This is a genomic window from Prevotella sp. C561, from assembly GCF_000224595.1.
Taxonomy (GTDB): domain Bacteria; phylum Bacteroidota; class Bacteroidia; order Bacteroidales; family Bacteroidaceae; genus Prevotella; species Prevotella jejuni.
This window is the reverse complement of record NZ_JH114140.1, coordinates 205,271-316,617: the sequence shown is the minus strand read 5'-3', so window position 1 is coordinate 316,617 and position 111,347 is coordinate 205,271. Positions and strand designations below refer to the sequence as shown.

The following is a 111,347-nucleotide window of genomic DNA, read 5'->3' as shown; positions in this document are numbered from 1 at the left end:
CTCTCTCTCTCTCTCTCTCTCTCTCTCATATAGGCCAGGCCTAACCTCCCCACTTTTTTCTTCTCGCATACGCGCGCGAGGCGTGCCGTGCAATCCCTGTAAACAAAGGACTTTTCGGAGTTTCCTTTGTTCGCTTTTTTGTGTCCCTACGTAAACGAAATAAAAAGAAATTAAGCACGAAATAATAACTATTTTAATTGATAAAACAATGGAGAAAAAGAAACAAAAGAAGAACTATTCTGCACCAAAGTGTGAAATAGTCCACGTAAGCGAAACCACTTATTTGATGGATACGTCCTTCCCCAGTCAGCACAAAAAGGCGATCCATGCTACTGGTCCAGCTGCTGCTAAGGCAAGTCAATGGAATGAGGATGACTTTGAAAACGAAGCCCCAACATCATGGGAAGACTAACAGGGAGTTATTAACTAAAAGAACAAAATAAAACGAATAAATGATGAAGAAAACAATGAAACAATATTCATTCACATCGCAACTAAAGTCGTTGGCTGTCGTGTTCGGCATCGCCTTGACTTTCGCATCTTGTGCTAAGGAGGATGTGGCACAGAACCCAAGCAATAAAGAGGGCGATAACGATAAGAACCTTACAACTTTCGTTGCAGGCGATGAGGCAAAGACTCGCACCTCATTGGATTATAACAGCAGCGACTTCTCTTGGGAGGCAGGCGATTATATCTACGTTAAGGATGACGACGGCGTAATGAGAAAGAGCACGAACGCTCCAACTCAGAAGGTAGCTTCTTTTAAGTATAAAGTACCAGGCAAGTTTACAGAACACACAAGTTATAAGGTTTATTACTTGGGGAAGAATAGTAATGGCAGCCAAGTAACTATCTCTGCTAACCAGACGCAGACCGCTCCAGACAATACGGAGCACTTCGGCACAGTAGGCGACTATGGTACAGCTACGGCAATCAAGGTAATAGGCAAGCAACAGTTTGCTTTTGAATTAGAGCATCAGCCAGCTTACCTTGTCTTCCAGCCTTACACAAGTAACACAATTCTGCAAAACTGTTACTTAACTAAGGTGGAGGTAACTTCTGACAACGATATTGCCGAAACATATAGCATCAATACAACAACAGGTGCTTTGGACGCTTCAGCAGGTACAGGCAGCAAACAAATCGTCTTGACTACAAGCGGCAGTAGTACTAATCCCAATGGTTTCCCACTAAGTAACAGTTCAGCCAGCGTAAGTACAAACGGTGCTTATATGGTAATCAAACCAGGAACTCATACGTTAAAAGTACGTTATTGGGTAAAAGACGAAGCTACCAACGTAGAGGGTACTATTACGAAGACGCTTCCTGCTACTGCTTATGCTTCTAACACTTACTACGATATGACAGCTAACCTTAACGTACGCGATTACGACGGCGACCATTACTACATGTGGGATGCACAGGAGCAATATTGGAAGGATTACGAATGGACAAAGCACTTGTCAGGAAACACAGGTCAGCCAACACTAAATTGGAACAGTTCTTCAAATTACGCCCAGAGCAACGCTGACCCTCGTCACTTCAACGTGAGTTACCCAGGTTCTGGCATAAGTAACCCAGCAACACACACTTCATGTAAAGACCTTCCTAACGCAAACGAGATGTCTTGGTACTGCATGTACGGTGATCCACGTTGGGACGATGACGAGTTATGGACAACGATGGGGCATTTATATAAAGGTGGTATGTGGTTTAAGAAGAAGGCTGTGTTGCAGGCAGAGAATCATTACAACACAGAGAAATCCGCCGATAATACAACCGACTTACGTACAACATACAAGGATTATAACAACACTAACAGTAGCATCACCTCTGGTCTTCCATCAGCAGCCGATGCAAATAAATATTTCTACCTGCCCGTCTTGGGTTACTACGACTCTGGTCAGCTGAACTTCGTTGGCGGCTTCGGCTCCTATTGGTCGTCAAGTGCTTACCCAAGGAGCAGTGGCAGCGCGTACCGCCTGCTCTTCTACAATGGTCACGTCTACGTGGAAGGCTACGGCCGCAGCACCGGTTTCAGGGCGGAGGCGTTTCAGTAGTTCTCGCGATTGCCCCTTTACAGGTGTCGCCCTCTAAAAGGGGACACCTTAAGAACCGGCGTTAAAACCCGCCTCGGGCCCTCCTCGAAGGGGAGGGAGTGCCTAACGGACAGAGCTTCTGCTGAATGCGTATTCCGTTGCTGCGCTCACCGTATCTACGTGTTGGTGGATGCGTATTTAGCTACTCGTAGATACGCATTGCGCAGCTGTTAGATGCGTATCTAACGGCAGCGCTCACCGTATTCAGCAGCAACGCTCACCGTATCTGGCGGCACGTAGATGCGCATTGCGCAGCGAGGGAATACGCATTTAGCGGGAAGGGGGTGCAGGAAGGAGGAAAGAAGAGACGATGAAAGGCAGGAAATAAACCAAGAAAATAGAATGGGGCAGCATGAAGATGCACAAAGATAGCTGCAGAGGGATGCTGCCCTACGCTATGATAAACAGCAATAGTATTAATAATTTAAAGTCGAAAGAATCATGAAAATTCGTTTAGTACCAAAGAAAAATCCGCAGAAGCGGGAGGAAGTGAAGTTTTATGCTAACCCTGTTAACCTTGGGCATAAGTCGCTTGACGACATTGCACGTGATATTGCGGGGCGTTCGTCCTTGACGCGTGGCGATGTGTCGAACGTGTTGTATAACTTTATCGATTGTCTGCCCCATTATCTCCGTGATGGTTTCAGTATTCAGTTGGGCGAGTTTGGCTCAATGCGTGTCACGCTGTCGAGCAAAGGGGCAGAAAAGGAAGAAGAGTTTAAGACCGCAACCATTAAGCCTCGTGTCGTCTTTACGCCTGGCGGAGAATTGAAGCGAGAGTTAGCCGCAAACTCTTACGAAACGGTGAGGAAGAAGGAGGAAGCAGACAAGGATAAGAAAAAGGAGGATAAGAAAAAGAACGGAGGAGGAAGTGGCCCAGTAGCGGGCCAAGGATAAAGAAGATTATTGGGCTAATAGGACTAATAGGGCTAATAAGGCCAATAAAGCTAATAAGGGCTAATGAGCCTAATAAGGCTAATAAGGCCTAATGAGGCTAATAAGGCTAATGAGCCTAATAAGGCCAATATCCAAGAAAAGAAAAAGTTCGGTTTTAATAATACTGAATTGATTAATTTAGTTTTAGTTATGTTTCCAGCGGGAAGCCATTGATGTGATATCAATGACGATACATCGGTAATTTAATTTTCGTTTCTTGCCCCTGGCACCATGGTTGGTGTTATGGGGCAAGTTTTTTTAGTATGCCCAGCATGATTTTATGTTGCAGAGAAAATTGATTATTCTCGTAAAGAGGGTTGACCATTCGCACAAAGAGGATTGACCATTCTCACAAAAAAAGGTTGACCTTTTTTCGCAAAAAGGGTTGACGGTTTCTTCAAAAAGAGGGTAATAGTTTTGTAAAAAAGGGTGGGAGTGTGTTTCTCAAAAAAAGAGGATGTGTCAAAACGGACACATCCTCTTTTTAGTTGTTTATAATGACTTCTTCTTTAGTTTCTCCACATAAGCATCAATAGCAGCAACAGCTGTGATGTTTACAATGTCACGCACAGAAGATTCGAAATCGGTAAAGTGAATTGGTTTATTAAGCCCCATTTGGATAGGACCAATAACCTCGGCTTCTGGACTCAATGCCTGTAATAGTTTATAACCACTGTTGGCTGAAGACAAGTCAGGGAAGATGAGTGTGTTAACATCTAATCCTTTCAAGCGAGTGAATGGGAACTTCTCATCACGCAACTCTTTATTCAAAGCAAAGTTAACCTGCATCTCACCATCAATAGCCAACTCTGGATATTCCTTTTGCAGCTTCTCAACAGCAGAGTGCACCTTCGAAGGAGAACCTTCTTTATCAGAACCAAAGTTAGAATAAGAAAGCATTGCTATTGCAGGTTTATCATTGAAGAATTTAACCGAATTGGCAGCCAACTTAGCGATGTCAGACAACACCTCATCATCAGGATGACGATTAATCAGCGTGTCAGCAATATAGAATACACCCTTCTTAGTATTTAGAATATGCATAGTACCAAAGTGATTATACTCTGGTCGGATACCAATAACATCCTTAGCTACCTTAATCGTGTTGCTATATTTGGTGTAAAGGCCAGTGATAAACGCATCCGCATCACCATTCTCAACCATTGACATTCCGAAATAGTTACGTTCATACATCTTATCGTATGCCTCTTCAAATGTGTAACCTTCACGTGAACGTTTTTCAGCTAAGTGTTTTGCGTATGTAGCACGACGTCCCTGTTCTTTATCGGCACGCATATCAACAATCTCAATATTAGAAATATCAAGTTTGAGACGATTAGCGACACGATTCAAGCGGTCGGGGTTTCCTAAAAGGATTGGTACACAGATACCTTCTTGTTTAGCTTGTACAGCGGCCTTCATCATCGTTTGGTGACCACCTTCAGCAAAGACAATACGTTGTGGATGTTGGGCAGCTGTAGCATGAAGGGTGTGAGTTAGTTTTGTTTCCTGACCTAACATCTGAAGTAGATGCTGCTTATAAGCCTTGAAATCCTTGATAGGAGTTCGAGCAACACCGCTCTCCATAGCCGCTTTAGCGACGGCAGCACTCACCTCAGTAATCAGTCGTGGGTCGACAGGTTTAGGGATAAAGTACTTAGGACCAAAGGTAAGGTCGTTTACATGATAAACCTCATTCACCACGTCTGGTACGGTTTCTTTAGCCAAGTCAGCAATAGCCTGTACTGCTGCCATCTTCATTTCCTCGTTGATAGCTTTGGCATGAACGTCCAAGGCACCACGGAATATGTATGGGAAACCAATTACGTTATTAATCTGATTAGGGTAATCAGAACGTCCAGTAGACATGATTACGTCAGGACGGGCAGCAACTGCATCATCGTAGGATATCTCTGGAACAGGATTAGCCAATGCAAACACAATAGGATTCTCGTTCATTGAACGAATCATATCTTGTGTAAGAACATTCCCCTTAGACAAGCCTACGAATACGTCAGCACCCTTAATAGCCTCGTCTAAGGTATGTATATCACGGCGGTCAGTCGCAAAAAGGGCCTTTTGTGGAGTCAGGTTCTTAGAGTCAGAAGTAATAACACCCTTAGAGTCGAGCATTACAATGTTCTCCTTCTTCAGTCCTAACGCCATGTATAACTTTGTACATGAGATAGCTGCAGCACCTGCACCATTGACGACTAACTTAACATCAGCGATATTCTTCCCAGCTACTTCAAGTGCATTCTTCAGACCTGCAGCAGAGATGATAGCCGTTCCGTGTTGGTCATCATGCATAACAGGAATATCAAGCGTACGTTTCAGACGTTCCTCAATAGCGAAACACTCTGGTGCTTTAATATCTTCAAGATTGATACCACCAAAGGTTGGTGCAATCTTCTCTACCGCCTCACAGAATTTATCTGGGTCTTGTTCGTTTACCTCTATATCAAAAACATCAATACCACCGTATATCTTGAAAAGTAATCCTTTACCTTCCATGACAGGCTTTCCACTCATTGCACCGATGTTACCGAGTCCTAAAACGGCTGTACCATTACTGATAACTGCAACTAAATTACCTTTGTCTGTGTATTTATATACGTCATCTGGATTCTGCTGAATCTCTAAGCATGGATATGCCACACCAGGCGAATATGCCAGACTAAGGTCTGTCTGTGTACTATAAGGTTTTGTAGGCTTTACTTCAATCTTGCCAGGACGGCCGTTGTTATGATACTCCAAAGCGGCTTCTTTTGTTACCTTGACCATAGTTAATCTTTTACTTTTAATATTACAAAAATGTATTTTTGACTTACAAAGTTAGTAAAATCCACTTTAAATCAGATGTCATTATGAAAGTTTTTTGTAATTTTGTCGCAAAAATAAAGTTTGATGCATAATACAACTACAGAAACCACTTATCGGCAAGAACTTAAAGAGAGAATCCTCGTTGCAGCTCTTAACTTGTTCCATAAACATGGGATAAAAAGAGTAAAGATGGACGATATAGCCAATGTACTTAAGATATCAAAGCGTACACTTTACGAGATATACAGTAACAAAGAGGAGTTGCTCTTTGAAGTTATCCGACTTGATAAGAAGATAGAAGACCAGGCTATGACAAAGATAGACAAGTCTGGCCTGAATGTCATCAATATTATCATAGAGATTTGTCGTTTTCGTATAGAGAAGATGGGTAAGGTTAATCCACTTTTCTTTGAGGAACTCCACATGTATCCAGAGTTACTCGCTTATGTCCGTAAGCTCCATAAGGAATATGAAAGCGATGCTCATTCTTTCATACAGCGTGGTATTAAGGAGGGTTTATTCCTTCCTAATATAAACTATGAGATTATACGTATCTTGACGGTGGCTTCACAGAATGCTATTATGAATCAGTTTCTTTATAAGAAGTATGATGTAGAGGAGCTGGGCTACGCAGCCATCTTATTCTTTGTACGAGGATATTGCACCTTAGAAGGTATTAAATTATTAGATAAAGAGTTAGAATCACTTTTCAGTCAAAAGTAAGTATCGTGCTGACAATAGATTATTTAGGTAAAAGATTATAGTTAAAATGAAAGATAATACATACAAGACACTGTTGCTAACATTGTTAGTTGCATTGTTCCTTTTCCTATTGCATTTCCTTCCAACACTAACAATAGGGGATACAAAGTTACGTGAAATAGACATTCTAAGCGACCTTGCAAAAAAGAAGAAAGTACTCGAAGACGTCATCCCATCGCCTAAGAAGCCTTCTTCTGTCGTTGCCTATGATAAAGACGGAAAGGTTATCAACTTTAAGGAGGAGTGGCCAAAGGGTACAGAACGTATCGTTGACTATTCTGCAGGTAAACCTGGAGGATTGGATCATTTCTATAGTCAACTGAACTTATTGGTTCAGAAACAGCAAGTAGGGCGTCCTGTTCGTATTGCTTATTATGGTGACTCATATATAGAAGGTGACATCTTATTAGCCGACTTGCGTGAAGACCTTCAGAAATACTATGGTGGTTATGGCGTTGGATGGATAGATGCGGGTAATGACCTCGACCAATACAAGCATACAGTAGATAATAGTTTCTCCGGACTGACCGAGCACATGGTCAAGAAACCAGCAAGTTACGATGTCAACCAAGCAGGTATTGCAGAGCGTTACTATACCATGAATGGTCAAGCCACAATGACGTATGCTCCTTTCACTTTATCCCATGACTATCCACATACCGAGAAGTGGGCAAGTACATTACTTTATCTACGTTCAAAAGGAGGTGCTAACGTCAGCTTCAACATAGATGGTGGCAAAACAAGTAACCAACGTGTTAACCCATCACCAGAGTTACAAGTAGTGAAGATGGACGGCATCACCTCTCATGCAACCGTTAAGGTAGATGGGACGAATACTATTCTCTTCGGTACGTCACAGGAAGGTAAGGAAGGTATCGTGCTTGACAATTTCAGTATGCGTGGTTCTTCAGGTATAACACTGTCCAAACTTCCAGAACAGATGTTGAAGGAGTTTGCACGTGTACGTCCGTATGATCTCATTGTATTCCAGTTTGGTGTTAACGCTATTGATGCCCAGACAACTCCCGAACGATTGAAGAAGTACATGCGTGACATGAAACTTGTCGTAGACCTTTTCCACAAGTGTTTCCCTGAAACGAGTATTCTTATCGTTAGTAGTCCCGACCGTGGCTCTAAGTCTTCACCTGATGGTACGATGAAGGGTGTTGAGATGTTGGTAGGTTATCAAGAGCAACTTGCCTCCGACTGTCATGTTGGCTTCTATAATCTCTTCCGTGCTATGGGAGGTCCAGGTACGATGATGCGTATCGTAGACAGCCAGGATATGGGTACAAAAGACTATGTACACATTAATTATAAAGGTGGTAAATATGTCAGTCAGCGTATCTTTAAGTCTATCGTAGCCGGACAGAAGAATTATACAAGACGTGAGAAAATGATAGAACAGTAGGTTTGTATTTACATAACATAGAGTCAAATGGAAACAAGTATATTTCTCAACCAGTTAATGGTTATCATCAATAATCTCTTACAAAACATAGAAACGTATATTGGAGGTCTTGAGTTTTCAAAGCTATCTGATATTCTTCTATATAATCCAAAAGAACCGCTCCTCTTCTCTTCTGGTGCTTTTCTTTTCATATTCCTTGTCTTCATGATAGGATATTACTGCCTACGAAAGAAGGTGGATGGGCGATTACTCTTCGTGACGCTCTTCTCTTATTATTTCTTCTATAAGAGTAGTGGCTTCTATTTCCTATTATTACTGATCGTGACCGTAAGCGACTTCTATATAGCACGTCGTGTTGCCAAGGGAAAATATCCAAGATTATGGTTATGTTTGAGCCTACTCATCGACCTTGGACTTTTGGCTTACTTTAAGTATACGAACTTTTTTGCAGGAATGGTGGCGCAGATGATTGGTGGTAACTTCCAACCTTGGGACATCTTCCTACCAGTAGGAATTAGCTTCTACACCTTCAAGACCATCTCTTACGTTGTCGATATCTATCGGAAGAAGGCTGAGCCTATGGAGTCACTCCTCGACTATGCTTTCTTTGTTAGCTTCTTCCCAACACTCTTGGCAGGCCCTATCACTCGTGCAACCGACTTTGGTCCACAGATTCGTAAGCCATTGCATATTAGCCGTGAGATGTTTGCTCAGGGTGTGTTCTTTATCATTATTGGTCTGTTTAAGAAGGCTGTTATCTCTGATTACATCTCTCAGAACTTCGTTGATCGTATCTTTGATAACCCTACACTCTTCTCTGGTGGTGAGGTTCTCCTTGGTCTTTATGGTTATTGCATACAGATTTATTGCGACTTCTCAGGCTATTCTGATATGGCAATCGGTATTGCCTTGCTTCTTGGATTTAAGATACCGATGAACTTCAATGCGCCACTTACGGCCGACTCCATGACCGACTTCTGGCGACGTTGGCATATTTCGCTATCAACATGGATACGAGATTACGTTTATATATCCCTTGGCGGCAACAAGAAGGGAACACTTCGCATGTATTTCAACCAAATGGTTGCGATGACTGCTTGCGGATTATGGCATGGCGCATCTCTGAACTTCGTCGTATGGGGTGTTCTTCATGGTGCTTTGGTTTGTATACATAAGTTCTGGTCGCAGACAGTTTTGAAGCATGACCGCCGTTATCATCCATCTGGTATTCGTCGTTTCTTATCAGTATTCATCACTTTCCATGTCCTTTGCTTCACGTGGCTTTTCTTCCGTTGTAAGGACTTTGATAGTGTGTGGATTATGGTTAAGCAGTTGTTCACAAAGTTTAATCCTTCCGTACTCCCCGATGTCTTCATGGGTTATAAGTATGTATTCATGTTGATGATATTTGCTCTTCTTACCCATTGGATACCTGATTCTTGGCAAAATCGTTGTGTACGAGTCTTAGAAAAGGGTGGGGTTGTCCTCTCTGCTATCGTGATTACTATCGTTATATTCATCATTATGCAGGTGAAGAGTTCTGAGATACAACCATTCATCTATTTCCAGTTCTAAATAGATTGAACTATATAATATAAGGTGCAGCATACTGTTTAATAATACTTAGTTAAACGGTATGCTGTTTTTTATGGCCTTCTGTTAGGCCTTAAGCGCTCATTACTCCCGATATGCCTTGTCTTCTTCTGTCTAAGTGTGCCTAAATCGTGTGCTAAGGAACGTTTAAGATAGAGTAAGGAGTCTATTAGTATCTTTCTTATAAAGTATAAGTTGAGACTATCATTCTTTCTCTAATAATTTACTGTTCATCCTCTTTTCCCTACTTCTAAGTGACTGGTAAATACATGAAAAATCATGACATAGCTTCAAACTAAATGCCCTCTAAATCAGCGTGCAATATATTCTTTAATCTACTTTGTAATCTACAATAAATCAGTAAGTTACAAATAGCGTCGGAGAAGAGGCCCTTCTTGGTCCAAGAAGAGCGTCTTCAGCACGCAAGAAGGGCATGTTCTCGAACGCAGAAAGGCCTCTTCTTACTTCAAGTGAATGCTCTTTCCGAATGGAAAGGGGAGTGATTATTGAAATATCTTCACAAATCCTGTTTGTAAGTTCAGCATTCCCTATTCCTTTCTTGTTCGTTTTCCTATAGGCTTATCACGGCAATTAGGTCTCTATTTGTGGGTATGTGAGCCTCAACCTCGACCCCTCTGCGAATGGAATAGAGTGTGAATACCAAGGTATGTCACGAGTATTGTTTTTACGGTTAACGTTACCTTTCCTTCTTCCCCCTTGGTAGTGAAGATAGCAGTAAACCTAAGGTTGTTTTTAGTGAATAGGTAAGGTCATATTGAAGTGACTATCAAGAAGCAACTTATCAACGCACAATTAAAGTCTTAGTGGTTTTTGTTTTTTACGTATATAAAGTCTTATATCTCGTTTTTTTGTTTTACTTTGCAGTTAATTGAATAAGTTTACTAACGTATTAGTCCCATAAACAAGGCTAAATTATCGAGAAAGCTATTAATGACTAACATATTTAACATGAAAAGAAGCTTGAAATGGCTGGTTGCGATAGTGTTTACACCAGTCATACTGTTTCTTATACTTGTTGCACTATTATATTGTCCACCAGTTCAGAATTGGGCTGCAAAGCGTGTGGCCACCTATGTTTCAGAAAAGACTGGGATGGATGTAAGCCTCGAACGGGTTAATCTCTCTTTTCCATTAGACCTTCAGTTAGAGGGGTTAAAGATATTTCGTCCTAACGATTCTATTCCTAATAAGAAAGATACGGTAGCTGATATACATCGCATGGTAGCGGATGTAAGTTTATTGCCCTTGCTTGAAAGCAAGGTAGAAGTCAACGAACTGACATTTACAAAACTGAAGGCAAATACCGTCAACTTTATCGGTGACCTTCGTATTCGTGGCGATTTGCAGCGCTTACATCTCGTAAGTCATGGCATAAACCTCATTGGCGACTCTGTTCGCATCAATAAAGCCGATATTGAAGGAGGATGGGTAGACATCGCATTGGGCGATACTGTGCCCGAAGACCCACACAAGAAGAAGCCACTTTGGCGTATTAATATCGACAAACTTAACCTTGCTAAAACAGATTTTCGCCTTCACATGCCTGGAGACACGATGAGTGTTCGTGCTAACTTCAATAAGGGTATGGTGAAGGGAGCCGAACTTCTTCTACATGACAACATCTACAAGGTAGCGAATGTAGATTGGCAAGGGGGCGATTTCAGCTATGATAAGAATTATGTACGGCATGCAAAGGTTGGCTTTGATGCCGCACATATAGCCATGCAGGACATCAATCTCGGTATAGACTCCTTCCTCTATGCTGCTCCAAAGATACGATTACGTGTCCGAACAGCCAACATGAAGGAGAAAAGTGGACTGATAGTAAAGGATTTCCGTGGTCCTTTCTCTATGGATTCTACAAGTATCAATCTGCCTAATATGTATGTTCGCTTACCAGGAACAGAGCTGTCTGGGCGGTTTATGATGAACATGAACGCCTTTGCAGACAAGAATCCGGGACAGATATCAACTCAGTTAGATGGTTTCCTACGCTTAGATGACCTGCAGCCATTCCTTACCTCCGTACCAAAGAACATCTATCAAGCACTTCCTAATCAACGTATTATCGTAAAAGGACAGCTCGATGGCAATCTTCGTTCGGCTATATTCAAGCAACTTCAATTAGCTATGCCAGGTTACTTCGACCTTACCAGCACAGGATGGATAGCTGATATGATGTCTGGAGCGGGCCGACTTCGTAGTGACTTGAGACTGAAGGGAACAGCAAGTAACTTACGTTTTGTTTCTAAGTTATTGCCACGTAATGTGCGCAAGACAATAGCCCTCCCACAGGGAGTTGGTATCAATGGTAATATCCATGTACGTAAAACGCTTTACACAGGTAACATCTTGCTGACACAAGGCGGAGGACGGATTCGACTGAATGGTGCATACAATACGGCAACAGAACTTTATCGCCTTTCAGCAGACGCAACTTCATTCCCTGTACATCATTTCTTACCTAAGATGGGATTGTCGGCTTTCTCTGGAACGATAAAGGCGCATGGGCGAGGAACAGACTTCTTGAGTCCGAAAGCATCTACAAACCTCAGTCTGCGTGTTCGTAGTTTCAGATACGGTAAATATGTACTTGACGGATTGAATGGTGATATCTCTAAGCATGGAGAGCTTCTTGCTGCTCATGTAAAGAGTACTAATAGAATGTTGGCAGGTGACTTTACGTATAAAGGTAAGGTCAATACACGACTCGTCGATGGTCATCTGCGAGGCTGGTTACGTCGTGTTGATTTGCATGCAATGGGCTTGATGGCTGATAGATACGTTGTGTCTACATGGACAGATATAGACGTACGGTCGGACATGAAGAACAATCATCATGTAAGCGGTCCTCTTCGCTCGTTCCGTCTCATGCAAGAAGGAAAGAAGAAGAGCCGACTTCTTGCAGCTGGTAACTTTGATGTGCGTGCGGATGTACGGTCGGGTACACTCGATACGCATTTGAAAGGTAATCTCTCTGAGGCTGATTTACAGGCCTTTGGGTTTGTAGATAAGCATTACATAACCTCTGCTGATGCTGATATTACGCTTCGCTCAGATATGAAGAAATACTATGCAGTAAGTGGAAATGTGGGTAACTTGTTGCTTAGCGAACATCGTAAGGGAAAGCTAATACCATTGGTTGAAGGCAATTTCAACCTTGATGCTACAATGAGAGGTAGTCAGATTGAGGGTTCTATAAATGGTTCATTCCCACGTGTAGACCTTTATCAGTTGGGAGTCGTTGATAAAGCAATGTCAAGTAGTTTCTCGGCTAACACCTCGTTTACCATGTCTGGCAAGGATGATATGAATGTTCGTGGATTGATAGGAAACCTTCATGTAACCGACCAGAACCGAACTTACGCTCCAGGGGATGTGGATATCGACCTTATGAGCCGTAGAGATACCATACATGCAGTGTTGAATGGAGGTGACTTCCGACTTAGTACAGCATTTAATAGTAGTGTTAATCAATTGACGGAAAGTGGGAAACGGATATACAAGATTGTACGTGAACAACTCGCTAACCGTCGTATAGATCAGGCTGCAATACTTCGTCATTTACCAACAGGGCACTTTACACTCCGTAGTGGGCGTGATAACTTGTTCTCTAACTTGTTGGCACAAGAAGGATATGCCTTTAGTCAGGCGGATATTAATCTGACATCTTCACCAACAAGAGGTCTTGATGGAAAGATAAGTATTGACTCTTTGGTTTATAATGATATCCATCTTGATAGCATCAGAGCTGACCTCACCAGTATTGATGGGCAGCTGAACTATCTGTTATCAGTTAAGAACAATCCTTCTAACACCTATCCTTATCATGGATACCTGCAGGGTGCGCTCTATGAACACGGCTTACAAACACATGCAACAATCCTTGACAAGGATGGAAAGACAGGTTTCGACTTGGCTATGCAGGCTGCTATGAAGCGCAGAGGAATAGAACTCTCAATCACTTCGCCTAAGTCTGTGTTAGGTTATAAGTCCTTTGCTGTCAATGACTCTAATTATATCTATATTGGACGTGACCGTCGTCTGTCAGCTAACCTACGTTTGGAGGCGGCTGACGGAACGGGTATGCTCGTCTCTACAGAGGATGCTGATACGGCCTCATTGCAGAATGTAACGCTGTCAATGAACCACTTTGAGTTGGGCAGTTTGTTTGCTGTATTACCCTTCGCACCGAAGTTGTCGGGTACACTTGATGGTGATTATCACCTTGTACAGACGGAGAAAGAACTCACAATCTCAAGTGATATGACCATTAAACGGCTTATTTACGAGAATTGTCCTATGGGAGATGTTGGCACACAGTTCGTTTATATGCCTAAAGGGGACGGTACACACTATGTTGATGGTATCATAACTCAAGATGGAAATGAGGTCGGCATCCTCTCAGGAACCTATAAGAATGAGGGAGAAGGAGAGTTGGATGCAACCTTAGAGATGAACAAGTTCCCTTTAAATTACGTCAATGGCTTTGTTCCTGACCAAATTGTTGGCCTCGAAGGAGTAGGTGAAGGAACGTTGACAGTAAAGGGTCCGTTGAATAAATTGGATGTTAATGGTGAGGTTTACCTTGACTCTTCCTACTTGGTGAGTGCTCCCTATGGTATAAAAATGCGTTTCGCAGATGATCCAGTACGGATTAAAGATAGTCACATAGAGTTCGAGAACTTCGAGATGATAGCTAATAACGGTTCTCCACTTGATATATCAGGGTACTTAGACTTCTCTAATCTTGATAAGATGATGCTTAATGCTGAGTTAAAAGCTAAGGATTTCCAAGTGATAGATGCAAAGAAGAACGCTCGTTCACAGGTATATGGCAAAGCTTTCGTTGACTTTTCTGGTCAGATAAGTGGCTTATTAAATAACTTGCAGCTTACTGGTAAGCTCAATGTATTGGATAATACAGATGTGTCTTACATAGTGCAAGATGGCACGTTAGCGACTGATGACGAGCTAAACGACCTCGTTAAGTTCACTCATTTCAATGATTCAACGAAGCAGATCATCAAGCGTCCCGATATTACAGGGTTCAGTATGGCACTCGTAGTAGACATAGATGAGCAGGCACATGTGTTCTGTGCGCTAAGTCCTGACCAGTCTAATTATATCGACTTCGTGGGTGGTGGGAACCTTCTTCTTAACTATGACCCTACGAATGGAGTACAGGTTCGTGGTAGATATACGTTGAGTGATGGTCAAATGAAATATTCTCTCCCAGTGATACCACTCCGTACTTTTACGATAAAGAGCGGAAGTTATCTTGAGTTCACGGGTGATCCGATGAAGCCAACACTAAATATTACGGCGACAGAGAGCGTAAGGACAAATGTTACAAATAGTTCTGGAGGAGGAAGAATAGTTGATTTTGAATGTGGAGTGAGCCTGACTCGCCAATTCCCAAAGCCTGGAGTTGAGTTCATCATCACCGCTCCAGACGATCAGGAGATGCAGAATATTCTTAATACTAAGGGTGTTGAGGAACGTTCTAAACTTGCTGTGACGATGTTAGCATCGGGCATGTATTTCGATGGCGAGAACTCTGCCAACCCTAATACAGCGATGAGTGGAGCATTAGCAAGTTTCTTGCAGACCCAAGTAAACTCTATCACAGGAAGAGCACTCAACTCTATGGGCCTCGACTTAACAGCCAATATGGAGAGTGCAGCCGATGTGAATGGTAACTTACACACCGACTATACCTTCAAGTTCTCCAAGCGCTTGTGGAATAATCGGCTACGAATCATTATGGGTGGACGTGTGTCAACGGGCGCACAGTTCTCTGAAGAGAATGGAGCCTACTTCGATAACTTCTCTCTCGAATACCGTCTTAATCAGAAGGAAACAAAGTATTTGAAGCTTTATTACGAACGTGAGGCATACGATTGGTTAGAAGGTAACTTGTCGGAGTTCGGTGTTGGCATCATGTGGAGGCGTAAGTTGCGTCACTTTAAGGATATTTTCCGCTCCAAGGACGATACGCCTTTGATTGTACCTAAGCAAGAGAAGCCTAAGAGAGATTCATTAATTAATTTCGTAAATGAGAAGAAACAGAATCAATAATAGTCTGACAAGCAGAAGAAAGGTTGCCAAAGTACTTTCTTTCATGGCTTTCCTTTCCCTACTTGTAGCCTGTAGTACGACCTCAGCAATTCCTGATGGTGAACACTTATACACGGGCATGGAGAAGACAAAATACAGTAACTATCAGCCTAACCAACACTTTAATGATGTGAAGGGTGAGTTAGATGTTGTCCTTGCTACTAAGCCAAATGCGTCGTGGATGGGCAGTCCCAGCGTGCGTTCTCCTTTCCCTGTTGGTCTGTGGATATGGAATGCTTTCTCACAGGATACGACCTCCTTCAGTCGATGGTTGGTTCGTGCGTTTGGCTCTACACCTGTGTTAATGAACTCAACAGCCCCCGACTTACGTGTTACTGTTGGTGAGAACCTCTTACGCAAACGTGGTTATTTCAATGGGAAGATAACCTATGAGAAACTTGCACAGCGTAATCCTAAGAAGATGCGGTTGCAATATTCGGTTGATATGGGGCGTCTGTGGCTACTTGATAGCATTCGCTATGTTAACTTTCCACCCACGGCAGACAGCTTGATAAGGGTTAATCTCGATAAAGCAATCATTCATAAAGGGGATGCCTTTGATGTTTCGACACTCGAACAGGAGCGTAAACGCATCACAGACTTATTCCGTAACAATGGTTACTATTATTATCAGAATAACGATGCGAGCTATCTTGCCGACACAACTCTCACCTATGGCTTAGCTTCCATGCGTCTGCAGATGGCTGACTCAGTAAGTAATAGAGTCTTACGAAAGTGGGATATAGGTACAATCACTATCAATCTGCAGCGTCAATTCATGGATTCTCTTTCTCGACAGAGTAGGTTCCGTGATATTATCGTTAATTATAATGGATCGCACAAGCCTCTCCGTCTTCGCACAATAACCAATGACTTGAAGATATGGCCTGGTACTGTCTACAACAACGAACTGGTAGAAAAGACCCAGCAACAGCTTAACAGTAGTGGAGTATTTGCTGCAACGAACTTTGCTTTTACTCCTCGTGACACGACAGACACGTGTAGTATTCTGGATATGACTATTAATTGTGTCTTTGATAAGCCTTACGACTTCTACATTGAAGCCTACGGTAAGGGAAAGACTAGTGGTAGATATGGTCCTGAGGCGATTGTCGGTTTGACGAAACGAAATGTCTTTCGTGGTGGTGAGAAGTTCGACTTACGTTTACATGGTTCGTATGAATGGTCGGCAAGTAGCGATGATGACGGCAGAGACCGGCTCGGACTGAATAATTATGAGTATGGTGCAGAAGCCAGCCTACAGTTCCCTCGACTCGTCAACCCTTTTGCCACACCGCCAAGAAAGCGTTGGGCACGTGAAGAAAGGAAGATTGCTGCAGCTGCAGAAAAGGGACTTGTCTATGTTCCTAAGGTCCCTCGTACTTATTACACAACACCATCTACAACGCTCAAAGCCTCTGTTGATGTCTTAAACCGTGCTAAGTATTTTAAGCGGCATGTAGTGTCTGGGGAGTTAACCTACCAATGGCAGCCAAACGAACGTAATAGTTATTCGTTCTCTCCATTGACGTTAACATACGAGTATATGCATAATGTGACCGATCGTTATCTTGAATTGATTGACAGTGTGCCATATCTTGAAGTCTCTTTGGCCGACCAGTTCATCCCTAAGATGCTCTTTCAATATACTTTCATGAGCCCTGCTCGCTATAAGAGTCCTATTAAGGTGTGGACAACAGTTAGTGAAGCGTCCAACATCCTATCTGCTGGTTATGCTGTATTTGGCAGACATTGGAGTGAAAAAGACAAGAAACTGTTTAAGAACCCATTTGCTCAATTTGTCAAGATAGATGCCAATATGACGAAAGTATGGAGTCTGTCTGAGAAGAGCAGTATTGCGGCTCACGTCAATGTAGGTACTTTGTGGGCATACGGAAACAGTCGTTTTGCACCTTATACAGAGCAGTTCTATGTTGGAGGAGCCAATAGTATTCGTGCTTTCAACGTCCGACAGATTGGACCAGGGCGTTATCGTTCTACGCAACGCCGTCGTTCATACGTCGAGCAGACGGGCGACATCAAGTTTCAATGCAATGTAGAGTATCGTCCTCATCTTGTGGGTTCACTCTATGGAGCCCTCTTCCTTGATGCTGGTAACGTCTGGACGATGCATTATGACGATGGTAGACCAGAGGGATACTTTAGAGTCAAGAATGTTCTAAAGGAGATGGCGCTTGGTACAGGAGTCGGAATACGCTACGACCTTGGCTACTTCATGCTTCGTTTGGATTGGGGTGTCGGCTTACATGTACCTTATGAAACGGGCAAGACTGGCTTCTATAATATATCAAAGTTTAAGGATGCACAGGCTTTCCACTTAGCCATTGGCTTACCATTCTAAGCTTACTTGAATATAGACTACCAGCCTCACTACTCTAATTAGTGAGGCTGAATTGTTTATTGGTTCCTTACTATACCTTATTATAATGCTTATAATCAACCTCTCTTATAGTCTTGTTGCATTGGAAAAAATCATTACACAATATGGAGCTAAGCATGCTCTAAATAGGAGTAGAATATCTCCTGTAATCAACTTTATAACCTACAAGAAATCAGCTTGTTATAAACTACGTTTGAGAACATGCCCTTCTTGCATCAAGAAGAGGCTCTTCTTGGGGCAAGAAGGGCATGTTCTTGAACGCAGAAGGGCGTCTTCTTTATTCTTAAAGGGCATATACTCCTTCCGTGAAGGACGAAAAATATTGACGAATAGTAGGAGGGTTAAGGAATAGAAGAGGGTGGATAGAGTTAAGACGACACCTTTTTTCCTCTATACATCTGTGTCTCTTGAATCATAGAATGTATCTTTCCCTCACAAAGTAGCGTAGTGTTTTGTACACAGAGAATATCTCTCAGAGGGCTATTCAGATACATATTATCACAGACATGCCCACCATGATTAGCAAAAGTGATCGGTGCGTTCTATCGGTCGTAACGCTATTGATGGGTTCTTCTGTGTGCGAATAGGCATCTCTATCATCTATGACTCTGTAGGAGATGAACTATCCAACAACTTTTGCGGACATCTTTATAAGGGCAAGTTCCTAAATCTTCTTGCCTATATAAGTGTTCTTACTCCATGTGTTAAAAGGGCTAAACCTATTTCCTTACATAGTTTACAAAAGCGTATGCGGGGTTTTTGTCAGTCGCAGGACGTACCTCGCGTGATTCAACAACCCATTTGCCATCGTTATAGTCGGGGAAGAAAACGTCAGCTTGTGGAGGTGTAGCAGCTATCTCAGTGAGGTAAAGACGGTCTGCAATGGCGAGTGCCTCTTTGTAAAGACTTGCTCCTCCAATGATGAAAGCTTGTTCTTCTGCACCGATATGGTTCAGTGCCTCTTCCAGTGAAGAGTAGACATCACAGTTAGGAAAGTCGGTTTCTGTTCTGCTGAGTACGATGTTTCTGCGGTTAGGCAACGCACCTTTTGGGAGTGAATGGAAGGTTTTACGCCCCATGATAACGGTGTGTCCTGTTGTTAATTGCTTGAAACGCTTTAGGTCTTCACTGATGAAATAGACCATATCGTTCTGATATCCGATAGCACGATTGGCTGCTACTGCTGCGATGATGTTTATTTCCATAATGGTAATAAGTGTCCTTCTCCATTCCCTCTGAGGGAGGGGTAGTTGCGATAAAGCTATTTATCATTGGTGAAGGATATGATGTTCTTGACTAATAAAAATTATAATATTGAAAGATGGAGAGCATAACTTACTATCAAGCTCCAACTCTTTTTGTCTACATTCCCTCCTTTTCGGAGGTGTTAGGGAATGTTTTTTACACAGCAACCACTGCTGGGATATGTGGTAGTGGGTCGTAATCAGTCAGCTCGAAGTCCTCATACTTAAAGTCAAAGATGTCCTTTACATCAGGGTTAATCTTCATCTTTGGTAGCGGACGTGGCTCACGTGTTAGTTGGAGTTTAGCCTGTTCAAGGTGATTGAGGTAGAGGTGTGTGTCCCCTGTCGTATGTATAAATTCCCCTGCTTCAAGGCCTGTTACCTGCGCCATCATCTGTAGTAGGAGAGCGTATGAGGCAATGTTAAAAGGTACACCGAGGAAGCTGTCGGCCGAACGCTGATAGAGTTGAAGGGATAGTCTACCGTCGGCAACATAGAACTGGAAGAGACAGTGGCAGGGTGGGAGTGCCATATCGTCAACCTCAGCTGGGTTCCATGCAGTGACCAACATGCGCCTTGAGTTAGGATTATGCCGTATCATATCTACTACATTCTTAATCTGATCGATCGTGCCACCCTTATAGTCAGGCCATGAACGCCACTGATGGCCATAGACAGGACCGAGCTCACCATTCTCGTCAGCCCATTCGTTCCAAATCCTTACACCATGTTCTTGGAGGTAGTGCACATTTGTGTCGCCACGTAAGAACCAAAGTAATTCATAGATAATACTCTTCAAATGAAGCTTCTTGGTTGTCAGCAGAGGAAAACCATCACGCAAGTCAAAGCGCATCTGATGCCCAAAGATGGACAAGGTTCCTGTTCCAGTTCTATCACCTTTCTGTGTTCCTTCTGTAAGGATACGGTTGAGGAGGTCTAAGTATTGTTGCATAATTTGTCTATTTAAGTCTGATATGTTGGGGAGAATATTGTTTTTAAGCGAATTCTTGTTCGTTTTTACTCTATATAAGTACCGATGGCTCGTCTGGAATATGTGTACTCTTTATGCGCCATTCTTGTGGGTAAAGGTTGTTAGCACGGTTCCCGAGGTTCTTTGCAAAGCCTATTGGATAGTCCTTATAAGTAAGGAGGACGATACCACGTGGAGCCTCCGTAGAGAGCGTGACAGCCTCATGGCGAAGATAGGCGATGGCTGTCTGGTAATCAACTTCTACACGGGGATAAGTCGATTTGTCCGCTGAGACGGAGAGAGCTAACGTATGATCAGGGATAATATTCTTACCCTTTTGCATACCTTCTTTCACTCCATGTGAAAGGATACGAAGGTGTTTGCGGGCATCTGTTAGTGTTTTATTGATGTTAAGCGTAGTCTCCTTTGTAAGTGCTTCATCCTCACCTCGTTTACGAATGATGGCCATGAAGATTCCTTCTCCACGTGTCTTGCCAGGGATGAAACGGTAGACAGGGAAATCCCGACCATCTTTAAGAGGGTTGCCGATGAGCGACCCCGTTATGTTCCATGCCTCTTCTGTAGGTAGAGAGAGGAGTTCAGCATCATACTCGGTGAGTATCCATGCTATATTCTCCTCATCTTCATGTGCATTAAAGGTGCAAGTTGAATAAATAAGGAGCCCCCCCGGCTTCAGATTATCCCATATATCAGCAATGATACTACGCTGTAGTTGCCAGCAGTTCTCCACATTCTGTGGGCTCCACTCTGCTATTGACTGTGGGTCTTTACGGAACATACCTTCTCCAGAACAGGGTACATCGGCTATGATAACATCAAAGGTAAGCTTAGACTTCTGGTAGTCTCGAGGATAGTTACTTGTGACGATAACATCCTCATGACCATACTTCTGAACATTTTCAGCCAATATCTGTGCTCGTTTTCCTATCGGTTCGTTAGAGAAAAGGATAGACCCTGCGGGTAAGGAAGTGCGTGCGCAGGTTGTTTTTCCACCTGGTGCAGCACAGAGATCGAGTGCTATAACAGGCTGTTTCACGTAGTATTGCAACGCATGAGATAGAAACATTGATGACGCTTCTTGCACATAATAGACCCCAGCATGGAGTAGTGGGTCGAACGTAAAGTTAGGTCTTGTTTCCAACCAATAGCCTTCTTTACACCAAGGGATTGGTTGAGGGTGAAGCTGTGGATTAACTTTATGCGTATTCTCAGCCAACTTAAAAGGATTAAGACGGATACTGACGGGAGGCGTGTCTTCCAACCCTTTGAGGAATGTTTGGTACAGGCTATCACCAAAGAGACTGCGGGTGTAATCCGTAAAGGCGGAAGGAAGAGTTATTGTTCTCCTTTCTATAGCTTCTCCTTCTTGCTCTTCTTGAGAAGAGATACAGGTAGAAGGTGATACTTTGGTAGGTTGAGTCTTATCTTTTATCATATTATCATGTGCAATAACAAGCTGTTGTAAGCTTTTAGGGTGATAGTGCCAAGTTAGCAAATCAGCTGGTAGACAGATGAAGTTTGTGGTAGACAGTCTCCTTCTTAGGATTGACTAAGGGATATCAATGAGTATTGTTCCATCATCATCGAGGTTCTCCTTCTTCTTTGTCTTGGGCTGTTGCTTAAGGTTTCCCTTCTCATCAAACATGCCATACGTGGTGCGAAGGACCGTAAACTCAGTCCGACGGTTCAACTGATTGGCTATTTCTTGCTTTTCCTTATCGAGCTTCTTGATGAAAGCCTCGGTTAGTACGTCGTTTTCCTTTAGCCATGTGTATTTCTCAGTGAGCTTCTTACGAATCTTCTTAGGCCGCTCCTTGCCATATCCTACAGGTGTTAGGCGGTCGCGAGCAATGCCATGAGCAGTGAGATAAGCCACTACTGCGTCTGCACGTCGCTGTGAAAGACGTTTGTTATAAGCATCAGAACCGAGGTAGTCGGTGTGTGCTGAGAGTTCAATAGTTACGTTTGGATTCTCCTTAAGAAGGTTGACAAGCGTGTTTAATGCCGTTTCTGATTCTGGTCGGAGTGTCGCTTTATCGAAGTCATAGAAGATGTTGTCTATCAGTACAGGTACGTTGATGCCTGCTAAAGGGAATTGAAGCGTATGCACCTCAGATGCTTCTGTATTACCGACCTTTATCTCCTCTTTATGATTTAAGTGTCCATTGCAAGTTGCAAGGAAGATATAATTGACGCCAGGGTGCACCTCCTGTTCAAAAGAACCATCTCCTTTGACAGCCAACTTCTTGTTGGTTCCATCATCACCGACCATGAACACCTGTGCAGCAGGCAGTTCATAACCATCCATTTCATAGACCCATCCCTTCACAGTCTGTATGATTTCAGGTAGTTCAAAACTGTAGATATGGTCCCAACCACGCCCATCATTGCGGTTTGAAGAGAAGAAACCACGGTTATGAATACCCTCGAAGGTCATACCAAAGTCGTCACCTTGCGAGTTAAGAGGATATCCTGGATGTTCTAAGTGATAATGATGATCATTGCCAACCTTAGCTATAAAGATGTCAAGACCACCCAATCCACCATGTCCATTACTTGAGAAATAAAGGTCGCCATTAGGTCGGAAAGTAGGGAACTCCTCATCTTCTGGAGTATTGATAGGCTCCCCAAGGTTCTCAACTCCTCCTGTTGTACCCCCTGTCAGACGTACCCTCCAGATGTCAAGACCACCTTTTCCACCAGGCATATCACTTGTGAAATAGAGCCAGTTACCGTCTGGTGAGACTGCTGGATGGGCAAAGCTTGATAGGGTATCACGGCTAATCTCCAACTTAGTAGCCTTTCCCCATGCCGCATCAGAGCGATTACTTACTGCTATTTGGGCATAACGAGGATTGCTGGGGTCGGTCAAGCACTGTGTGATATACATCTCCCTACCATCTACAGAGAACGCAGGAGTACCCTCATCAGCCTCTGTGTTCAATGCAGACTCTATCGCTCTTGGTGCACTCCATTTACCTTTATCATCCTTCTCACTAAGGAAGATGTCCCCAGCCTTTGCACCAGTAATACCGCTCAAGTCGTCCCCTTTAGCTTCATTTCGTGTCGAAGTAAAGTAAAGCTGGTCGTATTTATCACCGAAGAGCATGGGTGAGTAGTCCTGTCGACGTGAGTTAAAGACATCCATACGCTTAACTATATACTTCGAGCCACGCTCCTTCATGCCCGCAGCCAATGATGCTGCTTGCAGCGATTGAGCAATAAGTTGATTGTTAGGCATCGAATCCAAGGCAATTTGATATTCCTTAACTGCCTCCGTGTAGCTGCCTTCCTTCATCAGATTATCAGCCAGACTTTTATGTGTCTCACCAGTGTCTTGTTTATATCGGATAGCGTTTCTATAGGCAGCAATGGCCCGTTGAGAGGATGCGATACGGCTGTAACAATCGGCCATCTTCAATGACAACTCTCCACGTTGGCGTCTATCCTTAGGGGATGTACGCTGATAAGCGGTTTTGAATTGGGTTGCAGCGTCATAATACTCGCCCAAGGAAAGGTGCTTATCACCTTTCTTTATATTTCTATCTACACCACATGACATCAGTATCAACGTAGCACAGCCTACTAACAGAAGCCCCTGTCTTTGTTTGCGAAGTATGTGTAAAAGCCTTAGGTAGTTCATATTAATATATTAACGCTTGCCTTCTCGATTTATTGCCTATATCTTTTATCTATCAAATAATAAAGCATTCAACTCGTGAACCCGTCAACCTGTTTCCTTGTCAACCGCCTTATAGTTCTACAACCGTAATCCCTGCGCCACCAAACTGTACATGTTCGTCGCGATAGTTAGTGACATTAGGAACACTGCCAAGGTACTGTCGGATTAATTGACGTAGTATTCCATTCCCTTTTCCATGGAGGATACGCACCTGACTTGCGCCAACCAAGATTGCATCATCTATAAAGTGTTGCACCTGATTCAGTGCTTCGTCAGCCCTCATACCACGTACATCCAACTCTTGACGGAACTGGTTACGATGCTTGTCAATCGTCTCACGTGTCTCACGACTGTAGTTATAGGCTTGGAACTGTTGCTGTTCAGACTGAATGGTAGCCGCATCAACATGTTCCAAACGACTAACAGCCATCTTCGTTCTCATACCTCCAAAGATGACAGTTGCCTGTTTTCCTTCAATAGACTCCACCTTTCCAACACTCGTAAGTCCCTTTATACGCACTGTATCACCAGCCATAATGACTCCACCACCTTGCTGTTTACGCACGGCATTCTTCAATGCTTCGGCAGCAGCTTGTTGCTTACCAGCTTTTTCTTTCAGGTGCTGTTCGTGGCGTTCCTTGCGACTTTTAATCTTATCAACCTTCTTTTGAAAGTCGTCATCAGATAGTAGTCCGCTACTTTTCAGCTTCTTTCTGTTAGTCGTATCGGCCTTATCAACCTTATCAGCATTCGTCAGTCCAGCTTCGTATGCAGCCAGTTCTTGACGGATACGCTTGGTCTCCTCTTTCTCAGCCTGCTTCTCTCTGATTTCACGGATAGCATTTTCTATCCGACGATTACTCTCCTTGATAATCTCTTCTGCCTGTGTCTTGGCACGGTTAAGAATCTCTTTACGACTCTTTTCGAGCGCAGCTATATCCTTTTCATATTGACTGATACGTTTCTCTAACTCCTTCTCATGGCTATGAATCGTCTGTCGTTTGTTCTCCCAATAACGCTTGTCTCGAACAATATCCTGTAAGTACTTGTCACTCTGAATATAATCAGAACCAACAATCTCTGCCGCATCACGGATTACTTCCTCAGGTATTCCGGTCTTACGAGCAATCTCAATAGCAAACGAACTACCGGGCCTTCCGATAGCTAACTGAAAGAGTGGGCGCATCTCATGACGGTCGTATAGCATCGCACCATTGGCTGTTCCGGGGTGATCCTCCGCAAAATGCTTAAGGTTCTGATAGTGAGTTGTGATCACAGCCCAGGCATGTTTCTTCCAAAATTGGCGTAAAACAGACTCTGCTATGGCTCCGCCTATCTGCGGTTCGGTACCTGTTCCAAACTCATCAATGAGTATTAGCGTTCGGTCTGACGCACGACGCATCATCATCTTCATATTCATCAAGTGAGAAGAATAGGTACTAAGGTCATTCTCTATACTTTGTTCATCACCGATGTCAATCATTATATCGGTAAAGATACCTGTTGTTGAACGGTCGCCAACAGGGATAGAAAGACCGCATTGAAGCATGTACTGAAGTAGACCCACCGTCTTCAAGCATACAGACTTACCACCTGCATTCGGACCAGAGATAATCAGTAGATGCTTATCTTTGGTGAGTTGTATATCAAGGGGGACAACACTTGAAGGTAAGTTACGGGTCTCGTTCTCCTCTTCTAATAGTGTTTCATCATCTTGCGGATTAACTTCTTCATTAGAAACTTTATCTGTTTCGCCACTTCTCACTGGTAAAGAAGCATTTAACTTATCATGATGCTTCCTCTCTAACGACAGTTGGAGTAGGGGATGAATAGCTCTTATCCAATCAATGTGAGGCGTCTCGGCCACCTGAGGTTCAAAGCTTTTGAAGAGTCGAGCAAGCTCAGCTTTTGCACGAATGAAGTCGATTGTGGCCATAAGATGATAGGAATCGAGAATCTCACGTACGTTTGGACGCACCTTTTTAGCAAAGTCTGTGAGGATACGAATTATCTCTCTTCGCTCCTCATTCTCAAGTTCTCGTATCTTGTTATTGGCTTCCACGACCTCGGTAGGCTCGATATAAACCGTTCTACCAGTTGCGCTCTCATCATGAACAATACCCGAAATCTTACGTTTCAGGCCTGGTGCGACAGGAATAACCAGTCTTCCGTCGCGCAGCGTAGGCGTGACATCCTTCTCAACCAGTCCTTCTCCTTGTGCAGCACGTAGTATTCCGTATAGTGTTCGTGATATACTCCCTTCGAGATGGGCAAGTTCACGACGTATTTGGAGTAGTTCGGGTGAGGCGTTATCACGCATCTTACCAAACTTATCGATAATCTGTGAGATACGTTGTACAAGTAGTGGGAAGGTTGCTACACCATCTGCAAGGTTGTAGAGAGCAGGGTAGTAGTGACGTATTTCGCCTTGTTCAGTGTCTTCTCCACGGCTCAGAAAGTTGACAATAGCGATGATTGTCTCTAAAGAACGCTTCAGATCGAAGAGCTCATCCACCTCCATGTGAGTTCCTTCCAAGCGTATTCGCGCAACACTCTCACGTACATCAAAGAAATTATCTAAGGGGAAGTCGTCTTGTCCCTCTTGTATTCTACGAAACTCTCTAATCTCTTCCATCCAGGTGTTCACCTGAGTAGCGTCAGTAGAAAAGGCCATTGCGTCAACTTGTTCCTTACCTAAAGGCGATAAGCATCGTGCTCGCAGGAGTGAACGCACCTCTGTGAAGCCTATCTTTTGTTCAAAGTTTTTGGGATATATCATTGTTTTCTCTTCTCTAATTGTTATTTGTAGGCTATTATGTCAGTATTGTTCTCGATGACAAACGACATTGCCAACAATCTTTGTCTACCAATAGTAAGAACCTACCTATTGACTTGCAAATTTACGAAATGTTTCTGTAATATGGGTAGTATAAGCACAGAACCTTTTGAGTCAATTTGATTATTAGACTGCAAAGGGCTACAATTCGCATCATTGGTATTGTCGCTTAAATCGTTGATAGTCTTATTTTCTGATAAACATGTTCTCTTTTTAAGTTGGTCATTAGTGGCTTATTCTTCTCTTTATCACGGCAATCATAAGGCTTATTTGGCTTTTCGGTTGATGTTCCAGATATTCCTTTTATATCTTAGAGACCATTTCTTTATGAGAGAAGGTCGAACACTACTATACTTTCCTGTGACTCTATAGAGGAGATAATGGTTGATGTTCGATACATCAGGATAATTAGTAAGGCTATGAAAAATCATTACATAAAATTGGATTGAACGTCCTCTATATATGAGTATATAATCCCTTGAGAGTAAGTTTGTAACTTTCGATAAATCAGGATATTATAAATAGTATTGAAGAACATGCTCTTCTTGCTCCAAGAAGAGCGTCTTCTACATGCAAGAAGAGCATCTTCTTGAAGGTTGTTAGGCCTCTTCTTGATCCTTAAAGGGCGTGTACTACTTCCATGAAGGGCGAAAAATATTGACGAATTATCATTGGTCTAATGACCAAAAGAGGGTGGAGAGAGTTAAGACTGTACCCTTTCACCTCTCTAAGTCTGTATCTCACGACTCGTTGACAGTCTCTTTTTCTCACAGAGAGCACCCTAAAAAGTTAAAGAAAAAAGGATTTTCTATGGTTAAGTATGGTTTTTCTTTTTTTAATTGAATTATTTAATAATTTTGTGTAAGTTTGCATATAATTCTACAGATGATTATCTTTATTCTTGAAAATCTATTGCAGATATTTATTTACTGATGCCTATCTATATGAGAAAACTACTGTTCGTCATATTGCTAATATGCTTTCATACATCATTGTATGCACAGACAAACAATGTCTTGTTGAGTCGTGTACTTCGTCAAGTACAGTTGTATCCGCAAGAGAAGACATACGTGTTTACTGATGCCGAAAGTTATCAAGCAGGACAACGAATACATCTGCGGGTCTTCTTAGTTAATGCGGTGGTCCATCAGGCAGATAGTATCAGTCGCTATGTATATGTAGAACTGCTTAATCCAGAGCGTTTGGTTGTAAAAAGAGTACGTTTACTGCGTAGCGATCAGGGCTTTGTAGGACATATAGACATCCCAGAAGGTGTGGTGAAAGGGCGATATGTGTTGCGTAGCTATACGAAGAATATGCTGAACCTTAGTCGTTATGAAAGTCTGAAAAGTATCTTTATCGGTGGGCATGGGAGGTTGACTCCTTCTAAGTATAGTAGTAGCTTAAATAGAGAAGAAGCTAATAATAGTATTAACTTATTAATCAATGTCTTAAAGAAAGGAATTAAAGTAAGTATTGAGAATCTATCTGATAATTCAGAGGACGACTATAGACTCTTCGTACATTGCCGTTCCATCCCGCTTTATTTTGGAAAGATAAGCAAAGAGAAAGATGTTATTTTGAGTTATGACAGTCTTTCTCAAGGAGGTATTTATTCATTCCAACTACTCGACACTAAACTCAATAAGGTAGCAGAACGATTGAAGTTCGTATATCCAGAGAAGGAGTTATGTCCGATTTCAGTAAGATGGACAGACGGCGAAAAGCTTAATAACAATCAAATTCCTTGTATTATTAAAGCTGATAGCTTGCGAGAAGGAGAGACGATGGATGTTTCAGTACGTGTAGAATATGCTGGTGTAGACAACACAGTAGGGCAGTCGGATATTATTTCTCATCTATTATTTGATATGGATAAGGCTGATTGCCCAGAGGAACCATCGTCCGTATGTTTAGAGAGCGAGTCAGATAGCCTGCTTGATAGTTGTAGTTGGAATCGATACCGAATGTCTGATGTGATTAAAGGAGAATGTAAGAAGGGCCTAATAGGGGTTGAAAAGTCGGCTGTGATACGTGGGCGAGTAGAGTCGTTGATAGGACATAAACCAATAAAAGACGGTGTTGTAAATCTCATTTCACCCGACAAAAGCTTTTATGTTGTGACTAAGACCGATGCACAAGGGAGATTTTCATTTGAAGGGATAGACTTTCCTGAAGGGACACAGTATGTTCTGAATGCATTTACAAAGGCTGGGAAATCATGGGTAAAACTACTGTTAGATGAAGATGAGTACCCTTCCTATAAAGGTCAACTCCCTCCTTTCGTATGGACAAGCAATGACACAACACGTGTTGATGCAACATTAGAGCTACCAAAAGGCGGTATTCAAATGGAGGAAGTGAATGTATTTAGCCATCAGCCCACCTATTCCTCTCGTTCAGATGCCTATTCTCGTACCGCTGATTTCTCCTTCGGATTGCGTGACATCGAGAGCATTGGCGCTACTTGTCTGCATGAACTACTGCGCAGAGTGCCCAGTGTGACGGTTGAGTTTGGGAAGTGTTACGTTAGAGGTGGTTTTACTGTGGGAGGAAGACGACCGGCCGCAATCGCCATAGACGGTATATTTGTTAATGAAGATTACGACTTAGACAATATTCAAATGGCTGATGTAGAGAGAGTAGATGTCTTTAAGGGTGGTTCAACAGTTATCTGGGGAGCTATCGGAGGGATGGGAGTTATCTCCGTAACGACCAAGAAAGGAGATTTCAAAGCAGCTTCTGTCCCACTGACAAATACGAAGACATTTACGACATTGGGCTATCAAATCCCACAAGCTTACACCCCTAACGCACGTACACCCATGTGGTTGCCTTCCTTACGAGGAACGTCTTTCCGTCTGCTCTTCCCTGCCGAATATCGCTCAACTTATCGTCTTATCATCGAGGGGGTGACAAGTGAGGGACGAATAGTTCATTATACGGGAGAGATAGGAAAGTAGGATAGGGGAGAAGAGTAGGGGAAAGAGAATGCTTTCGCCCCTATTCTCTATTATAATATAAGGTGTGTGAGGACGCTAAAGATAAAATGTAGATGCGATAAGGATATAGTCATGCAATTCTTATCGGATAGTAATAGGTTTTAAAAGAGCTCATCATCGGGTGATGGGTATTCTTCTGAAGAAAAGATATCACCATCTATATTTATAATAGTATCAATGGAAACGCTTTTACCATCAGCCATAAGAATGACACGTTCACTATCACGAATACATTTAATAACTCCCGTGACGGTAAGATACTGTCCTCCAGTCTTTTTCTTATCAGGCTGAAAATAAGTGATAGAGACCGTAGGCTGTTCTCTTAAAGAATGAGAAAGTAATGCGAGCTTTCTATCTAATAACTGCTGATTGTCCTCCATCATGTCAACTTTAGGAGCTGTTAACCGAGCCGTTTCGATGATAGCTTCCTCGTAGCCCGTCAAAGCTGCAAAGGGAGCAAACTGTGCTGCACGATTGTAAAGGCTCATCTGTGGATGGCTTTTAGATACATGATGTGGTAGATGAATGATGTCATCGTAAGTCTCTGTCATGCTTTATGTCCTCCTATCTGTTTGTTCCGTTCCATTGCTGTAGCCCCTTCATCGAAGTTAAGACCACGAAGCAATGAGTTTTTTCCAAACCTATGTTTTATCTTTAAGATAGTTTCTTGCATCTTACGTTCACGTGCCAATTCGGCGTCTTCAAGCTGCTTTTTCCGCTTTACCTCTTCATAGTCAGTAAACATGTCAAGCTCTATCGGCTTAACAGTCTGCTGTTTTAAGAGGTCTTCACTGATAACATGATTGGTTGAGATGCTCAGTCTTCTTATTAATAAGCGTTTGTCTGTAATATCATCATAAACCCTAAGGATAGCTTCACCTATCAGTCGTGACGAAGAGGTGTAACGATGGAGATTGATAGAACCATGAGCCCTCTTGGGAACTTTCCTACCATATCTATCAAAGGATACAGGACCAGTATATTCGCGACCAGTAGGGGTGGTAAGGCTCTCACGGTCATAGCCTACGGACAAGACAAGCTGGTCTGCCACGCAACGTTTCTCTACTAAGTCTAACGCTATAGCGTCAGCCATCTCTTGGACGACGACCCTTGCCTTGCGATAAGTGTAGGCTTCCTGAAGCACCTGACCACTACTCATCGAACAGTTCTCTGGTCTGTAAGCCTTAACCAACTCCATTGTGCATGGTTCCCATCCCCAAGCATGATCAATGAGTAGTTCTGCATTGATACCGAAGAGCTTATACAACAATTCTTCTTGATGAATAGAACAACGTGCTATCTTACCCATTGTGTCTATACCATACATCGACAAACGTTGTGCAATACCTCCTCCTACACGCCAGAAATCGGTTAAGGGACGATGGTCCCAGAGTTTTTTGCGATAGCTTTCTTCGTCTAATTCAGCAATTCTAACCCCGTCTTTATCTGCAGGGATATGTTTCGCTACAATGTCCATGGCAATCTTACAAAGATACATGTTCGTACCTATCCCTGCTGTTGCAGTGATTCCCGTCTCGCTTAAAACCTCACGTATCATCTTTATCGCCAATTCGTGAGCTGTCATTTGGTAGCTTGAAAGATATGCGGTGGCGTCGATAAAGACCTCATCTATCGAATATACGTGTATGTCTTCGGGTGCTATGTAACGTAAGTAGATATTATAGATCTTTGCACTATGCCTGATATAGTGTGACATACGAGGTAAGGCTGTCACATAGTCAATCTCCCAATCAGGGTGTTGTTCAAGCTCTTTTACACTATATGACTTACCTGAAAACTCTTTACCAGCAGCCTTTCTACGCTCTTCATTGACTTCTCTTAGCCGCTGAACAACCTCAAAGAGGCGTGCACGCCCAGGTATGCCATGTGCCTTAAGTGACGGAGATACGGCAAGACAAATCGTCTTTTCTGTTCGTTCTCTATCTGCAACAACTAAGTTAGTCGTCAATGGGTCGAGTCCACGCTCTACACATTCTACACTGGCATAGAACGATTTAAGATCTATGGCTATGTATGTTCTTGTAGTTGATTTACTTGTTGCAGACATTGATAAAACGAATAGATAGACTGAATACAATTACTGATATATAGGTAGGAAGAACTGAATATTCTCAGTAATGGCCTTTTTGTTTGGGATAGCAAAAAGCCAAACTACAGGTAGAAAGGACTGAATATGCTCAGTAATGGCCTTTTTGCTTGGGACAACTAAAAGCCAAACTACAGGTAGAAAGGACTGAAAATGCTCAGTAATGGCCTTTTCGATATATTTTGTTATTTCTTTGCTGATTATAAAACTTACCTTTTTAATATTAATATAACGCACCATGAATGAATAAACAACCTATCCACATGCCCTATTTATCATAACTGCCATTATTTTAAGAAAGGCCTTTCTTGCAATTTCGTAATGCTAAAAGAGGCCTTTATTCATGGTGATATGGTTCACCTTTAATAATTGTACATGCTCGATAAAGTTGCTCTGTAAAGATGAGTCTGACCATTTGGTGTGAGAAAGTCATACGTGATAATGATATTTTTTCATTGGCCCGTACATAGACATCTGACGAGAATCCATACGGTCCTCCAATAATGAAAACAAGTCTGCGAGCCGTGTTTTGCTTTTGTTTCAACCAATTCGCATACTCAACAGAACGGTATTCTGCACCATGCTCGTCTAATAATACGACTGTATCTGAAGGCTGAATTTCCTTCAAGATCAGTTCACCTTCCTTTTGTTTCTGCTGGTCTTCTGAAAGGCTCTTCGTATTTTTCAATTCTGGAATTATCGTAATATTAAACGGCATATAATGCTCAATACGACTGACATAGTCGTCTATGCCAACCTTAAATATCTTACTCTGTGTTTTCCCGACAAGGATGAGAATAGTCTTCATATCATATCTTCTTTATTTCTTCCCATAACCTTTGCACAGGCAATCCCATTACATTAAAATAACTGCCGTTGATGGATGTGACTCCAATATACCCAATCCATTCTTGAATACCATAAGCTCCTGCTTTATCGAAAGGCTTGTAATGCTCTATGTAATAAATAATTTCATCATCAGAGAGCTGCTTGAAAGTGACATCAGTTGTCACTGAGAATGAATGTTCTTTATCGGTAGTCAACAAACAAACACCAGTAATGACCTGATGCGTTCTACCGCTGATAAGATGAAGCATACGCCGTGCTTCATCCGCATCTTTAGGTTTTCCAAGCACCTCATTTCCAACTATCACAACCGTGTCGGCCGTTATAACAAGGTCGTCCTCCCCTATCAAAGCTCGATAGGAGTCTGCCTTTTCACGGGAGATATAACCTGCCACTTCTGCAGCAGGTAGGTCTTTTGGATAGGACTCATCTATGTCGGGCAGTACTTTCACTTCAAATTCTAAGTCTAACCCAGCTAATAGCTCACGTCGACGTGGCGAATTACTCGCAAGTATAATATGCTTCATTATCATCTATTTACCAACCGAAAGCTTTCTCATTCAGCACCCATTTGCCTTGAGCTTTCATCACTTGTTCAAGTATATCACGTGCTACTCCTTGTCCTCCCTTGCAATCACTGATATAAGTTGATATCTCTTTAATTTCAGTACAAGCGTCTTTAGGACAGCAGGGGCAGCCTGCACGTTTCATAACTTCATAGTCTGGAATATCATCACCAACGTAGATGATTTCATCTTCCTGTAGCCCATACTTCTTAAGAAACTCCTCCCATGTGCGTATCTTCATCGAACAGTTGATATAAATATCCTTCACTCCAAGATAATCATAACGCCAACGAACATTCTCATTATGGCCACCTGTCATAATAGCAAGCTGTATGCCATGCTTTACAGCTAACTGAATAGCATATCCATCTTTGATATTTATCGTACGTAGTGGGTCACCCTTGTCGTCCATCTGAATGGTAGAAGCAGACAGAACACCGTCGACATCAAAGACAACAGCCTTTATCTTCTGTAAATCGTAGTTTATCATATAATCAAGAATAATAAAGTTATGATATAAGTAATATAATTATAGGTAGTTACACTTAGCTATTTAAGTTTGCTTTTAATCTTCTTTTTTGTCCAAAATGAGATTATCCACCATTGGATTAATCCCTTTTGAAAGCATTTGATAAAGCTTTTGTAAATCAGCGTTGTGTCTCATCAACTCTAACTGTTGGCTCATCACATTCTTGTCTCCACGTACAGCCGGTCCGGTTTGTGCCGCTTTCGGACTAAGTGTTTGTAGCTTCTCTGTTGTCTCATTAATCAATGGCAACATGACATCGAAAGGGATACCATGTTCACCAAGTATGTCGGAAGCTACGGTGTAACAGTAATTCGTGAAGTTACAAGCCCATACTGCAGCTAAGTGTAGATACTTTCTATCAGCAGAAGACAACGTTATCACTCGTTGAGAAAGCCTATTAGCAAAATTCCTAATCATATCCTCTGTTGCTGCAGAATTACCTTCTATAAACACTGGGATAGTCTTAAAATTGACATCCTTTACCTTCGAGAACGTCTGCATAGGATAGAATACGCCATAATGCTGCGCCTTCCCTTCAAAGCAACTCATGGGCATAGAGCCTGCTGTATGGAGGAACAACTTATCTTCCCTACCCTTACAAACCTCTGAAATCAAGTCACAGAGAACGCTATCCTTCACCGAAAGGATGTATATCTCTGCATCATCACGAAGTTTCGTGATATCTGTTAGCCACTCAGTATCAAGCAGTTCACCCAGCATCTTGGCAGATATTTCAGTACGGCTATACACTTGATTGATGCTGATACCTGCCTTTTTGAGTGCTTTACCTAACTGTGTAGCGAGATTGCCAGCCCCAATTAATATTACTTTCATCATGCCAACAAATTTAGTAAATTTAAAGGAAATAAGTCAGGAAGTCATCGCCTTTTTAATAAAGATTTACTACTTTTGCGCATACTGATAAGTTTAACAGATAGTATATATAACTTAAACGGATAGAAAGACGTATGAAATTTATTGGAATTATCCCTGCTCGCTATAGTTCTTCACGCTTTCCAGGAAAGCCTCTTGCAATACTTGGAGGGAAACCTGTAATAGAACATGTTTACAGACAAGTAAGTAGTGTGATGGAAGATGTTTTTGTCGCTACCGATGACCAGCGTATCTATGATGCTGTAGAGGCTTTTGGTGGTAAGGCCATTATGACTCGGAGTGACCATCAGAGTGGTACGGATAGAATCTGTGAGGCCCTCGAAAAGGTGGATGGAAGCTTTGATATTGTTATTAACATACAAGGTGATGAGCCATTTATACAAAAAAGTCAACTCGAGACAGTCATGCAGTGTTTTGATGACCCACGTACACAGATAGCAACACTCGGTAAACCTTTTGAGTCAATGGAGGCTGTGGAGAATCCTAATTCGCCTAAGATAGTACTCGACAACGATGGCTATGCTCTTTATTTCTCACGTTCAGTTATTCCTTTTGTACGTGGGAAAGAACGTGAGGAATGGCTATCTCATTTCCCTTATCTTAAACATATCGGACTCTATGCTTACCGTACTGAGGTGTTAAGGGAAGTTAGTAAGCTCCCACAGTCAACTCTTGAATTGGCAGAAAGCCTCGAACAGCTGCGTTGGTTACAGAATGGTTATAAGATAAAGGTAGGCCTTACAGATGTAGAAACAATCGGTATTGATACGCCAGAAGACCTTCAGCGTGCTGAAGAAAAGATGGTCAACCTATAAAAGCAGACGCTCTAAACTAAATAATGTTGCTTCCATTTAATCCAAACAAATCTCTCATAGATAGGACACTAAAACACCCTTGGAAGTTGATAAGTCTTTTATAGAGTCACAAAAGGCCTCTTTTACCTGAAAATTATGCTTTAATTCAACTTATAATCAACAAATATTAGCTACCTTTGCACGATAAAACTCCTTTTTAAAGATATGGACAACAGATACATGATGCGCGGCGTAAGTGCTGCTAAGGAAGATGTGCATAATGCCATCAAGAACATTGATAAGGGTCTTTACCCACAGGCTTTCTGTAAGATAATCCCTGATATTCTCGGTGGAGACCCAGAGTATTGCAATATTATGCACGCTGACGGTGCCGGAACGAAGTCTGCTTTAGCTTACATGTATTGGAAGGAGACAGGCGACTTAAGCGTATGGCGTGGCATTGCGCAGGACGCTATTGTGATGAACACAGACGACTTACTCTGTGTGGGTGCGGTAGACAATATTCTTGTTAGCTCAACTATAGGTCGTAATAAGATGCTTGTACCAGGCGAGGTTATCTCTGCTATCATCAATGGAACCGATGAACTCTTAGCCGATATGCGCAAGATGGGTATCGGCATCTACCCTACTGGTGGTGAAACAGCAGATGTTGGCGACCTTGTTCGTACGATTATTGTGGATTCAACTGTTACCTGTCGTATGCGTCGTGAGGATGTCATTGACAATGCAAACATCCGTCCAGGCGATGTGATAGTAGGTCTTTCTTCTACGGGTCAAGCTACCTACGAGACACGCTACAATGGTGGTATGGGTAGCAATGGTTTGACTTCTGCACGTCATGATGTATTTGCGAAATATCTTGCAGAGAACTATCCAGAGAGCTATGACCACGCAGTACCTGAAGAGTTGGTATACAGTGGCAAGTATAAACTAACTGATGTTGTTGAGGGTAGTCCAATTAATGCAGGTGAGTTAGTACTCTCCCCTACTCGCACCTATGCCCCTGTTATCAAGCGATTGTTGGATGAGTTGCGCCCAGAGGTTCATGGTATGGTACATTGCACAGGTGGTGCACAGACTAAGGTACTACACTTCGTAAACGAGAACTGCCGTGTCATCAAAGACAATATGTTCCCAGTACCTCCACTCTTCCGTGCTATTAAGGATTGTAGCGGTACAGATTGGAAGGAGATGTATCAAGTATTCAATATGGGTCATCGTATGGAGATCTATGTTCGTCCAGAGGTTGCTGAGCAGGTAATCGCCATTAGCAAGGATTTCAACATTGATGCACAAGTTGTTGGACACATCGAAGAAGGCAAGCGTAGCTTAACGATTAAGAGTGAGTTTGGCACATTTGAATATTAAGTTATTATGACAATAAAAGAAGCCATATTACTTAGTTTAAAGGATTTTCCTAAAGGAGCTATAGCAAGAGAAGTCTATCAAAACATATTAGATAAAGGAGTCTTTAAGTTTAATAGTAAAGCAAAGACACCTGATTCGACCGTTTCTGCCTGTTTGGGAACAATGGTTAAGAATGGAGATACACGTATTGGACGTTATCAGAATGAGAAGAATATATACTGTTATTACCTTAGTGAATATTCTAAGAATATAGGTAAGACAACAACCTCACGTACTCAAGATAGCACCATACCTAATGTTCCATTTCATGAGCGCGACCTCCATCCTCTTCTATGCTGTTTTCTACAGCATCAAGGGATTATGGCAAAGACCATCTTCCACGAGAAGTCCAAGAAAGATGACGAACATCAGAAATGGATACATCCTGATATTATTGGTGCAAAGTTCGTCGAACAAACAAATCCTATTAGTAATTCATTGTTTAAAGCAATAAGCAAGAAAGAGTCTTTACGGCTATATTCATACGAATTAAAGCGCAAGATAGATAATGATTATGAACTAAAAAAATGTTTCTTTCAAGCTGTTTCTAATTCAAGTTGGGCTAATAATGGATACCTTGTAGCTTTTGATATCAATGAAGAACTTAAAGATGAGCTTGCCCGTCTTAACCATTCTTTTGGTATTGGTTTTATCCTACTAAAAGCCAATCCGTACGAGAGTCAAGTCTGGTTTGAAGCTAAAGATAGACAAATAGACTTTAAGACAGTTAGTAAACTTAGCGAGATTAATCAACCCTTTAAGGATTTCATTAAATCAGTTGAGGCAGCTTTAACAGCAGACGAGAAGCATTTTACGGCATCTAAAGCTGCATTAGAAAACATTTGTGATAAATATCCAAAGTTGGATGGAGATATACAAAAATACTGTAGAGACAAACATATTCCAATAAGCGAAGAAGAGTTTACAGAAGAAATATAATTATATTCCCCAAAAGATTATGATAGATAACAACAATATATTACAGAAGCTCGACGGTCTTGAGGCCCGTTACGAAGAGGTTTCAACACTTATCACCGACCCAGATGTCATTGCTGACCAATCACGTTATGTGAAGTTAACAAAGGAGTATAAGGACCTGGGTGACATTATGGATGCTCGTCGTCGTTATATCAACTGTCTTACTACTATCAAAGAGGCAAAGGATATCATTGCTAATGAGAGTGATGCCGAAATGAAAGAGATGGCACGTGAGGAGTTGACAGAGAATGAGGAACTCCAACCTAAGCTTGAAGAAGAAATTAAATTACTGCTTGTACCGAAAGACCCAGAGGACGCTAAGAATGTTCAGATGGAGATTCGCGGTGGTGCAGGAGGCGATGAAGCAGCACTCTTTGCTGGTGATCTCTTTAATATGTACAAGCGTTTCTGTGACAAAAAGGGCTGGAAGCTCTCTATCACGTCCGTTTCTGAAGGCACTGCTGGTGGTTTCAAAGAGATTGACTTTGCCGTCGAAGGCGACAATGTCTATGGTACCTTAAAGTATGAATCGGGTGTTCATCGTGTACAGCGTGTACCAGCTACAGAGACACAGGGCCGTATGCACACATCAGCAGCGACAGTAGCAGTATTGCCAGAAGCCGATAAGTTCGAAGTAAATATCAATGAAGGCGATATCAAGTGGGATACTTTCCGTTCCAGTGGTGCTGGTGGTCAGAACGTTAATAAGGTTGAGTCTGGTGTACGCCTACGCTATCCTTGGAAGAACCCTAACACTGGTGAGGTAGAAGAAATCCTTATCGAGTGTACCGAGACACGTGATCAGCCAAAGAATAAGGAGCGTGCGTTGAGTCGTCTCTATACTTACATCTATGACCACGAGCACCAGAAGTATGTTGATGACATCGCAAGTCGTCGTAAGACATTGGTTTCAACTGGTGACAGAAGTGCCAAGATTCGTACTTATAACTTCCCACAGGGACGTGTCACAGACCATCGTATCGGCTACACCACCCACGACCTTCAAGGTTTCATGAATGGTGAAATTCAAGATATGATTGACGCTTTGACAGTTGCTGAGAATGCTGAGAAGCTGAAGGAAACAGAGTTATAATCAAGTATAATAGATAAATATGAATACAGAAGAAAAGCCAAAAAAGTGGTAGTAAATTAGAGTTTGATAGCAACTATGACTTGCGTCTTGTTAGTAATCTGAGCCCTGCACTTAGATGGGTATTGGTATTACCAATAGCTTTTCTTGCTGTGTTTATGATTCATCTAGCATACAATTTCATTGTTAAACTTGCATTATCAAACTTTGATGAATACGGGGTTATAAGTATTATAGTTAACAGTGTCTTCATACTTATCAAGTATAGTATATTTGTTGTGACCGCTGTAGGCACTGCACCCGTTAAAAGGGAACGGAAGTTCTTAGTGTCAATAATATTCGCAGTAATAGCATCTTGTATGTCTGTAGGTACTACAGCACTTTTATTATTATTCTCTCGTATTGACAGTATGGGAATGGTTATTGCTACAAGCATTGCCTCAATAATCGGTTCTTTCTTGGTAGTTTTGTACGTGAGAAGCGATACAAAGAAGCCTGTTGAGGATAAGAACATTACGGCTCAATAATAGAATACATCACAGATACATATTGTAAAAAATATAGGGAGTGAACGGTTCGTAATTAGTTATAACTTGATATTAACAGACGTAAGAGTCGTTCACTCCATATAAAACAACTGATAAGTATTTATAGACCCCTTTTGATAAACGAAATAATAGTCAACCTTTATGAATAGACAACAATTAATCAACGAAATCTTCACAAAGAAGACATTCTTATGTGTAGGACTTGACACTGATATAAACAAGATTCCTGCACACTTAAAGAACGAGGATGAACCCATCTTTGCTTTTAACAAAGCAATTATTGATGCTACTGCACCTTATTGTGTAGCCTATAAGCCTAACCTTGCCTTCTATGAGTGCTATGGCTTAAAAGGTATGTTAGCCTTTGAGAAGACTATTCAATATATAAAGGAGAACCATCCAAACCACTTTATCATTGCGGATGCTAAGCGTGGTGACATTGGTAACACATCAAAGATGTATGCCCAGACATTCTTCGAGGAGTATAACCTTGACTCTGTTACCGTTGCTCCTTACATGGGCGAAGACAGTGTGAAACCTTTCCTTGAGTATGATGGGAAGTGGGTTATCTTGCTCGCATTGACAAGTAATAAAGGTAGTCATGACTTCCAGCTGACCGAAGATAAGCAGGGAGAATGCCTCTTTGAGAAAGTATTAAAGAAGTCACAAGAATGGGGAACAACCGAGAACCTCATGTATGTAGTAGGTGCGACACAAGGCAAGATGTTTGAGGATATCCGCCGTATAGCCCCAAACCATTTCCTTTTGGTACCAGGTGTTGGTGCTCAAGGAGGTAGCTTGCAGGAGGTTTGTAAGTATGGTATGACAAAAGACTGTGGTCTGCTTGTAAACTCGTCACGTGGTATTATCTACGCAAGCACTGATAATGACTTTGCTGAAGTTGCTGCTGCAAAGGCAAAAGAACTACAGAAAGAGATGGCTGTTGAATTGGAACATATCGCAAGATAACGATATACATATATCAAAAAGAAGAAGGCTCAGTAGACAAACAAAGATGTTGTCGACTGAGCCTTCTTATTTATCTCTTATCCAGAGAACTAAAAACGATACCCGAACCCGATGTTAAGATAGATGGGATAAAGTCCAAAACTGATTGTCTTAAAGTCGCTTTCAAAGATGTTATTAAAAGCCCATGTGAGGTCGGCATTGACTGTGAAATGATTGAAACCACGCCATGTTGCACCTAACTGACCACCCCATTGAAAGTGACGAAGATTAGATGAGAAATCGTACGAAGCTGTGTTGCCGTCAGCAAAAGTTAATTTCTCTCCTACAGGAGTGCCTTCGCGCAAATAGCCATCACTCACATGACCCGTAAATTGGCCATCTAACTTGATAGAAGAGTAGAGTCCTGCACGTACTTTCCAACGGTCATTAAAACGATAGTTCGCCATGACAGGGATTGTGAGAAGCGTTGAGTTGTAGTTAGTCTTCACATAACCTGTCCAATAACCAGCTACACGATTACCGTCATTGAGGATTTCCATGCTATAGTTCTTCACATTAGCATCTGTTATCATACCCTTCTCTTCAAACTTCAAACCAGTAGATACACCCCAGTTCTGGTCTTTTCCAAGCCATTTAGTGACTGTTCCTTCTATCGTTCCATTGAACTTTGGACTATAACTACTAATCTCTCTGATTTCTACAGGCATAGGGAGAGGAGACGCACCACCAATGTTTACACCCGCTTTCACCTCATACTCCCATCCATTCTGCTCTGCACTACTTAGTGAAGAAGTGCGGTCTGTTTGTGCAAAGATCGTTGTTGTGCAACTCATTGCTGCGATTACAACCGTAATAATATGTTGTTTCATTTGTTTTATTTTATCTTTAATATCTTTGTGTCAACTCTTAAACTATTGAACTCGTTTACTTGTCAACTCCAAATCATTATTACTCAAAGTACAATTTCAGTTCATCCACGTAGAGTGTACTACCCACTGCGCCATTGAAGAAAGCACCATCCTTACTTGAAGACATGATGATAGCAAGGCTATACTTACCATTCTTCAACTTCTCACTGTCTATAGTACGACCCGCTACAGGTTCGAATGAGATAGAGAAACGTGTCCATTCGTCTGTTTCCTTTGCATTCTTAAGCTGTGCAAGGAGGACAATACGGTCACTGGTTAATGAATTGGTACCATCAAGATACTCCACTCCGTCGCCTGTTTCAAAGAGTACTGCATAAATTGCCAAACTATCCTTACGCCCTTTGATATCCTTCTTATCCTTATCTTGGTACTTCTCTCCAGCCTTATATTTATAGTAGCCAATCAACTCCTTAGGCATCTTGTAGAATGGACGACCAAAGTGAGTTGACTTTGCTGGGTTACCCATATCAATTTGGAAATCACCTGTAAAGAGATTACCTGCAGCTATCGGGGCACCGAACATAGCACCCAGGAAACCCGTACTAACAGTTGTCAGCTTCAAACACTTACCCACATAACCATCTTCAGCTTGGCTTGTTGGATATTCAGAAGCCTTGCTGTCACCCATAAGGAAGGATACACCAGCATTACCACTACCCCACTCTGCAAGATTACCATCGGCTGTTTTGTCAACGAAAGTATTATATTTACTGGTTGAATCGACCTTGAGCGTCTCGAAATGGTAGTCGGTTGCAACATCATTACTTACAAATGACACCTTATAAGTCTTCTTCCATTGTCCATCTTGAGAGGTTACTGTATAGCTCTGAGGCTGTGTAAAGTTTAATGCCGTACCGCTTTCTGGTTCAATCTTTGCACCCTCTGTAACATGAAACTTTGGTGCTAAGTGGGATAGGTCTTCCCATCCATTAACATAAAAAATTACTTCATTATTCGTTATAACAGGCTTACGGACAAGTGTTGTACCATCAACCGTAACATCTGTAATATCTGCTTCCGCATTTAATGCTTCTTCTCTAATACAGGAAGAAAGTGCAAGTCCTGCCAACGTGGCAAGGATTATAGACTTAAATAAGCTCATAAGATTATACTATCAATAATTAAAAATAGACGATTTCTTTGCGCAAAGATACGTAAAAAAACTGTATAAAAGAATAATTGAGGATTATAAAGACTAATGTAAAGGAGATTTATGAGGATATTATATACAGAATAAGCTCTTTTTCGTAATTATATATCATCGTTAAAGTATATTCTATCAATAAAATAATGTATCTTTGCAGCAAAAGTATCACACCGATAAATATAGAAAAACAAATATGGCAAAAGTATTGGTAACAGGTGCCAACAAGGGTATTGGTTATGGTATCTGTAAGTTTTTAGGTAAGAGTGGCTGGCAAGTAATCGTTGGTGCACGCAATAGCGAACGTGCTGAGGAGGCAGTGAAAGCATTGGAGGCTGATGGCGTAGACGTAATAGGCTGGCAATATGTCAACCTCTCAGACAACAAGTCATTGGAACAAACAGCAAAAGAAGTGAAAGAGAAATATCATGACTTAGCACTTTTGGTAAACAATGCAGGTATTCCTGGCAACATGGAAGTGGCAAGTTATGATTCAGCCATGCATGATGTGACCGATACGATACAAGTAAACTACATCGGAACATTCTGCTTGACAAAGGCACTTGTTCCTTTACTCGTAGCCAACAAAGGGCGAATTGTAAACATCACTGTGCCTTCTGAGGTGAGTCCCTACTGGCATCCAATGGCGTATGTAGCCAGTAAGGCAGCGCAGAACGCAATGACCAGTATTATGGCCATGGAGTTTGAGAAGAATAACTTACCTGTTGAGATATTCAATATACATCCTGGTGCAACGACTACCGACTTGAATAATCATTATACAGGGCCTGGTGCGCATTCGATAGACGTAGTCAGTGAGAAGATTTCAGCCGTTATCAATGATGGTAAGAAGCACCAAGGTGATTTCATTGAACTGTATCCTATTGTAGACGAAGGGCGATAATCTAAAGAAAAGGAACTGTTTATTCTGAATTATCTTCATGAAAAGAAATATTTTTTTTCATGAAGATAAATATTTTTTTTCATGAAAATAAATTCTTCCAGTCATGAAAATAAATGTAAGTCATAATCTTCTTTTAGAAAAGAATACATATCTCTCCTATTTTATTCTTACTTATCTCCTTATTTAATAATTACATATACGACTCGAATTATGACCCTTTTACGTGCCTATTTACGGTTAAAAAAGGAACATATAAAGTTTGTTTTGATAGTTTTACATCAAAAGTTTTGAATTACAAAAACTAATTTGTATTTTTACACTCGAAACCTAAACAATCATTGTTTAAACCTATCTTAATTATATATGGCACGAGAAAAACAGATTATCGAGTGTGTCCCTAATTTTAGTGAAGGACGAAACAAAGACGTAATCAAGCAGATTACTGATGAAGTAGAAAGCGTTAAAGGTGTTAAATTGCTGGATGTTGACCCAGGAGAAGCAACTAATCGTACGGTTGTAACCTTTGTTGGCGAACCATCAGTAGTTGTTGAAGCTGCTTTCCGATGCGTGAAGAAGGCCGCACAGCTTATTGATATGCGGCAGCATCATGGTGCTCACCCTCGTATGGGGGCTACGGATGTTTGTCCACTTATCCCTGTTGCGGGTATTACTTTGGAGGAGTGTGCTGAGTTGGCACGCCAGTTGGCAGAGCGTATCGCCAATGAGTTGCAAGTTCCTTGCTATTGCTACGAAGCTGCAGCGAAGACTCCAGAGCGTAAGAACTTGGCTATTTGTCGTAAAGGAGAGTATGAAGGACTCCCACAACGTATGACAGAAGCAGCAGAGGCACCAGACTATGGTGCACGTGAATGGGAAGAGCTATTAGCACGAACAGGCTGTACTGCAGTCGGTGCACGTGATTTCTTGATTGCAACAAACTTCAACCTCAATACAACTTCTACACGTCGTGCCAACGCAATAGCATTCGATGTTAGAGAGAAAGGTCGTCCTATGCGTGAAGGAGGTTCGCCTGTTGGTAAGCCTATGAAGGATGAGAATGGTGAAGTTATTATGCAACCTGGTACGTTGAAAGCTACGAAAGCGATTGGCTGGTTCATTGATGAGTATGGAATAGCACAGGTGTCAATGAATATAACAGACATCAATGTTACTCCTCTCCACGTAGCCTTTGACGAAGTTTGTCGCTGTGCACAAAACCGTGGCATACGTGTTACGGGTACAGAAATAGTAGGTCTTATCCCTAAGCGTACGCTCCTTGAAGCTGGAACATACTTCTTAAAGAAGCAACAACGTTCAATAGGTATTCCAGAAGAAGACATCATTAAGATTGCCATTAAGTCAATGGGTTTAGACGATTTGAAGCCATTTAATCCACGTGAAAAGGTGATTGAATATCTGTTGGAAGATGCCGATAAGACTCCAAAACTCATTGACTTGACTGTCAAAGAGTTTGCTAATGAGACTTCACGTGAGTCTCCTGCTCCTGGAGGTGGTACCATCTCTGCTTATATGGGTGCATTAGGTGCTGCTTTAGGTACAATGGTAGCCAATCTCTCCAGCCATAAAGCAGGATGGGATGCACGCTGGGAAGAGTTCAGCAACTGGGCTGAAAAGGGTCAAGCAATACAATCAGAATTGATGGTTCTTGTAGATGAAGACACAGAAGCGTTCAACCGTATTATGTCTGCTTTTGGTCTCCCTAAGGGTACAGATGAGGAAAAGGCAGCACGTTCACAAGCGATACAAGAAGCAACACTCTTTGCTACGGAGGTCCCACTACACACTATGAAAGCATCCTACAAGGTGTTTGAACTTTGTCGAGCAATGGCAGAAGAAGGTAATCCGAACAGTGTCTCAGACGCTGGCGTTGGTGTCTTGGCAGCTCGTGCGGCTGTCCTTGGTGCTGGTCTAAACGTGAAGATTAATGCTTCTGGCTTGAAAGACAAAGAGACAGCAGCACGATTAGTGGCCGAAGCAAACGAGTTGATTGAGAAAGCTAATGAGGCTGAGACTGAGATTATGAAGATAGTTGAGGCAAAACTGTAAGGTGTCTTTTTATATAATAAGGTCCATTACACCTTATATATAATGGGCATGTACTATGCTTCAGATACCTTTAGTAAGGTGAATAATATATTCGTTAAAAGGGCAGGTGTACTATGCCTGCCCAACTAAAGACCTACAATAACGAAATGATATATAGTGATCGCTTAGCCTATTAATGGCTTTAGCTATTACCCTTCACTTTCGTAACCTATTCAAATAACTACAACCAAAATAGATCTACTACGTAACTATGACAAAAGAAGAATTTGTTAAAGACATTTGTACAGGTATAGCTGATACGCTACCTGAGCCACAAGCATACGATACCTCTATCAATCATGCTCCAAAGCGTAAGGATATTCTTACACAAGAAGAGAAGAAATTGGCTCTGCGCAATGCCCTTCGTTACTTCCCTAAGAAGTTTCATGCAACATTAGCACCAGAGTTTGCAGAGGAGTTAAGGCAATATGGCCGTATCTACATGTACCGTTTCCGCCCTACTTATGAGATGTATGCACGTCCAATCGACGATTATCCGCATAAGTCACAACAGGCAGCAGCAATCATGATGATGATTCAGAACAACCTTGATAAGGCTGTTGCACAGCACCCTCACGAGCTGATTACATACGGTGGTAATGGGGCTGTGTTCCAAAACTGGGCGCAATATCGTTTGGTGATGAAATACTTGAGTGAGATGACTGACGAACAAACGTTAGTGATGTATTCGGGTCATCCACTCGGACTCTTCCCTTCTCACAAGAATGCACCACGTGTAGTTGTGACAAATGGTATGGTAATACCTAACTATTCTAAGCCAGACGATTGGGAACGAGATAATGCTTTAGGTGTTAGTCAGTATGGACAAATGACCGCAGGCTCCTATATGTATATCGGACCACAGGGTATCGTTCATGGTACAACCATCACTGTTTTGAATGCAGCACGCAAACGATTGAAGGACGGAGAGAGCAGTATAAAAGGTATGCTCTTCGTTACTTCTGGTTTAGGAGGCATGTCTGGTGCTCAACCAAAGGCTGGTAACATAGCAGGTGTAGTAAGTATTACGGCTGAAATCAACCCACTTGCGGCACAGAAACGCTATGATCAAGGCTGGGTTGACGAACTTCACACCTCACTCAACGAACTTATCCCTGCAGCATTGAAGGCTGTTGAAGAGAAGCGAACGGTCTCTATGGCCTATGTGGGGAATGTTGTTGACCTATGGGAACACTTGGCAGCAGAAGATGTACACGTTGACTTAGGAAGTGATCAGACCTCCCTCCACAACCCATGGGCAGGTGGATACTATCCAGTCGGACTTTCTTTGGAAGAATCTAAACGTATGATGGCAGAGGAGCCAGCGGTGTTTAAGGAGAAAGTGCAGGAGTCTTTACGTCGCCAGGTGGCTGCTATTAACAAGCTGACTGCGAAAGGTATGTATTTCTTCGACTATGGTAATGCTTTCCTTTTAGAGTCAAGTCGTGCGGGAGCAGACATCATGAAGGAAGGTGGTAAGTTCCGTTATCCATCTTACGTACAGGATATTATGGGTCCGATGTTCTTTGATTATGGCTTTGGACCATTCCGCTGGGTTTGTTCGTCAGGTGACCCAAAGGACTTAGAAACATCCGACCGCATTGCAACAGAGGTATTAGAAGAAATACGCAAGACGGCAACTCCAGATATTATTGGTCAACTTGATGATAACATCCATTGGATTAAAGAAGCAGGAAAGAATCACTTGGTTGTTGGCTCTCAGGCTCGTATCCTATATGCTGACTCGGAAGGTCGCACAAAGATAGCCTTAGCCTTCAATGAAGCAATACGTAAAGGAGTAATCTCACGACCTATTGTTCTGGGACGCGACCACCATGATGTGTCAGGAACAGACTCTCCTTTCCGTGAGACATCAAACATCTATGATGGCTCACAGTTCTGTGCTGACATGGCAGTACAGAATGTTATTGGCGACTCTTTCCGTGGTGCTACATGGGTATCTATCCACAATGGAGGCGGTGTTGGCTGGGGAGAAGTTATCAATGGTGGCTTCGGTATGGTGATTGATGGTAGCGAAGACTCTGACCGTCACATCCGTCAGATGCTTCTCTGGGATGTTAACAACGGCATAGCACGTCGTAGTTGGGCTCGCAACACTGGTTCTATTGATGCTATCCGTAGGGAGATGGAACGTACACCAGGACTCTGTGTTACACTCCCTAACATCGTTGAAGATGACATTATTAATACAGCCTTTTAATCAATTAAATCTATTATTATAATCCATAGAAACTATGAACAAAATTCATCAGATTAGCGCTGAACATCTGACAATAGAGCAGATTGGCGAGATAATAAAGAATGGCACAAAGCTTGAACTTTCTGAAGATGCACGTCAACGAATTATTCGTTGTAGAGAGTATCTCGATAATAAGATTATAGAATCAGAAACTCCTATCTATGGTGTGACAACGGGCTTCGGCTCTCTCTGTAAGATATCTATTGATAAGGATAGCCTGTCACAGTTACAGAAAAACCTTGTGATGTCTCATGCTTGTGGTGTGGGCGATCGTGTCCCTAATGAGATTGTAAAGATAATGTTGCTGCTCAAGATTCAGTCGCTCAGTTACGGCTACTCTGCTTGTCAGTTGAAGACCGTCGAGCGACTGATAGACTTCTTCAATAACGACATCTATCCTATTGTGTATATGCAAGGTTCATTGGGCGCATCGGGCGACCTTGTCCCATTGGCTCACCTTTCTCTACCACTTATAGGAATGGGAGAAGTAGAATATCAAGGCAATACCTTCTCTGGTGCTGACATCTTGAAGAAGATGAATTGGGATGCTATAGAACTTGTTTCTAAGGAAGGTCTTGCCCTACTCAACGGTACACAGAACATGAATGCCTTTGCTGTATGGGCACTCTTACAAAGTGAACGTTTGAGTGAGTGGGCTGATGTCATTGGAACAATGTCTCTTGAGGCTTACGATGGACGCATAGAACCATTCACACATGCCGTTCATGCTGTTCGCCATCACAAGGGACAGATTGACACTGCAGCACGAATAAGAGAATTGTTAGAAGGCAGTGAGCTTATTAAACAGCCTAAAGTCAACGTACAAGACCCTTATTCATTCCGTTGTATGCCGCAGGTACATGGTGCCTCAAAGGATACGATTGCATACGTTAAGTCTGTGATAGACATTGAAGTGAATGCTGCAACTGATAACCCAACCGTTTGTCCTGATGAAGACCTTGTTATCTCAGCAGGAAACTTCCACGGAGAACCAATTGCACAACCAATGGATTTCCTTGCTATAGCACTCTGTGAATTAAGTAATATATCTGAGCGTCGAATCTACAAGCTCGTTTCTGGCACACGAAACCTACCAAGTTTCCTTGTAGCTAAACCTGGTGTAAACAGTGGTTTTATGATTCCTCAGTACACAGCAGCATCTATCGTTAGCCAGAGTAAGACTTATTGTACTCCTGCCTCTGTCGACAGTATTCCATCTTCACAAGGACAGGAAGACCATGTCAGCATGGGGGCAAATGCCGCAACAAAGCTCTATCAGGTTGTATTGAATACGGAGCGTGTACTCGCTATTGAGCTCTTCAATGCTGCACAAGCACTTGAGTTCCGTCGTCCGTTGAAATCTTCTCCTACGATAGAAGCTATCCATAAGGCTTATCGTGAGTGTGTTCCTTTCATTGATACGGACGAGTTTATGGCTCCACACATCGCTAAGTCGGTTGAATTCCTGCGTAAATAAATAAGGTAAACGGGGTTACGTCAAGATTAAATACCATCTTGATGTAGCCCTATTCCTTTTGAATATCTTATATTATTATACTTTCATTGATTAGAGAAAAAGCTTGAAATGAAAAGACTAATAGTTAAAAACATTGGCTTACTTGCTGGTATAGGTCATGAAGGAAAGCTATGTTTGAAAGGTAAAGAGATGGCAGAACTTAACACACTGTCAGATGCTTATCTTGTGATAGAGGATGGATGCTTTGTTGATTATGGTGAGATGAATGATTGTCCACCAATTTCTGATAATGAGGAAGTTGTTGATGCGAATGGAGGAACCGTTCTCCCTTCATGGTGCGACTCCCATACTCATATTGTCTATGCTGGAAGTAGAGAGCAAGAGTTTGTTGACAAGATCCGTGGGCTTAGTTATGCTGAGATAGCAAAGCGTGGTGGTGGTATTCTAAACTCGGCAGACCGCCTTCATGAATTGAGCGAAGACGAACTCTACCAGCAGGCTATGAAGCGTGTTGATGAGATTATTCGGAAAGGAACAGGTTGTGTGGAGATAAAGAGTGGGTATGGACTTAACACAGAAGACGAGCTGAAGATGCTTCGTGTTATCCGTCGTATCAAAGAGACAACACGGCTGAAGGTTGTTGCTACATTCCTTGGTGCACATGCCGTTTCGCGCGAATATAAAGGCAGACAAGATGCCTACGTTGATTTAATCATCAACGAAATGATACCAGCTGTGGGTAATGAGAATTTAGCAGAGTTTATAGATGTATTCTGTGACACAGGCTTCTTTACGCCAGAAGAGACTGCTCGGATTCTAAAAGCTGGTGCTGTATATGGCATGCGACCTAAGATTCATGCTGACGAGTTAGCGTCGTCTGGTGGTGTTGAGGTTGGTGTAGAATATAAGGCAGTGTCAGTTGACCATTTAGAAAGTATGACAGAAGAAGAAATAGATATCCTTAAGAACAGCGAAACTATGCCAACAGCACTTCCTGGAACGTCTTTCTTCCTTAATCTTCCTTTTGCTTTGGGTCGTAAGATAATAGACTGTGGTCTACCGCTTGTCCTTGCAAGTGATTATAACCCAGGTTCTACGCCATCAGGAGATATGAAGTTTATAGTTTCGCTTGGCTGTATCAAGATGCGACTAATGCCTGCAGAAGCAATTAATGCAGCAACATTAAATGGAGCATGTGCAATGGGACTGAGCAAAGAGTATGGCTCTATCACATGTGGTAAGGTTGCTAATTTCTTTATTACAGATGCAATTCCTTCTATTGAATTTATTCCATACGCCTATACAACACCTATCGTAAAACGTGTATTCCTACAAGGAGAAGAGTATGTTTAGATAGTATTTAATGATAAATATACTAAGCCACTTCTTCCTTGACGATATTCATTAAGGTGTCCAAAACTCAACGTCAGTACAGCTAATGACCGCTGTCTTGAATTAAAAAGGAGGAAGTTTCTTATTATATTCATTATCAATATTATAGTTTACTTGAAAGAGGACGTCCACTGTACGGTATCATTTTAGAAGCTAATACAAAAGAAAAAGTCCATAAACTCGTGCTGAGTCTATGGACTTATACTTTAATAGCGAGCGAGGATTATGCCTCTGCTGGTGCCTCCTCTGCAGGAGCTTCAGAAGTAGTGTCCTCAGCAGCCTTAGCTCCTTCAGCCTCAGCCTGTGCTGCAGCGGCAGCAGCTTTCTTGTCTGCAACCTTCTTAGCAATAGCTTCGTTAACTTTCTTCTCAGCTTCAAGGTTCTGAGCAGCAGCAGCCTTCTTCGCATCGGTTACCTTCTTCTCGACAGCTTCTGTAGCTGCAACCTTAGCTTGCTTCCATGCATCGAACTTCTGCTGGCATGCAGCCTCGTCGAATGCACCCTTCTTAACACCGCCACGGAGATGCTTCATCATGTAAACACCCTCACCCTTAAGGATGTTACGAGCAGTGTCTGTTGGCTGAGCACCTGTCTCAACCCAGTAAAGAGCACGTTCAAAATTCAAATCTACTGTGGCTGGATTGGTGTTTGGGTTATAAGTACCAATCTTCTCAGTAAACTTACCATCACGTGGTGCACGAGCGTCAGCGATTACGATGCTGTAGAAAGCATAGTTCTTACGACCACCGCGCTGCAATCTGATTTTTGTTGCCATAATTGTTTAATAAATATTTTAAAGGTTTGAATTTAATGCTATCATCTCGTGATAGCGGATGCAAAAGTACGTCTTTTTTTTCTAACAACCAAATAATCTGATGATTATATTAAGACTATAACGAGTATTCCTCATATCCTAATGCTTTATTATATGAAAGCGTCTTAGAACCATTGTAGCCTATATTGCTAAATCATCTAACCGTAATATGGAAGCAACCTTGATGTTTCTCGTGCTTTATAAAACATCTTCCTTGCGAACGGAGGTCGTTCAAAACCTCACTTAAAACCCACTTAAGTGTATCATTCCTTACCGGACGAGTAACAGCTGCATATTTATTGTACGCAATATCAAAGGTTGTTCCATATAGATGGCAACTATTCTCTGTTGCATTATGATTGTGTTTACGAAGTTTATCAACGTCTTCTTTGGTTCTTAAAACGCTTGATACAAGGAACTTATTTATAGGTACGCCCTTTGTTTGCAAGCTATCCATGAAATTATGTGCAATATCTTGAAGCAGGATGGCAGCACGTGGAACAAGATATGGAATACTATTATTCAACTTCTTTAGATTGTAATAAGGATTACAGCCTATATATACTAACTCCCCTTTTCGCTTCTCTGCATCAGTGCGGTTAAGGACAGGTTTCACCCCATAACGCAATGCTGCTTCAAGTTGTTGTGGTTGAGAGTCTGGGAAACTCTCGTCATAATCTCGAACACCTACAATTCTATTCCTCTTTTGTGAACCATCCGATTTGAAGAAATGAGATATGGTTGTGTTACTTGGAGTTGATTGCTCTTTAATCTTAGCAGAATCCGCTTTTTCAATGATACGAGTACTATCAACATTAGATAAAGCTTTTGTCTTATCTTGTGCAATAGACGGAAACAGTAACCTAATGATGGCTAAGAATAAAGTTATTGTTATGAAACCTAATAAATAGCGCTTCTTTGTTATCTTTGATTTTCTTTTCATTGATACAAAGGTAATAAGTTTTTGCTAATTGATAATTATGAATTAGGAATAATTTGCAAGTATCATTATTTTATAGTAACTTTGCGAACAAATATAAAATAGAGGAAATTGATAGAAAAGCATATAGTTCTTGAAGATATAGACCCAGTAGTCTTCTATGGAGTTGGCAATGGTCACCTCCAAATGATAAAGTCACTCTTCCCTAAGTTGAGGATTGTTGCAAGAGACAATGTTATACGTATCTTAGGTGACGAAGAGGAGATGGTTAAGATAGAAGAAGACATTGAAACCATGCGTAAGCATGTAGAACGGTATAACACCATTACAGAAGAGGACATCCTTGATATCGTGAAAGGTCGTAAGACCAAAGCTGATGCGGTAAAGGACGTCCTTGTTTATTCTGTATCAGGTAGAGCGATTAAAGGTCGTTCGGAGCATCAGCAGCAACTGATTGATGCCTTCGAAAAAAACGATATGATATTTGCTGTTGGACCAGCGGGAACGGGTAAGACTTACCTCAGTATAGCTTTAGCAGTAAAAGCTCTTAAGGAAAAAGCTGCAAAGAAGATTATCTTATCCCGTCCAGCCGTTGAAGCTGGTGAGAAACTTGGCTTTCTTCCAGGTGATATGAAAGATAAGATAGACCCCTATCTGCAACCACTTTATGATGCTTTAGAGGATATGATTCCTGCTGTTAAGCTACAGGATATGATGGATAAGCATATTATTCAGATTGCGCCATTAGCTTTCATGCGAGGAAGAACATTGAGTGATGCTGTAGTAATCCTTGATGAAGCACAGAATACAACACCAGCTCAAATCCGTATGTTCTTAACACGTATGGGCTGGAATACAAAGATGGTAATCACGGGTGACTTGACTCAGATTGACCTTCCACATGTAGAGAAGAGTGGATTAAAAGAAGCTCTTTCTATTCTGAGTGGCGTAGATGGTATCTCTGTCATCAATCTTGATAAAAAAGACATTGTAAGACACAAACTGGTTACGCGTATCGTGAATGCATACGAAGCACACGATAAAGCTAACAAGAGATAGGACTCTATAAACATAAAAACAATGAAAGCATTAACAAAAACTGAATTCCATTTCGATGGACAGAAGAGTGTTTATCACGGAAAAGTACGTGATGTGTATGACATCAACGACGATCTTATCGTCATGGTAGCTACCGACCGAATCTCTGCATTCGACGTTGTACTACCAAAGGGAATACCGTTTAAAGGACAGGTATTGAACCAGATTGCTGCCAAGTTCCTTGACCTGACAACAGACATCTGTCCTAACTGGAAGTTAGCTACTCCTGATCCAATGGTAACTGTTGGTCTGAAGTGTGAAGGCTTTCGTGTTGAAATGATTATCCGCTCAATCCTTACAGGTTCTGCATGGCGTGCCTACAAGGATGGATGCCGTGAGATTTGTGGTGTGAAGCTACCTGATGGTATGCGTGAGAACGAGCGTTTCCCAGAGCCAATCGTTACTCCAACTACCAAGGCTGACGAAGGTCACGATATGAACATCTCTAAGGAAGAGATTATCGAACAGGGTATTGTTTCTGCAGAAGACTATGCAATCATCGAAGACTGGACCCGTAAGCTCTTTGCACGTGGTCAGGAGATTGCTGCAAAGCAGGGCTTGATACTTGTTGATACTAAGTATGAGTTTGGCAAGCGTGATGGTCAGTGCTACCTCATTGATGAGATTCATACACCAGACTCAAGCCGCTACTTCTATGCTGATGGCTATGAAGAGAAACTTGAGAAGGGCGAACCACAGAAGCAATTATCAAAGGAATTTGTTCGTCAATGGCTTATCGAGCATAATTTTATGAATGAACCAGGACAGACAATGCCTGAGATTACAGACGAATATGCCGAGAGTGTAAGCGAACGTTACATTGAGTTGTATGAACATATCACTGGAGAGAAGTTCGATAAGGCTGCTGAAGATGGTGATATTGCTGCACGCATTGAGAAAAATGTAAAGCAGTACCTTGCTTCGAGAAAGTAAAAGGATAAATATGAATTCATAATCCTAAATTCCTGATTTTGATAAATAATATACACTGATACATGTCTAATATGCCATTAGAACTTATTTAGGCATATCATAATATAGTTATCAAGATTATGAATTTAGGGTTGTGGATTATGAACTAAAGTAAGAATATGTACGAGCAGGAAAAGATTAAACCCTACGATGGTAATGGTGAGAAAGGTAAACTTATAGAAGAGATGTTTGATAACATCGCACCAACCTATGACACACTGAACCATCGTCTCTCTGGAAATATAGATAAAGGATGGCGTAAGAAGGCTATCCGACAGCTTCTACCCTATCGTCCTAAGCAGATGCTTGATATTGCTACAGGAACTGGTGACTTTGCCATTCTTGCCGCCAACGAGCTGAAGCCAGAACATCTCATTGGTGCAGATATCTCTGAAGGAATGATGGCTATCGGTCGAGAGAAAGTTAAGGCTGCAGGATTAAGCAATGTTATTTCTTTTCAGAAAGAGGACTGTCTCAACCTATCTTTTCCTGATAATACCTTTGACGCAGTGACTGCTGCCTTTGGTATTCGTAATTTTCAAAACCTTGACAAGGGACTTGCCGAGATTTGCCGTGTACTGAAGAAGGGTGGTCATCTGAGTATTGTTGAACTAACCACACCTGTTAAGTTCCCAATGAAACAGCTCTTCCGCTTCTATTCTAACACATTCTTGCTTAACTATGCTAAGTTTATCTCAAAGGATAAAAGTGCATACGAATATCTAAATAAGACTGTTGAAGCTTTCCCGCAAGGCGAGAAGATGATGGAGATATTTCAAAAAGCAGGATTCTCAAAAAGCTCTTTTCGCCGGTTGACATTCGGTATCTGTACGATGTATTTCGCAGAAAAGTAACTTATAAAATCAACTACTATTATATCTCAGTGTGAGATGTATGTCGCAGAATAAGCTCTTCCAAAACTTAGATAGACAAAGTCTACTATAATAAGAAGATATTCTTTCAGATGTTACCATAGTGGTATTGATTCCTTTTGTTGTCATAATTAACATCTCATGTTATCTTATAAGTTATTCAACGCATTTAGAGACTAACTTGAATGAAGCCAGATATAGAGAATGTTAGTTTGTGAGTGAAATACTGACTGAGACAGTGGATGAACAAAAGAATAATTTATAGAACAAGGTTAAGATATGGATAAGTACGGACTTATTGGCTACCCATTAGGGCATTCTTTCTCAATTGGTTATTTCAATGAGAAGTTTGAGAACGAACACATCAATGCCCAATACATCAACTTTGAGATTCCATCGATAGAGGACTTCAAAGAGGTTGTTGATTCCAATCCACAGTTACGTGGGTTGAACGTAACGATTCCTTATAAGGAACAGGTAATTCCTTATCTTGATAGTCTTAGTCCAGAAGCTAAAGCTATTGGTGCTGTGAATGTTATTCGTGTCACTCATAAGGGTAATAAGACGATACTTAAAGGTTTCAATAGTGATGTGATTGGTTTTACACGAAGTATTGAACCTTTGCTTGAACGCCATCATAAGAAGGCACTTATCCTTGGTACGGGCGGAGCATCAAAGGCTATAAACTATGGTTTAAAATCACTTGGGTTAGAAACAATGTTTGTTTCACGTACAAAACGTCCTAATGTCTTAACATACGAAGAGATAACACCAGAGGTAATCGATGAGTATAATGTTATTGTTAATTGTACTCCTCTTGGTATGTATCCTAAGACAGAAGAGTGTCCTACCCTCCCCTATGACGCAATGAATAGCCACACTCTACTTTACGACTTACTTTATAATCCAGATGAGACCCTCTTTATGGCCAAAGGACGTGAGCATGGAGCAGTGGTAAAGAATGGTCTTGAAATGCTTCTCTTACAGGCTTTTGCAAGTTGGGAGTTCTGGGAAGGGGAAGAACAAATATAATTTTCTCGTTATGTTATTTTCTTTACGAATCGTTAGATTAGTTCTACTTAAACCTAACTTAGTATGACCTATTGGTTTAATAAGGAAAGTACAATATTTACATAAGTCTCTATTTAGGGTCGATACTACCCTATATTGAGTACCTTATGCCAAAAGATTTGTACATTTGCGGCGTTGACACCTTATTATATATGTGTCGTGTAGAAATATGCTAACGTAGTCCTAAACTTGTGTTTATATTTATCACGCTTAGTGTTAAGTTTAAACATCAACTTATGCTGATAGCTAAATTTTCACAATCCTTTACTCCAAAATATATCAACTTGTTGTTAATAATAAGTTGATATACTGATGTCAAGTATAAAATATCTATCTAATATCATTTTACAACTATACCCTTTCTTTCTTAGATAGTCTTTAGCTCCCTCTATTATAGAGGTTTACAAAAAAGTTAGAGAAACTTAAGTAATTACTATTTCCTAATGTTACATGTTTCCAAATAAGTGAAATAAGTAATTATTTAACTTCCCCTAACCCTTTGTTTTATAACACTTGATAGATAAAAGACCGCTTAGTCATCAAGCAATGTTGACGACCTAACACGGCTTAATGTCTCTGGTGTCATTTGTAAATAACTGGCTATATAAACCAATGGTGCACGTAAGACAACTTGTGGATTGAGTTTACACATTCTCTTGTAACGGGCCTGTGCAGTTTCAAAACGTACGAGGTCGGCATGAATTTGCGATGTTATAAGACTCTCTTCCAATATCTTACGGTAAAGAATCTGAATATTAACATTATGTAATGCCACCTGTTCAAGCTTCTGCTTAGGTAGTGCGTAAACCCATGTAGGCTCCAAAGCCTCTACCTGTAACTTTGTAGGTTCTTCACGGAAAAGGCTTTCTATACACATAAAGATACTTCTGTCCTCTCCTAAATGTTCGGTAATTTGCTTACCATTCTTAAAGTAGAACTGACGAATAAGTCCTTTTTCTATGTAATAAAAATGCTTACAGATTTCCCCTTCGCTGAGAATCATCTGTCCTTTGGCGAATTTCATGGGCACAAGGATACTCTCAAGTACATCCAACTCGTCATGAGTCATCGTACTATATTTACGTGCCAATTCACGTGCAATATCTCTTGTATCATTAACCAAATCCTTCATATTCCTTTCCTTTCTTATTACTTTGACTTTAATCCAACTTCAATACGGCAAGGAATGCTTTCTGTGGAACTTGTACGTTTCCAATCTGTTTCATACGTTTCTTACCTTTCTTCTGCTTCTCTAAGAGCTTACGCTTACGGCTAATATCACCACCATAACACTTTGCGGTAACATCTTTACGTACCTGCTTAACGGTTTCTCGTGCAATGATTTTAGCACCGATAGCAGCTTGTATAGCGATGTCAAATTGCTGGCGTGGTATCAACTCTTTCAGCTTCTCACATATCCTTCTTCCAAATCCGACAGCATTACTCTCATGTGTCAGAGTAGAAAGGGCATCAACAGCCTCTCCATTCAGAAGAATATCAAGCTTTGCTAACTTGGATGGACGGAAAGAATCAATGTGATAATCAAATGAGGCGTATCCTTTAGAAATACTCTTCAATTTATCATAGAAGTCAATCACAATCTCACCCAATGGTATCATAAAGATGAGTTCCAATCTATTTCCACTTACGTAGTTCTGACTGACAAGCTCACCACGTTTATCAAGACACAACGTCATGATAGGTCCAATGTATTCACTGGAGGTAATGATGGAGGCCTTAATATAAGGTTCTTCAATATGATCAATCATAGTCTGATCAGGAAGACCAGAGGGGTTGTGAACCTCTTTAACATTCCCTTGTTTGTCATATACCATGTAGCTAACGTTAGGTACGGTGGTAATAACATCCATATTGAACTCTCTATCTAATCGTTCCTGCACAATCTCCATGTGAAGCAATCCTAAGAAGCCACAACGGAAACCGAATCCCAAAGCTTGTGAACTCTCTGGTTGGAACGTAAGTGAAGCGTCATTAAGTTGAAGTTTCTCTAAGGAAGCACGCAACCCTTCGTAGTCATTTGGGTCGATAGGATAGACGCCCGCAAAGACCATTGGTTTTACCTCTTGGAAGCCTTCAATGGCATGTTTGCAAGGATTGACAATGTGTGTTACTGTATCGCCCACCTTTACCTCAGTAGCATTCTTAATACCAGAAATGATATATCCTACCTCACCTGTTGACAGTTGTTGGGTTGGCATCATCTCCATCTTTAATACGCCAACTTCATCAGCGGTATATTCCATACCAGTCTGTACAAACTTAACCTTATCACCCTTTTTTATGACTCCGTTCTCAACTTTGCAAAGCGTGATAATACCACGAAAAGAGTTGAAGATAGAGTCAAAGATGAGGGCCTGCAGTGGAGCGTTGACATCTCCTGTTGGTGAAGGGATGCGCTTTATGATAGCTTCAAGTATGTCTGGTACGCCTTCCCCCGTCTTTCCACTTGCTCGAATGATGTCCTTTGGGTCACAACCAATAAGGTCGACAATCTCATCCTCGACCTCTTCAGGCATTGCGTTAGGCATATCTATCTTATTGATAACAGGGATAATCTCCAAATTATGGTCGATAGCCATATAGAGGTTAGAGATAGTCTGCGCCTGTACGCCCTGCGTTGCATCAACGATAAGCAATGCACCTTCACACGCTGCAATGCTTCGTGACACCTCATACGAGAAGTCAACATGTCCTGGAGTATCAATAAGATTAAGTACATATTTCTTCTTATCTAATGTGTACTCCATCTGGATAGCATGACTTTTGATAGTTATACCACGTTCACGCTCCAAATCCATATCGTCAAGCATCTGCCCTTCAGTAATTTTTATCGTCTGTGTGTACTCTAAAAGACGATCAGCCAAGGTTGATTTACCATGGTCAATATGGGCAATAATGCAGAAATTCCTTATATGATTCATTCGTTTGTCTATATTTTCAATCTGCAAATATAATGATTTTTATTGAGAATTAAGAACGTTAAAATAAGAAATTGTTTATTTTTTCTTATCTTTGCATTGGATATATAGTTAGAAAGAAAGTTAAAAGACTGTTCTTGGTTAGATAGTCCTAAACTGTAATTAACATTAAATTAAAAGGAATGAAACATTTATTTTATGCAGCTTTATTGCTACTTTCACTCTCTGCCTGTCGTAATAGTTTAGAGGAGAGGGCAGCACAAGAATGTAAAGAATATACCGAGAAGAAATGCCCGACTCCTGTTGTTAATGACACGAGAATGGATAGCATGGTTTTTTGAAGCACCTTCTCGCACTATCCATTATTACTATTCACTTGTTGGTAAAGCTGATAACGAGCAGGCTGTCCACGCTAAGAGAGCAGAGCTCAGAAAGGCCTTACGTGATGCGTTGAAGGCTGATCCTGGTTCGAAAGGGTACAAGGATGCTGGATTTAATTTCCAATATACCTATCGTTCTGGTGCTACTCCTTCAAAAGTATTGCTGGATGAGACTTACACGAAAAAGGATTATTGAGCCTTGTTAGGCTTCTTGAGTAATCTCTTCTACTAATATTTATTCCAATTACTTGCCATTTAATTGAATAGCAAGTAATTGGTTAATCGTTATAACCTGCTTAGAATTTCAATTGGTTTTTCTACGAACAGAGAGCCTCCATGCTCTATTAAGAAGTCTTTATCACGAAATCCCCAAAGCACACTAATACAAGGTAAGCCACAATTCTTTGCTGTCATGATATCTACATCACTGTCGCCTATATACACAGCATCTTCTTTTGATACATTTAGTTGACGCAAGGCTTCTAATACAGTGTCGGGAGCTGGTTTCTTCCTAATGTTCTCTCGCTCTCCTATTGCTACCTCTATCGTATCCGGGAAAAAATGTTTTGCAAGGTCTTGTGTGGCCGCATAGAATTTGTTACTTACAATAGCAAGGTGCTTACCACGTCGTTTTAGTTCATGTAACAGTTCTGGTACACCATCGTATGGACGTGTTGTGTCAAGGTTATGTTCCATATAATGTTCTCGAAATTTTGCGTATGTTTCCTCGAACTTAGGGTTATTAACTCCCTCTGGGATAGCTCGTTCCATTAATAGCTTAACACCATTACCAACGAACATACGTACTTCCTCTATTGTTCGTTCAGGCATGCCAGCCCAACGAAGCGCATAATTTGTACTTGATGCTAAATCGTTTAGCGTACTAAGTAATGTACCATCTAAATCGAAGATATAAGTCTTAAAATCTCTCATTATCCTTTTATTAATCTCAGACAAAAGTACATAATAATATAGACATTAGGTTACTTTTTCCCTTAAATTTCGAAAAAGAGGCTATCAAAGTTGCTTGTCATTGCTCAATTAATACTTAAATATTGTACCTTTGCACCTTAGAAGAATAAATTTAAGACAATGAGTAAGAATAAAAAGAAGGGAAAAGGAACAACTTCCCGTTGGATTTTAATATCAGTTCTTGTCGTATTAGCTGGTGTAACATATTTTCTTTTCTTCTCTGGAATGTCTCGTACAGGTAATGAGACATACATTCAGATTGACGAAGATGACAATATTGACTCTGTATATGCCAAGCTTCAACCGCTCTCAACTCCTCAAGGATTTTGGGTCTTTAAGCAGATTGCTGGGGTAATGGGATATGCGAAAAAGATACGTCCTGGTAGATTTGTTGTAGGCTCTTCTGGTTCACTTCAGACATCACGTCATATTATTAATGGTTTACAAGCACCTGTGAAAGTAACTATACGGTCTGTAAGAACGATAGACGACCTTGCTACAGACGTAAGTGAAAAACTGATGTTTACACGTGCTGAACTGCTTTCACGCCTCAAATCAAAAGAGGTATGTAAGAAATATGGCTTCACGCCAGAGACTATTCCAGCGATGTTTATTCCTAATACGTACGACTTTTATTGGAATACTTCTGTCGATAAGTTCCTCGATAAGATGAGTGAAGAGAATAAGAAGTTCTGGAATTTTGAACGTAAAGAGAAAGCTAAGCAGGCTGGATTTACTGAGAGTGAGATAGTTACACTCGCAAGTATTGTGGATGAGGAGACAGATAATGAGGCTGAAATGCCAAAGATTGCGGGTATGTATATCAACCGTTTGCACCTCAACATGCCTCTCCAAGCCGACCCAACTGTGAAGTTTGCTACTAAGAATTTCACTGCTCATCGTATTTATCAGAAGTGGCTTACGATAGATAATCCATATAACACCTATAAATATCGTGGTCTTCCTCCTGGTCCTATTCGCATCCCTTCAGTTGCAGCAATTGATGCTGTACTTAATTATGTACACCATGATTATATCTATATGTGTGCAAAAGAAGACTTTAGTGGAACCCATAACTTTGCTAAGACATACGAGGAGCATCAGAAAAATGCTGCAAAATATGCAAAAGCACTGAATGAGCATGGAATAAATTAAGGTAGTGATATTTAGTATCCTACCCTCGCTATCGATATTACAAGTCTATCTTTTATGGCGTTATTCTCTGGCTTCTTCGTATGTTGGTGACGATTGAATAAGATATATACACCCTTGACATCTGTGTTCTTCTGTGAGAGGAATAAGACTTTATTCTCCCATAGAAGAGCACAGGGCGATTGGTTAATACGATATCATGTTACACATATATATTCTTACAATTTAAAATGTTGTAGACGAGTATTCACATCTTAAAGTATAAAGATTAAGAGTGGAGATGAATGTAAAAAGCTCTTACAAAATAGACTTGTAAATATCATTAAATTAGAAGGGTAATTCTAGTGTAAGGTGGGATGACAACTTACAGTAAACCAATTAGTTATAAACTGTAAAAGAGAACATGCTTAATAAGACTCAAGAAGAGCCTTAGTAACAATCAAGAAAGGCGTCTTCTTGAAGCTTAATGGGCGTCTTCTTGAAGCATAAAGGGCAAGTATTGGCTTTGAAAAGTATGAAAAAGGTTTACAACACAAGCCTGCTGACTCACTATAAATCACATTCCCGTACGAGAATATCATAGATGATGAGATGATAAATTACGGTTCTAACAAACTATTCTCACAATATTCTTAACCATAACTGATAGTATATAACCTAATTCGTCTGTAACAACATGGCAATATGGTGTAGTCCTTTACTTTTTATAAGCTAATAATCTGGGGGACAAATCTACTTATAAGGTATCAATATGTTTGCTTTATTTTGCGTTTATTGCGGTTGTGAAAATGAAATATAATATCTTGAATTAGTATTTTAACATTGTGTCTACTGCAAAAATTAGTTTTCTCATGATAATAGTTTCCTGCATGCTCCGCCACTATAGGGCGATGACAACGTATTTCATCATAAAATATTTTTGCTGTCATTACTGTCATTCGTTATCATACCCTAACTTATTGGTTTACAGAAGGATTGTGTGAAATGTTAAATATGACAGCAAAACAAAATAAAAAATATTATTGTAATAATGTGTGATTTTATCCTTCTCAATTGGATGGCTATTTTACTTTATTAATTGAAAAGGCTGAAGATAAGGTTTGTATAAAATACTTTCTTTATTGAACGATTATGGGCTGAAAGCCAATCTTTGAGAATTTCAGCCCATGAACTTTATCTGCTACTCGGAAAGAATAGATGTAGTATGCGGTTGCTTGTCTATAATTCCAATTAAAAATTGCCTATTGCCTGCCATAGGTTATCGTTAGGGAGTGGTGATTCTACACAAATATTCTCTTTTGAAACAGGGTGAATAAATTCGATTCGATGGCTTAGTAAACTGATACTACCATCTGAATTAGAGCGTTGTGCGCCATATTTTAGGTCGCCTTTTATAGGGCAATCCATGTTAGAAAGTTGGCAACGAATCTGATGATGACGCCCAGTCATTAGGTTGATTTCCAGTAATGTATAACGTTCAGACTGATTGATTACTTTATAATGTAAGATAGATTTCTTGGATGTAGGGACCTGGTGGTTATAGGCGTAACTCTTATTCTGTCGTTCGTTACGTACAAGCCAGTCTGTTAATGTCGCTTCTTTCTCAAATGGTGGACGTGTAACAATGGCCCAATAAGTTTTATGCACCTCACCATTTCGGAACATATTGTTAAGTCTTGTAAGTGCTTTTGACGTTTTTGCAAATACAACTAATCCTGAAACAGGACGATCAAGACGATGCACAATACCTAAGAAAACATTACCAGGCTTCTGGTATTTGTCCTTAATCCACCGTTTGACAATCTCAGATAAAGGTTCGTCACCAGTCTTATCACCTTGAACTATTTCGCCTGCTTCCTTATAGACGATTATGATATGATTATCTTCGTATAGTACTTCCATAGTCAACAATACCTTACAAGAGAGTTATAAAAACAGATTAACAATAAAAAGAGTAACTTATTAGTTGATTACTACGTATGTCTGAGTAATTAGAATAAGGTATTCCCCACCTTATATATATAAGATAAGGGTTTGTAAATGTAATTCAGAGAGACATTAGCATATCTCCCTCCCTCCTATATCTGCATGATATAAGGAGAGAGGGAGCATGTATTACATATTCATACCACCATCAACCTGGATTACCTGACCAGACACATAACTTGATAGTTCTGAGCCAAGATATACTGCTGTGTTAGCAATATCATCAACGGTACCACCACGGCGGAGAGGAATCTTTGATGTCCATTCCTTACGAATGTCGTCGTCCAAAGCCTGTGTCATTGCAGTATCAATGAAACCAGGAGCGATAGCATTTGCACGGATACCCTTAGGACCCATCTCCTGTGCAACACTCTTAGCCAAGGCTATCATACCAGCCTTTGATGCTGCATAGTTAGCCTGACCAGCATTACCATGTACGCCAACTACACTGGCCATATTGATAATACTACCATTACGCTGGCGCATCATTACTGGAACACAAGCATGAATGAAGTTGAAAGCACTCTTAAGGTTCACTGCTATAACAGCATCCCACTGCTGTTCAGTCATTCGAAGCATAAGACCATCTTTTGTTATACCTGCATTGTTAACAAGAATATCAATAGAACCAAATTCCTCTTTGACCTGCTTTACAACCTCTTCTGACTGTGCGAAATCTGCAGCATTACTTGCGTAACCCTTTACTTTTACGCCTTTAGCAGCAATCTCTGCCTCTGTTGCTTTACCATTCTCATCGATAACAAGATCGGTGAATGCAATGTTTGCACCCTCTTCTGCAAACTTTAATGCGATTGCTTTACCAATACCACGTGCAGCACCTGTTATCAGAGCTGTTTTACCTTCCAATAATTTCATGTTGTTTTGATTTATATTGTTAGTTTATGAATATACAAACTGAATGATAGGTTGCCTTAGTGTTAATTATTTCAAACCATTTTTACCTAAAGCACCATATACAACCTTTGCAACAAGTGGACGTGAAGACTCCTCGGTTAAACCATGTCCTAATCGCCCATAGATAAATGGAACTTCGAGTCCCTTAATACAATAATGGGTAATATCAGCAACAAGTTCTACATTCTCTATGTCAAAGTCTCCATCCTCTTTAGCGTCAGAATAAACCTTTCGGAAAAGTTCTATCTCGTCTTCATCAAAGTTCTTTCGTGCCTTCTCTACCATCCAAATATTCCTAAAGAACTCTGCACGTAAATTACCATTACGCATAACAGTTTCTTTAATCATACTAAGATGTGTGTAAATAAGCTCGATGATTTTATCTTGAGGGCTTATACTCTTTGCTGCTACCTCGTCTAACTTATCAGATAGGCGTTCTAACTCCGACTCTATAACGGCATAATAGACATCATCTTTACTCTTAAAATAAGTATAGAGTGTACGTCTACCCTTCCCTGATGCCTTAGCAATGTCGTTCATTGTTGTGTTTGCAATGCCATTCTTCGCAAAAAGCTGGCGCGCTACATCAACGAGCTTTTGTCTTGTCTTTGATATTGACATACCCTTGTGATTATCTATTAAATCATTTGCACAACGCAAATATCATGTGCAAAAGTATAGATTATATCTGAATTTAGCAAATTTACACGTATAAAAGTTTTCTTTTTTTAATCTTTTTATCCTATATGTTGTTCGATAATGCGGATTGTTTACTTCTCTATTAGATAATATATAATCATATAGTTTACTGATGGAATGATAATAATTACTCCCATGAACTATTACTGTTTATAAGATTTTATAGATTTAAAAGGCATAAAAAAATTATCCCCCGATTCACATCGAGGGATAACAACAACACAAACACAAAATAAAGCAGGTTTCACCTGCAATACTGTTTTTGTTTACTAATCTTGACTTATATTAATCGTAAAAAAGAAAATTACATAATTCCATCCTCTCTTAGCTTCTCCTGCCATTTCCATGCAGAAGCAAGAACGTCAGACAAAGGTGTGTCTGCCTTCCAACCTAATACTGTGTTGGCTTTGGTGCAATCACCCCAAATCTTTTCAATATCACCTTCACGACGTGGACCATATTTCCAATTTACCTTAACACCAGTAGCCTTTTCAAAAGTGTCAACAATTTCTTTTGTTGAATTACCACTACCTGTACCGATATTAAAGTATTCTATCTTATCAGTCTCTTGGTCAAGTACACGTGCCATTGCTGCTACATGAGCTTTTGCTAAATCTACAACATAGATATAATCACGGATACAAGTACCATCTGGAGTATTATAGTCATTGCCGAAGATAGTTAGTTCTTTTCTGATTCCCATGGCAGTCTGTGTAACAAAAGGAATCAAGTTGTTAGGAACACCATTTGGTAACTCACCAATCAAGGCAGATGGATGTGCACCAATAGGATTGAAATATCTTAATACAATACTCTTAATATTCGCACCACTATGAATATAGTCTAAGATAATCTGCTCATTAATTTCTTTGGTATTACCGTATGGAGAAGTTGCTTTCTGGTGTGGAGCATTCTCTGTAACAGGAAGATTCTCAGGCTTAGGTTGCCCATATACGGTACAAGAACTTGAGAAGATGATGCCCTTAACATTGTATTCAGGCATGAGCTCCAAAAGGTTAATCAATGAAACAATGTTATTTCTATAATACATCAGAGGCTTCTGTACACTCTCACCTACAGCCTTAGAAGCTGCAAAATGAATAATACCTTCAATTTTTGGGTATTTACGAAAGACATTCTCAGTTGCCTCACGATTGCGAAGGTCCACCTGTTCGAATGCAGGACGAACACCAGTTATTTTCTCAATACCATCTAAAACCTCTATTTTAGAGTTAGATAAGTCATCTATAATAACAACTTCATATCCAGCTTCTATTAGTTCAACAGTTGTGTGTGAGCCTATAAAACCAGTCCCTCCAGTAACAAGTATTGTTTGTTTCATTTCTTTTTAGTTCCTTATTTTTAACTGATTTATGTCAATTAGTTATGCTGCAAAGATAATATATTTTTTATAACCATCAAAAAAAGAACGTAAAAAAATGTCTACATCTATACAAACTCGAAAACTTTTTGTATATTTGCCATTGTAATAAATCAACTTATAATCATTAAGATGACAGAAACCGAACAAACCCAACAACAGATTGAACGCTTTTTGAAGAAGGTTGCACAGAAGTTTACCGCTGATGATTGTGACATGCCAATGACTGATATTCATTTACGTGTATCACAAGATAGCGGTGATCTTATGGCTTTTGACGATAGTGACGTCGAGATTACTCGCTGTGTAATAGACCAATGGATTGATAACAAAAGTGATAATTTCTATCAAGAGATAGCTACTATCTTGCGCTCATCTCTCAATCGTATTAAGGATATAGTAGAGAATATGTCTATCATGAAACCTTATAGCTTCATTCTTGAAGATGATGATAAGAATAATATTGCAGAGCTTTATCTTGTTGATGATGACATTGCAATCATTGGTGGTGATCTCATGCATGATTTAGATAATGACCTCGATAATTTCCTCAAAGATTTATTTAGGTAAAGAAGAATGAAGCGATTAACCTTACTATTTGTCTATTGTTTAGTTTGTTTTTCACCTATTTCTGTTTCTGCGCAACGCCATGAAATTCATGACGAGAACTTTCGTTCATTGCAGGTTGTTGCTAATCAGAAATGGATGGACCTACCTGTCATGGTACTCAATGATGGTAAGATAAGTATAGATTTTGATGATCTTACGCATACTTATCGTCGTTTGACCTATCGTTTAGAGCATTGTGAGGCTGATTGGAAACCTTCTGTCGGACTCTTTGAAAGCGATATCGTAGATGGTTTCATTGCAGGAAATACAATAGATAATGTAAAGGAGTCTACACTAACAAACACTCTTTATACACATTATCATTTGGATATTCCCAATGATAAATGCCGTCCAAAGTTGTCTGGTAATTATCGTCTTTACATATATGATGATGATGATAATAGCTCTGCCCTGCCTTTGCTTACAGCATGTTTTATGCTTACAGAGCCTGTGGAAAGTTCTATGGGAGTAAGATTGAATATAACCACACAAACCGACCAAACTATTAATGGCAATCAACAACAAGCTGAGATGCAGGTAGATTATGGTAATTATACGGTTAGTAACCCTCAACAACAAATTAAGACAGTTGTGTTACAAAATCGTAACTGGCTTGATGCTCGTTGGAACAGTAAGCCTCAATATGTTATGTCAAATGGTCTAAGGTGGTCACATAACCAAGACTATATCTTTTGGGCGGGTAATGAGTACCGAAAGTTTGAGATTCTTTCAACAGATTATACCTCTATGGGCGTAGATAAAATTAGTTGGGATGGTAAGAACTATCATGCCTACCTCTTTCCTACTGCCCCATTATTAAATTATCTCTATGACGAGGATGCTGATGGCGCATATTTGATACGCAACTCGGATAATATAGAGATAAATACAACAAGTGATTATATTTTGACTCATTTTCAGTTAAAAGCGCTCTCACCCTACCCTTACAGAATATTTCTGAATGGCGATTGGACATATAATCGTTTGCTTCCTGCTTATGAGATGAATTATAATTCTACAGGAGGATATTATGAAGCGGTAGTCCCTTTGAAGTTTGGTTATTACAACTATCAATTTCTTGCTGCTGATGAACAGGGTAGACTCTCATCTTTCAAAGTAGACGATGGTCATTACCAAACAGAAAACAGCTATCAAGCACTTATTTATTACCGCCCACAAGGCGGACGAACCGACATGCTCGTTGGCTATACAAATATAAGATTTATCAAAAGGTAAGAGTCTTTTCCGGTTGTTATAAGATTGGAATAATTCCTCCTTATTATAGAAAAAAGTTTTTATTTCGTTTGCTGTCATTTTAACATTTGGCTCTAATTTATTGTATATTAGTTTGTTAAAAACTTAAAGATGATGACAGAAATGACAGGAAAAATATTTTTGATAAGTTTTGTATGATTGGAAATTAATCCTACATAAAATTAAAGCAAACCAAAAGCATCGGCCTTTATAGATTTCTACAGGAAAGTACGAAAACGAAAAAATGTATCAAAAGGAAACGTTCTGTTTCATACTTTTGATACATTTTTTATTTACTTATCTTGCTGTTTTCTGAAAGAAAAGCAAGTTTTATAATCTGATTATATTAATCATTCATTGACAATAGGAACTCTTCATTATTCTCTGTACGTCTCATACGATCGTGTATAGAGTTCATCGCCTCAATAGAATTCATATCAGCAATATACTTACGAAGTATCCACATGCGGTCAAGTGTTGTACGATCCTGCAAGAGGTCATCACGACGAGTACTTGAAGCAACCAAGTTCACAGCAGGGAAGATACGTTTATTACTTAAGCTGCGGTCAAGCTGCAACTCCATATTACCTGTTCCCTTGAACTCCTCGAAGATAACTTCATCCATCTTAGAGCCAGTATCTATCAAAGCTGTTGCTATAATCGTCAGAGAACCACCACCCTCAATATTACGTGCAGCACCAAAGAAACGCTTTGGTTTTTGCAGTGCATTGGCATCAACACCACCAGTCAATACCTTACCAGATGCTGGTGCAACAGTGTTATACGCACGTGCCAAACGAGTAATAGAGTCAAGGAAGATAACAACATCATGTCCACACTCAACCATTCGCTTCGCCTTCTCTAAAACAATTCCGGCAATCTTTACGTGGCGTTCTGCTGGTTCATCAAATGTAGAGGCAATAACTTCCGCATTTACAGTACGTGCCATATCCGTAACCTCCTCAGGACGTTCATCAATCAAAAGCATCATCAAGTAAGCTTCTGGGTGGTTGGCTGCAATAGCATTTGCAATATCTTTCATTAAGATAGTCTTACCTGTCTTTGGTTGAGCCACAATCAAAGCACGCTGTCCTTTACCGATTGGTGAGAAGAGATCAACGATACGTGTTGAGAGATTAGTTGTTCGTGGATCACCACAAAGACTAAATTTCTCATCTGGGAAGAGCGGAGTAAGATGCCCGAATGGGATGCGGTCGCGTACTTCTGACGGGTTACGACCATTAATCTTCTCAATACTTGTCAATGGGAAATACTTTTCGCCCTCATGTGGTGGACGTACGTGGCATTCCACAACATCACCCGTTTTCAAACCATATTGCTTAATCTGGTTGTTTGCAATATATACATCATCTGGTGATGACAAGTAATTATAATCGCTTGAACGGAGGAAGCCATACCCATCAGGCATTACTTCAAGAACACCATTAGCTTTTATGATATCAGAAAAATCGTATGCAGCATTGTTTACCGATGGTACATTATCATAGATAGGGGTTGACGGCATCTGAGGAGGTAGTGTTGGTTGGTCAAACATATCATAGTTTGGAACAACACCTTGGTCCTCTATTGGTAAGTCAACAACAGGAATAAAATCTGTCCCATCGCCTGGATCACCAGCCCACACCCCATCAGGTGTAGTTGCATAGCCAGCATCCATATTCATATTATGTGCATTCACTTTCTCTTGAAGACGTGCGAGCAATTCTTCTTTCCCTTCATTCTCTTCTTGCGAAGGTGTGTTAGAGAACTGGTCTTCTGGGATAAAGTCTTCTGGAACAGAAGGTTCTGCTTTCTCTTCTTGCACTTCCTCTGCAGGTTCTTCAACCTGTGGCGTCTCTTCAGACTTAGCTTTTAATGCAGCTTCAGCAGCAGCAATAGCCTCTAATTCAGCCTTTGACTTACGGCCACGATGCTTAGGAATAGATGCTAATATTTCTTCTGGAGACTTTTCTTCAGTCTTTTCCTCTTTTGATTCAGGTAGGTCTTTGAATAAAGATTGCTGACTCGCAGTCGTAGCCTTATTCTTCTGTACATCAAAGTTCTCCCCTTCTTCACCATGAACAGAATAAACTCGATCAGTATCCTTTCGTGCTATCCTGGTACGCTTACGCTTTGATTCTAAGGGGTGTGCTGTGCCTGCCTCTTCAGCTTGTCGGTCAAGAATAGCATAAACAAGCTTATCCTTGTCATCTCCTGGTGAATAGGTAGCACCTGTGCTCTGAGCAATAGTTTCAAGTTCAGAAACTTCTTTCTCTAATAATTCTTCTTTACTAAACATATAAATATGTATGGGAAATTACATTTGATTGTGTGTGGACGTTTCATAAAGTGAAACATCATTGAATGTGTCTTTTGTGTGGCAAAGGTATAATATTTATTTGAACCCTACAAGATTTCTCTTATTTTTTTGCTGTTCATTGAAACTAAAATGCTATCCTCTCGTCTTCTTGACCGTCTTTCACAAGATTATATTGTCTTATCTTTAAGAAATAAGCTATTCACTAACCAGATAGATTATCTTGGTTTTCGGCTGTTTGATGTCTTCTTAATAATAAGTTACATGTTCCATATACATCTTATCTATTATGATTAGGCTTTCGTTTGATTGGTGACTAACCTCTGCTGAAATAATGATAAACGATAATATAATGTATTGAAACAAGTAGATAGAAACTTTATTATGCTTATAATAATAGGTGGTAAGGCTTAGATAAACTACTTCCCAACCAATTAGAAATATAATTTCCAACAGTTGGGAAGTATTTTATTCTTTATCTACTCAATTTAGTCCTGTCCTTCTGATGTTTATTGATGCTGCTCACGCAGAAGGTCGTTGACAGTCTTTACTGGGTTGAAAGTACCGAGTGGCACTTCTACAAAGACGGTATTCCAATCACTCATCGAACCATTCCACAAGCCTGGAAGCTCTAAAGCTTTGAGTTCACGACCATTCTTCGACTTAGAGCTGATGAAGCCTGTTGATTTATCAACATACTTTGTCAAATCAAAGGCATTACCTTTGTAGTCTTTGATGGCGCATACAAGATCGACAGGGTTAAAGTGAGTACCTTCTGTAAACATCTTCATAGATGTTTCATCGTTCTTGTCTATTTGTGAACTTTCAAGAATCTGAAGGCTTACTGTCCCATCATGATTATAAACGAGGAATGGTCCACCACCGGGTTCGCCTACATTCTTCACCATGCCACATACACGCATAGGACGATTTAGCTTCTTATATAGGTATTCTGCCAATGTTGCATCATCAAGAGAAGACCTGTCGTGTTTCTCACAAGAAAGTTCTTTCTGTAGGAAATCAGCCATCTCTTCAAGCTCAGAACGAGAACAATTGCTCTGTTCTAATTTGTGGAGATAAGCAAAAGCGCGCTCCTGTAATTCAACAAGTTTACCTGCAATAATCATCTTCCAACTAATGGTTTCGTCCTTCAGGCGGTCAGGCACTACATTATCTATATTCTTGATAAAAACAACATCAGCGTCCAAATCGTTCAAATTCTCAATGAGTGCACCATGACCAGCTGGTCGGAAAAGTAACGAACCATCCTCATTACGGAAAGGAGTATTATCAAGGTTTACGGCTATCGTGTCTGTACTCGGCTTCTGTTCAGAGAAAGAAATATCAAAGCTAACACCGTACTTAGCCTCATATCCAGTTTCTTTGTCAGCTACCTTTTGCTTGAAGTAGTCCAAGTGTTCATGTGAAACAGTGAAATGTACATGTGCCTGCTTGTTACTTTCTGCATAACATGCTGCTTCAACCAAATGTTCTTCCATAGGAGTACGTGCTCCGTCAGCGTATGAGTGGAATAGAAGCAATCCCTTAGGTAGCTGCCCATAATTCAAGCCCTCCTTATTTAATAAGGTGGCAACTACCACTTTGTATTGTCCCTCCTCTAATAGTTCGTCCGCACTTTTACCCTTTAACTGTTGGCATTTAGCTGATAACTCATTGAAAAAGGCAAAGTCATGGATCTTAGAAAAAAACTCTTTCTCAAAGTCACTCACTGGTTCATCATTACTGCCATTGAGGAATGCGAACAAATCCTTAAACATACGGCTGGCTGCACCAGACGCTGGAACGAACTTAACAACCTTATGCCCACTTGTTTGATATTTTTTCCATGCACGGCAAACATCCTCACAAGCATCCTTGTCAAGTACTGTAATACCCTTCTTTGGGGTTGCAGCACCTTCAAGTTTCAAGTAAGGAAAACCTCTCTTGAAGTCTTCTAATTGCTTACTAATCTGTTCCTCACTTATTCCTTTATCATGAATTTGTTTTAGGTCTTCTTTCTTTAACATAATGGTAAGGTCTTAAAAAGATTGTATTATATCTGCAAAAATAACGAATTAAACCGAAAGAAAGAAACTCTTTGACACATTTCTTTCTCGTTATTTCAATTTTCTTTGTATCTTTGCCTTGGTTAATAGATATATTATGCCTATGGAAGAGAAATTCATTTATACGGATAAAGAGAAGGAGTTGTCTGAAAAGATACTCGAAGAACTTAAGGAAACACTTGGGCAAACATTCTACGAGAATGATCTTCCAAAGCTGCGTGACCATCTGAGAAAGACAATCGCTGATAATCGTATTCAGCGTAATGTCTTTAAGTTAAACCCTATATTATGTTCTTTACAAACAGCTGCTATCGCTGTTAAGGATATAGGGTTAAATCGTGAGTCTGTTCTTTCAATACTTTTGTATCAAAGTGTCGAAGAAGGAGAAATAACTCTTGACGAGATAAGTAAGCTATATGGTGAAGGCGTTTCGAAGATTATTCATGGTCTTATCCGTGTACATGCACTTTACAAGAAGACACCGGTTATCGAAAGTGAGAACTTTCGCAACCTTCTGTTATCCTTTGCAGAAGACATGCGAGTTATCTTGATTATGATAGCCGACCGCGTCAATCTCATGCGTCAGATACGTGATGTAGAGAATAAAGAAGCCCAGCGTAAGGTGTCTGAAGAGGCCAGTTATCTTTATGCCCCATTGGCTCATAAGTTAGGACTTTACCAGCTTAAGAGTGAACTTGAGGACTTATCGCTGAAATATCTGGAGCATGATGCATACTATCATATAAAGGAGAAGCTCAATGCCACTAAGAAGGTGCGTGATGCTTATATAAGTAGTTTCATCACTCCGGTCAGTGAACAGCTTAAAGCCGCAGGACTTAAATTCCATATTAAAGGTCGAACAAAGTCTATTCATTCCATCTGGCAGAAGATGAAGAAGCAGAAGTGTGCCTTTGAAGGAATCTATGATCTCTTTGCTATCCGCATCATTCTCGACTCACCAGAGGATAAAGAGAAGATGCAATGTTGGCAGGCATACTCCATTGTGACGGATATGTATCAGCCTAACCCTAAGCGACTGCGCGACTGGCTATCCGTACCAAAGTCGAATGGTTACGAATGTCTGCACATCACAGTACTTGGCCCTGATAAAAAGTGGGTCGAAGTACAGATCCGTACTGAACGTATGGACGAGATTGCTGAACACGGTCTTGCTGCTCACTGGAGGTACAAGGGAGTGAAGGCAGAAGGTGGAATGGACAACTGGTTGGCTTCTATTCGTTCAGCACTTGAGGCTGGTAACAACCTGGAGGTGATGGATGAGTTTAGATCTGACCTTTATGAAAAGGAGATTTATGTGTTTACACCAAAGGGCGATTTGCTTAAGTTTCCTAAAGGAGTTACTGTACTCGACTTTGCTTATCATATTCATTCTAAGATAGGAAATCAATGTGTAGGTGGAAAGATTAATGGTAAGAATGTTTCTTTCCGTACCGAGTTACATAGTGGTGACTCTGTTGAGATACTAACTTCGTCGACACAGAAGCCTAACCGTGACTGGTTGAATATCTGTAAGTCTTCGCGTGCAAAGGCAAAGATACGTCTTGCACTGAAAGAAACACAGGTTAAGGATGGCCTGTATGCAAAGGAACTACTCGAACGTAGGTTTAAGAACAAGAAGATTGAGATTGAAGACTCCACAATGGGACAGCTCATTCGCAAATTAGGGTTCAAAGAGGTCTCTGAATTCTATAAGCAGATTGCTGATGAGAAACTTGACCCTAACTATGTTATCGAGGAGTATCAGAAGACTTATAACCATGCGCACAACCTCAATCAGACAAAGGAAACGGAGAGTGCAGAGAACTTTGAGTTTGAAAATCCTACGACAGAGTATCTGAAGAAGAATGATGATGTACTCGTTATAGATAAGAACCTCAAAGGATTAGACTTCTCACTTGCAAAGTGTTGTCACCCAATTTATGGCGACCCTGTCTTTGGCTTTGTGACAGTCAGCGGAGGTATTAAGATTCACCGAGAGGATTGTCCGAACGCACCAGAGATGCGCAAGCGTTTTGGCTACCGTGTTGTTAAGGCACGTTGGAGCGGTAAAGGTTCCTCTCAGTATGCTATTACGCTGCGTGTCATTGGTAATGACGACATTGGTATAGTAAGTAACATTTCCAATATCATCTCAAAAGACGAGAAGATAGTGATGCGTTCTATCAATATTGACTCTAATGATGGCCTTTTCTCTGGTAATCTTGTAGTCCTGTTGGATGATAATTCCAAGTTGAATATGCTTATCAAGAAACTCAGAACAGTGAAGGGTGTTAAGGAGGTCATGAGAATATAAAATAATCTAATAAGCTTTGTCCCCATTCTCTAACCTTGTTTTCAAGGAGAGAGAATGGGGATTTTTTCTTTTATATCATTCATTTTAGCGGATTATGAGACTGATATAGTTAGCGGAGAAACGGTAATACGCCTTTATGAATATTTATTACAACGAGGAGCTATTACGTCCCTTATTTTGAGAGCCAAAAGTCTTTTGCATACAGATGGTAACTATCAAGTAATTAAGAGGTTACATACCTCATTAGAAGAAGACGCCTAATTAGCTTTGAGAAGGGCGTTTTCAATAGGCAAGAAGGGCGTCTTCTGGGAGGTAGAAGACGCCCTTCTTGAGCGTTGATAAGCATCTATTGAATACAACTCCATGATTTTTTATTACAAACCACGGTTTATTTAGTAATTGTGTTAATACGTTCAATGCGCTTTGCCATAGCTTGTGACTTCGGACTCAGTTTACCTTTAAGATACTTTTCCATAATCAAACCTGCTATAGGAGCAGCTACATCAGCACCAAACCCACCATGTTCTATATAAACAGAAATAGCAATCTTTGGCTCATTCATAGGAGCAAAACCAATAAAAACAGAATGGTCTTTACCAGAATTTTCGGCTGTTCCTGTCTTTCCGCAGACTGGATAAGTTGTTCCGTTAAGGACTGTTGCAGTCCCCTTGGTTACAGCCAAGCGCATTCCTTTTATGACATCTGCATATATATAAGGTGGTACTTTCGTTTGACGAGGGGTTGTAAAGCGTGAAGACAGAGGTGACCAGTCAACATTCTTATGAATGTGTGGTGTGAAGAAATAGCCTCGATTAGCGATAGAAGCCGCTAAATTACAGAGCTGAAGCGGTGTGACAGTGATATCTCCTTGTCCCATACCAGCCCACATGATGGTCTTCGGGTCCCAATTATTCTTATATCTACGCGATAGATAGTTCACATTAGCAACCAATCCACCCTTTTCTCCAGGCATATCAATCCCTAATGGTCCACCAAGTCCCATACTTACAATGTATTCCCACCATGTTGTAACAGCCTTCTCCTTGCTTCCATACTTCTGTGTATTACCTAACATAGATAGATAAGACTTCAAGAACCAAGTGTTACAAGAGACAGCCAATGCGCCCGCCAATGCTTCTGGTGAGTAGTGAGGATGGCATTTCACCTTTATGTTCCCATCACGAAAGCCGTCATGGCAGGCTATCTTTGTGTCTGGCTTGACGATTCCTTCTGAGAGGAATACTAATGCTTGAGCAGGCTTAATAGCTGAGCCTGGAGGGTAAGCTGTCGCTATCGCAAGGGCATCATTTGGTCCTGTAGGTGAATTAGTCACCATACAAAGAACCTCACCTGTAGCCGGGTCAACGGCAACAATACTCCCCTTCTTTCCTTGCAGCAATTCTGTTCCAAGCTCTTGCAGCAAAGGTCGGAATGTTAATGGTGGCTCTTCATGGTACTCTTGTGCTTGAACACTATGCAACGTAAGTAACATCAGTGCAAGTATCACAGTACGAAAAGATATAATTCCTTTGTTAATAGTTATTTTACGCATACTTGTTAAATTCTTACTTAATAGATTTCTTTCCATTAATGATTGGGATTTATGGCTTATAAAACTGTTGATATTTCTTCTTTGAAGAGGCTGTTATATACTCCTATATTTCTTTTGTAAAGTGTGACGTTGGGTCGTTGTAAGCTTTTAAACGTTACAAATGTACAAACAAATTATGAGTTGGAAACATCCTTTTATTTGTTTATAATAAATTTACAGCAATCCCAAATAATTGTAAACAGCTACAGGCGAATAGACGAAAGGGAGGTTCCTGACATAAATCTGTCAAGGTCGACATTACCATGAATACCACGTACTCGTCCCCGATCAGTAAACTGCCAGATATTATGTCGGCCTACTCCTTTAATGGAAGGACGCTCAGAACTATATCTACTTAAGAAGAGAAAGTACTTGTTATAGCGTGGTGTAAGATGAGAATTATAAAAGTTTACATGTGAATATATAAGCGGTTTCTTTCCATATTTGCGCTCAATGAGTTTCGCAAATAAGGCTACGCTATCTTGTACCTGCTTCTTACTCCAGCGTTTTACACCTTCATGCTCTATGTCAATCATAGGAATTAAGTCTTGTTTATGTCCTCGCATAGCCTTCTGAAAATTACGAAATTGAGACCTAACAGAGGTTAAGCAGGAAAGATAATGATAAGAACCGCAGCGTAAACCTTGACGACGTGCCCCTTTAATGTTCTGTTCGTAGTTCTTATCTTTTATACTTGTTCCTTGCGTTACTTTGATATATACGAACTTAATTTGTTTGTCTTTAGCAACTTCTTTCCAGTCTATCTTGCCCTGATGATGCGACACATCGATACCATCATATTGTCGTTTGATATTTTTATGAGACTTATGAGAAGTGGTTGCAGCAGACGCCATTACACAAATAGCAGATAGAATGAGGGTATGAAAAATACGTGGAAAAATAGTTGACTTCATTATTTGAATATTTGAAACATATTGAATAAGACGCTATTCGAACCTATATTATCCTGTAATAGTGCTTGAAAAGCACTGCAAAATTAGTATATTTTTCTTGAACAAACCCATAAAATATCGATAATAATCATTATCTTTGCAACGTAATTACATCTCGATATAGTATCAATGAGTAAACAAGACATCACTCATCAACTCATACAGACCGTAGATGAGCTTTCTGAACCAGAAGCGTTGCAGGGTATTTGCCATGAACACCGTGATGGAGACCCCTTGCCATCGGCTAAAGAATTGGAAGAGATAATCGAACTCTCACGTTCTATTCTCTTCCCAGGCTTTTATGGAAGGTCGTCGGTTAATTTTGAGACTATCAAGTATCAAATAGGTATGAGTGTTGAACGACTGCATAAACTGCTTTCTCGACAGATTATGGCTGGTCTCTGTTTTAACGAAGATTGTCATTGTCCTAATGCCGCAGACACACGTCTTTGTATGCAAGAAGAGGCTAACAAGATAGCAGGACATATCATAGAGAAACTCCCAACCTTACGTAAGATACTTTCAACTGATATACAAGCAGCCTTCGATGGAGACCCTGCAGCAGTCAACGTGGGTGAAGTGATTTCATGTTATCCAGCTATTAAGGCTGTTATAAACTATCGTTTGGCACATGAATTAGTGTTAGAGAATGTGCCTCTTATCCCACGTATGATTACTGAGATGGCACATTCAGAAACGGGTATCGATATCCATCCTGCTGCAACCATTGGTACACATTTCACTATCGACCATGGTACGGGTGTCGTTATAGGTGCTACTTGTGTTATTGGTAATCATGTGAAACTTTATCAAGGTGTAACTTTAGGAGCAAAGAGCTTCCCACTCGATAAAGATGGTAAGCCTATTAAAGGGATTGCTCGTCACCCTATTCTAAAGGATGATGTTGTTGTCTATGCCAATGCCACTATCCTTGGTCGTATCACTATTGGAAAGGGATGCATCATAGGTGCCAATGTCTGGGTCACACGGGATATGCGTCCACGAACGAAGAAATACAAACAAAATAAGACCGATATATTAGATATCGACTTTGAATATGGTGGAGGAATATAAAGGTACTACCCCACTCTCATCTTGAAGAGGAACAAATAGATGCTTGTTTAGTAAGATAACAGGCTGTTTCCATGGATGTTAAGAGTGGAGACCTCCCTACTAATCATCATAAAAATTCGTATATTAATATCTATCACATAAATGCAAGAATTTGAACTCATCGCCAAAACCTTCATGGGTTTGGAGCAAGTATTAGCAAAAGAACTGACACAGTTAGGTGCCAATAACGTACAAATAGGACGCCGAATGGTGTCGTTTACTGGTGACAAGGAAATGATGTATCGTGCTAATTTCCAGTTACACACTGCTATTCGTATCCTTAAACCTATCGCACATTTCAAGGCGAAGAGTGCTGAAGATATGTATGAGGAGGTGATGAAGATTGATTGGAGTAAGTATATCCTCCCTGGTAAGACTTTCTCTGTTGACTCTGTCGTTTATTCAGAGGAGTTCACGAACTCACGCTTTGTTACTTATAAGGTGAAAGACGCTATCGTTGACCAATTTAGAGAGCGTACTGGTACTCGTCCAAATATCTCTGTTAGTAATCCTGATATCCGTTTGAATATCCATGTTGCAGAGGATAATGCAACGTTATCATTGGACTCAAGTGGTGAATCTCTGCATCGTCGTGGTTATCGTCAGGAGAGTGTTGAAGCGCCATTGAATGAGGTTCTTGCAGCAGGTATGATACTTATGACGGGGTGGAAGGGTGAAACAGACTTCATCGACCCAATGTGTGGCTCTGGTACATTGCCTGTTGAAGCCGCACTTATTGCTCGTAATATTTCTCCAGGAGTGTTCCGTAAGGAGTTCGCCTTCGAGAAATGGCCTGACTTTGACCAAGATCTGTTTGATATGATATACAATGATGACTCTCAGGAACGTGAGTTCACACATCATATCTATGGTTATGACACTGATATGAAGGCTGTCAACACGGCACGTCTGAACGTGGCTGCGGCTGGCTTGTCAAGGTATGTAACCATCGAGCAGCAGGACTTCAAGGATTTTACTCAGCCTAAGGAGAAGAGCATGATTGTAATGAATCCTCCATACGGCGAGCGTATCTCTACACCTAACTTACTTGGTACTTACAAGATGATAGGTGAGAGATTGAAGCATCAGTTTATGGGTAATGAGGCTTGGATATTGTCTTATCGTGAGGAGTGCTTCCGTCAGATTGGTCTAAAACCAAGTATTAAGATTCCTGTTTACAATGGGTCTTTGGAGTGTGAGTTCCGTCGCTACCAGATGTTTGATGGTAAGATGAGTAACTTCCGACACGAGGGTGGCATCATTAAGACCGAAGAAGAGAAACGAGAGATGGCTCAGAAGCATCGTTTTAAGAAGGAGCGTGAGTTTAAGAAACGCCTGGATGAAAATGAACAAAACGCTGAGGCTGATATTCGTTCATTCACGTTTCATAGCTTAGAGCGCAATAAGTTCGCTGGTGGTAAGTTCCGTGAAGACCGTGAACGACGCCCTCGTTTCGACCGAGATACCGAAGACCGCAAGCGTTCCTTTAGAAGAGGAGATGATGATCGGAAGCGTTCATTTAGGCATGATGACGACCGTAAGCGTTCATACAACCGTGATGATGATCGCAAATATGGTGGTAAACGATTCGATAAATCTAACAAACGCGGAGGATTCCGTGGTAAAAACACGTATAGTCATGAAGATTAAATCATTCATCAGTCTTGTGGGCATTTGTGCTTTCACAGGACTTTTATGTCCTACTCAGAGTATGGCACAAAAGCAGTTCACACTTGAAGACTTGAACTTTGGTGGTAACAACTTCTACAACATGCGCCCTGAAGCACGTTATCTAATGTGGTGGGGCGGTAAATTGGTGCGTCAAGATTATAACAGTTGTTCGCTGGTTGACCCCGTAACAGGTAAGGAAACACAACTGTTTACACTCGATGACATCAACAAATGGGCAGGGTTGTCTGCTTCAAATGAGGTTGTACGCCACCTCTATGGAGCTGAGTTCCCTTATTCTGACCGTCCTATTGTAGTGGTACAGAACGGTAATGAGGACTTATATGTGAACTTTAAGACACAAAAACTTGAGCAACGTCAAAACCGTCCAAGCGGTCTTCAGGCACGTGAATGGAACAAGTTATCTGGTGCAACGGCGTTTGTAAAAGACCATCAATTATATGTCACGGATGCAAAAGGTGCTGAGCATAAGTTGACATCAGATGGTTCTCGCAACATCGTATATGGTCAGAGCGTACATCGTGACGAGTTCGGCATTAATGGCGGACTCTATTGGAGTCCAAAGGGAAACCGTTTAGCATTCTACCGTATGGACCAAAGCATGGTTGTTGACTACCCTCTTGTTGATGTTCCAGAGTTAGATTGGAAACCTGCCAAGGGTGAGTCACGTGCTGCTAAGGTTGATTTAATCAAATACCCTATGACTGGTGAGACCTCTCATAAGGTGACTGTCGGTGTATATGACCTTGCTACAGGTAAGACTATATACCTCCAAGCGGGCGATCCAACTGATCGTTACTTTACGAACATAGCATGGAGTCCTGATGAGAAGATTATTTATATGTTTGAACTCAACCGTGATCAGAATGATTGTCGTTTAGTATCATACGATGCAACCACAGGTGCCAAGCTAAAAGAACTTTATCGAGAGACAGATGCAAAGTATGTTGAACCATGTCACCCTATTCAGTTCTTGCCATGGAATGATAATGAGTTTATCTTACAGAGTCAGAAGGATGGCTACAATCATCTTTACCTCTTTAATAAAGATGGACGCCAGCTTAAGCAGATAACAAGTGGTAAGTGGGTTGTAATAGACGTACTTGGTTTTAACAACAAGCAAAAGAGTATTGTCTATGTATCTAACGAGTGCAATCCTATTCAGCGTAATACATGGCTTGTAAATGTAGGTTCTGGCAAGCGCACATTGCTTGATAATGGTCGTGGTTATCATTATCCAAAATTGAGTGAAGATGGTAATGCAGTGATGGATAGCTACAGTGAGCCATCTGTACCCCATAAGTATGAGGTCATTAGTTTGACTGGTAAGCCACAACGTCATGATTACTTCACTTCAGCAAATCCTTGGAAAGGATATACAGTCCCTGAATATACAAGTGGATCTCTTAAGGCAGCAGATGGCAAGACAGACTTATACTGGCGTATGGTAAAGCCTGTCAACTTCGATGCGAATAAGAAATATCCTACAGTAATCTATGTCTATGGCGGTCCTCATGCACATAATGTTGAGGCTTCATGGAACTGGGGTTCACGTGGTTGGGAGACTTACATGGCACAGAAGGGTTACTTACTTTTCATCCTTGATAATCGTGGTAGCGAACATCGTGGTAAGGAGTTTGAGCAAGCAACATTCCGTCATCTTGGCCAAGAAGAGATGAAAGACCAGATGGAAGGCGTCAAATACTTAAAGTCTCTACCATACGTTGACCAGAACCGCATAGGAGTTCATGGTTGGTCATTCGGTGGTTTCATGACTACATCATTAATAACAAATTACCCAGATGTGTTCAAGGTTGGAGTTGCTGGTGGCCCAGTAATTGATTGGAAATGGTATGAAGCGATGTATGGCGAGCGTTATATGGATACGCCACAGTCTAATCCTGAAGGCTATGCACAGACCTCCCTCCTAACAAAGGCAAAGGATCTCAAGGGTAAACTACAGATTATTATAGGATTGAACGACCCTGTTGTTGTTCCTCAGCATGCTTACTCCTTCTTGAAGGCTTGTATTGCAGCTGGCACACAACCCGATTTCTTCGTTTATCCCGGTGAACCTCATAATATGCGCGGACATCAGAGTGTACATCTACACGAACGCATCACACAATATTTTGAGGATTATCTGAAACCCATAAAATAGTATTTATGTTTGTGCGTTATAGCATATATAAACACAATTAACTGATAATATATAACCCTGTGCGGTAAGTCTGCACTTCCCCTCCATTGTTGGAGGGGCTAAAGAAAACCTTTATGAGAATATTACTTTTAGGCAGCGGCGGTCGCGAACACGCCTTGGCATGGAAGATTGCACAGAGTGCAAAGTGTAGTAAACTCTTCATTGCACCGGGTAACGCTGGTACTGGAGCTGTTGGTGAGAACGTTGCAATTGGAGTAAACGACTTCGATAGACTGAAGGATTTTGTCGTTGAAGAGAAGGTTGACATGGTTGTTGTTGGACCTGAAGACCCATTGGTTAAAGGTGTCTACGACTGCTTTAAGGAGGATAGCCGCACTGGTAACGTTCCTGTGATTGGACCATCAAAGGCTGGTGCAGTACTTGAAGGGTCAAAAGACTTTGCTAAAGCCTTTATGAAAAGACATAATATACCGACTGCAGCTTACGAGACTTTTGATGGTACAACCATTGAAGAAGGAATGCAATTCCTCGAAACGCTCAAGGCTCCTTACGTCTTGAAAGCCGATGGCTTGGCTGCTGGTAAGGGCGTACTCATTCTTCCTACGCTCGAAGAGGCTAAGAAGGAACTTCGTGAGATGCTTGGTGGTATGTTCGGTAATGCTTCTGCCAAGGTTGTTATCGAGGAATTTCTTTCTGGTATAGAATGCTCTGTATTTGTTCTTACAGATGGAACTCATTATCAGATATTACCTGAAGCAAAGGATTATAAGCGCATTGGCGAACATGATACAGGCTTAAATACTGGTGGTATGGGTAGTGTCACTCCTGTCCCATTTGCTACGAAAGAATGGATGGCAAAGGTTGAAGAGCGTATTATCCGTCCTACCGTTGAGGGCTTGAAGGCCGAGGGTATCGATTATAAAGGTTTTATCTTCTTCGGCTTAATCAATGTTGATGGTGAGCCAATGGTTATCGAATACAATTGTCGTATGGGTGATCCGGAGACTGAAAGTGTGATGTTGCGATTGAAGAGTGACATCGTTGACCTCTTTGAAGGGGTTGCAGAAGGAAATCTCAACCAACGACAGATAGCGTTCGACCCACGTTCTGCAGTTTGTGTAATGCTTGTCAGCGGTGGTTACCCAGAGACTTATAAGAAAGGCTATCCAATCACAGGACTTGACAAGGTTGAAGGTTCCGTGGTCTTCCATAGTGGTACTGCTGTAAAGGATGGCCAGATTGTAACTGCTGGAGGTCGTGTTATTGCCGTGTCTTCTTATGGTGAAAACAAGGAAGAAGCACTTAAGAAGAGTTTTGCAGAAGCACAGAAGATTGATTTTACGGATAAATACTTTAGAAGAGATATAGGACAAGACTTATAGTCTTTAGTTCTTGAACGAATGGAGATAGTCTCTAATAATAGTATTAAGTCTATCTCCGTATTTCACAATTATGCAACAAAAACGCATTCAAAATCGAATATCAGAAAGCCGCTGGACACAAGTGTATGTTGTCTCAGCGGCTACTCTTGTATGGACTATAGCTGGGTTATATAACACTTCGGTAATCGTACCAGGTGTTTGTATCTTGTTGGCTACCTATCTTATGATGGAGTTGAATAATGCTAATGCGCTCATTCGTATCTATAGTAGAATGGTGTCATGCTCATTCTTGGTCTTTGCTACTATGGCTGCCTTCATGTTTCCATCTATTCAGACGGCTATCATCATGTTAGGTTTTGTGGGTTTCTACACCTTTGCCTTTCGTTGCTATCAACACACACATGCGCCAGGTTGGACTTTCTATGCGTTCTTCTGCATCGGTATGGCAAGTATCGTATGGGTACAAACACTTTTCTTTCTACCCGTACTATGGATTATTATGCGTACAAACACGCTCTCTATGAGTCCTCGTAACTTTGTTGCATCACTCCTCGGCATAGTATTACCATATTGGTTTTATGCTGGATACTTAGCTGCAAAAGGTGATATAACATTACTGATAAGCCACTTTGAGAAGATTGCAGTGTTTGCTGAACCATTCAATCTTAAGTTATTGAGCTTTAGTCAGGTATTAATACTATCCTTAGTACTGGTTTGCGCTATCATTGGTATTGTCCATTTCATGAACCAAAAGCGTAACGATAATATTCGAACACGTTTGTTTTATCAGGTTTTTATAACGATAGACCTTGTAACAATCGGTTTTCTTTTACTTCAACCTCAGCATTATGAAGCATTGCTGAGTGTAATGATTGTTGCAACAGCACCGCTCATTGCACATTTCTTTGCACTGACACGTACAAAGATAACCAATTGGATGTTTCTTATTCTCTCTTATTCAGCTATCATCATCACCCTATTCAACTTATGGAATCTCTTACACAAATACTTGTAGACTATGGTTATTGGGGAATGTTCTTATCCGCATTCCTTGCAGGAAGTTTCTTACCTTTTAGTAGCGAGGCAGTAATGCTTGGTCTACTTGCGGCTGGTGTCGACCCCGTTCTTTTGCTCGTTTATGGTAGTATAGGTAACGTTTTAGGAGGTATGTTAAACTATGGACTTGGCAGATTGGGTAAGTTGGAATGGCTTGAGCGGTATTTTCATGTCAAACAAAAGTCTTTAGATCGAGCCTATCGCTTTATGGATGGACGTGGAGCATGGATGGGTTTCTTTGCTTTTCTCCCAATCCTTGGTAGTGCAATTACCATCGTTTTAGGACTTACACGTGCTAATATTGTATTATCTGTATTAAGTATTACCTTAGGTAAGGTGCTCCGTTATATCGTTTTGATTTGGGGTGCAACCTCCTTGTTTTAGTCTTCTTTCGTCGAAGACTATATCCACATGTAGCTTGAAAACGTAAAGATATTTCAGTAAACACTCTTCCCTCTATTTGAAGATAGGCCAGAGATGGGGCAAGAAGAGGCCTAATTACATTCAAGAACATGCTCTTCTTACGTGTTGAAGACGCCCTTCTTAAAGCAAGAAGGGCGTCTTCTTTGACATTGCTTGTAACTTTCTGATTTGATGAAGGTTACAAACTGATTATTAAGAAGTAATATACCCATATTCTAAAGTTGTTTGCCATTGATCTGTGTAATGATAATTTACTCTCATACTGATACCCTCAGAATGTAGGTTGAGGACCAATATTCCACAAAGATAGTCTCACATACGAATTAAGGAGAAACTCCAAGGCCATAAAGAATATATGAAAAAGCACCCAAAAGGTCTAATAAGTTTTTAATCTCCTTAGGTTATACTACAAACACCTAATAATTATATTTGTTGTATCTTCAATGTTTTTACAAGGCGTAAAGGCTCCTATCTAATTGTTTCAAAGCATTTACACGTCGATAGAGAAGTGCTCAAGTGAGTCAAAATCGACATTATAAGATAGGTTGACGATGGCTTATAAGTATCTGTTTACACACTCGTGAGAATGATGACAATCTCATCGTAAGTAGCTCAATAGAAAGGATAAAGAACAGGTTATTATTCGGCAGAACTAAAAACAATGTCATAATACTTAAAAACAAATAAACTTTTTTTTCGCAAGAAATGGTTATATTCAAAATTATTTTCTATCTTTGCGAAGATTACTTAATATAAACAATTTAACTATGAAATCTGACATTGAAATTGCACGCTCATGTAGTATGAAGCGAATAGAGGATGTAGCCGCTACAATTGGTATATCGGCTGACTCGTTAGAACACTATGGTAAGTATATGGCGAAGGTGCCTCTTTCATTGATAGATGAAAAGAAAGTCGCATGTAACAACCTTATTCTTGTCACTTCAATCTCCCCTACTCGTGCCGGAATTGGCAAAACCACAGTAAGTATTGGCTTGTCAATGGCACTTAATAGAATAGGTAAACGTTCTGTTCTTGCACTACGTGAACCAAGTCTTGGACCTTGCTTTGGCATGAAAGGTGGTGCTGCTGGTGGCGGATATGCGCAGGTTGTACCTATGGAGAAGATTAACCTCCATTTTACGGGTGATTTCCATGCTATCACGAGTGCACATAATATGATTGCCGCCCTGCTTGATAATTATCTTTATCAGCATCGAAGTGAAGGCTTCTCATTGAAACAAATCCTTTGGAAGCGTGTCTTAGACGTGAATGACCGTAGTCTTCGCAACATCGTTACAGGCTTAGGTGCTTCCACAGATGGCTTACCATCACAGTCTGGCTTTGATATTACGCCAGCGAGTGAGATTATGGCTGCATTATGTCTTGCCGACAGTGAGCAAGACCTTCGACGCCGTATTGAGAACATGGTATTGGGTATTACCTTTGAAGATAAACCATTTTGCGTACGCGACCTCGGTGTTGGTGGTGCTATCACAGTATTGTTGCTTGATGCCATTAAACCTAATCTTGTTCAGACACTTGAGGGGACAGCAGCTTTTGTTCATGGTGGCCCGTTTGCGAATATAGCCCATGGTTGCAACAGTTTGTTAGCTACTAAGATGGCGATGTCATTGAGTGATTATGCTATTACTGAGGCTGGTTTCGGTGCCGATCTTGGTGCAGAAAAGTTCTTAGATATAAAGTGTCGCAAGGCAGGAATTCATCCTCGTGCTACTGTCCTTGTAACAACTCTGCGTGGTTTGAAGATGCACGGCAATCTTGCTGATGGTGCTACGCCAGAGCAGGAACGCCAAGCTCTCATAGACGGATTGGCTAACCTTGAGCGTCATGTGGAGAATATGCAACGCTTTGGACAGCCAGTTATCGTCACACTCAATAGGTATGGCGATGATACCGAGGATGAAATAGCTATTCTTGCTAACCATTGTAAAGAGTTAGGAGTCGGCTTTGCAGAGAATAATGTATTCACTAAGGGAGGCGAAGGAGCTGAGGATCTTGCTCGTCTCGTAGTAGATACTATCAATAAACATGGTGCTAAGGATATCAAGATGGTCTATAATGACGACGATAGTATCGAAGAGAAAGTAAATAAGATTGCTAAGAATATTTACGGTGCACGTTCGGTCATTCTCAGTAAAACGGCTGTAAACAAACTGAAACGTATTCACGCTTGGGGGATGGATAAGTTCCCTGTCTGCATTGCAAAGACACAATTCTCGTTCAGTGAAGACCCTAAGCAGGTGGGTGTAGCCAAAGACTTTGATATAACCATTCGTGATTTTGTCATCAATGGAGGCTCGGAGATGATTGTTGCCATTGCTGGTGACATGATGCGTATGCCTGGACTACCGAAGGTTCCACAAGCTGTGAAGATTGATATCGTTGATGGTGAGATTGAAGGATTAGCTTAATAAGCATCCTCGTCTTCACTTCATCCATACTTGTATAGATTCTCTATGACTCATAGATTATCTATACAAGTAGACTATTGGCATAAGCTATTACTATTACCAGATAAATCTTAGACTGTTAACACATATAATATGAAGAAAAAGACAATATTATTAATCTTCTTTTCCATTGTTCTTATCGGTGCAATCATTTGGTGCGTAAACACACCTTACCGTGAAGTAAATCTGAATGACACCTTAGAAACAATTCAGAAGAATGACACCTGTATCACTGTCCATGACTTATACAAGGATAAAGATTGGGATAAGATGGTCATTATCAAGCCGTATGATAAGCGTACGGCGTCTGACGAAAAGATAGATATGGGATATACTGGGGATCGCGAAGCAATACTTGATAACACATTGTTTGATAGTATCTGTACGATTCTATTCCTTAAAGGAAATCAATTAGTTGCCTTCTCAAGTGTCTATCGCAATGTAATTGACTTTAGCCCATTAAATAAGAAAACCTATAAGTCGTCTGATAAGATTTGTATTATTAATAAGGTAGCAACTGATTGTTGACAGATAAGTCCCCTACTCCTTATTTTGGCATCTTGAAATCATCTACTGTAACCCCCTCACGTAGCTGATTGATGTCTACGTATGTCCATATTCCATGTACTCGCCCACGCTTACTAAACTGCCAGATATCATGTTTAGTATCAGGTATTTCTGGGCTTAGACTATAGTTTGCTATGAACAAATGATAGCGATTGAACTCTGGATACAGATTTTTATGATAGTAAGACTCATTCGTATAAATCATTGGGTAATGGCCTGTCCGCTCCTTAATTAATCGGATAAACTCAGCAAGATTCTTTTGAATTAAGTCACGTCCCCACTCATGTGTACCGTCTTTTTCAACGTCGACAAGTAAGAGTAAGTCTTGCTTACTGAGGTCAATATGATCAAGGAAATTAGTAACCTGACGCTCCATGGAGGTCCGATAGGTTAAGAAGTGATAAGACCCTACTAACAAGCCCCTTTTCTTTGCTGCTTTAAAGTTCTTCTTATAGAAAGGGGCAACGACTGAACTTCCCTCTGTAGCCTTGATATATACGAACTTTAATTGCGGATTTTTCTCTACCAGTTCATCCCAATGTATCCTGCCTTGATGGCGTGAAATATCAAGGCCATCAAAGTCTTTTGTGTAGACTCCCTTGGTTATGTCATTATAAGGCCATTGGTCGCTAACAACAATTCGGTGTTTTCGCCATGGCTTAATATCAATGATAAGAATGACTACCAGTACGGCTAAAGCAGCACATAACCACCACCAAATACCGTACTTATTGCGTTTTTGATTTTTGCGCCTATGTTTACGTTTTATCATATATTGTCTTCAGTTATAGAGTCTGTATGGAATACCGAGCATATTAAAGCCCTATAAGCTAACAATACGCTGTTTCAAAGGTTAAAAACCATCACAAAGATAAACATTCTTTTTCATTACCACAAATTATAAATACGGAAATAATAATAAGAATTCATTGGTCTTAAGCCCCCACAATCAACTGTTTAACATAAAAGGCATTCATCCCAAACTTTACATATTAAACGTTAAAGACTTGTATATCAGGAATACTTTTTGTATCTTTGCAGCGTTAACATGAAACTGAGGCGTGGTGGTAACTCATTCTCACATAGGAACACGCCGTAGAGAGTAGCTCATTTGAACTACCCTTCCAAGGTTTCGGAAATTTATTAATGATGAGAATCTTAAAAGTAGTAAGTATTTGTTTCTTAATGATTTTTGCTTCAACTCTTGAAGCATCAGCCAAGAAAGATGGCTTTGATTGGGAACCTGTAATGAACGCAATCATTCAAATTGAAAGCAAGGGCAATCCGATGGCCGTAAATGGTTCGTACGTTGGCGTACTTCAGATTTCCCCAGTTCTGGTTAAGGAGTGCAACAACATCCTCAAAAGCTCTGGTAGTAATAAGCGCTATTCACTTGCAGATCGTTTTAATGCTACCAAGTCTAAGGAGATGTTTGTCATTATTCAGAGTTTCCACAATCCGTTAAACAGCGTTGAAAAAGCTATTCGCTTATGGAGCGGTGGTATTCGTTACAATGTATCGAAGACACAAGCTTATCTCCGCAAGGTGATGCGTCTCATGAACTAATAAGCGTAACAATTAATTAAGAACCCTCTTATTAAAAAGTCCGGCTATCTTTTTCTTTGGAATAGATAACCGGACTTTTCCTTTCATATCTCTTACTTTTTTATTAATTTTGCAGTAGGAAAAAGAATCAATTTCAGACTTAGTATTCTGATGATTTGATATGCTATACAAGAATAAATATGAAGAATAAATTATTATTTTACCTCATTCTTTCTATTACTACCCTATCAATACATGCGCAGGGCATTACTTATCATGGCTCAAAACATTATAATATAAAAGTGAATCAATTCAATAAAGAAGGCTCTTTACCAGACAATGCTATTGTCATGTTAGGCGATAGTCATTCTGAATATGGGAATGATTGGAATCGTTTCTTTCCTAACGCAAGAATGATATTCAATAGGGGTATTATCGGTGATGACAGTCGAGGAATCTTTAAACGATTAAACCAAATTCTGCCATATAAGCCCAGTAAGATCTTCTTTGAGTGTGGAACAAATGACTTAAGCCATGGTTGGACAGTCGAACGCACCTTCCAAGGGGTAGTTAATATTATTGAGACTATTCGCAAATCATGCCCACAAACGAAACTTTATGTACAAAGTCTTCTGCCATTAAACGAAAAGATTGGAGCATGGAAACTACTTAAAGGTAAGGAGGATATGATTATTCAGTTAAATGAGAGATTGAAGAACTATTGTAACAGCAATAATCTTGTATTTATCGACCTGTATCATCCTCTCTTAGGTACCAACACTAAGGAGATGCATCATGAATATTGTCGGGATGGACTTCACCTTACTAACAAAGGTTATGAGGTTTGGGCAAATATTATCCGTAATTATATCAATGAATAAACGCTGTTATTTAACCAAGTAAGGATTGTAATCACAGAGGAAGAAAGCTATTTCTTAATCGTGTGCTAAACTGTTAATTTAAGAGTAGACTCTTTTCAGATAGACCGCTCGTGAATGTAAGTCATTATCAATTTTATCTATCTACAACCTTGATAATTGCCTATTATACTCATCAATCATAGCCTTCTGTTTGTAATATAAATTCAAGACCTAAAAACAAATAGATGCTTAATAGCATTAAAGAAAACGCCCTTTTAGTTTGTAAAAGATGCCCTTCATCGCCCAAGAAGACGCCCTTTTAAGAGCTTACTAAGCATCTTCTTAAATATAGTTTATAATCTACTGGTATAGTGTTAGTTACCTATACAATAAATAACGACTATCGTGAACTTAAATAGAGTTCATTAGACGTTATTCATGTAATATATTTTCACTATCCTTTATAGGATGTGATAATTAGAACATCAAAATTTAGAATGGTACTGTCGTATCTCCTGTAGGGAAAGGAGGTATTGGCTCATCATTCATCTTACTACCAATAATCTCACCACCCAGCGGATCATTAGGAAGTGGGGCAGCCATATCAAGGTCCTCAGGGTTAGCAAATCGTGTGTATTCACCACGGAAATTGAGTAATACATCACCTGTTGCACCCTTACGGTGTTTAGCGATAATAATCTGAGCCATACCATGAAGGTCATTGCCATGGTCGTCTTGAAGAATATGATAATATTCTGGACGATGCACAAAAAGTACCATGTCGGCATCTTGCTCAATAGCACCAGACTCACGTAAGTCACTTAATTGTGGGCGTCTTCCTTCTTTTGGGTCACGCTGTTCGACAGCACGACTCAACTGTGACAAGGCTAATATTGGGATATCCAACTCTTTTGCAAGTCCTTTCAAAGAGCGGCTAATAGTAGAGACCTCTTCTTGACGGCTATTGAAGCGCATACCGTTGGCATTCATCAGCTGCAAATAGTCAATCATTAGCACCTTTATATTATGTTCACGAACCAATCGGCGCGCCTTAGTTCGAAGTTCAAAGATAGAAAGACCAGGAGTATCATCTATATAAATAGGTGCACCCTGCATCTTTCGGATATTCGAGTCAAAACGCTCCCATTCATCGGGTGTGAGCTGACCATTAAGTATCTTATTACCAGGAATAGAACAAACGTTAGAGATGAGACGGTTAACAAGCTGTACGTTGTTCATCTCAAGAGAGAAGAAAGCTATTGGCTGACGATAATCAATAGCTATATTCTTAGCAATACTAAGCGCAAAAGAGGTCTTACCCATGGCCGGACGTCCTGCTATAATAACCAAATCAGACGCTTGCCAACCAGCTGTAATCTTGTCCAAGTCGTGGAAACCACTTGGAACTCCTGTCAATTTATCTTTACTACCTGCTGCCTTGAGCAGTAATTGGTGTGCTTGTTCAACGATGGTATCAATCTGCACATAGTCTTGAAGCATGTTCTTCTGAGAAATCTCAAAGAGAGTTCCCTCTGCTTTCTGCATTAACTCGTCAACATCTACGGTTTCATCGAAGGCATCTGTCTCAATCATTGAGGCAAACTGAATAAGTTGTCGTGCCAAAAACTTCTGTGCAAGGATGTGTGCATGATACTCTATATGCGCTGACGAGGCAACATTAGAACTAAGTTCAACGATATACGCTGCTCCACCTACTTCTTCGAGTGTCCCCCTATGACGAAGTTCTTCAACAACAGTCATAATGTCCACAGGTTTTTCCTGTAGATTTAATGATTGCACCGCCTCGTAAATCTTTTCATGACGAGACTCATAGAATGTTTCTGGTTTAATAATCTCAGAAACAACTAAAAAGGCATCCTTATCGATCATAAGAGCACCTAAAACAACCTTTTCAATATCAGTTGCTTGTGGTTGAAGATGACCGAATGTGGTGTCGATAGGAGCTTGTTTGGTCCTTCGACTACTCTTACTGTTACTATTTCTTTCTGGCATACGCTGGCAAAAGTACAAAAATATTCCATTTCTAACATCATTCTTCTTAGCTTTTATTATCTTTGCAAAAAGAAACTTCTAATTATATTTTTGACTATGATTACTTTCCCATGCTGTAAGATCAACCTTGGATTAAATATAGTAGCAAAGCGCTCTGATGGATATCATGACCTTGAAACAGTATTCTACCCTATTCCATTATGCGACGCCTTGGAAATAAAGAAGATGGATGAGGAATTTCCATCACCAACACCTATAGACTTAAAGGTGACTGGCAATGTTGTCGAATGTGATGAAAGCAAGAATTTGGTTGTTAAGGCTTATCATCTTCTTGCACAAGATTACGAACTTCCTCGTGTTCATGCTCATCTTGTCAAGCGCATTCCTATGCAAGCAGGACTTGGTGGAGGCTCTGCTGATGCCGCATATATGATTCGTTTACTTGATGAACGATTTAGATTGAACATGGGTAATGCTGAAATGGAACGTTATGCGGCTAAGTTAGGTGCAGACTGTGCTTTCTTTATCCGTTCTGAAATAGCTTTCGCTACGGGAATCGGAGATATCCTCGAACCTGTTGACAACGAGGTCAATGGATTAGAGGGCTATTATATTGCAATTGTAAAACCAGATGTAGCTGTGTCAACAGCAGAGGCTTACGCTGGTGTAACACCAAAGAAACCTATAAAAAGTTGTCGGGATATTGTTCGTCAACCTATTGATACATGGCGAGAAGAACTGACTAATGATTTTGAAGAATTTATTTTTGAGAAGTATTCTATTCTGTCTGAAGTGAAAGAAAAACTCTACAATAATGGTGCTGTATATGCCCAGATGTCAGGAAGCGGTAGTACAATCTTTGGTATCTTTGGTCAAAAGCCTAAGAACATTAAAGAACTGTTCCCCAATATGTTCACTTATTGTGTAAGACTATAATTATTAATCATATAAACCTATACTAACTCAGCATGGAACAAGCATTAACAGTATATAAAGCATCAGCAGGCTCTGGTAAAACCTTTACTTTAGCTTCGGAGTATATAACCTTGGTAGTTAAGAATCCGCAGGATTATAGAAGTATTCTTGCTGTAACTTTTACGAACAAGGCGACGCAGGAAATGAAGACTCGTATCCTATCTCAATTGTATGGTATTGCGCATAGTTTGCCTGATTCAGAGGCATATTATGAACAAGTTCGCATGAAAACAGGATTTTCAGAACAGACAATTCGAGAGAATGCTGCCAAAGCTTTGTCATTACTTACACACCATTATAATGAATTCCGAGTACAGACTATTGACGCTTTCTTTCAGTCTGTATTACGTAATCTTGCCCGTGAATTGAACTTAACAGCTAATCTTCGTGTAGACTTGAATGATGAACAAGTGGAAGCACAGGCTGTCGATGAGTTAATCAATAGCCTTGAAGAAGGCGAGGAGGTACTAAATTGGATTCGTGATTATATCGATAAGAATATAGAAGATGATAAGGGTTGGAATGTTATAAGCCAGATAAAGGACTTTGGTAAGAATATCTTTAAGGATTTCTATAAGGATCATAAAACCGAACTGGACAATCGATTTAGTGATGAATCATTCTTTAATGATTTCATTACAGACTTGCGTGAAAGGCGTACACGTATATTAAATCGTCTGAATGAGCATGCAAAGCAGATGTATAAGAAAATACGTGATGCAAACTTAGACAATCCAAATCTATTTAATAGAGGTGCTAATGGGCTTCTTTCACATATTATTAAATTAACAAAGGGTACGCCTTCAAATGATCCTACTCCACAATACGTACAATCATGTATAGATTCTGCAGACAAGTGGCCTGCAAGTAAATGTCCTGCAAAGGAGAGGGCAGCAATCATAGAACTTGCTTCAGCATCATTGTGTAGTGATTTAAAAATCCTAAATGACTATAGGATAAAAGATTGGAGAGAGTACCAATCTTGTAACCTCACGCTTAAACATCTTTCTCAACTTCGCCTACTTCATGCCATCTCAGAAGCTGTTGATGAGATAAATAAAGACACTAACCGCTTTATGCTAAGTAACACTCAATCATTGCTTTGCACATTAATGAAAGATTCAGATACCCCCTTCGTATTTGAAAAGATGGGTGCTTACCTAAAGCATATTATGATTGATGAGTTTCAAGATACAAGTACTATTCAGTGGAATAATTTCCGTAAGTTACTTGATAACTGTATGGCTCAGGTCGACTCTCATAACTTGATAGTAGGTGATGTGAAACAAAGCATATATAGATGGCGCCAAGGTGATTGGAAACTACTGAACAACATAGAGCATGAATTTACTAAGGAACAGATAAAGATAGAGCCACTTGGCACTAACTATCGCTCTGAAGAGAATATAATAAGATTTAATAATGCATTCTTTAAGCAGGCTGTTTCACAAACAGTTAATGAATTAGAGAGCGAAGGAATACAGGGTGCTACAGAATTAGTTGAAGCTTATAAAGAGATTGAGCAGAAACCAAGGAAAGATAACGGTAAGGGTTGTGTACGTATAAAACTCTTTCGTTATGATTCTAAGAATGCGTCAGATTATAAACAAAAAATCCTCAATGAGTTAATAGAAAACATCCGTCAACTATTAGATCAAGGGTATATGCAAAAGGATATTGCTATCCTTGCACGTTCAAAGACAGTAATACCTGATATCGTAGACAGCTTCCAAAATATAGATACAAATGTAAGTCTTGTTTCTGATGAGGCTTTTCGCTTAGACGCTTCATTAGCTGTTAATGTGATTATTGAGGCCCTTCGACTACTCACACACCCACATGATAAACTTACAGAAAGTAAGTTGGTCAAACTTTATCAACAGCAAGTAATCAAGACAGGGAAAGATATTAATGATTTGTTTGTAGGTGAGAATAGTACAGAGTTAAAGTCTTTCTTACCAAGTGGTTATATCGATAAGTTTGAGTCTTTATCAAGGTTATCACTAATAGATCTCGTAGATGAGATCTATTCACTGTTTAGTCTTGATAGTCTTGAAGGCCAGAGTGCATACGTATGTACATTCTACGACACCCTAAATGAGTATTTACGCGATCATCCTGCAGATATTGACGATTTCATCGAAGAGTGGGAAGACACGCTCTCAAGCAATACTATACAGAGTGATGAAGTAGATGGAATACGATTGATAACCATTCACAAGAGTAAAGGTCTTGAATATGATAATGTTCTAATACCCTTCTGTGATTGGGAATTAGAGAAGACAAACGGCATAACAATATGGTGTTCTGGTGATGATAAGGAAAAGCCTTACGGAGAATTACCATTAATTCCAGTTGATTACTCGTCAAAGATGTTGGGTACAGTATTTGAAGATGATTATAAAGAGGAGCATCTTCAAAACACAGTTGACAATATGAATTTACTTTATGTAGCCTTTACTCGTGCTGGTAAGAACCTATTTATTACAGGTAAAAAGTATGAAGAAAGAACAAAAGGGAAAAATGAGCGTTCACATATCATCCAATATATTATTGAAGAACTTGCCAAAGAATTGCCAGGAGCAATTATTGATGATGCTGGAGAAAACGGACCAATCAGCTTTGAACTTGGAACCCTTTCGACTTGTGAAGAGCGTGTAGAAAAGGAGAAAGCAACAGAGAATCCTTTTGAACTATCGCCTAAGACTCACAAACTAAAGATTGAAACATTCCCCCACCCTGTCAGTTTCCGGCAGAGTAATAAAAGTCATGACTTCATTAAAGGTGAGGACATCGATCCATCAGACGCAAGACGTTATATTAAAGTAGGTAATGTTCTTCATCAGCTCTTTTCTACTATTCTTACTGAAGCAGATATTAAGCCCCGTTTGAAAGAGTTAGAACAAGCAGGTATCATATATAATGATGACATTACATCAAGAGAATTACAGAATAAGATATCATGTGCTCTAAGCAATGAAAAGGTGAAAAATTGGTTTAGTCCACGTTGGAAGTTATTCAATGAATGCACTATTCTTGACTACGATAAGGAGACTGGGGATGTATATGAGCATCGTCCAGACCGAGTAATGACAGATGGTAAAGAGATGATCGTTGTTGACTTCAAGTTTGGTAAGCCACGAGATGAATATCACGAACAAGTACAACGCTATATGCGTTTACTTATGCGCATGGGATATAAGCAGGTTTCTGGTTATATCTGGTATGTTTTAAGAAATGAGATTGTACCAACTTCACTTCCTTCTTAATGTATCCATGACAGTTTACTAACTATATTTTATTCTTAACAAGAGCTTCAATTTCCATTATGAATACATTTCTCGAACACGTAGCAACAGACTTATTGAATAAGTATGGGACCGATATGGCGCATATTACAGTAGTCTTTCCTAATAAGCGTGCTGCACTTTTTCTTAATCAAGCACTTGCCCGACTGGCTGATGGTCCTGTATGGAGTCCAGTATATATGACTATCTCCGATTTCTTCTGTCAGCACTCAGAACTAACCATTGCAGACCCAATTAAAAGTATATGCGACCTATATAAGAGTTACATAGAGATAACAGGTAATACGAATGAAACCTTAGATCACTTCTATGGTTGGGGGCAATTACTCTTAGCTGATTTCGATGATATCGATAAAAATATGGCTAATGCTCACGTTGTATTCTCAAATATTAATAACCTTAAAGAGTTAGATGATATTACCTATCTCACCGATGATCAGAAAAAAGAATTACGTCGTTTTTTCGCTAATTTCGACGATAATCCAGAGGGGATTAGAGAACGATTTATGGCCTTGTGGGCTAAGTTAAATGATATTTATAGCAATTTTAAGCAAAGACTTAGAGCACAAGGACTTGCATACGAAGGTATGTTATACAGAGAGGTAGTTGAGAATCAGCAGATTGAAATAGACTCTAATCATTATGTTTTTGTAGGATTCAACGTACTTCAGAAAGTAGAACAGCATCTCTTCAAACGCTTTTTAAAGGAAGAGCGGGCAAGTTTCTATTGGGACTATGACTATTATTATATGCAGTCGACCAATGAGGCAGGGAATTATATTCGTTCTTGGCTTGATAAATTCCCTAATGCCTTACCCAATGACAACAATGAGTTATACGACAATCTGGGTAAAGGGAAGAATATCAGCATTATCTCTGCACCAACAGAGAACATGCAAGCGCGTTATATAACCGAATGGTTAAAGGAGGATAATAGATATAAAGATGGCAAACGAACAGCCATTGTTCTCTGTGATGAACATTTATTACAGACCGTGATTCATTGTATCCCAAATGAAGTAGAGAGCTTAAATGTGACAACAGGTTACCCGTTACAACAAACGCTGATAGCTTCGATGGTTTCGCAGCTTTTGACCTTACAGATGGAGGGTTACTCTATTCAAGAACAAAGCTTTAGGCTCCATTACGTAAACAGAGTATTGCGACATCCTTACGGAAAGTATCTTATACCAGAAGTAGCCGAAATCATCGAGAAATTAAATAAGGAACGACAGTACTATGTGAAACCTGAAGAAGGTTTACCATTAAGTTACTATTCAAGTGATAGGCAGAACTTACCAGCCTTAGTCAATTGGTTATCAGAAACCATCCGTTTCATCGGTATGAATGGAGCAGACGACAAGGATCCACTCTTCGAAGAGTCAGTATTCCGCATGTACACCCTACTCACGCGTCTATCAGAGCTGATGGCAAATGGTGATTTAGAGGCAGACAAGGTCATCTTTCGTCGACTTTTGACACAGCTGATTGCGTCTACAAGTATTCCTTTCCATGGTGAACCAGCCCAAGGTGTACAAGTGATGGGCGTGCTTGAGACGCGTAATCTTGATTTCGACCACGTTCTTGTCTTATCATGTAATGAGGGAAATATGCCAAAAGGAATAGATGATGCCTCTTTCATACCTCATCTGATACGTAAAGCATACAACCTCACAACCATTGACAATAAGGTTTCTATCTATAGTTACTATTTCCATAGTATGATTCAACGAGCCAAGGATGTCACCTTCCTATATAATAATTCGACACAAGGTAGTCATACTGGCGAAATGAGTCGTTTCATTTTACAGCTGATGGTAGAGTGGAATCACCCAATTCATCGACTAACTTTGCAAGCAGGGCAAGACCCAATGTGTGTTGAAGCTAAGGTTGTTGAGAAGAATGAAGCAGTATTGAGAAAACTCGATGAAATGAGTTATTTCTCACCAACAGCCATTAATACCTATATAACTTGCAAACTAAAGTATTATTTTAAGTATATTGCAGGTATTAAAGAGACCGATGAAATCGATGTTGACGACGTTGATAACCGCATCTTTGGTAATATCTTCCATACAGCAGCTCAGCTCATGTATGAGAAGCTACTACCAAGAGAAATCATCACAGCTAAGGACATTGATAAACTATTAAAGACAGGTAAGAGTACACAATCACTGACCTCTGGGAATGCAGACCTCACCTTAGATGACATTGTAGATGAATCGTTTGCACAAGAGTTATTTAATCAACAACCAGGCACAAGGAAACATCCTAAGCTTAACGGACTCCAACTTATTAATCGTGAAGTCATCATAAAGTATCTTCATCAATTATTGCGAATTGATCGGCGCACAGCCCCTCTTCGTGTGATTGGGCACGAGTTTCCTGTTAAACGTCCACTGACTATCAAAGTGAATGGGTTAGAGAAACAAATAGAGACGGGTGGACGCATTGACAGACTGGATGAGATACACGTAGATAGTGATAATGCACGCTTACGAGTTGTAGATTATAAGACGGGTTCAAAAGTAGCAGAATCTCTTAAATCTGTGGATGAGATGTTTGATCCTAAGTACTTAGAAAAAAAGAGTGACTACACAATGCAAGCAATGCTCTATAGCCTCATTGAGGCTACAAATGACATGGAGCACAACCCTAATCACCATGCTGTTAGTCCAGCTTTGCTCTTCATACAACATGCAGGAAGTGAAGATTACACTCCAGTACTATCAATAGATACGGAGGAGATTACTGATGTCACCGTTTATGAAGAAGACTTTCTCCGTAAGCTCACCGAGATATTAGAGGAAATTCACAATCCTGATATAGCTTTTGAACCTACAAGTAATCCTAAAGACTGTGGATATTGTCCTTACAAACAGATGTGTGGACGATAGTATAAATTAAATAGCAATAGTCACTCAAAGGGATTGCATACCCATACGAGTGACTATTGTTATTTTTAGATGAGGCTTACATCTACCAATATTTTCCAATACCTACATTTTACATCGCAAGCAGTATGTGATGTAAAAGGTGGCTAAGAGATAATCTTAAACTTAGCGAACTTCAATAGAAGTTGTTTTGTACCAGCATTACGGAACGCAACCGTTGCCTTTGCATTCTCTCCTGTTCCTTCAAGATTAATCACTTCACCAATACCGAAGCGTTGATGTTCGATGGTTACACCTACACTGAGGCCAGCCACATTAACTGTCGATGAAACCGAGGATAATGGGGCCTCACCTGCTGATAGGGCCCTACCGCCATTTGTCATGGCAGATGATAACCGCTTGAAATTACCACCCTCGGAAATTAATCTGCGTTTTGTTCGTTCTGAGAAAGGGTCAACGGCTACTTCAGGTCGCTTCCTCTCCGTTATCTTCGGTTTCGGATCAGCCCTAAATTGACTTGCCACAGGATTTGAATTCTGCCATCGTGAGCCCATCTGGCGATACTCGTCGCCCCAAGGTCGACTACCAGTATATGCCTTATTAGGCTCATACTCACGGAAATTATCGCCACTATTCGTTTCTCGCCAAGACCTCTTCGACGTGCGGTCGTCATCCCAAGGCATCAAATGGCGCTCCCTTTCCAAAGCACTCGAACCCTCATTTTCGGTATGAATCAGCATTGGGTCAAAGTCATTTAAGAATCGACTTGGATTATCAAACTGCATTGATCCATAGCGAAAACGGTTCTTAGCATTTGTCAATATGCAATGTTGTTCGGCACGTGTTATGGCCACATAAAGTAGTCTTCTTTCCTCTTCTATTTCACGTTTTGAGCCTAAAGACATAGGACTTGGGAATATATTTTCCTCCAATCCAACGACAAATACCGTTGGAAATTCCAGTCCCTTCGCAGCATGAATCGTCATTAACGATACTTTTGGCGTATCATCATCTTCCTTATCTGCGTCAGTGTATAATGCCACCTCTTGTAGATAGTCGGTCAAGTAGACATTCTCTTCACGCCCTTCCTCACGTCCAGAGTCGACAAAACTCTGCATAGCCGACATAAACTCTTCCAAGTTCTCACGTCGAGCCAAGTCTTCTGGCTCACTACCAGAGTGTATATCTGCACTAATACCACTTTCTGTTATAATCTCTTTTCCCAGCTCGTAAGCATCTTTCAATGCTACATTCTTAATAAAACCACTAATAAGAGTTCTGAAAGAGAGTATCTTTGTCATTGTTCCCTTGTTGACATCTAAACCATACTCGATAGGGTTAAGAATTGTCTGCCATAGAGAAACAGCGTTTCGTTGAGCACATTCTACAATTTTCTGAATGGTCGTGTTGCCTATTCCACGAGTTGGATAATTGATGATTCTACGGAAAGCTTCTTCGTCATCGGGGTTAGACACCAAGCGGAAATAAGCTATGATATCCTTAATCTCCTTACGTTGATAGAAGGAAAGTCCACCGATAATCTTATAAGGAATACCTTGTTTACGAAACTCATCCTCAAACGAACGACTCTGTGCATTGGTACGGTACAGAATAGCAAAGCTACCATAATGGCAATTGTCATTACGTTTGATACGCTTCAACTCATTTGCAACCACCATAGCCTCTTCCCTATCACTATAGCAAGGCTTATAGAGAACCTTATCACCTTCCTTTTCTTTCGAGTAAACATCCTTAGGGATTTGACGCTCGTTATGCTTCATCAACGAGTTAGCTGCCTGTACGATGAGCTGCGTAGAACGGTAATTTCGCTCTAACTTAAATAGTTTAGCATCATCAAACTTATTCTTAAAGTCAAGGATGTTATCTATGTTTGCCCCACGGAAAGAGTAGATACTTTGATAGTCATCACCAACGACACAGATGCGTCGATGTGTCTCAGCCAATTGACTAATTATACTTACCTGTGCATAATTAGTATCTTGATACTCGTCGACAAGGATGTACTCAAATTGTTGACCATACTTTTCACGAATAGCTTTATGGTCACGAAAGAGCAAGAAGGTATAAAGCAGAATATCATCAAAGTCCATTGCGTTGGCTTGTCGACATCTTGCATCATACATCTTGTATATCATGTAGATAGCTGGCATCCGAGCACTTCTATCTCTTTCTATGGCTGCTCGGTCTTCTGCATACTGTGCTGCCGTAATAAGATGGTTCTTAGCCTTTGAGATGACATTATGTACCGTTGCTGGCTTATAAGTCTTATCATCAAGGTCTAAGGCCTTAATAATATTCTTTATGAGTGAACGAGAATCATTCTCATCATAGATAGTAAAATTACTTCCAAAGCCAATAGCCTCCGCTTCACGACGTAGTATTCTTGCAAAGATAGAGTGAAAGGTTCCCATGTAAAGGCGTTGTGCATCATTAGCCGAGGTAATCTGTGCTATACGCTCCTTCATTTCTCTTGCTGCTTTATTGGTAAAGGTAAGTGCAAGAATGTTCCATGGTGCCAAACCTTTATTAAGTAAGTAAGCTATCTTATAGGTAAGTACACGAGTCTTACCAGAGCCTGCACCAGCGATGACCAACGACGGTCCTGTGCAATACTCAACAGCTTCTCGCTGACTATCGTTCAATGCTGAAAGTATTGCATCTTCTCTATCTTGATTTATCATCTTATGTACTTAATGATGTAATAATATTGTGTAATGGGACAGAATAGTGATACGAGACTAATGTTCCTTAGGGAATGCGGGAATGAAAGTCATCTGATGCTCAATCTGTCCAATACGTTTAAGCATATAAGGTCCTGGATTCTTTGAAGAGAATCGACGTGGATTAGGGAGTGTAGCGGCTATAAGTGCACAGTCTCTCCGGCTCAGTTGACTGGCTTCCATCCCAGAGTTTTGTTCTGCACAGGCTTCAACACCATAGATGCCATCCCCCATCTCGATAGAATTAAGATAAACCTCCATGATACGTTGTTTGCTCCACAGTGTCTCAATAAGGAACGTGAAATAAACCTCTAAGCCTTTTCTTATCCACGAACGTCCCTGCCACAAAAAAACGTTCTTAGCCGTTTGTTGAGAGATGGTAGACCCACCTCTTAGCTTCTTACCCTTTTTCAAGTGGTCTTCTGCTGCCTTTTCAATCGCTTGATAGTCAAATCCATGATGTGTAAGAAACCTTTGGTCTTCACTTGCCATTACTGCGACAGGCATTGAGTCGGGCATCTTCTCCAATGGTATCCAGTCATGATATAGCTTTACTGACTCGCCCTTACCAATCTGTTCAAAACAACGACTAATCATAAGAGGAGTAAAGTAAACGGGTATAAACCGATAGACTACCACTGCTAATATTGTAGAGATAAAAGTAAGGGAGAGTACCCACCTTATCACTTTCAAGACTTTCTTAACCATAAATTATAAGTTTGTTATTTGCAAAGGTACTAAATCTTATTTGATAGTAAGCGATATGAAGCATTTTTTTCCTATCATGAGAACAGACAAGATATTATTCTTTTCACAACATATCAAATATGATTTAGCATGCGTGATTCTGTGTTACTCTATGAGAAATGAGCGTACTCTACAACATTAGCATCTGTCCCTACAAGCGTATAGCGGCATTTAGTTCACTCCAAAGAAGAGTCCGCATGTTAGTAAAATATCATTACATAGCATCGAGAACAATATACGCTTACAATGGCTAACACATCTCTTAAATAATACTTTATAACAAACACTGTATCAGAAAGTTACATTTAATATTCAAGAAGACGCTCTTCTTGCCTCAAGAAGGGCGTCTTCAACATACAAGAAGGGCATGTTCTTGAACATAAGAAGGCCTCTTCTGCGGGCTTAAAGGGCGTGTGCTATATCCAAGGAGGGTGAAAAATATTGACAAAGAAGTAAAAAAGAGAACTCTTCCCCAGCCCCGAAGACCCCTCCCCCAGCCCCTCCCCGAAAGGGAGGGGAGCGCCTAACGGGACAAAATTTGCTATGATTGTATATATAATAAACGAACGTAAAGAGATGTGTTTCAGCCTTTAATATTCAACACTTAACATCCATCACCCACTATCATAAGCCATCATCACCTAATACTCAACACCTTACACCCACTATCACAAGCCATCATCACCTAATACTCAACACCTAATACCCGGCACAACAAGCCATCATCACCCAATACTCAACACCTTACACCCACTATCACAAGCCATCATCACCTAATACTCAACACCTAATACCCAGCACAACAAACCATCATCACCCAATACTCAACACCTAATACCCGACACAACAAGCCATCATCACCCAATACTCAACACCTAACACCCAGCACAACAAGCCATCATCACCTAATACTCAACACCTAATACCAAACATTCAACACCCAACGCCCAGCACCACAAGCCATCATCACCCAATACTCAACACCTAACACCAAACATTCAACACCTAACACCCAGCATTCAACAATCAGTCAAAAGAAAACAAAAAGCCGTAGGAACTGTATTTAATTACAGTATCCTACGGCCTTTTATACTATTTGGGAGGTATTAAGGTGAGCGCCTTTACGCATCATCCCTACCCTTTTTATTACTTAATCAAACTGAAAGAACGCTTTAAGAACTTATCGAGAGCAGCTCCTTGAAGCATACCATTTTGAAGTAAGGCAAGGTCGATAAGCTGATGAACCACCTCGTTGCCCTTAGCATATTCGGCAACTACAGCCTTCTTCTTATCTTTAAGCTCGGATACAACCTTCTGCGTGTTCTGCATATCATCCTTCTCTTCTTGTGTCAGCTCTTCAGGCTTCTTCTTATCTTGTGACTGATGGAGAGCAGCCAAACGAGCTTCCTGACCTTTCAGTTCGCTATCTATTGGCTTCAGTTCCTCTGTCGTATTGGCAGTAAGTTCATCAAGTACTCTCTTCACTAATGGGTGGTCGCTGTTCAATACAAGATTATAAGAATCAGGCAACTGAGCATAGAAGCCCATTCCTTGCTGGTACTGGCTCATCTCTTTCATACGACGCATATACTCGTTCTGTGTTACAAGTACTGGTTGGAAAGACGCTCCGAGTGACTGTACATCAACGGTGAAATTAGCCTTATCGAGAGAAGGAATTTGTGAACTAAACGCCTCTGACAATTTGTCAGTCTCGTCAGCTGATAGATTATTCTTCGGTGCATCCTCTTTCTGAATGATACGATCAACGATATCAGAGTCAACACGTACGTAGCGAGTCTTATCTTGCTTTTGCTCAAGCATTGATAGTAATGGAACGTCAAGTTGCCCACTTGCATCAATAACACTATATCCCTTCTGCTTTGCAGCTTCTATATAGCTATATTGCTCCTCCTTATTATTTGTATAGAGGTTTACTAAGAACCCATCTTTATCAGTCTGATTATCCTTCACAAGCGTCTTATACTCCTCAAAAGTAAAGTACTTACCCTCAGTGTCCTTGATAAGTGCAAAGTCCTTGGCACGGTCGTAGAAGTCAGAATCAGACAGCATTCCGTAGTTGATAAAGAGCTTCAAATCATCCCATTTCTCCTCAAACTCTTTTCTATTCTCCTTGAAAATGCTTTGCAGTCTATCAGCAACTTTCTTTGTGATATAGCTTGCTATCTTCTTTACATTCGCATCACTCTGTAAGTAACTACGACTGACATTCAGCGGAATGTCTGGAGAGTCGATAACACCATGTAGGAGAGTCAAGAACTCTGGGACGATACCTTCAACCTGATCGGTCACAAACACTTGATTACAATAGAGTTGAATCTTATTGCGTTGGAGCTCGATATTATTCTTCACACGTGGGAAGTAGAGAATACCAGTGAGGTTGAATGGATAGTCAACATTCAGATGTATCCAGAACAATGGCTCGTCATTCATTGGGAAGAGCGTACGATAGAAGCTCTTATAGTCTTCATCCTTCAGACTTGATGGTGCCTTTACCCACAATGGTTCAACGCTATTAATAACATTATCTTCCTCTGTGTCAACAGTTTTTCCATCCTTCCACTCAGTCTTCTTACCAAAGACTACAGGTACAGCCATGAACTTACAATACTTGTTCAGCAGCTCTTCTATTTTAGACTTCTGCAAGAACTCCTTGCAATCATCATCTATATAAAGAACCACATCACTTCCACGCTCCTCTTTATCAACATCTTCAAGTGTATATTCTGGGCTGCCATCGCAACTCCATTTTACAGCTTTACTACCTTCCTTATAGCTCTTTGTGATAATCTCAACCTTCTTTGAAACCATGAAAGAAGAGTAGAAACCAAGACCGAAATGGCCAATGATGGCCTCTGCCTTGTCCTGATACTTCTCGAGGAAATCATTAACACCGGAGAAGGCTATTTGGTTGATGTATTTCTCTATCTCCTCTGCAGTCATACCGATACCATGATCTCTAATGGTCAATGTACCAGCCTTCTCGTCTAAAATTACACGAACACTCAAATCACCAAGCTCTCCTTTGAACTCGCCAATCGTAGAGAGTGTTTTCATCTTTTGTGTTGCATCAACTGCGTTAGATACCATCTCACGCAAGAAGATGTCATGATCTGAATATAAGAACTTTTTGATGACGGGGAATATGTTCTCTGTTGTAACCCCAATATTTCCTTTTTGCATAGCAATATAATTTTAATTATTTTTATTTTGCATACCTTATAACAAACTCTGTGCCATCGTTAGTAATCAACTAATATTTTCAATAATATCACAAGATGCTTTCTGACATTACTTGTTATTCTTTTGACTTCTCTATATCTAATCATTCTACACGCAGGTTTGTGGCTCTATGTGCAAATACTGTTGGTGGCGTATGAGGCATAGTATTACATCTATATATACAACTCATTCTGAAATAAGTTCTCATTCCTTTGGGTTTCTCAAGAATGTTATATACTTTTGCCTATGAGAATATAACAAACAATAGGTTAATAGTCGTAACTCATTCCTTGAAAGGACAATACTCTCCGTCCACGGAATATGCATTTCTTGTTCGAGGCGTTTGCGTATTGAGTGAGAGTAAAGCAAGATGATTTCAGCCAAGCAGCGTTATTTTACATACTCAGCGTAGTGAACATTAAAACATTTAGATAATGAAAAAGACTGCTACCATGTGCTTGATATTTCTAATAGCATTATCTATATTTGCGGCATCAAGACCTCAGAAGGATATAAAAATATCTCCCGAACAAAAGTTCAAACTGTGGCTTAATGATACTATTAAGCACATTAATGGGAAATATTCGATTAGTTCTGACTCTACGTTATTAACGGTAACTGATAGCTTTTCATACATAGTTAAGAAGGGGAAAACAACTTACACTACCAATAGGAATAACTCAGAAGCTATACAAAAAATGTTGGGGAATGCTCATGAACCTTCTTGTCTAAGTTATAGGGTCATTGCTGTTAGACGTGATGAGTTTACTCCATCTGAAGTAGACTATCTTAAATATGAAACTTATTCAGAGTTTCCTCTTATAAAGCTCATAGCAAAAGACATGATTATATATTATAATGAAAATAGAGCTAATATCAATAGTGCTTATATAATAAATAGTCAACTCAATGATACAACATTAGTTGAGTTTAGCTATGAAGGGAATAAGGTTGTAAAAAGACATTATAAGAGTAAACGTGCTAAGAACAAAGTAAGCTATTGACCAAGAGTCCTTGAAACATATATGCCTACCTGTATAACAAGGTCATCTCCTGTTCTTTTCTATGATTGATTAATAAGCCCCTCAGGTTATAAGAACTGATAAACACATATCTACCCTACCATTGTCTTCAATCGTGCTTTATCCCAACATGTGTGGAGTTCATGGTTAGTACAAGTGATGTAGACGATCAGCATAATATGATAAACAAGGTTTACCGACAAAAGATAGTACAGACATAAATACAAAAAGCCATCTTGTCTTATTAAAAACAAGATGGCTGATATAGTAAAGAGAAATATATACTATATTAAATACGTAATTCTACTTGATGTTCTTGAGAACAGCAAGGAGATGATCCCATACCATTTGAACTGTAGGGATAAGTAGACACTCGTCTGGTGTATGGACATAACGAAGTGTTGGACCAAAGCTAATCATATCCAAATGAGGATATTTCTCAGAGAAAAGACCACACTCAAGACCCGCATGAATACCAAGAACGAGTGGTTCCTTACCGAAGATATTCTTATATTGCTCAACTGCAACGTGCACTAACTCGGAGTTTGGATTCATCTTCCATGCTGGATAACTGTCATCAACAACAATCTCAGCACCAGCCAACTCGAAACATGCACGAACAGTGTTGGTCATGTTTACTAAGTTACTCATAACGTTTGAACGCTGTGAAGATACAACAGTCAACTTATTCTCATCGGTCTGTATGCTTGCAACATTGCTTGAAGTCTCAACCATATAAGCCAAAGCTTCATCCTGACAGTTGGTCAATGGACCATTGTCGAGTGCCTGCAAAGCAAGGATAGCATTATGAGAAATCTGCTTTGGCATGACTGGTGCCGCCTCTGCACTCTCAAGTTTCCAAGCCATTGATGTGTCTGTAACATGAAACTCATCCTCAACATCTTTACTGAAGACATTCCAGTCTGCTTTAACAGTTTCTTTATTAGCTGCAGGAACGGCGAAGAGTACCTTACCATCACGTGGGATAGCATTGTGCATCTTACCTGAATTCCAGTAGCTTAGGCGAAGGTCCATCTTTGATTGTTCGGCATATAAGAAGCGTGCAAGGACTTTGATAGCATTGGCACGTTTCTTATTTATATCATCACCAGAGTGACCACCAACAAGACCCTTCAGACTTGCTTCCATGAAGAAATAACCTTCTGGTGCATTCTCACGTTCGAAGTGGAAGATAGCAGTTGTACTATTACCACCAGCACAACTTACGAATATCTGGCCTTCATCTTCTGAATCAAGGTTGATAAGATAGTTTCCTGTCATGAAACCAGCCTCCAAACCAAATGCACCTGTAAGTCCTGTCTCCTCATCACGTGTAAAGAGACACTCGATAGGACCATGTTCTATTTCGTTAGAATCAAGTATGGCTAACTCGTATGCAACACCGATTCCATCGTCAGCACCAAGGGTTGTCCCCTTAGCATGTAGCCATTCACCATCGACATAAGTCTGAATAGCATCTTTATGGAAATCAAATTCTATATCAACAAGTTTGTCACATACCATATCCATGTGGCTCTGAAGTACAACTGTCGGACGATTCTCATAGCCTTTAGTAGCAGGCTTAGAAATCAATACATTGCCAACTTTGTCTACCTTTACATCAAGGTTGCGTTCTTTCGCAAACTCCTGTAAATAACTAATCATCTGCTCTTCATGCTTAGATGGGCGTGGTATTTGGTTGATTTTAGCGAACTGCTCAAAGACGCAAGCAGGTTTTAATTCTACATTTGCCATTTTTAATAATATTTTTTTTGTAATCTTGCTGTTTTATATTAACTTTGCGGTCAATATAAATGCAAAGATAAAGAAAATGTTTGTAACTTTATTGTTAACATTGTTAATAATTGCTATAGCCATGTTGCTCCTCGGAGTACGTGTACTCATCAAGAAGGATGGTGAGTTCCAGTCGCAGCATATATCAGACAATGCCTATCTTAAAGAGAAAGGTATTCATTGTGTTATCGACCAAGACAAGGAAGCCAGAAGAAGGAACAAGGCATATTAAATAGGAAATAATTAATTAAAATACAATAGAAATGAAGAAATCATTTAGCAGTATGGCAGTGCTTGCTTTAGCATCATTTGCTTTTATTGCATGTAACAATCAACCGCAACAGAACGACACAGCAGCTAACAAGACTGAAACAACATCATCAGCAGCACCTGCAACTGGTGGTCAGAAAGTTGCTTACGTAGAGATTGACTCTATCATGAGCCAGTACACTTATTGGAAAGACGTGACAAAGCTCATTAAAGCAAAGGAAGCTAATATTCAGCGTACATTGGCTGGTAAGCAGAAGGCTATTCAGGCTGCGGCTGCAAACTTCCAGCAGAATATTCAGGCAAATAAGTACACACAGGCACAGGCACAGCAGATACAGGCAAGTATACAGAAGCAGGCTCAGGATGCTGACGCTTTGCAGCAGCGTCTTGGAGCTGAGTACCAGAACGAAGTTGCTAAGTATAACAAGGCTCTCTCTGATAGTGTACACAATTACTTGAAATTGTATAACAAGGATAATAAGTACAGTATTATCCTCGCTAAGAGTGGAGATAATATCCTTTATGCTGATCCTGCATATAACATCACTGATGATGTTGTTAAGGGAATGAACCAGGCTTATAAAGGGATGAAGAAGTAATTTGTAGGCTTACAGTTACTTTTAAATATACATAATGAAGAGGGTGTGTCAAAATGTCCACATCCTCTTTTTTATGCACAAAGCCCCGACTTTCTCAAGCCAGGGCTTTGCTATTTCCTAAAGTTTTTGTACCTTTAGGCATACAAAAAATCTCATTATGACAAAGGTACACTTTCGTTCTTACATACACAAGAAAATGATTCTTTTTCCTCAAAGAATCGATAAGGATATCGCAGAAGATGACCCTGTTCATCTTTTAGACGCCTTGGTGGATAATCTTATGTTGGATAATGTCTA

Annotated in this window: 77 protein-coding genes and 1 pseudogene; 45 read left to right on the top strand and 33 right to left on the bottom strand. The window is 40.5% G+C overall.

What is annotated here, in order from left to right:
• Positions 1-208 precede the first annotated feature (208 nt).
• From HMPREF0666_RS02790 to HMPREF0666_RS02780, 3 genes are all read left to right on the top strand, one after another.
• Positions 209-412 carry a hypothetical protein gene (locus HMPREF0666_RS02790; protein ID WP_009010789.1) on the top strand — a complete coding sequence of 68 codons (204 nt, stop codon included), beginning with the start codon at positions 209-211 and terminating at the stop codon, positions 410-412.
• A gap of 43 nt (positions 413-455) precedes the next feature.
• Positions 456-2,060 carry a hypothetical protein gene (locus HMPREF0666_RS02785; RefSeq protein WP_009010788.1) on the top strand — a complete coding sequence of 535 codons (1,605 nt, stop codon included), beginning with the start codon at positions 456-458 and terminating at the stop codon, positions 2,058-2,060.
• A gap of 480 nt (positions 2,061-2,540) precedes the next feature.
• Positions 2,541-2,996, top strand: coding sequence for an HU family DNA-binding protein (locus HMPREF0666_RS02780; RefSeq protein ID WP_009010787.1), 456 nt, complete (start codon positions 2,541-2,543; stop codon positions 2,994-2,996).
• A 531-nt stretch (positions 2,997-3,527) separates the two neighbouring features.
• Here the strand turns inward: HMPREF0666_RS02780 and HMPREF0666_RS02775 are convergent.
• Positions 3,528-5,819 carry an NADP-dependent malic enzyme gene (locus HMPREF0666_RS02775; protein WP_009010785.1) on the bottom strand — a complete coding sequence of 764 codons (2,292 nt, stop codon included), beginning with the start codon at positions 5,817-5,819 and terminating at the stop codon, positions 3,528-3,530.
• A 123-nt stretch (positions 5,820-5,942) separates the two neighbouring features.
• Here HMPREF0666_RS02775 and HMPREF0666_RS02770 point away from each other — a divergent pair, with 123 nt between their 5' ends.
• The 5 genes from HMPREF0666_RS02770 (at position 5,943) to HMPREF0666_RS02750 (ending at position 18,127) form a co-directional block, all read left to right on the top strand.
• Positions 5,943-6,581: a TetR/AcrR family transcriptional regulator gene (locus HMPREF0666_RS02770; RefSeq protein ID WP_009010784.1), complete on the top strand. Its 639-nt coding sequence runs from the start codon at positions 5,943-5,945 to the stop codon at positions 6,579-6,581.
• 46 nt (positions 6,582-6,627) lie between these two features.
• Positions 6,628-8,031, top strand: a complete 1,404-nt coding sequence (locus HMPREF0666_RS02765) for a hypothetical protein (protein WP_009010783.1) — start codon at positions 6,628-6,630, stop codon at positions 8,029-8,031.
• A gap of 27 nt (positions 8,032-8,058) precedes the next feature.
• Positions 8,059-9,606: an MBOAT family protein gene (locus tag HMPREF0666_RS02760; RefSeq protein WP_009010782.1), complete on the top strand. Its 1,548-nt coding sequence runs from the start codon at positions 8,059-8,061 to the stop codon at positions 9,604-9,606.
• A gap of 987 nt (positions 9,607-10,593) precedes the next feature.
• Positions 10,594-15,726 carry a translocation/assembly module TamB domain-containing protein gene (locus HMPREF0666_RS02755; protein WP_198010531.1) on the top strand — a complete coding sequence of 1,711 codons (5,133 nt, stop codon included), beginning with the start codon at positions 10,594-10,596 and terminating at the stop codon, positions 15,724-15,726.
• A 43-nt stretch (positions 15,727-15,769) separates the two neighbouring features.
• A complete protein-coding gene (locus HMPREF0666_RS02750) occupies positions 15,770-18,127 on the top strand; it encodes a BamA/TamA family outer membrane protein (RefSeq protein ID WP_198010532.1) in 2,358 nt (785 codons plus the stop codon).
• Positions 18,128-18,885: 758 nt separating this feature from the next.
• On the opposite strand, the gene HMPREF0666_RS02745 is transcribed toward HMPREF0666_RS02750, so the two are convergent.
• The 5 genes from HMPREF0666_RS02745 to HMPREF0666_RS02725 all read right to left on the bottom strand — a co-directional run bounded on the left by HMPREF0666_RS02745 (position 18,886) and on the right by HMPREF0666_RS02725 (position 26,862).
• Positions 18,886-19,371, bottom strand: a complete 486-nt coding sequence (locus tag HMPREF0666_RS02745; protein ID WP_009010779.1) for a dihydrofolate reductase — start codon at positions 19,369-19,371, stop codon at positions 18,886-18,888.
• 196 nt (positions 19,372-19,567) lie between these two features.
• Complete coding sequence (locus tag HMPREF0666_RS02740) at positions 19,568-20,362, bottom strand: thymidylate synthase (RefSeq protein WP_009010777.1); 795 nt, start codon at positions 20,360-20,362, stop codon at positions 19,568-19,570.
• A 70-nt stretch (positions 20,363-20,432) separates the two neighbouring features.
• Entirely contained in the window at positions 20,433-21,836 is a 1,404-nt protein-coding gene (locus tag HMPREF0666_RS02735) for a hypothetical protein (protein ID WP_009010776.1), read from the bottom strand.
• 114 nt (positions 21,837-21,950) lie between these two features.
• Positions 21,951-24,044, bottom strand: coding sequence for an OmpA family protein (locus tag HMPREF0666_RS02730; RefSeq protein ID WP_009010775.1), 2,094 nt, complete (start codon positions 24,042-24,044; stop codon positions 21,951-21,953).
• A gap of 109 nt (positions 24,045-24,153) precedes the next feature.
• On the bottom strand, positions 24,154-26,862 hold the full coding sequence (locus HMPREF0666_RS02725; protein ID WP_009010774.1) for an endonuclease MutS2: 2,709 nt from the start codon (positions 26,860-26,862) through the stop codon (positions 24,154-24,156).
• Between the two features lie 1,001 nt (positions 26,863-27,863).
• On the opposite strand from HMPREF0666_RS02725, the gene HMPREF0666_RS02720 reads away from it, so the two are divergent.
• Complete coding sequence (locus HMPREF0666_RS02720; protein ID WP_232214048.1) at positions 27,864-29,882, top strand: TonB-dependent receptor plug domain-containing protein; 2,019 nt, start codon at positions 27,864-27,866, stop codon at positions 29,880-29,882.
• Positions 29,883-30,022: 140 nt separating this feature from the next.
• Here the strand turns inward: HMPREF0666_RS02720 and HMPREF0666_RS02715 are convergent, their stop codons facing one another.
• From HMPREF0666_RS02715 to HMPREF0666_RS02685, 6 genes are all read right to left on the bottom strand, one after another.
• Complete coding sequence (locus HMPREF0666_RS02715) at positions 30,023-30,472, bottom strand: hypothetical protein (RefSeq protein WP_009010772.1); 450 nt, start codon at positions 30,470-30,472, stop codon at positions 30,023-30,025.
• The gene (locus tag HMPREF0666_RS02710) at positions 30,469-31,989 is read right to left on the bottom strand and encodes a DNA methylase (RefSeq protein WP_009010771.1); all 1,521 of its coding nucleotides are present in this window, start codon (positions 31,987-31,989) and stop codon (positions 30,469-30,471) included. The genes HMPREF0666_RS02715 and HMPREF0666_RS02710 overlap by 4 nt, the downstream gene beginning before the upstream one ends.
• 376 nt (positions 31,990-32,365) lie before the next feature.
• Positions 32,366-32,836 carry a 23S rRNA (pseudouridine(1915)-N(3))-methyltransferase RlmH gene (rlmH, locus tag HMPREF0666_RS02700; RefSeq protein ID WP_009010769.1) on the bottom strand — a complete coding sequence of 157 codons (471 nt, stop codon included), beginning with the start codon at positions 32,834-32,836 and terminating at the stop codon, positions 32,366-32,368.
• A 1-nt stretch (position 32,837) separates the two neighbouring features.
• Complete coding sequence (locus HMPREF0666_RS02695; RefSeq protein WP_009010768.1) at positions 32,838-33,401, bottom strand: Maf-like protein; 564 nt, start codon at positions 33,399-33,401, stop codon at positions 32,838-32,840.
• 10 nt (positions 33,402-33,411) lie between these two features.
• Positions 33,412-33,930, bottom strand: coding sequence for an HAD family hydrolase (locus HMPREF0666_RS02690; protein ID WP_009010767.1), 519 nt, complete (start codon positions 33,928-33,930; stop codon positions 33,412-33,414).
• A 75-nt stretch (positions 33,931-34,005) separates the two neighbouring features.
• Positions 34,006-34,806: a Rossmann-like and DUF2520 domain-containing protein gene (locus HMPREF0666_RS02685; RefSeq protein WP_042855906.1), complete on the bottom strand. Its 801-nt coding sequence runs from the start codon at positions 34,804-34,806 to the stop codon at positions 34,006-34,008.
• A gap of 131 nt (positions 34,807-34,937) precedes the next feature.
• Here HMPREF0666_RS02685 and kdsB point away from each other — a divergent pair, with 131 nt between their 5' ends.
• The 6 genes from kdsB (at position 34,938) to pyrF (ending at position 40,670) form a co-directional block, all read left to right on the top strand.
• Positions 34,938-35,678, top strand: a complete 741-nt coding sequence (kdsB, locus tag HMPREF0666_RS02680) for a 3-deoxy-manno-octulosonate cytidylyltransferase (RefSeq protein ID WP_009010765.1) — start codon at positions 34,938-34,940, stop codon at positions 35,676-35,678.
• 204 nt (positions 35,679-35,882) lie between these two features.
• A complete protein-coding gene (locus HMPREF0666_RS02675; protein ID WP_009010764.1) occupies positions 35,883-37,046 on the top strand; it encodes an AIR synthase-related protein in 1,164 nt (387 codons plus the stop codon).
• Between the two features lie 6 nt (positions 37,047-37,052).
• Positions 37,053-38,024 carry a membrane protein gene (locus HMPREF0666_RS02670; RefSeq protein ID WP_009010763.1) on the top strand — a complete coding sequence of 324 codons (972 nt, stop codon included), beginning with the start codon at positions 37,053-37,055 and terminating at the stop codon, positions 38,022-38,024.
• A 19-nt stretch (positions 38,025-38,043) separates the two neighbouring features.
• Positions 38,044-39,156, top strand: coding sequence for a peptide chain release factor 1 (prfA, locus tag HMPREF0666_RS02665; protein WP_009010762.1), 1,113 nt, complete (start codon positions 38,044-38,046; stop codon positions 39,154-39,156).
• A 356-nt stretch (positions 39,157-39,512) separates the two neighbouring features.
• On the top strand, positions 39,513-39,680 hold the full coding sequence (locus HMPREF0666_RS17850) for a hypothetical protein (protein ID WP_232214047.1): 168 nt from the start codon (positions 39,513-39,515) through the stop codon (positions 39,678-39,680).
• 162 nt (positions 39,681-39,842) lie between these two features.
• On the top strand, positions 39,843-40,670 hold the full coding sequence (gene pyrF, locus HMPREF0666_RS02655; RefSeq protein ID WP_009010760.1) for an orotidine-5'-phosphate decarboxylase: 828 nt from the start codon (positions 39,843-39,845) through the stop codon (positions 40,668-40,670).
• Between the two features lie 89 nt (positions 40,671-40,759).
• On the opposite strand, the gene HMPREF0666_RS02650 is transcribed toward pyrF, so the two are convergent.
• Both HMPREF0666_RS02650 and HMPREF0666_RS02645 read right to left on the bottom strand, forming a co-directional pair.
• Positions 40,760-41,539: a porin family protein gene (locus HMPREF0666_RS02650; protein ID WP_009010759.1), complete on the bottom strand. Its 780-nt coding sequence runs from the start codon at positions 41,537-41,539 to the stop codon at positions 40,760-40,762.
• Positions 41,540-41,618: 79 nt separating this feature from the next.
• Complete coding sequence (locus tag HMPREF0666_RS02645; protein ID WP_009010758.1) at positions 41,619-42,701, bottom strand: PCMD domain-containing protein; 1,083 nt, start codon at positions 42,699-42,701, stop codon at positions 41,619-41,621.
• A 238-nt stretch (positions 42,702-42,939) separates the two neighbouring features.
• Here HMPREF0666_RS02645 and HMPREF0666_RS02640 point away from each other — a divergent pair, with 238 nt between their 5' ends.
• From HMPREF0666_RS02640 to hutI, 5 genes are all read left to right on the top strand, one after another.
• Complete coding sequence (locus HMPREF0666_RS02640) at positions 42,940-43,647, top strand: SDR family NAD(P)-dependent oxidoreductase (RefSeq protein WP_042855903.1); 708 nt, start codon at positions 42,940-42,942, stop codon at positions 43,645-43,647.
• A 363-nt stretch (positions 43,648-44,010) separates the two neighbouring features.
• A complete protein-coding gene (gene ftcD, locus HMPREF0666_RS02635) occupies positions 44,011-45,714 on the top strand; it encodes a glutamate formimidoyltransferase (RefSeq protein WP_009010756.1) in 1,704 nt (567 codons plus the stop codon).
• 250 nt (positions 45,715-45,964) lie between these two features.
• Positions 45,965-47,974 (top strand): urocanate hydratase, encoded by a 2,010-nt coding sequence (locus HMPREF0666_RS02630; RefSeq protein WP_009010755.1) that lies wholly within the window; start codon positions 45,965-45,967, stop codon positions 47,972-47,974.
• Between the two features lie 34 nt (positions 47,975-48,008).
• Entirely contained in the window at positions 48,009-49,490 is a 1,482-nt protein-coding gene (hutH, locus tag HMPREF0666_RS02625; RefSeq protein WP_009010754.1) for a histidine ammonia-lyase, read from the top strand.
• Positions 49,491-49,598: 108 nt separating this feature from the next.
• On the top strand, positions 49,599-50,843 hold the full coding sequence (hutI, locus tag HMPREF0666_RS02620) for an imidazolonepropionase (protein WP_009010753.1): 1,245 nt from the start codon (positions 49,599-49,601) through the stop codon (positions 50,841-50,843).
• Between the two features lie 262 nt (positions 50,844-51,105).
• Here hutI and HMPREF0666_RS02615 read toward each other — a convergent pair whose 3' ends face one another.
• Positions 51,106-51,657, bottom strand: coding sequence for a 30S ribosomal protein S16 (locus HMPREF0666_RS02615; protein WP_009010752.1), 552 nt, complete (start codon positions 51,655-51,657; stop codon positions 51,106-51,108).
• A gap of 193 nt (positions 51,658-51,850) precedes the next feature.
• Entirely contained in the window at positions 51,851-52,639 is a 789-nt protein-coding gene (locus HMPREF0666_RS02610; protein ID WP_009010751.1) for a DUF5715 family protein, read from the bottom strand.
• Positions 52,640-52,747: 108 nt separating this feature from the next.
• Here HMPREF0666_RS02610 and HMPREF0666_RS02605 point away from each other — a divergent pair, with 108 nt between their 5' ends.
• The 4 genes from HMPREF0666_RS02605 (at position 52,748) to HMPREF0666_RS02590 (ending at position 56,610) form a co-directional block, all read left to right on the top strand.
• Positions 52,748-53,695, top strand: a complete 948-nt coding sequence (locus HMPREF0666_RS02605) for a PhoH family protein (protein WP_009010750.1) — start codon at positions 52,748-52,750, stop codon at positions 53,693-53,695.
• A 21-nt stretch (positions 53,696-53,716) separates the two neighbouring features.
• Complete coding sequence (locus HMPREF0666_RS02600; RefSeq protein WP_009010749.1) at positions 53,717-54,667, top strand: phosphoribosylaminoimidazolesuccinocarboxamide synthase; 951 nt, start codon at positions 53,717-53,719, stop codon at positions 54,665-54,667.
• Between the two features lie 158 nt (positions 54,668-54,825).
• Positions 54,826-55,560, top strand: coding sequence for a bifunctional demethylmenaquinone methyltransferase/2-methoxy-6-polyprenyl-1,4-benzoquinol methylase UbiE (gene ubiE, locus HMPREF0666_RS02595; RefSeq protein WP_009010748.1), 735 nt, complete (start codon positions 54,826-54,828; stop codon positions 55,558-55,560).
• A 297-nt stretch (positions 55,561-55,857) separates the two neighbouring features.
• Positions 55,858-56,610, top strand: a complete 753-nt coding sequence (locus HMPREF0666_RS02590) for a shikimate dehydrogenase (RefSeq protein ID WP_009010747.1) — start codon at positions 55,858-55,860, stop codon at positions 56,608-56,610.
• Positions 56,611-57,181: 571 nt separating this feature from the next.
• On the opposite strand, the gene HMPREF0666_RS02585 is transcribed toward HMPREF0666_RS02590, so the two are convergent.
• Both HMPREF0666_RS02585 and lepA read right to left on the bottom strand, forming a co-directional pair.
• Positions 57,182-57,781: a Crp/Fnr family transcriptional regulator gene (locus HMPREF0666_RS02585; protein WP_009010746.1), complete on the bottom strand. Its 600-nt coding sequence runs from the start codon at positions 57,779-57,781 to the stop codon at positions 57,182-57,184.
• A gap of 28 nt (positions 57,782-57,809) precedes the next feature.
• Positions 57,810-59,591 (bottom strand): translation elongation factor 4, encoded by a 1,782-nt coding sequence (gene lepA, locus HMPREF0666_RS02580; RefSeq protein WP_042855901.1) that lies wholly within the window; start codon positions 59,589-59,591, stop codon positions 57,810-57,812.
• 179 nt (positions 59,592-59,770) lie between these two features.
• Here lepA and HMPREF0666_RS02575 point away from each other — a divergent pair.
• A pseudogene (locus HMPREF0666_RS02575) lies at positions 59,771-60,164 on the top strand (hypothetical protein).
• A gap of 89 nt (positions 60,165-60,253) precedes the next feature.
• Here HMPREF0666_RS02575 and HMPREF0666_RS02570 read toward each other — a convergent pair.
• Positions 60,254-60,901, bottom strand: coding sequence for an HAD family hydrolase (locus HMPREF0666_RS02570; RefSeq protein ID WP_009010742.1), 648 nt, complete (start codon positions 60,899-60,901; stop codon positions 60,254-60,256).
• Between the two features lie 159 nt (positions 60,902-61,060).
• Between HMPREF0666_RS02570 and mltG the strand changes: the two genes are divergently transcribed.
• Positions 61,061-62,095 (top strand): endolytic transglycosylase MltG, encoded by a 1,035-nt coding sequence (mltG, locus tag HMPREF0666_RS02565; protein WP_009010741.1) that lies wholly within the window; start codon positions 61,061-61,063, stop codon positions 62,093-62,095.
• Positions 62,096-63,322: 1,227 nt separating this feature from the next.
• On the opposite strand, the gene HMPREF0666_RS02560 is transcribed toward mltG, so the two are convergent.
• From HMPREF0666_RS02560 to galE, 4 genes are all read right to left on the bottom strand, one after another.
• A complete protein-coding gene (locus HMPREF0666_RS02560) occupies positions 63,323-63,994 on the bottom strand; it encodes an RluA family pseudouridine synthase (RefSeq protein WP_009010739.1) in 672 nt (223 codons plus the stop codon).
• 213 nt (positions 63,995-64,207) lie between these two features.
• Complete coding sequence (gene fabG / locus HMPREF0666_RS02555; RefSeq protein WP_009010738.1) at positions 64,208-64,954, bottom strand: 3-oxoacyl-[acyl-carrier-protein] reductase; 747 nt, start codon at positions 64,952-64,954, stop codon at positions 64,208-64,210.
• Positions 64,955-65,020: 66 nt separating this feature from the next.
• Positions 65,021-65,614 (bottom strand): TetR/AcrR family transcriptional regulator, encoded by a 594-nt coding sequence (locus HMPREF0666_RS02550; RefSeq protein WP_009010737.1) that lies wholly within the window; start codon positions 65,612-65,614, stop codon positions 65,021-65,023.
• 382 nt (positions 65,615-65,996) lie between these two features.
• Positions 65,997-67,034, bottom strand: a complete 1,038-nt coding sequence (gene galE / locus HMPREF0666_RS02545; protein ID WP_009010736.1) for a UDP-glucose 4-epimerase GalE — start codon at positions 67,032-67,034, stop codon at positions 65,997-65,999.
• 171 nt (positions 67,035-67,205) lie between these two features.
• On the opposite strand from galE, the gene HMPREF0666_RS02540 reads away from it, so the two are divergent.
• Together HMPREF0666_RS02540 and HMPREF0666_RS02535 are read left to right on the top strand one after the other, a co-directional pair.
• Entirely contained in the window at positions 67,206-67,643 is a 438-nt protein-coding gene (locus HMPREF0666_RS02540; protein ID WP_009010735.1) for a hypothetical protein, read from the top strand.
• Positions 67,644-67,649: 6 nt separating this feature from the next.
• The gene (locus HMPREF0666_RS02535; RefSeq protein WP_009010734.1) at positions 67,650-68,918 is read left to right on the top strand and encodes a DUF5103 domain-containing protein; all 1,269 of its coding nucleotides are present in this window, start codon (positions 67,650-67,652) and stop codon (positions 68,916-68,918) included.
• A gap of 364 nt (positions 68,919-69,282) precedes the next feature.
• Here HMPREF0666_RS02535 and rho read toward each other — a convergent pair whose 3' ends face one another.
• Together rho and HMPREF0666_RS02525 are read right to left on the bottom strand one after the other, a co-directional pair.
• Complete coding sequence (rho, locus tag HMPREF0666_RS02530) at positions 69,283-71,235, bottom strand: transcription termination factor Rho (RefSeq protein ID WP_009010733.1); 1,953 nt, start codon at positions 71,233-71,235, stop codon at positions 69,283-69,285.
• Positions 71,236-71,762: 527 nt separating this feature from the next.
• Positions 71,763-73,280: a DUF4301 family protein gene (locus HMPREF0666_RS02525; RefSeq protein WP_009010732.1), complete on the bottom strand. Its 1,518-nt coding sequence runs from the start codon at positions 73,278-73,280 to the stop codon at positions 71,763-71,765.
• Positions 73,281-73,422: 142 nt separating this feature from the next.
• Between HMPREF0666_RS02525 and HMPREF0666_RS02520 the strand changes: the two genes are divergently transcribed.
• Positions 73,423-75,633, top strand: a complete 2,211-nt coding sequence (locus HMPREF0666_RS02520; protein ID WP_042855933.1) for a bifunctional (p)ppGpp synthetase/guanosine-3',5'-bis(diphosphate) 3'-pyrophosphohydrolase — start codon at positions 73,423-73,425, stop codon at positions 75,631-75,633.
• A 388-nt stretch (positions 75,634-76,021) separates the two neighbouring features.
• On the opposite strand, the gene HMPREF0666_RS02515 is transcribed toward HMPREF0666_RS02520, so the two are convergent.
• Together HMPREF0666_RS02515 and HMPREF0666_RS02510 are read right to left on the bottom strand one after the other, a co-directional pair.
• Complete coding sequence (locus HMPREF0666_RS02515) at positions 76,022-77,185, bottom strand: penicillin-binding transpeptidase domain-containing protein (RefSeq protein ID WP_157600228.1); 1,164 nt, start codon at positions 77,183-77,185, stop codon at positions 76,022-76,024.
• A 242-nt stretch (positions 77,186-77,427) separates the two neighbouring features.
• Positions 77,428-78,138, bottom strand: coding sequence for a glycoside hydrolase family 25 protein (locus HMPREF0666_RS02510; RefSeq protein ID WP_009010729.1), 711 nt, complete (start codon positions 78,136-78,138; stop codon positions 77,428-77,430).
• A gap of 168 nt (positions 78,139-78,306) precedes the next feature.
• Between HMPREF0666_RS02510 and HMPREF0666_RS02505 the strand changes: the two genes are divergently transcribed.
• The 8 genes from HMPREF0666_RS02505 to HMPREF0666_RS02470 all read left to right on the top strand — a co-directional run bounded on the left by HMPREF0666_RS02505 (position 78,307) and on the right by HMPREF0666_RS02470 (position 89,003).
• Positions 78,307-79,251, top strand: a complete 945-nt coding sequence (locus HMPREF0666_RS02505; protein ID WP_009010728.1) for a serine O-acetyltransferase — start codon at positions 78,307-78,309, stop codon at positions 79,249-79,251.
• A 141-nt stretch (positions 79,252-79,392) separates the two neighbouring features.
• A complete protein-coding gene (locus HMPREF0666_RS02500; protein WP_009010727.1) occupies positions 79,393-80,940 on the top strand; it encodes a class I SAM-dependent RNA methyltransferase in 1,548 nt (515 codons plus the stop codon).
• Entirely contained in the window at positions 80,930-83,140 is a 2,211-nt protein-coding gene (locus tag HMPREF0666_RS02495; RefSeq protein WP_009010726.1) for a S9 family peptidase, read from the top strand. The genes HMPREF0666_RS02500 and HMPREF0666_RS02495 overlap by 11 nt, the downstream gene beginning before the upstream one ends.
• Before the next feature lie 113 nt (positions 83,141-83,253).
• A complete protein-coding gene (gene purD / locus HMPREF0666_RS02490) occupies positions 83,254-84,522 on the top strand; it encodes a phosphoribosylamine--glycine ligase (RefSeq protein ID WP_009010725.1) in 1,269 nt (422 codons plus the stop codon).
• A gap of 70 nt (positions 84,523-84,592) precedes the next feature.
• On the top strand, positions 84,593-85,537 hold the full coding sequence (locus HMPREF0666_RS02485) for a hypothetical protein (RefSeq protein ID WP_009010724.1): 945 nt from the start codon (positions 84,593-84,595) through the stop codon (positions 85,535-85,537).
• Entirely contained in the window at positions 85,510-85,962 is a 453-nt protein-coding gene (locus HMPREF0666_RS02480; protein WP_009010723.1) for a YqaA family protein, read from the top strand. Before HMPREF0666_RS02485 ends, HMPREF0666_RS02480 begins: the two co-directional genes overlap by 28 nt.
• A gap of 806 nt (positions 85,963-86,768) precedes the next feature.
• The gene (locus HMPREF0666_RS02475) at positions 86,769-88,436 is read left to right on the top strand and encodes a formate--tetrahydrofolate ligase (RefSeq protein ID WP_009010722.1); all 1,668 of its coding nucleotides are present in this window, start codon (positions 86,769-86,771) and stop codon (positions 88,434-88,436) included.
• A 132-nt stretch (positions 88,437-88,568) separates the two neighbouring features.
• On the top strand, positions 88,569-89,003 hold the full coding sequence (locus HMPREF0666_RS02470) for a hypothetical protein (RefSeq protein WP_009010721.1): 435 nt from the start codon (positions 88,569-88,571) through the stop codon (positions 89,001-89,003).
• Positions 89,004-89,022: 19 nt separating this feature from the next.
• Here the strand turns inward: HMPREF0666_RS02470 and HMPREF0666_RS02465 are convergent, their stop codons facing one another.
• A complete protein-coding gene (locus HMPREF0666_RS02465) occupies positions 89,023-89,814 on the bottom strand; it encodes a glycoside hydrolase family 25 protein (RefSeq protein WP_009010720.1) in 792 nt (263 codons plus the stop codon).
• A gap of 374 nt (positions 89,815-90,188) precedes the next feature.
• On the opposite strand from HMPREF0666_RS02465, the gene HMPREF0666_RS02460 reads away from it, so the two are divergent.
• Both HMPREF0666_RS02460 and HMPREF0666_RS02455 read left to right on the top strand, forming a co-directional pair.
• A complete protein-coding gene (locus HMPREF0666_RS02460) occupies positions 90,189-90,608 on the top strand; it encodes a transglycosylase SLT domain-containing protein (RefSeq protein ID WP_042855899.1) in 420 nt (139 codons plus the stop codon).
• Between the two features lie 179 nt (positions 90,609-90,787).
• On the top strand, positions 90,788-91,468 hold the full coding sequence (locus HMPREF0666_RS02455; protein ID WP_009010718.1) for a GDSL-type esterase/lipase family protein: 681 nt from the start codon (positions 90,788-90,790) through the stop codon (positions 91,466-91,468).
• A gap of 471 nt (positions 91,469-91,939) precedes the next feature.
• Here HMPREF0666_RS02455 and dnaB read toward each other — a convergent pair whose 3' ends face one another.
• On the bottom strand, positions 91,940-93,460 hold the full coding sequence (gene dnaB / locus HMPREF0666_RS02450; RefSeq protein WP_042855898.1) for a replicative DNA helicase: 1,521 nt from the start codon (positions 93,458-93,460) through the stop codon (positions 91,940-91,942).
• A 96-nt stretch (positions 93,461-93,556) separates the two neighbouring features.
• Between dnaB and ispE the strand changes: the two genes are divergently transcribed.
• Genes ispE through HMPREF0666_RS02435 form a run of 3 tightly spaced genes read left to right on the top strand, consistent with a single transcriptional unit; the run spans position 93,557 to position 100,640 of the window.
• Positions 93,557-94,396: a 4-(cytidine 5'-diphospho)-2-C-methyl-D-erythritol kinase gene (gene ispE / locus HMPREF0666_RS02445; RefSeq protein WP_009010716.1), complete on the top strand. Its 840-nt coding sequence runs from the start codon at positions 93,557-93,559 to the stop codon at positions 94,394-94,396.
• Between the two features lie 32 nt (positions 94,397-94,428).
• Positions 94,429-97,704 carry an exodeoxyribonuclease V subunit beta gene (locus HMPREF0666_RS02440; protein ID WP_009010715.1) on the top strand — a complete coding sequence of 1,092 codons (3,276 nt, stop codon included), beginning with the start codon at positions 94,429-94,431 and terminating at the stop codon, positions 97,702-97,704.
• Positions 97,705-97,763: 59 nt separating this feature from the next.
• A complete protein-coding gene (locus HMPREF0666_RS02435; protein ID WP_042855896.1) occupies positions 97,764-100,640 on the top strand; it encodes a PD-(D/E)XK nuclease family protein in 2,877 nt (958 codons plus the stop codon).
• A 143-nt stretch (positions 100,641-100,783) separates the two neighbouring features.
• Here the strand turns inward: HMPREF0666_RS02435 and HMPREF0666_RS02430 are convergent, their stop codons facing one another.
• The 3 genes from HMPREF0666_RS02430 to htpG form a co-directional block, all read right to left on the bottom strand.
• Positions 100,784-103,339 (bottom strand): ATP-dependent helicase, encoded by a 2,556-nt coding sequence (locus tag HMPREF0666_RS02430; RefSeq protein WP_009010713.1) that lies wholly within the window; start codon positions 103,337-103,339, stop codon positions 100,784-100,786.
• Between the two features lie 57 nt (positions 103,340-103,396).
• Positions 103,397-104,086, bottom strand: coding sequence for a monofunctional biosynthetic peptidoglycan transglycosylase (gene mtgA / locus HMPREF0666_RS02425; RefSeq protein WP_009010712.1), 690 nt, complete (start codon positions 104,084-104,086; stop codon positions 103,397-103,399).
• A gap of 1,185 nt (positions 104,087-105,271) precedes the next feature.
• On the bottom strand, positions 105,272-107,326 hold the full coding sequence (gene htpG / locus HMPREF0666_RS02420; RefSeq protein WP_009010711.1) for a molecular chaperone HtpG: 2,055 nt from the start codon (positions 107,324-107,326) through the stop codon (positions 105,272-105,274).
• Positions 107,327-107,799: 473 nt separating this feature from the next.
• Between htpG and HMPREF0666_RS02415 the strand changes: the two genes are divergently transcribed.
• A complete protein-coding gene (locus tag HMPREF0666_RS02415) occupies positions 107,800-108,369 on the top strand; it encodes a hypothetical protein (protein ID WP_009010710.1) in 570 nt (189 codons plus the stop codon).
• A gap of 321 nt (positions 108,370-108,690) precedes the next feature.
• Here HMPREF0666_RS02415 and HMPREF0666_RS02410 read toward each other — a convergent pair whose 3' ends face one another.
• A complete protein-coding gene (locus tag HMPREF0666_RS02410) occupies positions 108,691-110,142 on the bottom strand; it encodes an aminoacyl-histidine dipeptidase (protein WP_009010709.1) in 1,452 nt (483 codons plus the stop codon).
• A 76-nt stretch (positions 110,143-110,218) separates the two neighbouring features.
• On the opposite strand from HMPREF0666_RS02410, the gene HMPREF0666_RS02405 reads away from it, so the two are divergent.
• Positions 110,219-110,413: a hypothetical protein gene (locus HMPREF0666_RS02405; RefSeq protein WP_042855895.1), complete on the top strand. Its 195-nt coding sequence runs from the start codon at positions 110,219-110,221 to the stop codon at positions 110,411-110,413.
• A 31-nt stretch (positions 110,414-110,444) separates the two neighbouring features.
• Positions 110,445-111,050 (top strand): OmpH family outer membrane protein, encoded by a 606-nt coding sequence (locus HMPREF0666_RS02400; RefSeq protein WP_009010707.1) that lies wholly within the window; start codon positions 110,445-110,447, stop codon positions 111,048-111,050.
• Positions 111,051-111,347: the final 297 nt, after the last annotated feature.

Excerpts from the sequence above, each read along its gene's own strand:
- HMPREF0666_RS02790 (WP_009010789.1), top strand. The coding sequence starts at position 209 with ATGGAGAAAAAGAAACAAAAGAAGAACTATTCTGCACCAAAGTGTGAA.
- HMPREF0666_RS02785 (WP_009010788.1), top strand. The coding sequence starts at position 456 with ATGAAGAAAACAATGAAACAATATTCATTCACATCGCAACTAAAGTCG.
- HMPREF0666_RS02780 (WP_009010787.1), top strand. The coding sequence starts at position 2,541 with ATGAAAATTCGTTTAGTACCAAAGAAAAATCCGCAGAAGCGGGAGGAA.
- HMPREF0666_RS02775 (WP_009010785.1), bottom strand. The coding sequence starts at position 5,819 with ATGGTCAAGGTAACAAAAGAAGCCGCTTTGGAGTATCATAACAACGGC.
- HMPREF0666_RS02770 (WP_009010784.1), top strand. The coding sequence starts at position 5,943 with ATGCATAATACAACTACAGAAACCACTTATCGGCAAGAACTTAAAGAG.
- HMPREF0666_RS02765 (WP_009010783.1), top strand. The coding sequence starts at position 6,628 with ATGAAAGATAATACATACAAGACACTGTTGCTAACATTGTTAGTTGCA.
- HMPREF0666_RS02760 (WP_009010782.1), top strand. The coding sequence starts at position 8,059 with ATGGAAACAAGTATATTTCTCAACCAGTTAATGGTTATCATCAATAAT.
- HMPREF0666_RS02755 (WP_198010531.1), top strand. The coding sequence starts at position 10,594 with ATGAAAAGAAGCTTGAAATGGCTGGTTGCGATAGTGTTTACACCAGTC.
- HMPREF0666_RS02750 (WP_198010532.1), top strand. The coding sequence starts at position 15,770 with ATGGCTTTCCTTTCCCTACTTGTAGCCTGTAGTACGACCTCAGCAATT.
- HMPREF0666_RS02745 (WP_009010779.1), bottom strand. The coding sequence starts at position 19,371 with ATGGAAATAAACATCATCGCAGCAGTAGCAGCCAATCGTGCTATCGGA.
- HMPREF0666_RS02740 (WP_009010777.1), bottom strand. The coding sequence starts at position 20,362 with ATGCAACAATACTTAGACCTCCTCAACCGTATCCTTACAGAAGGAACA.
- HMPREF0666_RS02735 (WP_009010776.1), bottom strand. The coding sequence starts at position 21,836 with ATGATAAAAGATAAGACTCAACCTACCAAAGTATCACCTTCTACCTGT.
- HMPREF0666_RS02730 (WP_009010775.1), bottom strand. The coding sequence starts at position 24,044 with ATGAACTACCTAAGGCTTTTACACATACTTCGCAAACAAAGACAGGGG.
- HMPREF0666_RS02725 (WP_009010774.1), bottom strand. The coding sequence starts at position 26,862 with ATGATATATCCCAAAAACTTTGAACAAAAGATAGGCTTCACAGAGGTG.
- HMPREF0666_RS02720 (WP_232214048.1), top strand. The coding sequence starts at position 27,864 with ATGAGAAAACTACTGTTCGTCATATTGCTAATATGCTTTCATACATCA.
- HMPREF0666_RS02715 (WP_009010772.1), bottom strand. The coding sequence starts at position 30,472 with ATGACAGAGACTTACGATGACATCATTCATCTACCACATCATGTATCT.
- HMPREF0666_RS02710 (WP_009010771.1), bottom strand. The coding sequence starts at position 31,989 with ATGTCTGCAACAAGTAAATCAACTACAAGAACATACATAGCCATAGAT.
- rlmH (WP_009010769.1), bottom strand. The coding sequence starts at position 32,836 with ATGAAGACTATTCTCATCCTTGTCGGGAAAACACAGAGTAAGATATTT.
- HMPREF0666_RS02695 (WP_009010768.1), bottom strand. The coding sequence starts at position 33,401 with ATGAAGCATATTATACTTGCGAGTAATTCGCCACGTCGACGTGAGCTA.
- HMPREF0666_RS02690 (WP_009010767.1), bottom strand. The coding sequence starts at position 33,930 with ATGATAAACTACGATTTACAGAAGATAAAGGCTGTTGTCTTTGATGTC.
- HMPREF0666_RS02685 (WP_042855906.1), bottom strand. The coding sequence starts at position 34,806 with ATGATGAAAGTAATATTAATTGGGGCTGGCAATCTCGCTACACAGTTA.
- kdsB (WP_009010765.1), top strand. The coding sequence starts at position 34,938 with ATGAAATTTATTGGAATTATCCCTGCTCGCTATAGTTCTTCACGCTTT.
- HMPREF0666_RS02675 (WP_009010764.1), top strand. The coding sequence starts at position 35,883 with ATGGACAACAGATACATGATGCGCGGCGTAAGTGCTGCTAAGGAAGAT.
- HMPREF0666_RS02670 (WP_009010763.1), top strand. The coding sequence starts at position 37,053 with ATGACAATAAAAGAAGCCATATTACTTAGTTTAAAGGATTTTCCTAAA.
- prfA (WP_009010762.1), top strand. The coding sequence starts at position 38,044 with ATGATAGATAACAACAATATATTACAGAAGCTCGACGGTCTTGAGGCC.
- HMPREF0666_RS17850 (WP_232214047.1), top strand. The coding sequence starts at position 39,513 with ATGTCTGTAGGTACTACAGCACTTTTATTATTATTCTCTCGTATTGAC.
- pyrF (WP_009010760.1), top strand. The coding sequence starts at position 39,843 with ATGAATAGACAACAATTAATCAACGAAATCTTCACAAAGAAGACATTC.
- HMPREF0666_RS02650 (WP_009010759.1), bottom strand. The coding sequence starts at position 41,539 with ATGAAACAACATATTATTACGGTTGTAATCGCAGCAATGAGTTGCACA.
- HMPREF0666_RS02645 (WP_009010758.1), bottom strand. The coding sequence starts at position 42,701 with ATGAGCTTATTTAAGTCTATAATCCTTGCCACGTTGGCAGGACTTGCA.
- HMPREF0666_RS02640 (WP_042855903.1), top strand. The coding sequence starts at position 42,940 with ATGGCAAAAGTATTGGTAACAGGTGCCAACAAGGGTATTGGTTATGGT.
- ftcD (WP_009010756.1), top strand. The coding sequence starts at position 44,011 with ATGGCACGAGAAAAACAGATTATCGAGTGTGTCCCTAATTTTAGTGAA.
- HMPREF0666_RS02630 (WP_009010755.1), top strand. The coding sequence starts at position 45,965 with ATGACAAAAGAAGAATTTGTTAAAGACATTTGTACAGGTATAGCTGAT.
- hutH (WP_009010754.1), top strand. The coding sequence starts at position 48,009 with ATGAACAAAATTCATCAGATTAGCGCTGAACATCTGACAATAGAGCAG.
- hutI (WP_009010753.1), top strand. The coding sequence starts at position 49,599 with ATGAAAAGACTAATAGTTAAAAACATTGGCTTACTTGCTGGTATAGGT.
- HMPREF0666_RS02615 (WP_009010752.1), bottom strand. The coding sequence starts at position 51,657 with ATGGCAACAAAAATCAGATTGCAGCGCGGTGGTCGTAAGAACTATGCT.
- HMPREF0666_RS02610 (WP_009010751.1), bottom strand. The coding sequence starts at position 52,639 with ATGAAAAGAAAATCAAAGATAACAAAGAAGCGCTATTTATTAGGTTTC.
- HMPREF0666_RS02600 (WP_009010749.1), top strand. The coding sequence starts at position 53,717 with ATGAAAGCATTAACAAAAACTGAATTCCATTTCGATGGACAGAAGAGT.
- ubiE (WP_009010748.1), top strand. The coding sequence starts at position 54,826 with ATGTACGAGCAGGAAAAGATTAAACCCTACGATGGTAATGGTGAGAAA.
- HMPREF0666_RS02590 (WP_009010747.1), top strand. The coding sequence starts at position 55,858 with ATGGATAAGTACGGACTTATTGGCTACCCATTAGGGCATTCTTTCTCA.
- HMPREF0666_RS02585 (WP_009010746.1), bottom strand. The coding sequence starts at position 57,781 with ATGAAGGATTTGGTTAATGATACAAGAGATATTGCACGTGAATTGGCA.
- lepA (WP_042855901.1), bottom strand. The coding sequence starts at position 59,591 with ATGAATCATATAAGGAATTTCTGCATTATTGCCCATATTGACCATGGT.
- HMPREF0666_RS02570 (WP_009010742.1), bottom strand. The coding sequence starts at position 60,901 with ATGAGAGATTTTAAGACTTATATCTTCGATTTAGATGGTACATTACTT.
- mltG (WP_009010741.1), top strand. The coding sequence starts at position 61,061 with ATGAGTAAGAATAAAAAGAAGGGAAAAGGAACAACTTCCCGTTGGATT.
- HMPREF0666_RS02560 (WP_009010739.1), bottom strand. The coding sequence starts at position 63,994 with ATGGAAGTACTATACGAAGATAATCATATCATAATCGTCTATAAGGAA.
- fabG (WP_009010738.1), bottom strand. The coding sequence starts at position 64,954 with ATGAAATTATTGGAAGGTAAAACAGCTCTGATAACAGGTGCTGCACGT.
- HMPREF0666_RS02550 (WP_009010737.1), bottom strand. The coding sequence starts at position 65,614 with ATGTCAATATCAAAGACAAGACAAAAGCTCGTTGATGTAGCGCGCCAG.
- galE (WP_009010736.1), bottom strand. The coding sequence starts at position 67,034 with ATGAAACAAACAATACTTGTTACTGGAGGGACTGGTTTTATAGGCTCA.
- HMPREF0666_RS02540 (WP_009010735.1), top strand. The coding sequence starts at position 67,206 with ATGACAGAAACCGAACAAACCCAACAACAGATTGAACGCTTTTTGAAG.
- HMPREF0666_RS02535 (WP_009010734.1), top strand. The coding sequence starts at position 67,650 with ATGAAGCGATTAACCTTACTATTTGTCTATTGTTTAGTTTGTTTTTCA.
- rho (WP_009010733.1), bottom strand. The coding sequence starts at position 71,235 with ATGTTTAGTAAAGAAGAATTATTAGAGAAAGAAGTTTCTGAACTTGAA.
- HMPREF0666_RS02525 (WP_009010732.1), bottom strand. The coding sequence starts at position 73,280 with ATGTTAAAGAAAGAAGACCTAAAACAAATTCATGATAAAGGAATAAGT.
- HMPREF0666_RS02520 (WP_042855933.1), top strand. The coding sequence starts at position 73,423 with ATGGAAGAGAAATTCATTTATACGGATAAAGAGAAGGAGTTGTCTGAA.
- HMPREF0666_RS02515 (WP_157600228.1), bottom strand. The coding sequence starts at position 77,185 with ATGCGTAAAATAACTATTAACAAAGGAATTATATCTTTTCGTACTGTG.
- HMPREF0666_RS02510 (WP_009010729.1), bottom strand. The coding sequence starts at position 78,138 with ATGAAGTCAACTATTTTTCCACGTATTTTTCATACCCTCATTCTATCT.
- HMPREF0666_RS02505 (WP_009010728.1), top strand. The coding sequence starts at position 78,307 with ATGAGTAAACAAGACATCACTCATCAACTCATACAGACCGTAGATGAG.
- HMPREF0666_RS02500 (WP_009010727.1), top strand. The coding sequence starts at position 79,393 with ATGCAAGAATTTGAACTCATCGCCAAAACCTTCATGGGTTTGGAGCAA.
- HMPREF0666_RS02495 (WP_009010726.1), top strand. The coding sequence starts at position 80,930 with ATGAAGATTAAATCATTCATCAGTCTTGTGGGCATTTGTGCTTTCACA.
- purD (WP_009010725.1), top strand. The coding sequence starts at position 83,254 with ATGAGAATATTACTTTTAGGCAGCGGCGGTCGCGAACACGCCTTGGCA.
- HMPREF0666_RS02485 (WP_009010724.1), top strand. The coding sequence starts at position 84,593 with ATGCAACAAAAACGCATTCAAAATCGAATATCAGAAAGCCGCTGGACA.
- HMPREF0666_RS02480 (WP_009010723.1), top strand. The coding sequence starts at position 85,510 with ATGGAATCTCTTACACAAATACTTGTAGACTATGGTTATTGGGGAATG.
- HMPREF0666_RS02475 (WP_009010722.1), top strand. The coding sequence starts at position 86,769 with ATGAAATCTGACATTGAAATTGCACGCTCATGTAGTATGAAGCGAATA.
- HMPREF0666_RS02470 (WP_009010721.1), top strand. The coding sequence starts at position 88,569 with ATGAAGAAAAAGACAATATTATTAATCTTCTTTTCCATTGTTCTTATC.
- HMPREF0666_RS02465 (WP_009010720.1), bottom strand. The coding sequence starts at position 89,814 with ATGATAAAACGTAAACATAGGCGCAAAAATCAAAAACGCAATAAGTAC.
- HMPREF0666_RS02460 (WP_042855899.1), top strand. The coding sequence starts at position 90,189 with ATGATGAGAATCTTAAAAGTAGTAAGTATTTGTTTCTTAATGATTTTT.
- HMPREF0666_RS02455 (WP_009010718.1), top strand. The coding sequence starts at position 90,788 with ATGAAGAATAAATTATTATTTTACCTCATTCTTTCTATTACTACCCTA.
- dnaB (WP_042855898.1), bottom strand. The coding sequence starts at position 93,460 with ATGCCAGAAAGAAATAGTAACAGTAAGAGTAGTCGAAGGACCAAACAA.
- ispE (WP_009010716.1), top strand. The coding sequence starts at position 93,557 with ATGATTACTTTCCCATGCTGTAAGATCAACCTTGGATTAAATATAGTA.
- HMPREF0666_RS02440 (WP_009010715.1), top strand. The coding sequence starts at position 94,429 with ATGGAACAAGCATTAACAGTATATAAAGCATCAGCAGGCTCTGGTAAA.
- HMPREF0666_RS02435 (WP_042855896.1), top strand. The coding sequence starts at position 97,764 with ATGAATACATTTCTCGAACACGTAGCAACAGACTTATTGAATAAGTAT.
- HMPREF0666_RS02430 (WP_009010713.1), bottom strand. The coding sequence starts at position 103,339 with ATGATAAATCAAGATAGAGAAGATGCAATACTTTCAGCATTGAACGAT.
- mtgA (WP_009010712.1), bottom strand. The coding sequence starts at position 104,086 with ATGGTTAAGAAAGTCTTGAAAGTGATAAGGTGGGTACTCTCCCTTACT.
- htpG (WP_009010711.1), bottom strand. The coding sequence starts at position 107,326 with ATGCAAAAAGGAAATATTGGGGTTACAACAGAGAACATATTCCCCGTC.
- HMPREF0666_RS02415 (WP_009010710.1), top strand. The coding sequence starts at position 107,800 with ATGAAAAAGACTGCTACCATGTGCTTGATATTTCTAATAGCATTATCT.
- HMPREF0666_RS02410 (WP_009010709.1), bottom strand. The coding sequence starts at position 110,142 with ATGGCAAATGTAGAATTAAAACCTGCTTGCGTCTTTGAGCAGTTCGCT.
- HMPREF0666_RS02405 (WP_042855895.1), top strand. The coding sequence starts at position 110,219 with ATGTTTGTAACTTTATTGTTAACATTGTTAATAATTGCTATAGCCATG.
- HMPREF0666_RS02400 (WP_009010707.1), top strand. The coding sequence starts at position 110,445 with ATGAAGAAATCATTTAGCAGTATGGCAGTGCTTGCTTTAGCATCATTT.